Origin of the sequence: Streptomyces pluripotens (assembly GCF_000802245.2) — a bacterium.
In the GTDB taxonomy this organism is placed as follows: Bacteria; Actinomycetota; Actinomycetes; order Streptomycetales; family Streptomycetaceae; genus Streptomyces; species Streptomyces pluripotens.
In genome coordinates this window covers 461,373-575,831 of record NZ_CP021080.1, presented here as the reverse complement: position 1 = coordinate 575,831, position 114,459 = coordinate 461,373, and the positions used below count along the sequence as shown (strand labels likewise).

At 70.3% G+C, this 114,459-nt stretch carries 102 protein-coding genes and 5 pseudogenes (2 of these 107 running past the window's edge); 47 read left to right on the top strand and 60 right to left on the bottom strand.

Translation table 11 applies throughout. The annotated features are described in order from the left end of the window. The 7 genes and pseudogenes from LK06_RS02470 to LK06_RS02440 all read left to right on the top strand — a co-directional run. A protein-coding gene (locus tag LK06_RS02470; protein WP_039653761.1) for a DUF1702 family protein crosses the window boundary here: on the top strand, window positions 1-5 show its 3' portion. It extends 970 nt beyond the left edge of the window; only the last 5 of its 975 coding nucleotides appear in the window; the start codon falls outside the window, past its left edge; it ends in the stop codon at window positions 3-5. Window positions 6-8: 3 nt separating this feature from the next. Then, window positions 9-1,382 (top strand): cytochrome P450, encoded by a 1,374-nt coding sequence (locus LK06_RS02465; protein ID WP_039653763.1) that lies wholly within the window; start codon window positions 9-11, stop codon window positions 1,380-1,382. Window positions 1,383-1,819: 437 nt separating this feature from the next. Then, a complete protein-coding gene (locus LK06_RS02460) occupies window positions 1,820-2,791 on the top strand; it encodes a hypothetical protein (protein WP_199806313.1) in 972 nt (323 codons plus the stop codon). A gap of 121 nt (window positions 2,792-2,912) precedes the next feature. Further along, window positions 2,913-3,482: pseudogene (locus tag LK06_RS02455) on the top strand (transposase); the annotation flags it as partial. Continuing rightward, entirely contained in the window at window positions 3,479-3,997 is a 519-nt protein-coding gene (locus tag LK06_RS02450; RefSeq protein ID WP_039653764.1) for a GNAT family N-acetyltransferase, read from the top strand. The pseudogene LK06_RS02455 and the gene LK06_RS02450, both read left to right, overlap by 4 nt. Window positions 3,998-4,097: 100 nt before the next feature. Continuing rightward, a pseudogene (locus LK06_RS02445) lies at window positions 4,098-4,355 on the top strand (alanine--tRNA ligase-related protein); the annotation flags it as partial. A gap of 356 nt (window positions 4,356-4,711) precedes the next feature. Continuing rightward, the gene (locus tag LK06_RS02440; RefSeq protein ID WP_374208092.1) at window positions 4,712-5,500 is read left to right on the top strand and encodes a DUF6008 family protein; all 789 of its coding nucleotides are present in this window, start codon (window positions 4,712-4,714) and stop codon (window positions 5,498-5,500) included. A 94-nt stretch (window positions 5,501-5,594) separates the two neighbouring features. Here the strand turns inward: LK06_RS02440 and LK06_RS32960 are convergent, their stop codons facing one another. The 3 genes and pseudogenes from LK06_RS32960 to LK06_RS35165 all read right to left on the bottom strand — a co-directional run. Beyond that, entirely contained in the window at window positions 5,595-5,753 is a 159-nt protein-coding gene (locus LK06_RS32960) for a hypothetical protein (protein WP_159025265.1), read from the bottom strand. 205 nt (window positions 5,754-5,958) lie between these two features. Then, window positions 5,959-6,225, bottom strand: a complete 267-nt coding sequence (locus LK06_RS34170; RefSeq protein ID WP_052319088.1) for a hypothetical protein — start codon at window positions 6,223-6,225, stop codon at window positions 5,959-5,961. Between the two features lie 17 nt (window positions 6,226-6,242). Then, a pseudogene (locus tag LK06_RS35165) lies at window positions 6,243-6,443 on the bottom strand (hypothetical protein); the annotation flags it as partial. Between the two features lie 192 nt (window positions 6,444-6,635). On the opposite strand from LK06_RS35165, the gene LK06_RS02430 reads away from it, so the two are divergent. Continuing rightward, complete coding sequence (locus tag LK06_RS02430) at window positions 6,636-7,289, top strand: IS3 family transposase (RefSeq protein ID WP_089516721.1); 654 nt, start codon at window positions 6,636-6,638, stop codon at window positions 7,287-7,289. 199 nt (window positions 7,290-7,488) lie between these two features. Here the strand turns inward: LK06_RS02430 and LK06_RS02425 are convergent, their stop codons facing one another. Then, a complete protein-coding gene (locus LK06_RS02425; protein WP_052319089.1) occupies window positions 7,489-8,169 on the bottom strand; it encodes a MerR family transcriptional regulator in 681 nt (226 codons plus the stop codon). A 200-nt stretch (window positions 8,170-8,369) separates the two neighbouring features. Between LK06_RS02425 and LK06_RS02420 the strand changes: the two genes are divergently transcribed. Continuing rightward, a complete protein-coding gene (locus LK06_RS02420; RefSeq protein ID WP_039653769.1) occupies window positions 8,370-8,705 on the top strand; it encodes a transposase domain-containing protein in 336 nt (111 codons plus the stop codon). 345 nt (window positions 8,706-9,050) lie between these two features. On the opposite strand, the gene LK06_RS02415 is transcribed toward LK06_RS02420, so the two are convergent. From LK06_RS02415 to LK06_RS02405, 3 genes are all read right to left on the bottom strand, one after another. Beyond that, on the bottom strand, window positions 9,051-9,845 hold the full coding sequence (locus tag LK06_RS02415) for an SGNH/GDSL hydrolase family protein (RefSeq protein ID WP_043435636.1): 795 nt from the start codon (window positions 9,843-9,845) through the stop codon (window positions 9,051-9,053). Between the two features lie 62 nt (window positions 9,846-9,907). Next, a complete protein-coding gene (locus LK06_RS02410) occupies window positions 9,908-10,921 on the bottom strand; it encodes a hemolysin family protein (protein ID WP_039653772.1) in 1,014 nt (337 codons plus the stop codon). Next, window positions 10,918-12,261: a hemolysin family protein gene (locus LK06_RS02405; protein WP_039653774.1), complete on the bottom strand. Its 1,344-nt coding sequence runs from the start codon at window positions 12,259-12,261 to the stop codon at window positions 10,918-10,920. The genes LK06_RS02410 and LK06_RS02405 overlap by 4 nt, the downstream gene beginning before the upstream one ends. Before the next feature lie 277 nt (window positions 12,262-12,538). Between LK06_RS02405 and LK06_RS02400 the strand changes: the two genes are divergently transcribed. Beyond that, the gene (locus tag LK06_RS02400) at window positions 12,539-12,793 is read left to right on the top strand and encodes a hypothetical protein (RefSeq protein ID WP_043435637.1); all 255 of its coding nucleotides are present in this window, start codon (window positions 12,539-12,541) and stop codon (window positions 12,791-12,793) included. Between the two features lie 16 nt (window positions 12,794-12,809). After that, on the top strand, window positions 12,810-13,184 hold the full coding sequence (locus tag LK06_RS02395; protein WP_039653964.1) for a hypothetical protein: 375 nt from the start codon (window positions 12,810-12,812) through the stop codon (window positions 13,182-13,184). A gap of 55 nt (window positions 13,185-13,239) precedes the next feature. Here LK06_RS02395 and LK06_RS02390 read toward each other — a convergent pair whose 3' ends face one another. Then, window positions 13,240-13,932 carry a class I SAM-dependent methyltransferase gene (locus LK06_RS02390; RefSeq protein WP_039653778.1) on the bottom strand — a complete coding sequence of 231 codons (693 nt, stop codon included), beginning with the start codon at window positions 13,930-13,932 and terminating at the stop codon, window positions 13,240-13,242. Window positions 13,933-14,168: 236 nt separating this feature from the next. On the opposite strand from LK06_RS02390, the gene LK06_RS02385 reads away from it, so the two are divergent. Beyond that, window positions 14,169-15,419, top strand: a complete 1,251-nt coding sequence (locus LK06_RS02385; RefSeq protein ID WP_167747955.1) for an IS701 family transposase — start codon at window positions 14,169-14,171, stop codon at window positions 15,417-15,419. 111 nt (window positions 15,420-15,530) lie between these two features. Here LK06_RS02385 and bioD read toward each other — a convergent pair whose 3' ends face one another. The 3 genes from bioD to bioB are packed head-to-tail and all read right to left on the bottom strand — an operon-like array spanning window position 15,531 to window position 18,688. After that, on the bottom strand, window positions 15,531-16,247 hold the full coding sequence (gene bioD / locus LK06_RS02380; protein WP_039653780.1) for a dethiobiotin synthase: 717 nt from the start codon (window positions 16,245-16,247) through the stop codon (window positions 15,531-15,533). Window position 16,248: 1 nt separating this feature from the next. Then, window positions 16,249-17,538, bottom strand: a complete 1,290-nt coding sequence (locus LK06_RS02375) for an adenosylmethionine--8-amino-7-oxononanoate transaminase (protein WP_039653782.1) — start codon at window positions 17,536-17,538, stop codon at window positions 16,249-16,251. Then, window positions 17,531-18,688 (bottom strand): biotin synthase BioB, encoded by a 1,158-nt coding sequence (bioB, locus tag LK06_RS02370; protein WP_039653784.1) that lies wholly within the window; start codon window positions 18,686-18,688, stop codon window positions 17,531-17,533. The genes LK06_RS02375 and bioB overlap by 8 nt, the downstream gene beginning before the upstream one ends. Window positions 18,689-18,835: 147 nt before the next feature. Between bioB and LK06_RS02365 the strand changes: the two genes are divergently transcribed. Then, a complete protein-coding gene (locus LK06_RS02365; protein ID WP_039653785.1) occupies window positions 18,836-19,963 on the top strand; it encodes an 8-amino-7-oxononanoate synthase in 1,128 nt (375 codons plus the stop codon). A 96-nt stretch (window positions 19,964-20,059) separates the two neighbouring features. On the opposite strand, the gene LK06_RS02360 is transcribed toward LK06_RS02365, so the two are convergent. Then, complete coding sequence (locus LK06_RS02360; protein WP_039653787.1) at window positions 20,060-20,284, bottom strand: DUF397 domain-containing protein; 225 nt, start codon at window positions 20,282-20,284, stop codon at window positions 20,060-20,062. 10 nt (window positions 20,285-20,294) lie between these two features. Further along, complete coding sequence (locus tag LK06_RS02355; RefSeq protein ID WP_039653789.1) at window positions 20,295-21,155, bottom strand: helix-turn-helix domain-containing protein; 861 nt, start codon at window positions 21,153-21,155, stop codon at window positions 20,295-20,297. Window positions 21,156-21,368: 213 nt separating this feature from the next. On the opposite strand from LK06_RS02355, the gene LK06_RS02350 reads away from it, so the two are divergent. Then, a complete protein-coding gene (locus tag LK06_RS02350; RefSeq protein WP_039653791.1) occupies window positions 21,369-21,827 on the top strand; it encodes an ATP-binding protein in 459 nt (152 codons plus the stop codon). Between the two features lie 639 nt (window positions 21,828-22,466). Here the strand turns inward: LK06_RS02350 and LK06_RS02340 are convergent. From LK06_RS02340 to LK06_RS02330, 3 genes are all read right to left on the bottom strand, one after another. Then, window positions 22,467-22,940: a C40 family peptidase gene (locus tag LK06_RS02340; RefSeq protein ID WP_039653792.1), complete on the bottom strand. Its 474-nt coding sequence runs from the start codon at window positions 22,938-22,940 to the stop codon at window positions 22,467-22,469. A gap of 574 nt (window positions 22,941-23,514) precedes the next feature. After that, the gene (locus LK06_RS02335) at window positions 23,515-23,823 is read right to left on the bottom strand and encodes a hypothetical protein (RefSeq protein ID WP_039653794.1); all 309 of its coding nucleotides are present in this window, start codon (window positions 23,821-23,823) and stop codon (window positions 23,515-23,517) included. A gap of 7 nt (window positions 23,824-23,830) precedes the next feature. After that, on the bottom strand, window positions 23,831-24,466 hold the full coding sequence (locus LK06_RS02330) for an ATP-dependent Clp protease proteolytic subunit (RefSeq protein WP_043405349.1): 636 nt from the start codon (window positions 24,464-24,466) through the stop codon (window positions 23,831-23,833). 202 nt (window positions 24,467-24,668) lie between these two features. Here LK06_RS02330 and LK06_RS02325 point away from each other — a divergent pair, with 202 nt between their 5' ends. From LK06_RS02325 to LK06_RS02285, 9 genes are all read left to right on the top strand, one after another. Continuing rightward, window positions 24,669-24,890, top strand: a complete 222-nt coding sequence (locus tag LK06_RS02325; RefSeq protein WP_039653797.1) for a DUF7489 domain-containing protein — start codon at window positions 24,669-24,671, stop codon at window positions 24,888-24,890. A gap of 73 nt (window positions 24,891-24,963) precedes the next feature. Further along, complete coding sequence (locus LK06_RS02320) at window positions 24,964-25,251, top strand: type II toxin-antitoxin system Phd/YefM family antitoxin (protein ID WP_039653799.1); 288 nt, start codon at window positions 24,964-24,966, stop codon at window positions 25,249-25,251. Window positions 25,252-25,477: 226 nt separating this feature from the next. Further along, window positions 25,478-25,780 carry an urease subunit gamma gene (locus tag LK06_RS02315; RefSeq protein WP_039653801.1) on the top strand — a complete coding sequence of 101 codons (303 nt, stop codon included), beginning with the start codon at window positions 25,478-25,480 and terminating at the stop codon, window positions 25,778-25,780. Window positions 25,781-25,790: 10 nt separating this feature from the next. Further along, a complete protein-coding gene (locus LK06_RS02310) occupies window positions 25,791-26,102 on the top strand; it encodes an urease subunit beta (RefSeq protein WP_043433484.1) in 312 nt (103 codons plus the stop codon). Then, a complete protein-coding gene (locus tag LK06_RS02305; protein ID WP_039653805.1) occupies window positions 26,095-27,816 on the top strand; it encodes an urease subunit alpha in 1,722 nt (573 codons plus the stop codon). Before LK06_RS02310 ends, LK06_RS02305 begins: the two co-directional genes overlap by 8 nt. Then, a complete protein-coding gene (locus LK06_RS02300; RefSeq protein ID WP_039653807.1) occupies window positions 27,816-28,490 on the top strand; it encodes an urease accessory protein UreF in 675 nt (224 codons plus the stop codon). Before LK06_RS02305 ends, LK06_RS02300 begins: the two co-directional genes overlap by 1 nt. An 82-nt stretch (window positions 28,491-28,572) precedes the next feature. Continuing rightward, on the top strand, window positions 28,573-29,250 hold the full coding sequence (gene ureG / locus LK06_RS02295; RefSeq protein WP_039653809.1) for an urease accessory protein UreG: 678 nt from the start codon (window positions 28,573-28,575) through the stop codon (window positions 29,248-29,250). After that, window positions 29,238-30,008 (top strand): urease accessory protein UreD, encoded by a 771-nt coding sequence (locus tag LK06_RS02290; RefSeq protein WP_174673796.1) that lies wholly within the window; start codon window positions 29,238-29,240, stop codon window positions 30,006-30,008. Before ureG ends, LK06_RS02290 begins: the two co-directional genes overlap by 13 nt. Window positions 30,009-30,144: 136 nt before the next feature. Further along, complete coding sequence (locus LK06_RS02285; RefSeq protein ID WP_052318914.1) at window positions 30,145-31,740, top strand: alpha/beta hydrolase; 1,596 nt, start codon at window positions 30,145-30,147, stop codon at window positions 31,738-31,740. A 72-nt stretch (window positions 31,741-31,812) separates the two neighbouring features. Here the strand turns inward: LK06_RS02285 and LK06_RS02280 are convergent, their stop codons facing one another. From LK06_RS02280 to LK06_RS02240, 9 genes are all read right to left on the bottom strand, one after another. After that, window positions 31,813-32,532, bottom strand: coding sequence for a lysophospholipid acyltransferase family protein (locus tag LK06_RS02280; protein WP_039653811.1), 720 nt, complete (start codon window positions 32,530-32,532; stop codon window positions 31,813-31,815). A gap of 340 nt (window positions 32,533-32,872) precedes the next feature. Continuing rightward, window positions 32,873-34,090: an ornithine--oxo-acid transaminase gene (rocD, locus tag LK06_RS02275; protein ID WP_039653812.1), complete on the bottom strand. Its 1,218-nt coding sequence runs from the start codon at window positions 34,088-34,090 to the stop codon at window positions 32,873-32,875. Then, on the bottom strand, window positions 34,090-34,899 hold the full coding sequence (gene ddaH, locus LK06_RS02270) for a dimethylargininase (protein WP_039653814.1): 810 nt from the start codon (window positions 34,897-34,899) through the stop codon (window positions 34,090-34,092). Before ddaH ends, rocD begins: the two co-directional genes overlap by 1 nt. A gap of 153 nt (window positions 34,900-35,052) precedes the next feature. Next, window positions 35,053-35,538 (bottom strand): Lrp/AsnC family transcriptional regulator, encoded by a 486-nt coding sequence (locus LK06_RS02265; protein WP_039653816.1) that lies wholly within the window; start codon window positions 35,536-35,538, stop codon window positions 35,053-35,055. Window positions 35,539-35,575: 37 nt separating this feature from the next. Then, on the bottom strand, window positions 35,576-35,755 hold the full coding sequence (locus LK06_RS02260; RefSeq protein WP_039653817.1) for a hypothetical protein: 180 nt from the start codon (window positions 35,753-35,755) through the stop codon (window positions 35,576-35,578). Between the two features lie 249 nt (window positions 35,756-36,004). Beyond that, window positions 36,005-36,955, bottom strand: coding sequence for a cytochrome c oxidase assembly protein (locus LK06_RS02255; protein ID WP_039653819.1), 951 nt, complete (start codon window positions 36,953-36,955; stop codon window positions 36,005-36,007). Window positions 36,956-37,091: 136 nt separating this feature from the next. Continuing rightward, window positions 37,092-38,117 carry a 6-phosphofructokinase gene (locus LK06_RS02250; RefSeq protein WP_039653820.1) on the bottom strand — a complete coding sequence of 342 codons (1,026 nt, stop codon included), beginning with the start codon at window positions 38,115-38,117 and terminating at the stop codon, window positions 37,092-37,094. 201 nt (window positions 38,118-38,318) lie between these two features. After that, complete coding sequence (locus LK06_RS02245; protein WP_039653821.1) at window positions 38,319-39,047, bottom strand: type 1 glutamine amidotransferase; 729 nt, start codon at window positions 39,045-39,047, stop codon at window positions 38,319-38,321. A gap of 20 nt (window positions 39,048-39,067) precedes the next feature. Further along, window positions 39,068-40,306, bottom strand: a complete 1,239-nt coding sequence (locus LK06_RS02240) for a MurT ligase domain-containing protein (protein WP_039653823.1) — start codon at window positions 40,304-40,306, stop codon at window positions 39,068-39,070. A 151-nt stretch (window positions 40,307-40,457) separates the two neighbouring features. Between LK06_RS02240 and def the strand changes: the two genes are divergently transcribed. Next, a complete protein-coding gene (gene def, locus LK06_RS02235; protein WP_039653825.1) occupies window positions 40,458-40,997 on the top strand; it encodes a peptide deformylase in 540 nt (179 codons plus the stop codon). Between the two features lie 22 nt (window positions 40,998-41,019). Here the strand turns inward: def and LK06_RS02230 are convergent, their stop codons facing one another. Further along, on the bottom strand, window positions 41,020-41,664 hold the full coding sequence (locus LK06_RS02230) for a TetR/AcrR family transcriptional regulator (RefSeq protein WP_039653826.1): 645 nt from the start codon (window positions 41,662-41,664) through the stop codon (window positions 41,020-41,022). A 170-nt stretch (window positions 41,665-41,834) separates the two neighbouring features. Between LK06_RS02230 and LK06_RS02225 the strand changes: the two genes are divergently transcribed. From LK06_RS02225 to LK06_RS02220, 3 genes are all read left to right on the top strand, one after another. Continuing rightward, window positions 41,835-43,061, top strand: a complete 1,227-nt coding sequence (locus tag LK06_RS02225) for an acyl-CoA dehydrogenase family protein (protein ID WP_043433172.1) — start codon at window positions 41,835-41,837, stop codon at window positions 43,059-43,061. Continuing rightward, a complete protein-coding gene (locus tag LK06_RS35160; protein ID WP_420710831.1) occupies window positions 43,058-43,285 on the top strand; it encodes a zinc ribbon domain-containing protein in 228 nt (75 codons plus the stop codon). The genes LK06_RS02225 and LK06_RS35160 overlap by 4 nt, the downstream gene beginning before the upstream one ends. 363 nt (window positions 43,286-43,648) lie before the next feature. Continuing rightward, window positions 43,649-44,551, top strand: a complete 903-nt coding sequence (locus LK06_RS02220) for a glycoside hydrolase domain-containing protein (protein ID WP_039653830.1) — start codon at window positions 43,649-43,651, stop codon at window positions 44,549-44,551. A gap of 210 nt (window positions 44,552-44,761) precedes the next feature. On the opposite strand, the gene LK06_RS02215 is transcribed toward LK06_RS02220, so the two are convergent. The 7 genes from LK06_RS02215 to LK06_RS02185 form a co-directional block, all read right to left on the bottom strand. Further along, window positions 44,762-45,283: a cupin domain-containing protein gene (locus tag LK06_RS02215; protein WP_039653831.1), complete on the bottom strand. Its 522-nt coding sequence runs from the start codon at window positions 45,281-45,283 to the stop codon at window positions 44,762-44,764. Between the two features lie 7 nt (window positions 45,284-45,290). Then, complete coding sequence (locus LK06_RS02210; RefSeq protein WP_039653832.1) at window positions 45,291-46,505, bottom strand: cytochrome P450; 1,215 nt, start codon at window positions 46,503-46,505, stop codon at window positions 45,291-45,293. Between the two features lie 7 nt (window positions 46,506-46,512). After that, window positions 46,513-47,577 carry a type III polyketide synthase gene (locus LK06_RS02205; protein ID WP_039653833.1) on the bottom strand — a complete coding sequence of 355 codons (1,065 nt, stop codon included), beginning with the start codon at window positions 47,575-47,577 and terminating at the stop codon, window positions 46,513-46,515. Window positions 47,578-48,135: 558 nt separating this feature from the next. Beyond that, window positions 48,136-48,369 (bottom strand): DUF6213 family protein, encoded by a 234-nt coding sequence (locus LK06_RS02200; protein ID WP_039653834.1) that lies wholly within the window; start codon window positions 48,367-48,369, stop codon window positions 48,136-48,138. Window positions 48,370-48,395: 26 nt separating this feature from the next. Further along, on the bottom strand, window positions 48,396-49,781 hold the full coding sequence (locus LK06_RS02195) for an NADP-dependent succinic semialdehyde dehydrogenase (protein ID WP_043405227.1): 1,386 nt from the start codon (window positions 49,779-49,781) through the stop codon (window positions 48,396-48,398). Window positions 49,782-49,857: 76 nt separating this feature from the next. Continuing rightward, window positions 49,858-50,331, bottom strand: a complete 474-nt coding sequence (locus LK06_RS02190; protein WP_039653837.1) for an NUDIX hydrolase — start codon at window positions 50,329-50,331, stop codon at window positions 49,858-49,860. After that, window positions 50,328-51,866 carry an ATP-dependent DNA ligase gene (locus tag LK06_RS02185; RefSeq protein ID WP_039653838.1) on the bottom strand — a complete coding sequence of 513 codons (1,539 nt, stop codon included), beginning with the start codon at window positions 51,864-51,866 and terminating at the stop codon, window positions 50,328-50,330. Before LK06_RS02185 ends, LK06_RS02190 begins: the two co-directional genes overlap by 4 nt. 236 nt (window positions 51,867-52,102) lie before the next feature. Here LK06_RS02185 and LK06_RS02180 point away from each other — a divergent pair, with 236 nt between their 5' ends. From LK06_RS02180 to LK06_RS02165, 4 genes are all read left to right on the top strand, one after another. After that, entirely contained in the window at window positions 52,103-53,074 is a 972-nt protein-coding gene (locus tag LK06_RS02180; RefSeq protein WP_039653839.1) for an NADPH:quinone oxidoreductase family protein, read from the top strand. Continuing rightward, complete coding sequence (locus tag LK06_RS02175) at window positions 53,071-54,288, top strand: acyl-CoA dehydrogenase family protein (RefSeq protein ID WP_039653840.1); 1,218 nt, start codon at window positions 53,071-53,073, stop codon at window positions 54,286-54,288. Before LK06_RS02180 ends, LK06_RS02175 begins: the two co-directional genes overlap by 4 nt. Beyond that, window positions 54,285-55,361: an acyl-CoA dehydrogenase family protein gene (locus LK06_RS02170; RefSeq protein ID WP_039653842.1), complete on the top strand. Its 1,077-nt coding sequence runs from the start codon at window positions 54,285-54,287 to the stop codon at window positions 55,359-55,361. The genes LK06_RS02175 and LK06_RS02170 overlap by 4 nt, the downstream gene beginning before the upstream one ends. Window positions 55,362-55,655: 294 nt before the next feature. After that, window positions 55,656-55,850 carry a hypothetical protein gene (locus LK06_RS02165; protein ID WP_039653844.1) on the top strand — a complete coding sequence of 65 codons (195 nt, stop codon included), beginning with the start codon at window positions 55,656-55,658 and terminating at the stop codon, window positions 55,848-55,850. 12 nt (window positions 55,851-55,862) lie between these two features. Here LK06_RS02165 and LK06_RS02160 read toward each other — a convergent pair whose 3' ends face one another. From LK06_RS02160 to LK06_RS02150, 3 genes are all read right to left on the bottom strand, one after another. Beyond that, entirely contained in the window at window positions 55,863-57,116 is a 1,254-nt protein-coding gene (locus tag LK06_RS02160) for a phosphodiester glycosidase family protein (protein ID WP_078858791.1), read from the bottom strand. Between the two features lie 74 nt (window positions 57,117-57,190). After that, a complete protein-coding gene (locus LK06_RS02155) occupies window positions 57,191-57,550 on the bottom strand; it encodes a DUF779 domain-containing protein (protein ID WP_039653845.1) in 360 nt (119 codons plus the stop codon). A 674-nt stretch (window positions 57,551-58,224) separates the two neighbouring features. Next, window positions 58,225-58,869 (bottom strand): DedA family protein, encoded by a 645-nt coding sequence (locus tag LK06_RS02150; RefSeq protein ID WP_039653847.1) that lies wholly within the window; start codon window positions 58,867-58,869, stop codon window positions 58,225-58,227. Between the two features lie 171 nt (window positions 58,870-59,040). Between LK06_RS02150 and LK06_RS02145 the strand changes: the two genes are divergently transcribed. Further along, the gene (locus tag LK06_RS02145) at window positions 59,041-59,859 is read left to right on the top strand and encodes a potassium channel family protein (RefSeq protein ID WP_063837885.1); all 819 of its coding nucleotides are present in this window, start codon (window positions 59,041-59,043) and stop codon (window positions 59,857-59,859) included. Between the two features lie 91 nt (window positions 59,860-59,950). On the opposite strand, the gene LK06_RS02140 is transcribed toward LK06_RS02145, so the two are convergent. The 7 genes from LK06_RS02140 to absR1 all read right to left on the bottom strand — a co-directional run bounded on the left by LK06_RS02140 (window position 59,951) and on the right by absR1 (window position 67,107). After that, entirely contained in the window at window positions 59,951-60,643 is a 693-nt protein-coding gene (locus LK06_RS02140; RefSeq protein ID WP_039653848.1) for a GntR family transcriptional regulator, read from the bottom strand. A 101-nt stretch (window positions 60,644-60,744) separates the two neighbouring features. Then, entirely contained in the window at window positions 60,745-61,746 is a 1,002-nt protein-coding gene (locus tag LK06_RS02135) for a proline racemase family protein (RefSeq protein WP_039653849.1), read from the bottom strand. 15 nt (window positions 61,747-61,761) lie between these two features. Further along, window positions 61,762-62,658, bottom strand: coding sequence for a dihydrodipicolinate synthase family protein (locus LK06_RS02130; protein ID WP_039653850.1), 897 nt, complete (start codon window positions 62,656-62,658; stop codon window positions 61,762-61,764). Window positions 62,659-62,739: 81 nt separating this feature from the next. After that, entirely contained in the window at window positions 62,740-64,143 is a 1,404-nt protein-coding gene (locus LK06_RS02125; protein ID WP_043405232.1) for an FAD/NAD(P)-dependent oxidoreductase, read from the bottom strand. Continuing rightward, entirely contained in the window at window positions 64,136-64,438 is a 303-nt protein-coding gene (locus tag LK06_RS02120) for a (2Fe-2S)-binding protein (protein ID WP_039653852.1), read from the bottom strand. Before LK06_RS02120 ends, LK06_RS02125 begins: the two co-directional genes overlap by 8 nt. Next, window positions 64,435-65,595 (bottom strand): NAD(P)/FAD-dependent oxidoreductase, encoded by a 1,161-nt coding sequence (locus LK06_RS02115; RefSeq protein ID WP_039653854.1) that lies wholly within the window; start codon window positions 65,593-65,595, stop codon window positions 64,435-64,437. The genes LK06_RS02120 and LK06_RS02115 overlap by 4 nt, the downstream gene beginning before the upstream one ends. A gap of 426 nt (window positions 65,596-66,021) precedes the next feature. After that, entirely contained in the window at window positions 66,022-67,107 is a 1,086-nt protein-coding gene (gene absR1 / locus LK06_RS02105) for a beta-glucuronidase AbsR1 (RefSeq protein WP_039653856.1), read from the bottom strand. Between the two features lie 94 nt (window positions 67,108-67,201). Here absR1 and LK06_RS02100 point away from each other — a divergent pair, with 94 nt between their 5' ends. Beyond that, window positions 67,202-69,043, top strand: a complete 1,842-nt coding sequence (locus LK06_RS02100) for a LuxR family transcriptional regulator AbsR2 (RefSeq protein WP_043433169.1) — start codon at window positions 67,202-67,204, stop codon at window positions 69,041-69,043. 151 nt (window positions 69,044-69,194) lie between these two features. Here LK06_RS02100 and LK06_RS02095 read toward each other — a convergent pair whose 3' ends face one another. After that, a complete protein-coding gene (locus tag LK06_RS02095) occupies window positions 69,195-71,810 on the bottom strand; it encodes a CHAT domain-containing protein (protein WP_043405241.1) in 2,616 nt (871 codons plus the stop codon). 90 nt (window positions 71,811-71,900) lie between these two features. Between LK06_RS02095 and LK06_RS02090 the strand changes: the two genes are divergently transcribed. The 3 genes from LK06_RS02090 (at window position 71,901) to LK06_RS02080 (ending at window position 74,595) form a co-directional block, all read left to right on the top strand. Further along, on the top strand, window positions 71,901-73,352 hold the full coding sequence (locus LK06_RS02090) for a S8/S53 family peptidase (protein WP_039653860.1): 1,452 nt from the start codon (window positions 71,901-71,903) through the stop codon (window positions 73,350-73,352). Then, a complete protein-coding gene (locus LK06_RS02085; RefSeq protein ID WP_174673795.1) occupies window positions 73,349-73,987 on the top strand; it encodes an RNA polymerase sigma factor in 639 nt (212 codons plus the stop codon). Before LK06_RS02090 ends, LK06_RS02085 begins: the two co-directional genes overlap by 4 nt. A gap of 176 nt (window positions 73,988-74,163) precedes the next feature. Further along, window positions 74,164-74,595, top strand: coding sequence for a hypothetical protein (locus LK06_RS02080; protein WP_052270001.1), 432 nt, complete (start codon window positions 74,164-74,166; stop codon window positions 74,593-74,595). 5 nt (window positions 74,596-74,600) lie between these two features. Here LK06_RS02080 and LK06_RS02075 read toward each other — a convergent pair whose 3' ends face one another. From LK06_RS02075 to LK06_RS02055, 5 genes are all read right to left on the bottom strand, one after another. Beyond that, window positions 74,601-75,821 carry a cytochrome P450 gene (locus tag LK06_RS02075; RefSeq protein WP_039653863.1) on the bottom strand — a complete coding sequence of 407 codons (1,221 nt, stop codon included), beginning with the start codon at window positions 75,819-75,821 and terminating at the stop codon, window positions 74,601-74,603. Between the two features lie 287 nt (window positions 75,822-76,108). Continuing rightward, entirely contained in the window at window positions 76,109-78,328 is a 2,220-nt protein-coding gene (locus tag LK06_RS02070; RefSeq protein ID WP_039653864.1) for an NADP-dependent isocitrate dehydrogenase, read from the bottom strand. Between the two features lie 370 nt (window positions 78,329-78,698). After that, complete coding sequence (locus tag LK06_RS02065) at window positions 78,699-79,790, bottom strand: mechanosensitive ion channel family protein (RefSeq protein WP_039653866.1); 1,092 nt, start codon at window positions 79,788-79,790, stop codon at window positions 78,699-78,701. 637 nt (window positions 79,791-80,427) lie between these two features. Beyond that, entirely contained in the window at window positions 80,428-81,192 is a 765-nt protein-coding gene (locus LK06_RS02060) for a crotonase/enoyl-CoA hydratase family protein (RefSeq protein ID WP_039653867.1), read from the bottom strand. A gap of 137 nt (window positions 81,193-81,329) precedes the next feature. Further along, window positions 81,330-82,322, bottom strand: a complete 993-nt coding sequence (locus LK06_RS02055) for a lysylphosphatidylglycerol synthase transmembrane domain-containing protein (protein ID WP_234367333.1) — start codon at window positions 82,320-82,322, stop codon at window positions 81,330-81,332. Between the two features lie 177 nt (window positions 82,323-82,499). Here LK06_RS02055 and LK06_RS02050 point away from each other — a divergent pair, with 177 nt between their 5' ends. From LK06_RS02050 to LK06_RS32955, 3 genes are all read left to right on the top strand, one after another. Next, the gene (locus LK06_RS02050) at window positions 82,500-84,395 is read left to right on the top strand and encodes an ABC transporter ATP-binding protein (RefSeq protein WP_043405357.1); all 1,896 of its coding nucleotides are present in this window, start codon (window positions 82,500-82,502) and stop codon (window positions 84,393-84,395) included. Window positions 84,396-84,583: 188 nt separating this feature from the next. Continuing rightward, window positions 84,584-85,540, top strand: a complete 957-nt coding sequence (locus tag LK06_RS02045; RefSeq protein ID WP_039653868.1) for a hypothetical protein — start codon at window positions 84,584-84,586, stop codon at window positions 85,538-85,540. A gap of 61 nt (window positions 85,541-85,601) precedes the next feature. Continuing rightward, window positions 85,602-85,901, top strand: coding sequence for a hypothetical protein (locus tag LK06_RS32955; protein ID WP_039653869.1), 300 nt, complete (start codon window positions 85,602-85,604; stop codon window positions 85,899-85,901). Here the strand turns inward: LK06_RS32955 and LK06_RS34155 are convergent. Next, window positions 85,808-86,193, bottom strand: a pseudogene (locus LK06_RS34155) (transposase); the annotation flags it as partial. The gene LK06_RS32955 and the pseudogene LK06_RS34155 sit on opposite strands and share 94 nt — an antisense overlap. Further along, entirely contained in the window at window positions 86,177-88,135 is a 1,959-nt protein-coding gene (locus LK06_RS02030) for a GtrA family protein (protein WP_234367332.1), read from the bottom strand. The gene LK06_RS02030 and the pseudogene LK06_RS34155, both read right to left, overlap by 17 nt. Before the next feature lie 87 nt (window positions 88,136-88,222). On the opposite strand from LK06_RS02030, the gene LK06_RS02025 reads away from it, so the two are divergent. Then, entirely contained in the window at window positions 88,223-89,212 is a 990-nt protein-coding gene (locus tag LK06_RS02025; protein WP_078858982.1) for a glycosyltransferase family 2 protein, read from the top strand. 237 nt (window positions 89,213-89,449) lie between these two features. Further along, window positions 89,450-89,836 (top strand): annotated as a pseudogene (locus tag LK06_RS02020) (transposase); the annotation flags it as partial. A 79-nt stretch (window positions 89,837-89,915) separates the two neighbouring features. On the opposite strand, the gene LK06_RS02015 reads toward LK06_RS02020, so the two are convergent. Next, complete coding sequence (locus LK06_RS02015; protein ID WP_052269990.1) at window positions 89,916-91,058, bottom strand: serine hydrolase domain-containing protein; 1,143 nt, start codon at window positions 91,056-91,058, stop codon at window positions 89,916-89,918. 263 nt (window positions 91,059-91,321) lie between these two features. Next, entirely contained in the window at window positions 91,322-91,549 is a 228-nt protein-coding gene (locus LK06_RS02010; protein ID WP_039653871.1) for a hypothetical protein, read from the bottom strand. A gap of 145 nt (window positions 91,550-91,694) precedes the next feature. Here LK06_RS02010 and LK06_RS02005 point away from each other — a divergent pair, with 145 nt between their 5' ends. Next, on the top strand, window positions 91,695-94,046 hold the full coding sequence (locus tag LK06_RS02005) for a helix-turn-helix domain-containing protein (RefSeq protein WP_043434524.1): 2,352 nt from the start codon (window positions 91,695-91,697) through the stop codon (window positions 94,044-94,046). 91 nt (window positions 94,047-94,137) lie between these two features. Here the strand turns inward: LK06_RS02005 and LK06_RS02000 are convergent, their stop codons facing one another. The 3 genes from LK06_RS02000 to LK06_RS01990 all read right to left on the bottom strand — a co-directional run bounded on the left by LK06_RS02000 (window position 94,138) and on the right by LK06_RS01990 (window position 99,448). Then, on the bottom strand, window positions 94,138-96,366 hold the full coding sequence (locus LK06_RS02000) for an FUSC family protein (protein WP_234367331.1): 2,229 nt from the start codon (window positions 96,364-96,366) through the stop codon (window positions 94,138-94,140). A gap of 341 nt (window positions 96,367-96,707) precedes the next feature. Continuing rightward, entirely contained in the window at window positions 96,708-97,973 is a 1,266-nt protein-coding gene (locus LK06_RS01995) for an MFS transporter (RefSeq protein ID WP_052318989.1), read from the bottom strand. Window positions 97,974-98,080: 107 nt separating this feature from the next. After that, window positions 98,081-99,448 (bottom strand): alkyl sulfatase dimerization domain-containing protein, encoded by a 1,368-nt coding sequence (locus LK06_RS01990; RefSeq protein WP_043405252.1) that lies wholly within the window; start codon window positions 99,446-99,448, stop codon window positions 98,081-98,083. Window positions 99,449-99,647: 199 nt separating this feature from the next. On the opposite strand from LK06_RS01990, the gene LK06_RS01985 reads away from it, so the two are divergent. Then, complete coding sequence (locus LK06_RS01985) at window positions 99,648-100,952, top strand: PucR family transcriptional regulator (RefSeq protein WP_052318988.1); 1,305 nt, start codon at window positions 99,648-99,650, stop codon at window positions 100,950-100,952. Window positions 100,953-101,048: 96 nt separating this feature from the next. Here the strand turns inward: LK06_RS01985 and LK06_RS01980 are convergent, their stop codons facing one another. From LK06_RS01980 to LK06_RS01970, 3 genes are all read right to left on the bottom strand, one after another. Then, window positions 101,049-102,674, bottom strand: coding sequence for a hypothetical protein (locus tag LK06_RS01980; RefSeq protein WP_063837887.1), 1,626 nt, complete (start codon window positions 102,672-102,674; stop codon window positions 101,049-101,051). 1,089 nt (window positions 102,675-103,763) lie between these two features. Continuing rightward, complete coding sequence (locus LK06_RS01975; protein ID WP_039653876.1) at window positions 103,764-105,245, bottom strand: outer membrane protein assembly factor BamB family protein; 1,482 nt, start codon at window positions 105,243-105,245, stop codon at window positions 103,764-103,766. A gap of 67 nt (window positions 105,246-105,312) precedes the next feature. Next, window positions 105,313-106,338: a glycoside hydrolase family 26 protein gene (locus tag LK06_RS01970; protein WP_052269993.1), complete on the bottom strand. Its 1,026-nt coding sequence runs from the start codon at window positions 106,336-106,338 to the stop codon at window positions 105,313-105,315. Between the two features lie 940 nt (window positions 106,339-107,278). Here LK06_RS01970 and LK06_RS01960 point away from each other — a divergent pair. Together LK06_RS01960 and LK06_RS01955 are read left to right on the top strand one after the other, a co-directional pair. Then, window positions 107,279-109,447, top strand: coding sequence for a bifunctional polysaccharide deacetylase/glycosyltransferase family 2 protein (locus LK06_RS01960; protein ID WP_052269995.1), 2,169 nt, complete (start codon window positions 107,279-107,281; stop codon window positions 109,445-109,447). Then, window positions 109,444-110,820: an acyltransferase family protein gene (locus LK06_RS01955; RefSeq protein ID WP_234367330.1), complete on the top strand. Its 1,377-nt coding sequence runs from the start codon at window positions 109,444-109,446 to the stop codon at window positions 110,818-110,820. Before LK06_RS01960 ends, LK06_RS01955 begins: the two co-directional genes overlap by 4 nt. Window positions 110,821-111,050: 230 nt before the next feature. Here the strand turns inward: LK06_RS01955 and LK06_RS34150 are convergent, their stop codons facing one another. Further along, the gene (locus tag LK06_RS34150) at window positions 111,051-111,836 is read right to left on the bottom strand and encodes a pentapeptide repeat-containing protein (protein ID WP_043405367.1); all 786 of its coding nucleotides are present in this window, start codon (window positions 111,834-111,836) and stop codon (window positions 111,051-111,053) included. A 794-nt stretch (window positions 111,837-112,630) separates the two neighbouring features. Between LK06_RS34150 and LK06_RS01945 the strand changes: the two genes are divergently transcribed. Beyond that, entirely contained in the window at window positions 112,631-114,274 is a 1,644-nt protein-coding gene (locus LK06_RS01945) for an SDR family oxidoreductase (protein WP_078858976.1), read from the top strand. A gap of 5 nt (window positions 114,275-114,279) precedes the next feature. Then, window positions 114,280-114,459 carry the beginning of a cryptochrome/photolyase family protein gene (locus tag LK06_RS01940; protein ID WP_043405255.1) on the top strand. It continues 1,197 nt past the right edge of the window, so the window shows 180 of its 1,377 coding nt (coding positions 1-180); its start codon is at window positions 114,280-114,282; its stop codon lies off the right edge, out of view.

Genomic DNA, 114,459 nt, shown 5'->3' with positions numbered 1-114,459 from the left:
GCTGAGCAGTGACCGTCACCCAGGCCCGAGCGACCGGGACACGGCGGCGGGTCCCGCCCGGACCCTCCCGATTCGCCACCTTCAAGCTGCTCAACATGCTGCTGCGCGACCGGCTCGCGCTGATGCGCACGGCCGCGGACGGCTACGGCGATGCCGTGCGTGTCGCGATCGGCCCCAAGACGCTCTATTTCTTCAACCATCCCGACTACGCCAAGTATGTGCTCACCGACAACCCGGGGAACTACCACAAGGGCATCGGCCTGCACCAGGCCCGCCGGGCGCTCGGCGACGGACTGCTGACCAGCGAGGGCGAGCTGTGGCGGGAACAGCGCAGGGTGATCCAGCCCGCCTTCCAGGCCAAGCGGATTGCGGCGCAGGCCTCGGCCGTGGCCCAGGAGGCGGCGCGGATGGTCGGCCGGCTGCGCTCCAGAGCCGGGGCCGGGCCGGTGGACATCACCGCGGAGATGACCGAGCTGACCTTGGGAGTGCTCGGGCGTACCCTGCTCGACGAGGACCTCAGCGGTCACGCCTCGATCGGCCACGACTTCGAGGCCGTTCAGGACCAGGCGATGTTCGAGGTCGTCACCCTCGGGGCGGTCCCGCAGTTCCTGCCGCTGCCCCAGCAACTGCGTTTCCGGGCCGCCCGAGCCCGGCTGCAGAAGGTGACCGAACAGCTGGCGGCGCACCGCGCGTTGCGCTCCGGCGGAGACACGGACGACGTGCTCTCCCGACTGCTCGAATCCGTGCACGCCGAGCAGGACCCGCGGGTTGCGCGGCGCAGGTTGCGCGACGAGCTGGTCACCTTGCTGCTGGCCGGACACGAGACCACGGCCAGCACCCTCAGCTGGGCCTTCCATCTCATAGATCAGAACCCCGAGGTGGTCGAGCGGCTGCGCGACGAGGCCCGGAGCGTGCTCGGCGACCGGCTGCCGGAGTTCGGAGACCTGCAACGGCTGACGTACACGACGATGGTGGTCGAGGAGACCATGCGGCTCTATCCGCCGGTGTGGATGCTCTCCCGGATCGCTCAGGGTCCTGATGTCATCGCTGGATACGACATCCCGGCCGGTGCCGACGTGGTGGTGTGTCCCTACACGTTGCACCGGCATCCCGCGTTTTGGGAAAGGCCCGAACGCTTCGAGCCGGACCGCTTCGACCGGCAGCGGCGCGCACAGCGTCCCCGCTACGCATACATTCCGTTCGGCGCCGGACCGCGCTTCTGCGTGGGAAACCACCTCGGAATGATGGAGGCGGTCTTCGTGATCGCGATGGTCATGCGCGAACTGCGCCTGGTGCTGCCGAAGGGCGCGTCCGTGGTGCCCGAGCCGATGCTCTCGCTCCGGGTGCGCGGCGGCCTGCGGATGTCCGTGCAGCGCGGCTGAAGCCTCAGCGGGCCGTGCCTGCCCGTCGCGGCCCGGTGGTCGCGGATGGAGTACGTCGCGTCGCCGAAGTCGTACCGGACGGGGCTTCGGCGGCTCGGTACCGCAGCCCCGGCCAGGACAGACCAGACCGGCCAGGGCGGTGGCCGGGGCCGGGGCCGGCCACTCCAAGGACCCTGTCCCCGAACCGGGCGTGGTGCGCGGGCAGCAGTCCGACCGCAGTCGCGCCAACCACACCGGGCGAGGTCGCGCAGCGCGCCCACACTCACTCACGAACGGCAGGACGTCCACAGTGGGCCCGCCCACCAGCACTTCATCGCAACATCGTTGAGCGTGCGCAAGGTTCCGCAAGGCACGCTCAGAGTAGCTGCGCCGGGAGCCGTCCCCTCACAATCGGCGGTCGTGACATCCAGTACGCCAAGCCGCAGGAGGTCGTTTCCGTGAACGAAATACCCACAGTTCTGGCACCTGCCCTCAGCTCGCGCAAGACCTCCCTCTTCGTCCCCGACAGCTTCCCGCGCAGGCGAGGACTCATCGTACTGCTCAGTCTGATCGGCGGTCTCTTTCTCGCCTACGCCTGGTCCGCCAAGCTTGTGGACGACGAGATCGGATTCAACACCGCCGATACGATCCTCGGGCACAACGCAGCGGCCACGCCTATTGGCGGTATGGCCGCCGGTGTGGTCTTCGCGTTCGTCACCGGCCTGGCCGGGTCCTTCACGGCGTGCAACATCGCGGTCTTTGGAGCGGTGGGGCCGCTGGTGGGGCAGAGCCAGTCACGACGGGCCCGGTTCCTGCACACCGTCAAGCCGCTGGGCTGGATGGCCGTCGGCATGATTCCGGTAGATGTCGTCTACGGAATGATCGTCGGTATGGTCGGCACGCACATGCCGCAGTTCTCGAACGTCGTGAATCCCGCCGGAGGTATCACTCCTAGGATCATCCAGGCGATGATCACCTTTGGTTGCATCGGCACCATGATGATCGTCCTTGGATTGGCCGCCATGGGCCTGATCAAAGATCCGCTAGCCGCCATCTCCCGTCGATTCCCACATTCGCCGCTGATCCTGATGGGTGCACTGGCCGGAGCCTTTCTGATAGGACGGCCCTATCCTCTGTTCCGCAATCTTTTCCGGCACGCCGCGACCACCCACAACCCGCTGTACGGGGCGATGGCCTTCTCCGTGCAGTCCATCGGCAACATACTCGTCATGTCATTGCTGTTCATCGCGCTTTCTTACGGAGCAGGCGAACGCATACAACGCTGGCTGACGAGTAAGCCGGGAAGGGGTGCCACGTTGACCGCCTCGGCGTTCCTGGTCACCGGCGTCTTCACCCTCGTCTACTGGACCGTGCGGATTCTCGGCAGGTTCGACTACCTCTGGTTCCCGACGGCACCGTGGAACAACTGACAGCGCAGACCTTTTCCTTCCGGCGACCGCTATGCCCAGAAGCCGAAAGTGGGCCCAGTCGCTCGACATCCGGGCCACACTCGACGAGGCATCCAACCCGGCCGGTCTCCGCGCCGGCGAGCAGCAGGGGTTGCTCGTTGGTGGCCTTGCGGTCGGTGACGGCGCCCTGGGCTTGTGGAAGGCCCTGGCCGAGGTGTTCCCCGACACCCACGAGCAGAGGTGCTGGGTTCACAACACGGCCAATGTCCTAGACTCCATGCCGAAGTCCGCGCAGCCGGGCGCGAAGAAGGCCATCCAGGACATCTGCAACGCCGAGGATCGCGACCATGCTGAGGCGGCGATCACAACGTTCGCCCAGCTCTACGGCGCGAAGTTCCCCAAGGCGGTCAAGAAGATTACCGACGACCAGGACCAGCTGCCGGCGTTCTACAACTTTCCCGCCGGGCACTGGATCCACCTGCGGAGCACGAACCCCATCGAGTCGACCTTCTCCACCGTCCGGCTGCGGACCGAGGTCACACGAGGTGCCGGCTCCCGCACCGCCGCCCTGGCAATGGTCTTCAAGCTGGTCGAGTCCGCCCAGCAGCGGTGGCGGGCGGTGAACGCGCCCCACCTCGTCGCCCTCGTCCGCTCCGGAGCCCGCTTCGAACGCGGCCAGCTCGTCGAACGACCCAAGGCGGTCGCGGCGTGAGCACCCTCGCGGCCCAGGCCATCAGCACCCAGCGACTGGACCTGCTGCCACTGCACGTCGAACACGCCGAGGAAATGGCCGCCGTGCTGTCCGACCCGGCCCTGCACTCCTTCATCGGCGGCACTCCCGACACCCCGCAAGCCCTGCGCTCGCGCTACCAGCGCATGACCGCGGGCTCTCCCGACCCGGCCATCTCCTGGCTGAACTGGGTAATCCAGCTCCGTGACGAGTCCTGCCTGACGGGCACCATCCAGACGACGGTCAGCCCCTCCGCCCACGGGCCCATCGCTGAGATCGCCTGGGTGGTGGGGACCCCGTGGCAGGGAAGAGGCATCGCCACCGAAGCAGCCCGAGGACTTGTCGACTGGCTCAGCCAACTGCCCGTACACACCGTCATCGCCCACATCCACCCCGAGCACCGGGCATCCGCCGCCGTCGCCACCGCCGCCGGGCTCACACCCACCGACGAATGGCACGAAGACGAGATCCGATGGCACCGGAGCATCAGGAAATAACTTCAACGATCCATAGGCATTGCCTATTACTCCTGGCGGGACCCGCGCGAGGCCAGGAAAAATTCGTGTGCCTCAAAGGACGGGGCGCGCCATTGTCGCCCCCCATCCGCTGGGCCAGCGACTGGTCAATGTGCAGCGCTGTCTGCGCACCACGGATCTGGAGGAGGTCGGCGATGCCACCCATCTAACTGTCTTCGAGATGCTCGGCACCTGGTCGCTGGGCGCCTACGAGGGCTCACTGAGTCTCGACTGGGGGTACAGGCTGCTCACCGATGGACTGGGGGTCGATCCGGGCTTGCTGCATGCCACCGTCTATGGCGGCGATGACCAGATCGGGCCAGACACTGCTTCCCTGCAGGGTATCAACAAGGCTACTGGGCCGGTGGGTTGAGACGTCGAACACCTCCCCCAACGGCATGGGAGCCTTGTGCGTTGCGGCCCTCACCTCAACCTGCCCGGCGTCACCCGAACAGTGGCCACGCTGAAAACGCTCACTGAAGTCCGCGCAGACCCCGCGACCCCGGTAGGCGGGGCCGACTTCCTCAGCTACGTCAGTAAGTGGGTTCCCGCCTTGGCGGGGTCGCGATGTCCGCAAGGCTGAAGTGGCCACCGCAGAAGGGGTCTCCTAGCGTGACGTTGAGCGCCGCAGAGGCCGCTGTGCGCAGTCGGACCCTGGGAGGAGCACCCATGGATCAGGCACACGGAGGGCATGGAATGGGAGGCATGGGAGATATGGGGAACGTCGTGTCGTCCTGGGACACCTTGGGCGCAGTCTTCTTGATCGCCTGGGCCGCCGCAATGTGGCTGGCCGTCATCGTGCTCGCCCTGGCCAACCGCGGGCCCGCGCGACCCTGGCTGTTCAAGACCGCGGTCGCCGTCATCGGGCTCGGCGTGATCGGCCAGATCGGTCACTTCCAGGAGCACGTGGCCCAGACCGGCTACTGGGTGGCACACCCGTACTCACCGGCATGGATGACTCCGTGGGGAAACGGCCTGGCACGGGGCATGGGGCAGGTGGACCCGAGCAAGCCGACCCTGGGCATGGAGATCCTGCACCTCACGGGCAACTTCATCTTCCTCGCCGGACTCGTCGGCGTCATGCAGATCACCCGGCGGGCCGTAGGAGGGCTCAAGTCGCGCAAGTGGGCCAAGATGGGCGTGTGGATGCAGGGGATGCACGGTCTGGAACATCTCGTCCTGACGTTGTCCGTCGCACTGGGCGCCAGCCGCGCCATCGGGCTTTCCACCTGGTTTGGCCTGATCGAGCCGGGGCCAGCGCTGGTGACGTACCGGGTGTGGTGGCACTTCATCGCCAACCTGGTCGGCTCCGTGATCTTTGCCGTGTCTCTGTACCACCTGTGGAAGGAGAGGCACGCGGTCAAGGCCGGGTACCAGGCTTCCGGGGTGGAGGAGTCCGTGTTCGTGCCGTCTTCGGTGTCCACATCGCTTCCCGCATCCGAGGAGGAGGCGGCGCCCGGGCACGATCTGGTCGGTCGTGCCTGAGGGTTGGCGGTGCCGGTGTGAACTCGTCTGCCGGTGAACAGGGTTGCGTTGGTTCACGGCACCGCCGGCACAGGCCCTGTGGGGCAAGACGGCCTCATATACCGTCGTGCCCCGTGCAGCGGCTGCTCGTGGCGAACCTCCAGAACACCCCCTCGAACTGCTGCCGCAGCCGCTCGGGATACGGGCCGTACTCGCTGATTGGCAGGTACGGCTCGATGAACTCCCCTTCCCCGTCGAACAGTTGCATTCGCATCGCGCCAGATGGTCTATCGAACCGGACAGTGCCACGAAGGTATCTGCCGCAGATTGATCACGACTCGATGGGCCTGTTGAACCTGTGCGGTCGGCCCAGAGCGCGATGACGGCATTGCTGCCGTTCCGTTTCTCTGGGCCGCTGACCCGAACCGGATGTGCGTGTTGGCCACGCATCCGGCTCTCCACGTGACTTGCCCAGCTGGTCAGCCGTTGTCGGCTGCCGGTTCGGCGGTCCACGGAGTCGGGATCCGAGCTCCGCGGTAGCGATAGCGTTCGATCATGACGCTGGATGCGCCGAGGAACACGATGCCGCCATCGGTGAACCTCCATCCCTGGTCACAGAATCCCTTCAACTGGCTACTGGAGATGCTGTGTTTGCGGCGGAGCCAGATCGCGACACGGTGCCACGCGTGGTGGTCGACCGCGTTGAAGTCCGCTTCGCCGAGTGGTGGCGGAAGTAGGTCGCCCATCCGCTCAGTGTCCGGTTCAGGCCCTCCAGGAGGGTGGCCAGACTCTGATTCTGGGTGTGTCTGTAGGTTCGTTCCGAGACTCGGGCCTTGACGGCCTTCTTCGAGGCCGGGTGTAGACGACGAGCTTGTTCGTGCTGCGTTTCCGCTGACGGCGGATGCGATGGCCGAGAAAGTCGAAACCGTCGTCGATGTGGACCACGCGGGTCTTCTCCGCACAAAGCCGCAGCCCGAGCGGGGCCAGTACCTCGGCGACCTGCTCGCGCAGGGCCTCGGCCCGGTGGGCCGGACCGCTGACGTGGACGACGTAGGGTCGACCCGAGGCGCGGTACTGGTCTTTCGACCAGCCCGTTTCCTCGGGCCGCCCTCCGAACCCGGCGTGCCCATTACTGACCCGGCAGGCGAAGCGGGCGGTGTTCGCGCCCGACCTGATCGGCCGGGACTTCACCGCGCCCCGGCCCGGGATGCGGTTCGTCGGCGACATGACTGAACTCAGCACGCTGGAAGGGAAGGTGTATCTGGCGACCTGTATCGATCTCGCGACGCGGGAGGTGGTCGGCTGGGCGATGGCCGACCACCACCGCGCCGAGCTGCCGGTCGCCGCCTTGCGGATGGCGGCCGGGCGTGGCGGCCTGGAGCAGGGTTGCGTCATGCGTACGGATCGCGGCAGCGAGTGCACGAGTGACGAATTCAGCAGCAAAATACGCAAGTTGCGCATGAGGCAATCGATGGGGCGTGTCGGCTCTTGTTATGATAATGCTGCCGCGGAAAGCTGGTTCGTCATCCTGAAAGCGGAGATCGGGACGACGATGTGGGAGACCCGCGAGGCCGCCCGGGCCGACGTTTTCCGTTACGTCGAGGTCGAGTACAACCGTAGTCGGCTCCGTCGGCACCCCGACTACGGGTACATCACCCCGCTCGAAACGCGATCCTTGCTCCAGGAAGCCCCCGGAAGGGTCAGACGACCCAGGCCGGAATCCCTGGACTTGAGAGCAGGGAGTACGTCAACGAGCCACCCTCACCGAGGGACTGGCCGCGTAGATCGTCTCCACGCTTCGAGGGATTGACAAAACGAGTCTCCATGCGAACCCGGGCGGTTCAAGCGGCAATAACCGCCGTACCCGGCCGAAACCGGAGATCCCGGTGGCACCCAGGCCTTCGCCTGCCTGCTGTCCCAGGTCGACTACGAGGCAGCCGCGTGGTCGTGCCTTCAGTTCGCCACCGGGACGAGATCACCGGCGCGTTCACCCCGCACGTGCTAAGGAATCAGCCGCAATGCCCAGTTCCGGATCGGTTCTCGGACGCGGGACAGCACCTGCCGCTTCGCTGGCTTTCGCGCAGGCGGTGAACCTGGGCCAGGCGCCGCAGGGAGGCCAGGAGAAGGTCCCCCATAACGTTGCCGACGATCAAAGCTTCCGTCGCTTCTCTGGTACTGCCGTCAAGGTGCGAGGCCTTCACGTCAGCTGCCGCGGCGATCTCCGCCGACCGTGCGTACTCGTCGAGCTGGTCAGCCAGGCCCGTCTGCCCTAGCCGTAGTAGGGTCTCCAGGGCCTCAGCGGCCGTATAGACGGCCGGACTGTCGGGTGAGATCGCCCATCCCCAGTCCTCGGCGAGGGCGAGGATTTCGGACACGGCAGCATCGGAGGTGGCCTCCGTGCGCTGCAGGCCGGCTCGTGTGCTCAGCGGTTCTTGGGCGGCGCGCTCCACGTCCTTGGGGCGGACGTCCGGCTCTTCCATCACCGTCAGAACGTTGCGGACCGTCGCAAGGGACAGGCCGCCAACCTCGAGCAGGGCGCGTATGAGCCGGAGCCGGTGCACATGCCGAGCGTCATAGTCCATCTGTGTCGCGGTGACCCGGTCACCGGGCTCAAGCAGGCCCTCGCGCAGGTAGTACTTGATCGTTGCAGTGGACACGCCGCTTGTTTCACTGAGCTGCGCGAGTCGCATTGATCCCCCTCATTGTGTTCCCGCGCCCATTTTGCCTGCTGTACCGCACGCCTCGTCTCTCCGGCAGGAAGGGCACTTCTGCACCCGGGGTACCGCAAGTCCGCACATGTGAAGTGGCCGCCGGGTCCGACGATCCCTAGCCTCAATACCAGTGACTTAAGTTCCGTCGCTGGCAGGGTGCTTGGCCGGGAGGTGTTGGGATGCCACGGCCGGGTCAGGTCAAGCCGGAGACAGACGAGCGGCTGTCGGATCGCATTGCGATCGGGTTGCTGACGCGGTCATTCCCGCCGGAACTGGTGGACCGGGTGGTGGCCGAGTGTGGGCGATCCAGACAGCGCAATCGGTTGCTGCCTCCGCGCGTGGCGGTCTACTTCGTGCTGGCCATGTGCCTGTTCTCCGGCCAGGGCTATGAAGAGGTCGCCCGGCTGCTGACCCACCGGCTGGACTGGGCAAAACGCTGGTCCGGGCCGTGGCGGGTGCCGACCACGGCGGCGATCTCGCGGGCCCGTGCGAAGCTCGGGCCGGAAACATACTGAGCGGTCGTGCGCGATTGTGAGAAATCGCCGCTTGTCGATCTCGGGAAACATGGTCTGAACAGGTAGTTTCCACGGCGACGTAGAACAGTGGATGGATTCTACTGGTGATTCGTGCAGGCCAGCGCCATGGGGTTGTTCGGCGGAAGCTACAAGGCCGTTGGTGCTTCGGAAGGCGGGGAGAGCGAAGGGCCCGGGGAGCATCGGGCCCGGGATGGCCGATGGAGGGAGCGGTGAGGGGTGGGGCTGGTGAGGGGGCGGACGTTCGGAGGCGTGGGTGGGTTGCCCGGTCCGTGGGGCGTCCGTGTCACGCAGGCACCCGTCGCCTGGCCCGCCCCCTGGCCGTGATCATGCCGGGCCCTCGTAGGGCAGCAGTTCGGGCCGCTTCGGCAGGCGGCCGTCACCCGAGGACCGACCGGTCAGGCGTCGGCCGATCCAGGGCAACAGGTGCTGCTGGGTGAACCGCACGTCCGCGACTCGCCTGGCCGTCCAGCCGGGCGGCTTCGTCGCAGGCGGTGGGACGTGCCACCCGGTGTCCTCCGGCTCGTACCCGAGCGTCTGCCACACTGCCTCGGCGACCCGGCGATGCCCTTCCGTCGTCAGATGCAGCCGATCCACGTCCCACAGTCGCGGGTCCGCCAAGGAGGGCGCCCCGTACAGGTCGACTACCAGGGCGCCGTGCTTTGCGGCCAGCTGCTCCACGCAGGCGAACAGCTCCTCCATGCGTGGCCGGAACCGCTCCAGCACAGGGCCCTGGCGGCCGGGGCTGCGCATCAGCACCAGTTGCCCGCAGGACGGCGCCAGCCGCTCCACGGCCTCGGTCAGTAGCCCGCGCACCCGGCCCATGTCGCACTTCGGGCGCAGGGCGTCGTTCAGCCCGCCCACCAGGGTGATGACATCGGCGTCCATGCCCGCCGCCACCCCCACCTGCTCCTCGACGATCTGACTGATCAACTTTCCGCGTACGGCGAGATTGGCGTACCGGAAACCGGGCGTGCGGGCGGCCATCCGCATGGCGAGCAGGTCGGCCCAGCCCCGGTAGGAACCGTCGGGCAGCAGGTCCGACATGCCCTCGGTGAAGGAGTCGCCGACCGCGACCAGACTGGTGTGCGCGGGAGGAGTGGTAGCGGTATTCGTCTGCATGGCGACAGCGATGGTATCCCTGCTCCATACCCGCCGGTCGGTCGACCCCGGTGGGCCGGTGCTCAGGCGGGCTGCCCGAACAGCTCCCGCAGCACGTCCTCCATGGTCACCAGGCCGGCCAACCGCCCGTCGTCGCCGAGCACGGCGGCGAGGTGGGTACGGCTGCCCCGCATCGCGGTGAGCACGTCGTCCAGCGGGGTCCTCTCCCGCACCCGTGGGATGGGGCGCATGTCACGCAGTTGGAACGGCACATCCCGCGGCGAGGTGTCCAGCGCGTCCTTGACGTGGAGATAGCCCACGATCCGCCGGCCGGTGTCGACCACCGGGAACCGGGAGAAGCCGGACTCGGCGGACAGCCCTTCCAGTTGTTCCGGGGTGACGCCCACGCTCGCGTACACCACCCCCTCCAACGGGACCACCACGTCCCGCACCGGTCGGCTGCCCAGTTCCAACGCGTCGTGCAGCCGCTCCTGCGCCCGGTCGTCGATCAGGCCCGCCTCGCCGGCGTCCTTGACGATCTCGGCGAGTTCGGTGTCCGTGAATGTCGCCGCCACCTCGCCCCTGGTCTCCACCCGCAGCAGCTTCAGCAGTCCGTTCGCGAAGGCGTTGACCGCGAAGATCACCGGACGCAGTGCCCGGGACAAGGCGACCAGCGGTGGACCGAGGATCAGTGCGCTGCGCACCGGTTCCGCGAGGGCGATGTTCTTGGGCACCATCTCGCCCAGCAGCATGTGCAGGTAGGTCGCCACGGTCAGTGCGATCACGAAGGACACGGCGTGGCCCGCGCCCTCGGGGATGCCGACGGCGTGGAACACCGGCTCCAGCAGGTGCGCGATCGCCGGCTCGGCGACCACGCCGAGGACCAGTGTGCACAGCGTGATGCCGAGCTGGGCGGCGGCCAGTAGCGCCGACACGTGCTCCAGGCCCCACAGCACGCTCCGTGCGCGCCGGTCGCCCTCCTGGGCCACGGGCTCCACCTGCGACCGGCGTACGGAGATCAGCGCGAACTCGGCGCCCACGAAGAAGGCGTTGACGACCAGGGTCGCCAGGCCGATCAGCAGCTGTACGGCGGTCATCGTGCGCCCCTCGGCGTCTCGTCGGTCTGCTCGTCGTCCAGCGGCGCGTGCAACAGCACCCTGGCCGCCCGGTGGCCCGAGGCGTCCACCACGTCCAGCCGCCAGCCAGCGACGTCAACCCTGTCGCCGGTGTGCGGTATCCGGCCCAGCTCGGTGGCGACCAGGCCGGCCAGGGTCTCGTAGGGCCCCTCGGGTACCCGCAGGCCCACGCGCGCGAGCTGGTCGGTGCGGGCGGCGCCGTCCGCGGAGTACAGGGCTCGGCCGGCGTCGTCCGCGCCGGCCGGGGCGAGGTCCGGTGTCTCGTGCGGGTCGTGCTCGTCCCGTACCTCGCCGACGACCTCTTCCACGATGTCCTCCAGTGTCGCCACGCCCGCCGTGCCGCCGTACTCGTCGATGACGACGGCCATGGTGCGCTTGCCGGAGAGCCGGTCCAGCAGCCGGTCCACGGTCAGGGACTCGGGAACCAGGAGCGGCTCGCGCATCACCTGGGCGACGGAACGGCGGGGCCGCTCCCAGGCGGGCAGTGCCAGTACGTCCTTGATGTGGGCGATGCCGACGACCGAGTCCAGGCTGCCCCGGTAGACCGGGAACCGGGACAGTCCGGTGGCCCGGGTCGCGTTGGCGACGTCCTCGCAGGTGGCCAGGGTGTCGAGGGCGACGACCTGGACCCGTGGGGTCATCACGTTCTCCGCGCTCAGGTCGGCCAGGTTCAGCGTCCGCACGAACAACTCGGCGGTGTCCGGCTCCAGCGCGCCCTTCTTCGCGGAGTGCCGGGCGAGGGCGGCCAGCTCCTGCGGACCGCGTGCGGAGGCCAGCTCCTCCGCCGGCTCGACACCGAGCCGGCGGACCAACCGGTTGGCCGTGTTGTTCAAGTGCGTGATGAAAGGGCCAAAGACCGCGCTGAACCAGCGCTGGGGGTTGCCGACCCGCTTGGCCACGGCCAGCGGCGAGGAGATCGCCCAGTTCTTCGGCACCAGTTCGCCGACGACCATCAGGAACACCGTGGACAGGGCCGTGCCCAGTACCAGCGCGACCGAACTCGCTGTGGTCTGCGACAGGCCCATCGCCCTGAACGGTCCGGCGAGCAGCTTGGCGATCGAGGGCTCGGCCAGCATGCCGACCACCAGATTGGTGACGGTGATGCCGAGCTGGGCACCGGAAAGCTGGAAGGTTAGGTTCCGCACGGCCTTGAGGGCGCCAGGGGCACCGCGTTCACCGCGTGCGGCGGCCCGCTCCAGCTCGCCGCGTTCCACCGTGGTCAGCGAGAACTCGGCCGCCACGAACGCGCCGCAGGCGAGCGACAGCAGGATCGCCACCATAAGGAGCAGCACTTCGGTCATCGGGTCACCCCTGTCCCATGATCGGACAGGGCAAGGGAGATCGCGCGGTGTCGCGGACTGGGAGGCTCGCCCATGGGCGGACGCTCACAACCTTTCACGGAGGGCCACATGTTTCTTCAATAGTAAAGGATGAGCAAAGAGTGGTGGTGGTGGTCGCCCCGGCTGTGGACAGCGTCCTCCGCTCCGCCCGAGCCGGGATGCCCCGCCGGGGTCGAGGGCGGCAGGTGGCAGGCCGGGGGCCCTTGCCGTGCTAGCACCCCGGCGCTAGCGTCGAAGTATGGCGAAGACCCAGCTGAACGTGCGCGTGGACGAGGGGACCGCCCGCGCGGCCCGCGAACGGGCGCTGGCCCGCGGTATGAGCGTCAACCGCTACATCGAAGAGCTGGTCAGGCAGGACACCGGGGAGGCCGGCCGTACATTCGTCGAGGCGGCCGCCGACTTCATGAAGCAGTACGGGTCCGTATTCGCCGCGGAGACCGCCGAGGAACGCCACAGGAGTAGCGCCACCGGTACCGGTGACGGCCGCCGTTGAGACTGCGACCGGTCCCTTGAACGAGCTCAGCATCGATCTCGCCTGGCTGCTCATGCTGGCCGAACAGAAGACGCCCGGTGACCCGCAGGTCACCGACTGGGGGGCACTCGTCGCCGCCGTCGCCCGGCACCGGGCGGAGATATTCGGCGTGGCCGTCTATGACAGCCCGCACGCCCGCGCCGCGTCCCTGCTCCAGCTGCTCATCCACGTCCCGGCGCTGGAGCGCTCCAACGCGCTGTTCGCCTCCGCGGTCGCCTACGCCTATCTGATCGCGAGCGGCGCGAAGGTCGTCACCACCCCGGAGCAGGTCCGGGACCTCGCCCGACTGGTCAAGAACGGCGAGGCGAGCGTCGACGACATCGCGCGGGAACTGCGCCGCTGGAGCATCTGAGGGAACCGGGGCACTCCGTCGCGCCGGACGAACCGTTCACCGCAGGAACAGTCGGTCAGGGTGCGTCCGACCGGTCCTGCCGCCAGGCGACCCCCAGCGCGCAGAACGAGGTCGGCAGTGCCGGACCGTTCTCCGGCAACTGCACCCGCCGGTGCGGGCCGAGCCGGAACCCGGCTTCGCGCAGCGCCGCAACTGGCTCGCGGGACACATGGCAGCCACCGAACAGCGCCGGCCACACGGTGCGGTCCAGAGCCTGCTGGGTCAGCACCATCGCCGCTCCGCCGCCCCGGCCGTGCTCGAAGAAGCGCACCTCGCCGCCAGGCCGGAGGACCCGTCGCACCTCACCCAGCGTCCGCGCCACGTCCTGCACGCTGCACAGCACCAGCGACAGCACGGCCGCGTCGAAGGCCTCGCTCTTGACCGGCAGCGCCTCTGCCGCGCCCGGTACCACGTCCACCGGCACCTGGCTGCGCAGCCCGGCCTGAACCGCCAGTCGTCTGAGCAGTGGTTCCGGTTCGATGGCGACCACCTCCGCAACCGCCCCCGGGTAGTGCGCGAAGTTCAGCCCGTTGCCCGCACCGATCTCGATCACCCGCCCGGACAGCCCGGCGAGCAGCCGCTCACGTATCCGGGCCATGCCCAGTCGGGTCTCGGCACTGACGCTCAGCCGGGCGTAGTAGCGGGCGAACAGCGGATGGTGGACGGGACCCCGCACCACCTCGCCGGAGCCGGTGGACAGCAGCCGCATGGCAACCTCCCGGAGCAGGACGGCCTAGGGAGAGTGTCCCCCGCAGGACACCGTCGCACCCCCGCCGAACGGTTTGGGTCAGCTCCGGTGAGCGGACGAGCTAGTGCCGCGGCAGGCGACGTTTGCCCGGGGCGAACGTCGCCTGCCGCGGCCTAGTAGTGCTTGGTCAGGTCGTCTTTGGTGGTGCGTGCCCTTCGGGTTGTGTGTCGCGTTGAGGGTGTGTGACTCCGGACGAAATGGCTGCGGTGCGTGATGAGTTGGAGGCGTTTGCTGCGGAGGTGTTCGAGCCGTTCGCGCGCAAGGACCAGCGCCGGTGGGGGCAGGTCTACCTGCGGGGACTGCTGACCGACGGCAAGCGCAAGTCGGTCGAGCCGATGGCCGCTCGCCTCGGGGAGGACGGGAACCGGCAGGCTCTGGCCCACTTCATCACCGCCAGCCCGTGGGATCCGGCCCACATCCGGGCCAGCCTGGCCTGGAGGATGGAGACGGCGATCCGCCCGACCGCGCTGGTCTTCGACGACACCGGCTTCTTGAAGGACGGCACTGCCTCGGCGTGTGTGTCGCGGCAGTACACCGGCACCGCGGGCAAGGTCACCAACTGCCAGGTGGGCGTCTCGCTGCACCTGGCCTCCGATCATGCCTCGGCAGCGGTCAACTGGCGGTTGTTCCTGCCCCGGACCTGGGACCCCGCCTCGCCGGAAGCTGACCCGGGCAAGATCGCCCGTCGTGTCACTTGCGGCATCCCGGAGGATGCCGGGCACGTGGAAAAGTGGCAGCTCGCCCTGGACATGGCCGATGAGACTCGTTCCTGGGGGATCGATGTGCCGCTGGCCATCGCAGATGCCGGATACGGCGACGCCGCGGCCTTCCGTCTCGGCCTGAACGCACGGGGCATGCGCTACGTGGTGGGCATCTCCACCACCCTGTCGGCCCAGCCCGCCGACGCGGTTCCGGTGGCCGAGCCGTACTCCGGGACCGGACGGCCACCGGTGCCGAAGTACCCCGAGCCTCCGCGTTCGGTGAAGGAGCTGGTCATCGCGGCGGGCCGGAAGGCCGCACGGCCGGTCCAATGGCGGGAAGGCTCCCGGCCCGGCACCGGCCGCTCCGGCTTCAAGCGGATGTACTCCCGGTTCGTGGCCTTGCGGATCCGGCCCGCCGGGCGTCAGATCCGCCAGGCCACCGAGGGCCCGGAACTGCCCGAGTGCTGGCTGCTGGCCGAGTGGCCCGCGCGCGAGAGCGAGCCGGTCCAGTTCTGGCTGTCCGACCTGCCCGCCGACACCCCGCTGACCACCCTGGTCCGCCTGGCCAAGCTCCGCTGGCGCATCGAGCACGACTACCGCGAGATGAAGCAGGCTCTGGGGCTGGCCCACTTCGAGGGCCGGACCTGGGGCGGCTGGCACCACCACGTCACCCTCGTCTCTGCCGCCCACGCCTTCTGCACCCTGCAACGACTGGCCAGAGCCCCAAAAGACGCGGCGCCGGCCTGAGCCTCTACCAAGTCGTCCGCGAGCTGCAGACACTCCTCGCCACCTGGACCGGCGCCTGCCCCACCTGCCACCGCGACATACCCACGGCCGCACCGACCTGACCAAGCACTACTAGGGCCCTTCCCGCTTCTGGAAGGCCTCCCCGTCCCAGGTCCCGTTCAGTCGGGGCGCGAGCCACCCCGGCGCCTGGCTGCGGAATCCGGTCGGTGCGAGGGAGCCGGCTCCGGCAGGCACCGCGCCGAGCAGCGGGGCGGCGGCGACTTCCGGCAGGTCGGACACATTGCAGCGGTCGGCGAGGCCGGGGTGTTGGGGCCAGCTGCCGATCACCACTCCGGCCGGCTCCAGACCGTGGCGCCGCAGTTCGCGAGCGGTCAACTCGGTGGCGTTCAGTGTGCCCAGACCGGCCGGGGCCACGATCAGCACGGGTGCGTCCAGCATCCGGGCCGCGTCGGCCAGGGTGCCGCCGGCCGCGTCGAACCGGACGAGCAGCCCGCCTGCTCCCTCGACCAACACCAGGTCGTGCACGGTGGCCAGCTCGGCCGCTCGGTCGGCCACCTCCTGCGGGTGCACGGGCGCCATCCCGGCCCGCCGGGCCGCCGTCCCCGGGGCCAACGGCTCCGGGTAGCGGGCCAGTTCGGCGGCCGTGACCGCCCCGGCGAGCCGCGCGACCTCGTCGGCGTCCCCGCGTTCGTCCGGTTGCACGCCCGTCTGGGCGGCCTTCAGCACGGCCACCGAGTGTCCGGCCGACAGCGCCGCGGCGGCGACGGCCGCAGTGGTGACGGTCTTGCCGACCTCCGTGCCCGTCCCCGTGATCACCAGTACGGGCATCTCATCCCTCCCGTGCCGCGGCGCACACTGCGCGCGCGATGCGAGCCACGTCCGCATCCGCGGTGACGTACGGGGGCATCGTGTAGACCAGGTCGCGGAAGGGGCGCAGCCACACGCCCTCCCGTACGGCGGCCGCGGTGGCCGCGGCCACGTCGACCTCGTGGTCGACCTGGACCACCCCGATGGCGCCCAGGACCCGGACGTCCCGTACCCCGGGCACCGCACGCGCGGGTGCCAGTCCCGCGCTCAGACCCGCCTCGATCCGCTCGACCTCCGACCGCCAGTCCTGGCCCAGCAGCAACTCGACGGAGGCGCAGGCCACGGCCGCCGCGAGCGGATTGCCCATGAACGTCGGGCCGTGCGCGAGCACCGGCACCTCGCCCCGCGAGATGCCGTCGGCGACCCGCGCGGTGCACAGCGTGGCCGCCATGGTCAGATAGCCACCCGTCAGTGCCTTGCCCACGCACATCACATCCGGGGTGACGCCCGCGTGGTCCGCGGCGAACAGCGCTCCAGTCCGGCCGAAACCGGTGGCGATCTCGTCGAACACCAGCAGCACGTCGTGCGCGTCGCACGCCTCGCGCAGCACCCGCAAATAGTCGGGGGAGTGGAAACGCATACCGCCCGCGCCCTGCACCACCGGCTCCACGACCACCGCGGCCAGCTCGTCGGCGTGCCGCCCGATCAGCTCCCGCAGGTGCTCCGCGTACGACTCCTCGTACGGTGCGGGCGGCGCGTCCGCGAAGACCTGGCGCGGCAGCACGCCGGACCACAGCTCGTGCATCCCGCCCTCGGGGTCACACACCGACATCGGATGCCAGGTGTCGCCGTGGTAACCGCCCCGCCAGGTGAGCAGCCGCTGCTTGTCGGGCCGGCGGAGCGAGCGCCAGTACTGCAGGCACATCTTCACCGCGACCTCGACCGACACCGAGCCGGAGTCGGCGAGGAACACGTGTTCCAAGCCGGCCGGTGACATGTCGACCAAGAGCTTCGCGAGCCGTACGGCGGGCTCGTGGGTGAGCCCGCCGAACATGACGTGGCTCATCCGGCCCAGTTGCCCGTGTGCCGCCTCGTTGAGGACCGGGTGGTTGTAGCCGTGAATGGCCGACCACCACGACGACATGCCGTCCACCAGCTCGCCCGAGCCGTCCGCGAGCCGCAGCCTGACCCCGCTCGCCGACTCCACGACGAGCGGTTCGACGCGTCCGGGCATCGGGCCGTACGGATGCCACACGTGCTGCCGGTCCAGCTCCAGCAGTTCGGGGACGCTCCGGTGGGGCAGGTCAGGCATTGGGCGCGAGGTCCGTTCCGGCGCCCCGGCGGCGCACCGCGACGAGATCGGCGCGCGGCTCCTGCGCGGCCGGCGGTGTCTCCGTGCCGCAGACACCGCCGCCCTCGTGACATCCCGAGCTCTCACGGGAGCCGCAGCCGCCGGCCGCCCGGTGCTCGGGGAGCGTCACCTCGTCGGCGCCCTCCACCTCGAAGCCGGCGTCCGCGATCATCTCCAGGTCGGCCTTGCCCGCCTGGCCCTCGCTGGTCAGGTAGTCACCGAGGAAGATCGAGTTGGCCAGGTGCAGGGCCAGCGGCTGCATGCTGCGCAGATGGACCTCCCGGCCGCCCGCGATGCGGACCTCCACGTCCGGGCAGACGAAGCGGACCATCGCGAGGATGCGCAGGCAGCGCTGCGGGGTGAGGTGCCACTCCTTGGCCAGGGGGGTGCCCTCGAACGGGATCAGGAAGTTCACCGGCACCGAGTCCGGATCCAGCTCACGCAGTGAGAAGACGACGTCGACCAGCTCCTCGTCGGTCTCGCCCATCCCCGCGATCAGGCCCGAGCAGGCGGACAGACCGGCTGCGTGCGCCTTGTGCACCGTGTTCACCCGGTCGGCGTACGTGTGGGTGGTGGTGATGTCCCCGTACGTGGACTCTGAGGTGTTCAGATTGTGGTTGTAGGCGTCCGCGCCCGCCTCGCGCAGCCGCTCGGCCTGCCCGTCGGAGAGCAGACCGAGACAGGCACACACCTCCACACCCTCGTTCTGCTCCTTGATCGCCTTGATGGTGTCCGAGACCCGGTCCACGTCCCGGTCCGTCGGACCGCGCCCGCTGGCCACCAGACAGACACGCTTGGCGCCTCCCTCCAGGCCGGCGGCGGCTGCCGCGGAGGCCTGGTCCGGCTTGAGCCAGGTGTACTTCAGGATGTCGGCCTTGGAACCGAGCCGCTGGGAGCAGTAGGAGCAGTCCTCCGGGCACAGGCCCGACTTGAGGTTGACCAGGTAGTTGAGTTTCACCCGGCGCCCGAACCAGTGCCGGCGCACCTTTCCGGCCGCGGCCACCACATCGAGCAGGTCGTCGTCGGAGGTGGCCAGCACGGCGAGTGCTTCCTCGCGGGTCGGCAGCTCGCGCCGAAGCCCCTTGTCCACCAGCATGTTCAGCAGGTCCATGAGGTCCGATCCTGGCCTACCGGACCGCCCCGGGCCAAGGAGAGTTTGCACAACCCAGACAGTTCACCGTGTGTGTATTGCCACATCCTGGGCGGGCGGCCCTGCCGCTAGGGTCTGTTCGCTACCTACAAAAGCACCGGAGGGGTCATGGCGTTCGGGTGGATCGACGAGCAGGCCGAGGCGCGTCGTCGCGCCGGACTCGTACGCACCCTGCGCCCGCGTCCCGCCGACTCGCCGCTGCTCGATCTGGCGAGCAATGACTACCTGGGCCTGGCACATCACCCAGAGGTGACCGAGGGAGCGGCCCGGGCCGCCCGGACCTGGGGCGGCGGCGCCACCGGTTCGCGGCTGGTCACCGGCACCACCGAGCTGCACGCCGAGTTGGAGCACGAGCTGGCCGCCTTCTGTGGCTTCGAGGCGGCCCTGGTCTTCTCCTCCGGATACGCCGCCAACCTGGCCGCAGTCACCGCGCTCGGCCCGCACGGCGCGCTGATCGTCTCGGACGCGGGCAACCACGCCTCGCTCATCGACGGCTGCCGGCTCGCCCGGGGCGGCACGCAGGTCGTCGGGCACGCCGATGTGGAGGCCGTACGCAAGGCCCTCGGCACGCACGAGGGCCCGGCCATCGTCGTCTCGGACACGGTCTTCTCGGTCGACGGGGATCGGGCGCCAGTGGCCGCGCTGGCCGAGGCGTGCCGGGAGCACGGTGCGGGGCTGGTCGTGGACGACGCGCACGGGCTCGGCGTGCTGGGCGCCGGCGGCCGGGGCGTGCCGTACGAAGCCGGGCTCGCGGGCGCCGAGGACGTGGTGGTCACGGCCACTTTGTCGAAGTCGCTGGGCAGCCAGGGAGGGGTGGTGCTCGGCCCGGCCCGGGTGATCGGTCACCTGGTCAATGCGGCCCGGACGTTCATCTTCGACACGGGTCTGGCACCGGCGGCGGCGGGTGCGGCCCTGACCGCGTTGCGGCTGCTTGTCCGCGAGCCGGAGCGGGCGGCACGCGCCCGGCAGGTGGCGGCCGGGTTGCACGCACGGTTGACCGCCGCGGGCCTGGAAGCGGTACGTCCGGACGCCGCGGTGGTCTCGGTGCGGGCCCCGTCCCCGGAACAGGCGGTGCGCTGGGCGGCCGACTGCCGTTCGGCGGGTCTGGCCGTGGGCTGCTTCCGTCCTCCTTCCGTGCCCGACGGCATCTCACGGCTGAGGCTGACTGCCCGTGCGGACCTGACCGGGGCCGAGGTCGAACGCGCTGTACGTGTGATCGGCGAAACGCGACCATGAGTCGGCGTGACACGGCCGTGCCTCGCTCGAATGTGACCGAATCTGATCGGTGGGCTGGGGCTGGTCAGTAGGGGGTCGGGTGTGGTTCGGCGGGTTTCACCGGAGCGTGGCCACGAACCCCGCCCAGCTCCGGGCAGCGAAGAGCAGCGCCGGTCCGGCCGGGTTCTTCGAGTCGCGCACGGCGAGCAGTCCGGCCCAGGGGCCGGAGCGGGGCCGGGCCGTTTCCACACAGTTGTTGGCTCCCGTGCTGTGGCTGCTGCGCAGCCAGTGCACGTCGTAGAGGTCGGTACTGGCAGGGACGTTCCGAGGCAGTGCTGGCATGGGTGCCTCCTTACGCGCCATCACCTATCCCGGCGATGTAGTCCAACGAGTCTTCGGGAGAGAGGGCGTGGAACCGAAGGGTGTCGAAGGCCTCTGAGTAGGACACGAGGTCTTCTTTCCGTTCCAGGTAGAGGCTACTCGTCAACTGGTCGAGAACGACAACATCCAGATCAGAAGTGCTCGGAAATGAGAAGATGACGAAAGGTCCGGTGAGGCCGACATGTGCTCCGGCAGTGAACGGCAGTACCTGGAGACGCACTTGGGGTAACCGGGCCGCCTCCACCAACTGCTCCAGTTGCCGTGCCATCACCTCCGGACCACCGACCTCGCGCCGCAGCACCGCCTCGTCCAGTACGGCGCTCAGCTCCAGCGGCCGGTCCGAGCACAGGACGTCCTGTCTGGCCAGCCGTACCTCGACCAGCGCGTCCAGGCTTTCCTCGGCCAGGTCCCGTACGGCGGCCCGGGTCACCGCGCGCGCGTACTCGGGTGTCTGCAGCAGACCCGGTACCACCGTGGTCTCCAGGGTGCGCATCGTGCTCGCCTGGGACTCCAGGCTGATGAAATCCCGGTAGGCGGGCGGCAGCACTCCGCGATACGCGTGCCACCAGCGGTGCCGACCGCCAGGGTCTTTGGGCCCCGCCAACATCAGCAGCAACTCGCGAAGGTGTTCGTCCCGCACCCCGTAGGCGTCGAGCAGCAACCTCACGTCGTCCGGTTTCGCCCCGCTGGCACCGGTCTCGATGCGGCTCACCTTCGACTGGTGCCAGCCGACCAGCCGCGCTGCCTCGCCGCTGGTGAACCCGGCGTCGGTGCGCAGCGTGCGCAGTTCAGCACCCAGTTTGCGGCGGCGCACTGCCGGACCGTTCTGCATGGGCTCCTCCTTACTCCTCGGGGGCCGCCCACATACGGTCTCGCGTCGCAGAGTTCACCGCTTCGAGCGACAGATATATGCATATCTTGGTGGATCGCCTCCCGTCACCCGCCCGGTGATGGCAGTCTGACGAGGAAGCACCGGGCCGGGACCGTACTCGAACCATCCGCTCCATACCGGACCGCGGTCCCGGGGGAAAGGGACGACGTCGCCATGGCAGACCATCTGGAAGCATCCGTCACTCTGCCGAGCGATCCCGCCTCGGTTTCCGCCGCCCGCTCCTACGTCGTGGGCATCCTTGCCGAGTGGGGACTGCCGCCGGGCTCCGCAATGGCCGACACCGTGCGGCTCATCGTCTCCGAACTCGCCACCAACGCGGTGCAGCACACCTTCGGGCAGTCACCCACCTTCACGGTCGACATCGCACTGGACCGTGACGAACACCTGCGCATCGGGGTCACGGACAGCCATCCCCGCTTCCCCAGGAGACTGCCCGCCGCCGTGCAGCAGGACAACGGGCGCGGCATGGTCATCATCCGCTGCCTCACCGCGGAGTGCGGCGGCAGACTCCGGGTCCACCCCACCCGTGAGGGCGGCAAGACGGTCTCCATCGAGATTCCCTGGGCGGTCCCGGCCGAACCGGTCACCACGGTGGGGCAGCAGGAGACCTGACCGTGGGCGAGGCAGCCTGGTGGCAGGGACGGACAACTCATCGCTTCCACCGGAATCGCGACCGAACTGGTGGCCATACCGGGTGCCGATTTCACGGTGGTGGTACGTACTGCGCTGGACTCCCGCCACGCCGCCACGCCGGCGCGGTGTGCGGGCTCGGCATCGCGAGCGGTCTCCTCGTGCACACCGCCCGTGCGGTGGCCGGGGTAGCGACGGTGCTGGTCGCCGTTCCGACGTTGTTCGGGGGCTGCGGCAGCTGGGTGGCGCCCACGTGCTGCACCTTGGGGTGTGCACCCTGTGGGCCCCGCGGCGACCCGCAGGGGGCCGTCGGGGTCACGGCCGAGGACGGGCATCCGCTTCGCCAGGGTTGCGTCACCAACGTGCTCAATCCGAAGGCCTCGCTGACCTTCCTCAGCCTGTTCCCGCAGGGAGCCCCGTGTCGCCCAGGACGTTGCTGCTCGCACCGAGCACGTGCGCGCTGGCCTTGGCGTGGTTCCGGGGGGTCGTGCTCCTGGCGGACCGGCTCGTCGGGTGGCTGCGCCGGCCCCGGGCCGTTGGGGACTCCAGCCGGCACCGGGGTGGCGCTGACGGTGCGGGGAGCGGCCCTGCTGCTGGAGCTGCTCCCGCCCTGACGGAAAGTCAGCTCACTCGGCCGTACCAGACGCTCCTGGTCCAGATCTTCTGGAGCTTCACCACGTCGCCGGTCTTGGGCGCGTGCCAGATACGGCCGTGTCCGGCGTAGATGCCGACGTGGTAGACGCTGGAACCCGAGTGGAAGAACACCAGGTCGCCAGCCTTCCGGCTGCGGGCGGAGACGTGGTGCGTCTTGTTGTACTGCTGGGCCGCGGTGCGGGGCAGCCGCTTGCCCGCCTTCTTGAACGAGTAGAGCGTCAGCCCCGAGCAGTCGAACCTGTGCGGCCCGGTGGCGCCCCATTTGTAGGGGGAGCCCTTCTTGGAGGCCGCGACCCGCAGCGCCTTGGTGGCCATGCTGGCGGCCGAGGCGTCGGCGGCGAGACCGGGGACCACGATCGAGCCGCCCACGGCGGCGAGAGTGAGGGCCGAAGCCGTGCCGGCCCGGGCCATCAGTGACGGGACACGATTGAGCGCAGTCATGCGCAACCCTTCGTCAGCCGCCTGTGAAGGATGACCTGTCGGATTCGGGCTGGCGAAGTTGCCCGGCCGCGTTGCCGCGGCTTCACCCCAAGGGCCAGCCGGAGCTTCTGCCCGTCTGCGATGAGCAGACGGACGTCCGTTCCGGCGACCCGCCTTGCCTGGGTCCTCCACTCCTGCCGATCCACTCCTGTCGACCGGTCGTCCGGACGGCGGCAGGACTCGGCGTCCGCCCGGACCGCCCCGCCGCTGTGGCGGGGGCTTGTCGTCGGACACGGATCCTCACTCACCAGTGTCTGAAAATCCCAATGGAAACGGGGATTTGTGGTGTTACTCACCACTCACCCGTTCGGGTGGACACAGCTTTGTTCGACATTCCATCAAGTTCCCGACGTAGCCCCGGACCTGGGGCGCAGCACGACACGGCAACGCTCGGATGTACTGCGCGCGCAAGTCGGAAGGCCCGGAAAAACATCCGGACATACACCGGTCGGCGGTACGTCGTTCGGGCCGTTTCGACTCCGACCCGAACGACGTGTCGACACCCGGGGCTCGTCGGGCCGGACGCGTGTCCGGATCAGCCGACGCAGTCGGGCGGGAGCGTGACGCGCGCAGTCCGGCGTTCACCGTCCAGCACCCGCAACGCCCGTGCCAGCGTGTCCCCGTGCAGCTCCGACTCGCCTCGCTGGTGCATCAACGCGAGCGTGTCGTACACCTCTGCGGACTTGCGCACCAGGGCCTGAGCAGCACGCAGTGCGCGGTACGTGTCCCCGTCGCGGGCCGGGTTGATCCGGCCCAGCAGGTCGACGGCGGCCAGGTAACGGTCAATCAACTCGCCTTCCGCCCGCGTGAGAGCAGGCAGCGGCGGTAGTTCCGGTGGCAGCATCCGGGGCTCACTTCTCCCGCGGTGCATCGGGCAACTGCCGGCGGCCGGGCACGATGCCGTCCACCAGGCCGTAGGCGAGTGCTCTGGGGGCATCCAGGGCCAAGTCCCGCTGCACGTCCCGGCCGACCTGTTCCGGTGTGCGCCCCGTGTGCTCGACGAGCATGTTCTCGAGCAGGGTGCGGGTCCGGTCCAACTCCCAGGCCTGGATGGCGAGGTCGCTGGGCGACCCGTGCACCGGCTCCGGCAGCGCGGGCTGTTCCAGCACCATGCGCGCGCTGGGTAGCGTGAACCGCTTGCCCGGGGTGCCTGCCGCGAGCAGTACAGCGGCGACGGAGGCTGCCTGCCCGAGACAGTAGGTGGCCACGTCGCACCCGACGTACCGCATGGTGTCGTAGACCGTTGCCATCGCGCTGAAGGTACCCCCCGGAGAATTGATGTAGAGGGTGATGTCCCGGTCTGGGCTCGCGTGTTCCAGGTACACGAACTGTGCCGCCACATCATTGGCTGCCGTGTCGTCGAGTGGCGTCCCGAGGAAGACGACCCGTTCTTGAAAGAGCTTTCCGTAAGGATCCAGCGCGCGTGTGCCGGCCTGGGTGCGCTCGGTGAACTCAGGCAGTGCGCGGCGGGCGGACGGTCGGGACACAGGCATACCCCTCCTCATGGCACGACCCCTCGCGGGCCGACTTCTGTACAGAATGTACAGGACGTACGTAACGGGGTGTCAGAGGCGTCGTCGCTCGGCGCAGTGTGTGGGCGCTGCTCCGACGTCCCTCCGTGTGTCGCCTCGCTGCCGCGCTACGTCGCGGGATGGCCCGCGCGGGGCTGTCGGCGACTACTGCGACGGCGTGTTCGCATCCCGCAACGTCCATGAGGAGGGCGCCTGGGGCGTCGTCGTCGGCAAGGGGTGCGGGGCGGCCGACGGCTCCCACCGGTACCACTGCGTCGAGGTTCGCCTGGTGGACGGCGCCACCGTGAAGGCCCGCATCGGGAAGGCCCCATGGGGGTCCCTCGCTGTGGGTGACCGTCTCATCGAGGCGGTCGGCGCAACCGCCGCGGTCCGGCTGTGACCACCTGTGACCTGCGGTCGGCGGGCGCTGAGTGGACCGCACCGGCACCCTGCCCGCCACCTAAGCTAGAGGTATGGCCTACGAGATTCCGGTGACGCAAGCCAGGGCTGAGCTCGCCGACCTGATCAACCGGGTGGTGTATGGCGGTGAGCGTGTCGTCGTGACGCGGCACGGCAAGCCGCTGGTCGCGTTGGTTTCGGCCGCCGAACTGGAGCGGCTCGAAGCGCTGGATCGGCTCGATGAGTCGGCTGGGGGTCAGGTCGTCAGTACGGTGTCCGGGATGAGTGAGGCCGCTTCCCCTGTCCCTGAACGGCAGAGTTTCGGAATCGCGGCGGAACACCGGGGGCCTGGTGTGTCGTGAGCTGGGCGGGTATGGGGGAGTCCAGTATGCGGTCATGGGCGGATCAAAGTCTGGTTAACGTCGTTGAAACTCCGGCGAACTAGCCTGCCGATCCACGCCGCCCGGGGTATTTCTGCCCGGATTGATGACGATCCGGGGATTTGTCTGCGTGTTACATCTATCCCCGTCGTGGTGGCTGCGGCAACCGGACCCCGCACGGTCCGGGGTGAGGACTGTGAGGTGGGACGTGCAACTGACCCCGCATGAACAAGAGAGGCTGCTGATCCATGTGGCGGCCGATGTGGCCGAGAAGCGCCGGGCCCGCGGGCTCAGGCTCAACCACCCCGAAGCGGTCGCCCTCATCACGTCGCACGTCCTTGAGGGCGCGCGTGACGGCCGCACTGTCGCCGAGCTGATGTCCACCGGTCGCAAGCTCCTCACCAGGGACGACGTCATGGAGGGGGTTCCGGAGATGATTCATGACGTCCAGGTGGAGGCCACGTTCCCGGACGGCACCAAGCTCGTCACCGTCCACGAACCGATCATCTGAGAGGGCCGCGATGATTCCCGGAGAGATCCTGTTCGCGGACGACCCCATCATCTGCAACGAGGGCCGTGAGGTCACCCGGTTGGCCGTCCTCAACGCCGCGGACCGGCCGGTCCAGGTCGGCTCCCACTACCACTTCGCCGAGGCCAATCCCGGCCTGCAGTTCGACCGTGCCGCCGCGCGCGGCAAGCGGCTGAACGTCGCCGCCGGCACCGCCGTGCGCTTCGAGCCCGGCATCCCCGCCGATGTCGAACTCGTGCCCCTCGCCGGCTCCCGGACCGTGCCGGGCCTGCGCGGGGAGACCGGAGGTGCGCTCGATGCCTGAGATCTCCCGTGCCGCCTACGCCGACCTCTTCGGCCCGACCACCGGTGACCGCATCCGGCTCGCTGACACCGGCCTGCTGGTCGAGGTCGAGGAGGACCGCTCCGGCGGTCCTGGCCATTCCGGGGACGAAGTGGTCTTCGGTGGCGGCAAGGTCATTCGTGAGTCCATGGGTCAGTCCCGGGCCACCCGGGCGGAGGGAACCCCGGACACCGTGATCACCGGTGCCGTCGTCGTCGACCACTGGGGTGTCGTCAAGGCCGACGTCGGCATCCGTGACGGCCGGATCACCGCCGTCGGCAAAGCCGGTAACCCCGACACCATGGACGGCGTCCACCCTGGCCTGGTCATCGGCCCCGAGACCGAGATCATCGCGGGGAACGGGCGTATTCTCACGGCCGGCGCCATCGACGCACACGTCCACTTCATCTGTCCCCAGATCGCTGATGAGGCACTGGCCTCCGGTATCACCACCCTGATCGGCGGCGGCACCGGCCCTGCCGAAGGGTCCAAGGCGACCACCGTGACGCCCGGCCCCTGGCATCTGGCCCGGATGCTGGAAGCGATGGAGGCCTACCCGGTCAACGTCGGCTTCCTCGGCAAGGGCAATACCGTCTCGCAGGAGGCGATGCTCTCCCAGATCCGGGGCGGCGCAGTCGGGCTGAAGCTGCACGAGGACTGGGGCTCCACACCGGCCGCTATCGACGCCTCGCTCACCGTGGCCGACCGTACGGGCGTCCAGGTCGCCATTCACACGGACACACTGAACGAAGCCGGTTTCGTCGGGGACACCCTCGCCGCGATCGCGGGGCGCGGCATCCACGCGTACCACACCGAGGGCGCGGGCGGGGGACACGCGCCGGACATCATGACCGTGGTGTCCCAGCCGAACGTGCTGCCCAGCTCCACCAACCCGACCCGGCCCTTCACCGTTAACACCGCCGAGGAACACCTCGACATGCTGATGGTGTGCCACCACCTCAACCCGGCGGTCCCAGAGGACCTGGCGTTCGCCGAGTCGCGCATCCGGCCGTCCACCATCGGCGCGGAGGACATCCTCCACGACCTCGGGGCGATCTCGATCATCTCCTCCGACTCCCAGGCCATGGGCCGCGTCGGTGAAGTCGTGCTGCGCACCTGGCAGACCGCGCACGTGATGAAGCGGCGCCGCGGAGCCCTTCCCGGCGACGGCCGAGCCGACAACCTCCGGGTGCGGCGCTACCTCGCCAAGTACACGATCAACCCGGCCCTGGCCCAGGGCCTCGCCGCAGAGATCGGCTCGGTGGAGGCCGGGAAACTGGCCGACCTGGTGCTGTGGGAGCCCGCGTTCTTCGGGGTCAAGCCACTCCTCGTGCTCAAGGGCGGTCAGATCGCGTACGCGCAGATGGGCGACGCCAACGCCTCCATCCCCACCCCGCAGCCGATCCTGCCCCGCCCGATGTACGGGGCGATCGGCCGGGCCCCGACCACCAACTCCGTCAACTTCACGGCCCCGCTCGCGATCGAGGACGGGCTACCAGAGCGGCTGCGGCTCGGCAAGCGGTTCGTGGCGATCGAGTCCACGCGTCACGTCACCAAGGCCGACATGCGCGAGAACGACGCCCGTCCGGACGTCCGGATCGACCCCGACAGCTTCGCCGTGCACATCGACGGAGAGCTGGTCGAGGCCGTCCCGGCGGCCGACCTGCCCATGGCCCAGCGTTACTTCCTCTTCTGATGTCCAGGGCAGCACTGCTCGTTCTGGCCGACGGCCGGTTCCCTGCCGGAGGGCACGCGCACTCCGGCGGGGCGGAGGCCGCGGTCAAGGCGGGCCGGATCAGCTGTGCCGCGGACCTGGAGGAGTTCTGCCGGGGCCGGGCGCACACCGCCGGGCTGGTTGCAGGGGCGCTGGCGGCGGCGGCGGTACTCGGTACCGATCCGGGCGAGCTCGACGCAGCGGCTGACGCCCGTACGCCGTCCCCGGCCCTGCGGGCCGCGGCACGCCGACTCGGGCGACAGTTGTCACGGGCCGCCCGGGCTACTTGGCCGTCGGCCGAACTCGACGCCGTGGCACGACAGTTCCCCCGGGGTGCCCATCAGCCGGTGGTGCTCGGGCTCGCTGCCCGGGCGGCGGGTCTCGGCCCCGAGGACGCGGCGTACTGCGCCGCGTACGAGAGTGTCAGCGGGCCGGCGAGTGCCACGGTCCGTCTGCTGAGCCTGCACCCGTTCGACGCGACCGGAGTGCTGGCCCGGCTGGCACCGGACCTGGACCGCGTCGTGGAGGCGGCGGTGGAGGCGGCACGCAGGGTGCCCGCAGAGGGCACCGACGCGTTGCCGGCTGCGTCCGGCCCTCTCCTGGAGATCGGCGCTCAGTGGCACGCGGCCTGGCCTGTGCGGTTGTTCGCGTCGTAGCACTTCCCACCCCAACACCCGGCGCGGATCGGCGGCGAGCAGCCGCCACCCGCAACAGCCCCTTTCGACACCGGAGCCGTACATGCACCTCGACCACGACCACCCCGGCCCCGGCGCTGCCAGTGCCGACGCTCATCGTCCCGACGGTTCGCGCCGTGCCCTGCGCATCGGACTGGGCGGGCCCGTCGGCTCCGGGAAGACCGCCACTGTCGCCGCGCTCTGCCGGGCCCTGTGCGAGGAGTTGTCCCTCGCGGTCGTCACCAACGACATCTACACCCGTGAGGACGCCGAGTTCCTGCTGCGGGAGGCCGTCCTGCCGCCCGAGCGGATCACCGCCGTCGAGACGGGGGCCTGTCCGCACACCGCGATCCGGGACGACATCTCCGCCAACCTCGAAGCCGTCGAGGACCTGGAGGACGCGGTCGGTCCGCTGGACCTGGTCCTCGTCGAGTCCGGTGGGGACAACCTCACCGCCACCTTCTCCAGGGGGCTGGTGGACTCACAGATCTTCGTGATCGACGTGGCCGGCGGCGACGACATCCCGCGCAAGGGCGGACCCGGCGTCACCACGGCCGACCTGCTCGTTGTCAACAAGACCGACCTCGCCCCGTACGTCGGCTCCGACCTCGCCCGGATGGCTGCCGACGCCAAGGAGCAACGGATCGAACTCCCCGTAGTCTTCCAGTCGTTGCGCAGTGAATCCGGAGTTGCCGAGGTGGCGGCCTGGGTCCGGGGGCAGCTCGCGGCGTGGACGGCGTGACGGCGACCGGAGTCCGGGCACGCGCGCGGATCGTGGCCCGTGCCGACGGCCGCGGCGGTACGGCACTGCACGTGCTGGACGGAGAGGGACCGCTCGCGCTGCGTCGCACCAGGGGTAGCGGCGCCGAGGCGAAGGTCATGGTCGTCGGTGCGATGAGCGGCCCGCTCGGGGGCGACCACTTCTCGCTGGCGGCGCGGGTGGAGTCCGGCGCCCGCCTGCACGTCGGGTCGGCAGCCGCCACCCTCGCCCTGCCGGGTCAGGCCAAGGGGGCCGCCCGCTACGAGGTACGGCTCGACGTGGCCGACGGCGCCGAATTGAGCTGGTTGCCCGAGCAACTGATCTCGGCCGGTGGCAGTGATCTGCACGTCACCACCCGGGCCGAACTGGGCGCCGGTGCCCGGCTGGTGCTGCGCGAGGAACAGGTACTCGGACGCGTCGGAGAGGAACCCGGTCGGCTCACCAGCCGGTTGACCGTGCGGGTCGCCGGCCGGACCGTGCTGGACCAGGAATTGGCCTGCGGGCCCGGTGCACCAGGGGGCTGGGACGGCCCCGCCGTGCTCGCCGGGCACCGAGCCGTCGGGCAACTCGTCATTGTGGAGCCCGACTTCGCCGAGCACCCGGTGGTCGCCCGCATGCTGGGGGAGTGTGCCGCGCTGGTGCCGCTTGCCGGACCGGCCGTTCTGGTCAGCGCCGTGGCTTCCGACGCGCTGAGGCTGCGTCGGCTGCTGGACGAGGCACGGGTACTGCTCGGTTGGTGACCGCTACTCCGCTCGGCAGGACGTGATCATCCGGACATCGGCTTGGTAAAACGGCCGGTGCCCCTCTGTTCTCAGCAGCCGCACAGCCGAGAGGATCCCCGCTGACCACTTGTAACGAGGTACGGGGAGAGTCCTCTTGAAGGAGTACAGTCCGAAGAGCCGCCTGCTGGCGCTCGGTTCGGCCGGCGCACTCGTCACCGCCACCCTGATCGCGGGCACCGTGTCGGCGCCCGCGGCCAACGCTGCCGGCCGGTACCGCCACGACCGGGAGGCCTGGGGCGTCCGGATAGCCGCCGCCCGGGCCGCCCGGGTAGGTATCCACTGGCGGGACTGCCCTGCCGACTGGCGGCTGGAGAAGCCCATCCAGTGCGGCTGGGTCAAGGTGCCGTTGAACTACGCCCACCCCTACGGCAAGCAGATCAAGCTCGCCGTGGACCGCATCGGCAATACCGGCACCAGGAAGGAGCGCCAGGGCGCTCTCGTCTACAACCCCGGCGGCCCCGGCGGCTCCGGCCTGCGGTTCCCCCGCCGGGTCACCGCCAAGAACGCCGTCTGGGCGAAGGTCGCCCAGGCCTACGACTTCGTCGGGTTCGACCCGCGCGGCGTCGGCCACTCGGCCCCCATCTCCTGTGTCGACCCCCAAGAGTTCGTCAAGGCGCCGAAGCCGGATCCGGTTCCGGACCGCGAGGCCGACAAGACGGCACAGCGCAAGCTGGCCCGCGCGTACGCGGAGGGCTGCGCCGAGCGCAGTGGCGCGATGCTGCCGCACATGACCACACCGAACACGGCCCGCGACCTGGACGTCATCCGTGCCGCGCTGGGCGAGCGGAAGCTCAATTACCTCGGCGTCTCCTACGGCACCTACCTCGGTGCCGTCTACGGCACCCTCTTCCCGGGGCACGTGCGCCGCATGGTCGTCGACAGCGTGGTGAACCCCGCCCGCAGCAACATCTGGTACCGGGCCAACCTGAACCAGGACGTCGCGTTCGAGCGCCGCTGGAAGGACTGGGAGGGCTGGGTCGCCTCCCACGACACCGCCTTCCACCTCGGCACCACCCGCGCCGCCGTCCAGGCCGAGTGGCTCCGGTTGCGTGCGACCGCCAAGGAGCACCCCATCGGCGGGGTCGTCGGCCCGGCTGAGTTGATCGCCTTCTTCCAGAGCGCTCCTTACTACGACGGGGCGTGGGCGCCCATCGCGAGGGTCTTCAGCAAGTACGTCGCCGGGGACACCCAGGCGCTGGTCGATGCGGCCGCCCCCGATCCGTCGGACACCGCGGGCAACATCGCCGCGGAGAACAGCAACGCCGTCTACACGGCTGTAGAGTGCACCGACGCCAAGTGGCCGACGAGTTGGAAGAAGTGGGACCGGGACAACACCCGGCTCAACCGGAAGTACCCGTTCATGACGTGGGACAACGCTTGGATGAACCTGCCCTGCGCCACCTGGCCGGCCAAGCAGCAGACCCCGGTCGACGTCCGTACGCACAGGGGCCTGCCGCGGGTGCTGATCGTTCAGTCCACCCGGGACGCAGCCACCCCATACGCAGGCGCGGTCGAACTACACCAGCGCTTTAGGGGTTCCCGCCTGATCACCGAGAAGAACGCGGGTTCTCACGGTGTGACCAGCCTGGTCAACCCCTGCATCAACCAGCGGGTCGACGCCTACCTCCTCGACGGCAGGCTGGACGGCGCGGACGTGACCTGTAGTCCGCACGCCACGCCCAAGCCGTAACCCTGGCACGGCGGTGAGGGGCGGCCGGATTCCCGGCCGTCCCCTTCTCGCTCCTTTCGCCGAGGACGGAGATCAGCCGAGCGGAGCCCGGGGAAACCTGCGCTCCTTCTTCCCGGCCGTCTCCTCCGCCTTGACGACCGCCGCATACCGGTCGACGTACTCCTGCTGCGACAGCGAGAGGATCGCGTACATGATTTCGTCGGTGACGGCCCGCAGCACGGCCCTCTCGTTCTCCATGCCGGCGTAACGGGAGAAGTCGAGCGGTTCACCGAAACGGATGGCGATCGGGCGCAGGTGCGGAACGACCTTGCCGGGCGGCTGCGCCTCGAAGGTGCCGATCATCGCGCAGGGCACGACCGGCACCGCCGCTTTGAGCGCCATGACGGCGACCCCCACCTTGCCCTTGTACAGCCGGCCGTCGTGCGAGCGGGTTCCTTCCGGATAGATGCCCAGGAGCTCGCCCCCGCGCAGCACCCCGAGCCCCTCCCGGATCGCTGCCTGCCCCGCTTCTTTGCCCGAGCGGTCCACCGGGATCTGTCCGGCACTGCGGAAGAAGAAAGCAGTGAGCCGGCCCTTGATGCCCGGGCCGGTGAAGTACTCCGCCTTGGCGAGAAACGTGATGCGCCGTTTGAGGATCGCCGGCATCAGGAAGTGGTCGGAGAAGGACAGGTGGTTTCCGGCGACGATGGCGGGTCCCGAAACCGGCACGTTCTCCAGTCCCTCGATCCGGGGCCGGAACAGCAGTCTGAGCAGGGGGCCCAGCAGCACATACTTGAGCAGATAGTAGAACAATCGTCCCTCACTCCGTCAGGTCGGCCTCGGACTGGTGTTTCCCTGAGCAGGGACGTGGGCCGGGCTTTCGGCGCACGCCCATCCGTCATCATCGGCAACGGTGTCCCACCGGGCCAGTGTCCATCCGTCCCGGCTTTCCGGATGCGCGGCGGTTCCTGCCGCCCGCGCAGAGCCGGGAGCCCACCCCGCATGGTGGCCTGGTCCCGCCTCCTGGCGCCGCCGGCGTGACCCCGCGCGGGAGTGACCCGCTTGGGACGGCGAGCTGGTCTCGGCGGACGGAGCCGGTCATACGGGTGGGGGGCCGGTGCCCACGGCACCGGCCCCCCACCCGTATCGTCTCTCAGGCCAAGACCTTCTCCAATGCCCCCAGTGCGGAACGCAGTTCCTCGGCCGTGATGGTCAGCGGGGGCGCCAGGCGGATCGTGGAGCCGTGCGTGTCCTTGACCAGGACGCCCTCCCGCATGAGGCGTTCGCTGACCTCGCGGCCGGTGCCGATCGCCGGATCGACGTCGACGCCCGCCCACAACCCACGCGAGCGGAACCCGAGCACGCCCCGGCCGACCAGCTCGGTCAGTCCGTCCCGCAGGATCACACCCAGCTCGGTGGCACGGCGCTGGAACTCGCCGGTCTCCAGCAATTCGACCACGGCCGTGCCGACCGCCGCCGCGAGCGGGTTGCCGCCGAACGTCGAACCGTGTTCGCCGGGGTGCAGCACGCCCAGCACCTCACGTCGGGCGACCACCGCCGACACCGGCACGATGCCGCCGCCCAGCGCCTTGCCGAGCAGGAGTACGTCCGGGACGACGTCCTCGTGCTCGACGGCGAGGGTGCGGCCCGTGCGACCGAGGCCGGACTGGATCTCGTCCGCGATGAACAGGCAGCCCTTGCGACGGGTCAGCTCACGCACCCCCGCGAGGTAGCCGGAGTCCGGGATGATCACTCCTGCCTCGCCCTGGATGGGCTCGATCAGCACGGCCGCCGTCGTCTCGTCGACCGCCGCCTCCAGCGCGTCGAGGTCGTTGTAGGGCACGATCCGGAATCCGGGCGTGAAGGGGCCGAAGCCCTCTCGCGCCGTCTCGTCGGTGGAGAAGCTGACGATGGTCGTCGTACGGCCGTGGAAGTTCTCGGCCGCGACCACGATCGTCGCCTGCCCGGCCGGGACGCCCTTCACGTCGTACGCCCACTTGCGGGCCACCTTGATGCCGCTCTCCACCGCCTCGGCGCCGGTGTTCATCGGTAGCACCATGTCCAGGCCGGTGAGTTCCGCGAGTCGCTCGGCGAACTCGGCGAGCCGGTCGTTGTGGAAGGCGCGCGAGGTGAGCGTCAGCAGATCCAGCTGGCGGTGCGCCGCCTCGATGAGCGCGGGATGCCGGTGTCCGAAGTTCAGCGCCGAGTACCCGGCGAGCATGTCGAGGTAGCGGCGGCCCTCGACGTCCTCCACCCAGGTGCCCTCGGCCCGGGCGACCACCACGGGCAGCGGGTGGTAATTGTGCGCGAGCACCGGCCCTTCGGCGCGGATCAGGTCGTCGGACGTGCGCGTGCGCGCGGGTGCGGTCATCAGCGGATCTCCTGGGTGCAGCACTTGATGCCGCCGCCGGCCTTGTGGAACTCGGAGAGGTCGACGGCGACGGGGGTGTAGCCGTGGTCGGCGAGGCGTTCGGCGAGGGCCTCGGCACGGGGTGCGATGAAGACGTGCCGGCCATCGGACACGGAGTTCAGGCCGAACGCCATCGCGTCCTCCCGGGTGGCCAGCACGGCGTTCGGGTACAGGCGCCGCAGCACCTCTCGGCTGCCCGCCGAGAAGGCCTCCGGGTAGTAGCAGACGTTGTCGTCGTCCAGCACGAACAGCGCCGTGTCCAGGTGGTAGAAGTACGGGTCCACCAGGGTCAGGGCGATCACCGGGTGGCCCAGGAACTCCTGTGCCTCCCGGTGTGCTTCACGGGTGGTGCGGAACCCGGTGCCGGCGAGCACGTACCGGCCCGTCCACACCAGGTCGCCCTCGCCCTCGGTCACCGACTCGGGGCGGTAGACGTCGTAGCCCGCCGCTTTGAACCAGGTGTCGTAGTGCACTGACTCGGGGCGTCGCTCGGCTGCGTGGAACAGCGACCCGAACACCCGGCCGCTCACCACGAACGCCGCGTTCGCGGCGAACACCATGTCCGGCAGCCCCGGCACCGGGTCGACGGACTCCACGGTGTGACCATGGTCACGGTAGGCGCGGATCAGGTCTTGCCACTGCTCCTGGGCGAGATCCACGTCGACGGGCTTGTCGGGTTGCATCCAGGGGTTGATCGCGTACTGCACGGCGAAGTGTCTGGGTTCGCAGACGAGAAACCGCCGAGCGCGCGGCACACGGCTTTCGGACACAGAGGGCTTCCTCCGTTTTCCTGTGTGTCACTGGGGGGTGACACAAAGGTAGGGAGGGAGGGGGGTGGACGACAAGCAAAAAAGGCTGCGTGCATGTGCAGCATTGCTGCGTCTTAACCGGCGAATGCGCAGCAATGCTGCACGCATCTGGGGTCATTCCGGTGCTGCCTGGGTGGCACCCGCCTCCGGGCTTTCCGGGAGGAGATGGGACAACACCATCACGCTGATCGTCTTCCGGATGAACGGTTCGACGCGAATCCGTTCCAGCACCTCTTCGAAGTGCTCCACGTCCCGTGCGCGCACGTGCAGCAGCGCGTCGGCGCCGCCGGTCACCGTCATGGCCGCCGTGATCTCCGGATGGTTGCGGACCACCTCCGCCAGCCGCCGGGGCGGAGCGGCACCCTCGCAGTACACCTCCACGTACGCCTCCGTGCGCCAGCCGAGCGCGGCGGGTTCCACCGTCGCCGTGAACCCGGTGATGACGCCGGTCTCCCGGAGTCGGTCCACACGCCGTTTGACCGCCGTGGCGGACAGTCCGACCGTCGCGCCGATCTCGGCGAAGCTGGTCCTGGCGTTCGCCATCAACGCGGTGATGATCTTGCGGTCGAGGTCGTCGAACGAGGGTGCCCTGCTGTTCATGCCGGCACTGTAGTGAGCCCGGCGGGTGAAGAGCGCCTCACGACCGGGTGACGACCATGGCGAGGCTCAGCAGCCCCAGCACCACCCATCCGAACCACAGCCAGCCGTTGCTGCCGAGGGCGACGGTGTAGGCGGTCACGACTATGAGCCCGCCGACCGTCAGCGCCCCCATCGCCTTGGTGGAGCCGTTCGTGGAGCCGTTCGTGGAACCGGGCATCGGGCACCCTCCTCGTGGTCCGTCCCCATCATGGTGCCCCGTATCCCGCCCGGGCGGGATACGTCTGCCTGGAGGTGTTCCGAAAGTCCTGTGTGGTGCCCGCGGCGTCGGCTGCGTGCTCTCGGCGTGCCGGACGAACGTCCTCGTACGGACGGACGTACTTGGGGTTTCGGCCGGTGTGGCGAGCGCGCCTGTGTGCCGGGCGCCGCGGACGCCCGGGGGACTTCCCGAATCACCCCCTAGCCCTTGCTAGCCCTCGCGTGCGCTCAGTGAGGCGAGGTAGGCGTTGTACGCGGCCAGCTCCTTGTCACCGTCCCGGTCGGCGGCCCGGTCCTTGCGCTTGGCCTGGCGCTGCTCGGAGCCGTACCACTGGAACAGCAGCGCGATCAGCACCAGCACGGAAGGCACCTCGCTGAACGCCCAGGCGATGCCGCCGGCCGCGTTCTGGTCGGCCAGTACATCGATGCCGAGCGAGGCGGGCGAGTGTGTGAACGTGTCCACCATCGGCGTCGTCGCCATCATCAGGGCGATCCCGAAGAACGCGTGGAACGGCATGCCCGCGAACAGCTCCAGCATGCGCAGCAGGTGGCCCTGCCGGTGCGGGCCCGGGTCGACCCCGATGATCGGCCAGAAGAACACCATGCCCACTGCGAGGAAGTGCACCATCATCGCGATGTGTCCGGCCATCGACCCCATCAGGAAGTCGAACAGCGGGGTGAAGTAGAGACCGTACAGGCTCGCGATGAACATCGGGATCGTGAACAAGGGGTGTGTGATGACCCGGACGTAGCGGCTGTGCAGCAGCATCAGCAGCAGCTCCCGGGGACCCTTGCGGCCCCGGGGGGCGACCGGCAGCGCGCGCAGCGCCAGGGTGACCGGGGCGCCCAGCAGGATCAGGATGGGCGAGAGCATGCTGATGATCATGTGCTGCACCATGTGCACGCTAAACATGACCATGCCGTAGTCGTTCAGCTTGGTGCACATCGTCAGCAGTACGGTCAGCACGCCCACGACATAGAGCACCGTCCGGTGCAGCGGCCAGGTGTCACCGCGTCTGCGCAGCCGCAGCACGCCCCACCCGTACAGAACCAAGCCGAGGAGGGACGCGACGAGGAAGAACGGTTCCGTGGACCACTGGAGCCCTCGCCCCAGCGTGAACGGCGGCAGATCCATCATCATGCCGTGCCCGCTGTGATCCATCCGGCGGCTCCTGGTTCGTGGGGGTTGGGCGGTTTCTGTCCACAGCTGTCTGTGTCCGCACCAAGACTAGAACCGCCCCCGGTCACAGCCGTGACCGGGGGCGGTTTGTTCTCGGGTCAACCACCGCACGGCTGAACTACAGCACGCACTCCGCCTCGTCGTACCGGGCGTGCGGCACCGTCTTCAGCGTCTCCACGGCGTCCGCGAGTGGCACCATCATGATGTCCGTCCCCTGGAGAGCGGTCATCTTCCCGAACTCACCCCGGTGGACGGCCTCCACCGCATGCCAGCCGAAACGGGTCGCCAGCACTCGGTCGTACGCGGTCGGCGTGCCGCCCCGCTGTACGTGCCCGAGGATCACCGGCCGCGCCTCCTTGCCGAGCCGCTGCTCCAGCTCGATCGACAGCTGCCGTGCGATCCCCGCGAAGCGCTCGTGGCCGTAGATGTCCTTGCCGCCTTCGTCGAACTCCATGGATCCCGGCTGCGGCTTGGCCCCCTCAGCGGCGACCACGATGGCGAATCGCTTGCCCGCCGCGAACCGCTCGCCGACCTTCTTGGTCAATTCGTCCATGTCGAAGGGGCGTTCGGGCACGACTACGGCGTGGGCGCCGGCCGCCATACCGGAGTGCAGCGCGATCCAACCGGTGTGCCGGCCCATGACCTCCACGGTCAGCACCCGCTGGTGGGACTCGGCTGTCGTCTTCAGCCGGTCGAGGGCCTCGGTCGCCACGGTCACCGCGGTGTCGAAGCCGAAGGTGACGTCCGTGACGGCGATGTCGTTGTCGATGGTCTTGGGCACGCCCACGATCGGCAGTCCGTTGTCGGACAACAGCCGGGCTGCCTTCAGCGTGCCCTCGCCGCCGATCGGGATGATCGCGTCCAGGCCGAGTTCCGCGACATGGCCTCTGGCCCGTTCGACCCCGTCCCGCAGGTGCTCCGGGCGGACCCGGGAGGAGCCGAGGATGGTGCCACCGCGTGCCAGGATGCCCCCCACGGCGTCGAGGTCGAGCTTGAGGTAGTCGCACTCCAGGAGGCCCTTCCAACCGTCCCGGAAGCCGATGACCTCGTCGCCGTGGTCGGCGACGGCGCGGTGCACGACGGACCGGATGACGGCGTTCAGGCCGGGGCAGTCGCCGCCGGACGTGAGGACACCAATGCGCATAGCCCGATATACCTTCTCAACGTGGGCCGGGAAACCGGACCACGTTGTCCGGCGGATTCCCGGCCACCCTACCGGCGTGAGGGGGGGACGCCGTAGCAGGCGTCCGCCTGCTGGACGCGCCCGCACATGTGAGCGGAAGCGCCGTCAGGCGGGCCCGCCAGGAGACTGCCGGAGCCTACTGGCGGGGTGCCGGGAAACCGCTTAAGCAGGCTGCTGAGCAGCGGCGATGCGCTCGTTGCGAAGCGCTTCGTACCAGCGGTCGTCGGTCGGCGGCAGCGCGTTGACGTCGAGCGCCAGTTTCAGCAGCAGATCGGCGATCAGCGGGTTGCGGGCGAGGACCGGTCCGTGCATGTAGGTGCCGAAGACGGTCCCGTTGTACGCGCCCTCCGTGCCGTCCCCGGTACCGTTGCCCTTGCCGATCTGCACCCGGGCGAGCGGGCGCGCGGTGGGCCCGAGGTGGGTGACGCCCTGGTGGTTCTCGAAGCCGGTCAGCGGGGGCAGGCCCAGCTGTGGGTCGATGTCGGCGAGGACGTCGCCGACGCACCGCTCCCCCTCGCCGCGCACCGACACCACGTCCAGCAGGCCGAGGCCGGGCTCGCGCTGGCCGAGGTCGTTGATGAACTCGTGGCCGAGGATCTGGTAGCCGGCGCAGACGGAGAAGACGATCGCGCCGTTCTCCACCGCCCGGTGCAGATGACCGTCGCGGCGCAGCCGCTCGGCCGCGAGTCGCTGCGGCCGGTCCTCACCGCCGCCGATGAGGTAGATGTCGCCCGAGGTCGGGATCGGCTGGTCGCTGCGCACGTCGAGCCGGGCCACGTCCAGTCCCCGCTGCCGGGCCCGGCGCTCCACGACGAGCGCGTTGCCCTGGTCGCCGTAGGTGCTCAGCAGGTCCGGGTAGATCCACACCAGCCGCAGTTGGTTGTCGCTCATGAGGTGATCGCCCTTCCTGATCAGTTACCGACGAGGCGGCGCAGGTCCTGGAACGCGGTGTAGTTCGCGATGACCTCGATACGGCCCGGCGGGCACATCTGCACCGCCTGGTTGAGATCGTCGCAGACCTGGAACTGCTGGTTCGCGACCTCCAGACGGACCGCGAGGTCCAGCTTCCGGTCGCCGATGACGAAGATCGGGTGGCCGGTCAGTCGCGTGTAGTCCACGTCCCACAGCCAGGAGGTGTCGGTGCCGTCGGCGCCGCGGGCGTTGACGGACAGGATCACCGGGGCGGGCGGCGGGTCGATCAGGGAGAACGTTTCCAGCCAGCCGGCCGGGTTCTTGGCCAGCAGTAGTCGCAGGTCTCGTTCCTGGAACTGGACGACGTCGTACCGTCCGGCCACGGCCTGCACCTGGTACATGCGTTCCAGCGCGACCTGCGGCGGCACCCCGAAGACGGCGGCGACGGCCGCGGAGCTGGCCGCGTTCGCCTTGTTGGCGCGGCCCGGTAGCTGCAGTTGGATCGGCCAGGCGGAACCGTGCGGATCCAGGACGTGGTCCCCGGAGAGCGCCCAGGTGGCCGTCGGCCGGCGGAACCCGCACTCGCCGCAGAACCAGTCCTCGCCTGGACGCTGCATGACGCCACCGCAGGAGGGGCAGGACCAGGCGTCGTCCTTCCACATCTGCCCGGCCGCGACCCAGATCACGTTCGGGGAGGAGGAAGCGGCCCACACCACCAGCGGGTCGTCGCAGTTGGCGACGATGACCGCCTTGGAACCGGCCAGGCCCTCACGCCAGTTCTCCGCGAGCATCCGGGTCTCTGCGGCGCGGTCCAGCTGATCGCGGGAGAGGTTCAGCAGGGCGATGCACTTGGGGTCGGTGTCCCGGGCCACCCCCGCGAGGTACTTCTCGTCGACCTCGATGACACCGAACTTGGCGTCCGAGCCGCCCGCGAGCGCCGAGGTGATGCCGGCCGGCATGTTGGCGCCGAGCGCGTTCGACACGACCTGGCCCGCGGCTCGCAGTGCCTCCGCGATGAGCCGGGTGGTCGTGGTCTTGCCGTTGGTCGCGGACACCAGGATCACGTCCAGGTGCTGGGCCAGCCGTCCCAGTAGGTCGGGGTCGAGTTTCAGCGCGACCCGGCCACCGATCACCGACCCGCTGCCGCGTCCAGCGGCGCGGGATGCCGCAGCGACCGCCTTGCCCGCGGTCACGGCCAGCTTGGCCCGCGGCGTGAGCGGGTCCGAGTTGCCTGCCATCAGTTCTCGATCCTCCTTGCGTACGCGCCGCGCCTGGGGCCATCCGGCAACGTGGTGGGAACCCCAGCCTATCGAGATCCATTCGCACACCCGAATCCCGGCCCACAGCTGTGCGGCGGGCGTGAGCTGAACGAACCGTACCCTTGCCGCCATGAGACACGGCACGATCCCCGGCGCCCGCGGGCGAGTCCGGCCTCTTTCCCTGCTTGGTGACCCGGCGCTGGGCGAGCAATGCCGGGAGGTGTCCGACTTCGGACCCGAGCTGGTGACCCTGGTGGAGGATCTGTTCGCCACCATGTACGCGGCGCAGGGCGTCGGCCTGGCCGCGAATCAGATCGGTGTCCCTTTGCGGGTGTTCGTGTACGACTGCCCGGACGACGAGGACGTGCGTCATCTGGGCCACGTGGTCAACCCGCGTCTGGTCGAGGCGGACGGCGTGGTGATCCGGGGTCCGGAGGGCTGTCTGTCCCTGCCGGGGCTGGAGGCGGGCACGCGGCGGTACGACCATGCGGTGGTCGAGGGTTTCACGGTGGCCGGGGAGCCGGTCACCGTGCACGGCACCGGATTCTTCGCCAGGTGCCTGCAGCACGAGTGCGATCACCTGGCGGGCCGCGTCTACGCGGATCACCTCACGGGATGGCGCAAGCGCAGACTGGACAGGAGCATCAGGCGGGCGTCATGGCACCGTTGACCGGTCGGTGGGGCAGGGGCGGTCAGAAGCCCGGGCCTCCCGCCCGGTCTCCCGCGGCCGCAAGGCGCCCCCACAACAGGTCGGCGAGTGAGCCCACCAACTCGGCGCGAGTGCAGGGGCGTTCTCCGAGCCACCAGTCCCCGGCCGCGTGCATCATCCCGACGATCCCATGTCCCCACACCCGGGCCAACTGCTGACTTCCCGGGCCGAGATCCACCCGTTCCTCGATGACCTGGGCCAGTTCCTCGCCCATCCTCCGCAGCAGGGGAGCGCTGTGCTTGCCGACGTCGAAGCCGTGGTCACCGCCGGTGCTTCCCTCCGCCGGATGCATGAGGAAGCGGTACACCTGAGGACGCGCTTCGATCGCCGCGAGGTAGGTGTCGAGGGTGGACTCCACGCGTTCGCGCCGGCCGGCCGGCGCGTCCAGGGCTGCCCGCAGCGACGCCAGCAATGCGTCCGTGTGCCGTTTGGCGAGGGCCGCATACAGCCCTCCCTTGTCGCCGAAGTGCCGGTAGAGAATCGGCTTGGTGATTCCCGCCTCGGCCGCGATCGCGTTCATCGACGCCTGCGGCCCGTCGCGCAGCACCACCCGGTCGGCGGCTTCCAGCAACTCGCGCCGTCGGCGGTCGGCGGTCCGCTGCTGGTCGGTCCGCTGTGTGGTGTCCATGTGCTCTCCCCACCCATGCTGATTCGGTGACGCCTGCGCAAACTAACACTGACCGCGCCCCTGACATCGAACGGGATGCCGAGGTGTCATCGACGGTTGACTTTTCTTACCGGTCGGTAACAGACTCTTGTTACCGCTAGTAACATCGTATTGCCGCCGCTGGAGGGGACATGGCCGAGTTCACCATGGAGCTGAACGACGAACAGAAGGAAGTCCGGGACTGGCTCCACGGCTTCGCCGCCGACGTGATCCGCCCCGCGGCAGCCGAGTGGGACGAGCGCGAGGAGACTCCCTGGCCGGTCATCCAGGAGGCCGCGAAGATCGGCATCTACTCCCTCGACTTCTACGCACAGCAGTACTTCGACCCCACCGGTCTGGGAATCCCGATGGCCATGGAAGAACTGTTCTGGGGCGACGCGGGCATCGCCCTCTCCCTCGTGGGCACCGGTCTCGCCGCGGTGGGCGTCCTCGCCAACGGGACCGAGGAACAGATCGGCACCTGGGTCCCGCAGATGTACGGCGACCCGAACGACGTCAAGGTCGCCGCCTTCTGCTCCAGCGAGCCCGACGCCGGCTCCGACGTCGCCTCCATGCGCACCCGGGCCGTGTACGACGAGGCCAGGGACGAATGGGTGATCAACGGTACCAAGACCTGGGCGACCAACGGCGGCATCGCGAGCGTCCACGTCGTCGTCGCCGTCGTCGACCCGGAACTGGGATCCAAGGGCCACGCGTCCTTCATCGTCCCGCCGGGCACCCCGGGTCTGGCCCAGGGGCAGAAGTTCAAGAAGCACGGCATCCGTGCCTCGCACACCGCCGAGGTCATCCTCGACCACGTCCGCGTCCCCGGCTCCTGCCTGCTCGGCGGCAAGGAGAAGCTGGACGAGCGGCTCGCCCGGGCCAGGGAGAAGGTCAAGGCTGGGGGTGAGAGGGTGAGGAACGCGGCGATGGCGACATTCGAGGCCTCGCGGCCCGCCGTGGGCGCCATGGCGGTCGGCACCGCGCGGGCCGCGTATGAGGTCGCCCTCGACTACGCCGGGACCCGCGAGCAGTTCGGGCGGCCGATCATCGACAACCAGGGAGTCGCCTTCCAACTGGCGGACATGCGGACACAGATCGACGCGGCCCGCCTGCTCGTGTGGCGGGCCTCCTGGATGGCGGTGAACGGCAAGCCGTTCACCGCGGCCGAGGGTTCGATGTCCAAGCTCTTCGCCAGTGAGACCGCGAAGAAGGTGACCGCGGGGGCCATCCAGATCCTCGGCGGCAACGGCTACACGCGTGAGTACCCGGTCGAGCGGATGCACCGGGATGCGGCGATCTACACGATCTTCGAGGGAACGAGCGAGATCCAGCGGCTCGTCATCGCGCGCACCCTGTCGGGTATGCCCATCCGCTGACACGTCCCGGCAGCACGACGCCTACAGGCCACTTCCGCGGATCCGCCCCTCCCGAGCCTGGGGCGGATCCGTTCTTCCCGTCCCCTCAGGTCTGCCCGGCCCGCGGATTCGGGGACGGCCCCAAGCCCCTGCACGTCCGGGAGCGGACGTGCGGCGAGTGCGGCACCGTGCACGACCTTGACCACAACGCAAGCCACAACGTCCCGGTCGAAGCCGGGCCTTGAGGCCGAAGGACACGTCAAAGCCACGTCAGAGCCGGATCCGTATCGGCAAGATGGACCACGACGTCACACAGGCCCCGAACGATCACCGCAGGCCGACCGCGACCGAGGACGGCGCCCTCGGTGCCGCAGCCGGTGGTCCCGGCTCCCCTGCGGGTACTGCGTCCTGGGGCGCGTGCGGCGGCCTGAGCGGCGCGCACGGCGCGAACAGCGCGCACGGCGATGGCGTGCTGTGTTTCCGATCCACTCGTTGGAGGGACAGAGCGGTAAGACCGCCCCTGCCGCGCCACCAGCCGACTACGCTTTCGGCCGATACCTCTGACCAGGCCAGATGGCGGAACGCTGCTGGAGTATTGGGGGGCATCCATGATCAGCATCCCCGGAGTCGACTACGCCTGGACTCACCCAGGCGGGGAGGCCTTGCAGAAGGCGGGCAAACACTTCGCCTGCCGTTACCTGTCCACCGACGCCTCCAAGAACCTGACGCGTGCCGAGGCCGACGACCTGGCCGCGCACGAGGTGTCGAGTGTCGTGGTGTGGGAGACCACCGCGGAGCGTGCCCTGTCCGGGAAGAGCGCCGGGGCGGCGGACGCCAAGGCCGCGGCGGCGCAGGCCACGGCCTGCGGCATGCCCTCCAGCCGCCCGATCTACTTCGCCGTGGACTTCGATGCCACGCCTGATGACCAGACGGCCATCAACGCCTACCTCGACGGCGCCGCATCCGTCATCGGTGTCTCACGGGTCGGCCTCTACGGTGGCTACTACCCCGTCAAGCGCGCCCTCGACGCGGGAAAGGCCACCTGGGCGTGGCAGACGTCCGCGTGGTCCGGCGGCCAGTGGGATTCCCGCGCGGTGATCCGGCAGGGCGCTGAGACCACCATCAACGGTGTTTCCTGCGACCTGGACACGGCACTCACCACGGACTACGGGCAGTGGATGCCCGGAAAGACGCCCCAGGAGACGAATGTGGCAGTGACGAAGAACGATGTCGGAACGTTCGCGCACACGGACGGCGTGTTCAAATCGCCCGACTACGACAAGGACCCCAAGGGCAACGAGTTCTGGACGCTGGAGTCGTACCAGCGGTACGGGTACCTCCAGGACCGGGAGACGAACCGGCTGGTGAAGGACTTGGCCGCGAAGCCGTCAGTTGACCTGACGGACGCGCAGATCGACTCGATCGCCGCCAAGGTGGCCGCAGCTCCGGGTCTGGCCGACGCCATCGCGGAGAAGGTCGCCGAGAAGATCGCCGAACGGCTCGCCCAGTGAACGTCAGGTTTCCACGGCCCTGCCAAGCCGTGCGGCACCAGCCCGCGTCCGCTCGGCAACCACCCCCAGTTGCGCCCTCGCCGCCAGGCCCGTCGCCCCGTCCCGAGCCGGACGCGACCGGGTAGTGCCGCACCGGTCGCGTGCCCGCTGGGCACGGCGGGCGCTGTCGCGCCCCTCGTGCCCCTGCGGCAGGGGGACGGCCCGTGCGAGCTAGCGGTGTCTGAGGGGCGTCAGCTGCTGGATGTCGTACTTGGCGCGCAGCGCCTCGATCGCCCCCTGGTCTGGTGGGCCCCCGCTGCTCAAGATCTCCAGCAGTTCCTCGAAGTAGCGCTCGTGGTCCGGCGGGGGAGAGGCCTGGAAGAACATCTTCGCCGGCGTGTCCGTCGGGTTCGCAAAGGCGTGCGGGCAGCCCGGAGGGACGACGATCACCGTGCCCGGGGTCGCGCGGACCGCCCGGCTGCCCGAAGGCGACTCCCACTTTCTCCAGTTGTCGGGGGTGCGGATGCGGGGTTCGAAGGCGAGCACGTCCAGCTCTCCTTCGAGGACGTAGAACAACTCCTCGCTCCGCGTGTGCACGTGCGCGCCCACGTCGAAGCCCGGCGGGACCTCCACCTCGAAGGTGGAGGCCATCCGCGAGTGCGTGCCGGTGACCTTGAACGTCACCCGCTGGGCCGGCGTTTCGACGACGCGCCCGTGCCCCGGTGGCACCAACAGTCCTTCGGCCTGTGTCATCGGCTGCTCACCAGGTGACCGGCAGGGCTTCTGGACCCCGGATCAACGCGCCCTTCTTGAAGGGAACCTGATCCGGGGGTACGGCCAGTCTCAGGGCGGGAATGCGGTCCAGCAGGGCCTCCACCAGGAGCTCCGACTCCAGCCTCGCCAGCATGTTGCCGGGGCAGAAGTGCGGGCCGAAACCGAAGGACACGTGTGGGTTCGGGCTGCGGGAGAAGTCGACCGCATCCGGGTCGGGGAAGACGTCCGGATCGCGGTTGGCGGCCAGGTAGGAGACGTACACCGGATCGCCGGCGCGGATGCGGAACCCCCTGATATCCACGTCCTCCAGCGCGATCCGGGACAGGCCGACCGCGTTGCGGTGCGGGATGTAGCGCAGGAGTTCGTCGATCGCCCGGGGGCGGATCTCCGGCTCCGCGCGCAGTCGTTCCGCCAGGTCGGGGCGGGTCAGCAGCAGGTAGAACAACTGCCCGCTGTTGTTGGTGACGGCCTCGCCGCCGATCTGGAGGAGTCCGGCGAGGCCGACGGCCTCCTCCAGGGTGATCTCGCCCCGGCCCACCGCGGCGCCCAGGAGTGAGGTGACGTCCTCGGCGGTGCTGTTCTCCCGCAGCCCGATCAGGTCGGAGAAGTAGGCGGCCATCTCCCGCTTGGCCTTCTCGCTGACCTCCTTGCCGTTCGAGGAGGAGAGGATGAGCTGGGTCCAGTTGTGCATGCTGTGGCGATCACCGGCCGGGACGCCCATCAGTTCGCAGATCACTGCGACCGGGAAGGGACTGAGTACCGCCGACGTGAGATCGGCGGGCGGGCCGTCCTGGAGAAGTTCGTCGACCAACTCGTCCAGCATGTCGCGTGCCCGGTCCCGGACCCGCTCCACGCCCCGCGCGGTGAACGCAGCGGCCACCGCGCGGCGCAGCCGGGTGTGGTCGGGCGGGTCGAGGAAACCGACCGCGCCCCGGTCCGGGATGAAGTGCGGGGCCAACCGGGTGACCGGCCTGTCCATGACCGCTTCACGGCTGAAGCGCGGGTCATTGGTCACCATGCGCACGTCGTCGTACCGGGTGACCAGCCAAGCCCAGCCCTCGCCGTTGGGCAGCTTGATGCGGGTGACCGGTCCCTCGTGCATCAACTCGGTCAGTACCGGGTCGAAGTCCGTCCCGGTCAGATCGAGTGCCGGCCAGTGCCGGATCGGGGGCAGGGTCTGGGTGAGCGTCTCTTCGGTCATGCGGTACTCATGCCGTTTCTTGTTCCGAGCGGCGCCAGCGACCCAGCGCCATTTCCGCGGTGATGCCGGGACCGAACCCGGCGAGGAGCCCACGCGCCTGGTGCTCGGCACCGCCCTCGTCGAACAGTCGGCGCAGCGCGTCCAGCACGACGCCGGAGGCGATGTTGCCGTATTCGGTGAGCGTCGCCCGGCTGAACCGGAACGCGTGCGGGTCGACCTGGAGGAACTTGCTCAGATCGTCGAGTATTCGGGGTCCTCCCGCGTGGACGATGTAGAAGTCCAGGTCGGCGGCGTCCCAGCCGTGCAGGCCCGCGAGGTCCTGCAGGGCTGGGGCGAGCGGCTCCATGGTGGCCGGCACCCGCTTGTCGAGCAGAAAGTGGAAGCCGGTCGCCTGGACGTCGTACATGATCCACTCCTCGGTCTTGGGGATCAGGTACGAGCCGTTGCGTTCGAGCTCGATGCCGCTGCCGCCCCGCCCGCGGACCACGGCGGCAGCGATGCCGTCGCCGAACAGGCCGTTGGAGAGCAGCGAGCCGACGCCGAGGTCGGTCGGCTGGTAACACAGGGAGCAGAACTCGCAGGCCACGATCAGCGCGTTGGCTTCGGGATAGGCCGTGCAGAAGTCGTGGGACCGGTTGATCGCCGCGCCGCCGGCTGCGCAGCCCAGCTGGGCTATGGGAAGCTGTCGGGTGGTGCTGTCGAAGTCCATCTCGTTGATCAGCCACGCCGTGAGCGAGGGCATCATGAAGCCCGTGCACGAGACGTAAACGATCACGTCGATGTCGGTGGTGAGCAGCTCCGCGTCGTCGAGGGCCTGCTGGATCACTGCGGGGACCCGGGCCTTGGCCTCCGCCTCGTAGAGCTTGTTGCGCTGCTCGAAACCCGGGTGCTTGAGGGTCTCTTCGATGGGCTGGACGATGTGCCGGGTGCGGACGCCTGTGTTCTCGATCAGCCGCAGGGCTAGCGGCAGTTGGGGGTGGTCCGGGTGACGGGAGCGTGCCAGCTCCAGTGTCTCCTCCATCGTGATCACGTGCTCCGGAACCGACACCGAGGGTCTGCACAAAGTCGCCATGAACCGTGCCTGCTTTCAGCCTTCCGGAAGGCCTTCGCCCGCCGGTCAGAAGGTCGTTCACCTCAGGAGGTGGTCCACCCACGATCACCCGCCGGGGCGACGATCTCGCGTCGGACTACTCCAGACTGGGGACACCGTGTCAGGATCGATCGAGAAGTCGCACGTCCGCACGGGGGGCGCAGGATGACCGCGAGGGCCACTGACCTGCTGGGGACGACTGCGAGGGCGTTCTCCGTGGGCCTTCGGGTAACCCCTTCGTGTCATTCGTCGAGCGCGGTGCGGCGGACCCGGCCGGCCTGGCCCGGCTCGCTCTGGTGCAGCAGTGGGTGATTCCCGCCGACCGCCGTTCCTTCCTGCACCTGGCGCACCGGGCGTCCATCCCGAGGCCGTGGCCCTCTCCGCAGGCGAAGGAAAGGCGAAGGAAAGGCGAAGGAAGCGGTGCAGGCGGGCCTGGACACGGGCGACCTACACCCCGCCCTGGCGCACGCCTACGGAACCCTCTTCCAGACGTGCGAGGGCATGTTCCGGGAAACGCTCGGGCAGTGGAGTGGAGGGGAGTTACGGCGTCCCGCTGCTGTGAGCGATGCACGCCACGTCGATCCGGTCCGCGAGCTTGGCGAGTTCGATGGTCAGCGCGGCCACCGTGTCCTCGTCCAGCCCCTGCTCCCCGGCCTCGACCAGATGCAGCCACCGCCCGCCGACGGTCCGCAGCAGCTTACTCACGTCGGCCGCGGCCACCTGCAAGGTACCGCGGTCGTCGACGATCAGAGGCAGGGTCACTTCGCGGTTCACAAAAGGGGATGGTAGTCGTGCAGCCCTCATGCACCCTGCCAAACCGTGGTGATGTTGCAGAACTCGCGGATTCCGTGCCCGGACAGCTCACGCCCGTACCCCGAGCGCTTCACCCCGCCGAACGGGAACGCCGGATGGGAGGCCGTCATCCCGTTGACGTACACGGCTCCGGCCTCCAGGTCCTCGGCGAACCGTTCCACCTCGTCGGTGTCCCGGGTCCACACGTTCGAGCTCAGCCCGAACGGCGTATCGTTGGCGATCAGCAGCGCCTCGTCCAGGTCACCGGCCCGGTACAGGGTGGCCACCGGCCCGAACGCCTCCTCGCGGTGGACGCGCATCTGCCGGGTCACACCCGTGAGCACGGTCGGCGGGTAGTACCAGCCGGGTCCGTCCGGCCGTGCACCGCCGCACAGCACTTCGGCCCCGGAGCGTTTCGCGTCGTCGACCAGTTCCTCCAGGTCGGTGCGTCCCTGCTCGCTGGCGAGCGGCCCGACCTCGGTGTCCTCCTGGAGTGGATCGCCGACCTTGAGGGCCTCCATGCCCTCGACGAATCTCTCGGCGAACGCGTCGTGGACGTCGGTGTGCACGATGAAACGCTTGGCGGCGATGCAGGACTGCCCGGTGTTCTGCACCCGCGCGGTCACCGCGACCTCGGCGGCGCGGTCCAGGTCTGCGGACGGCATCACGATGTAGGGATCGCTGCCGCCCAGCTCCAGGACCGTCTTCTTGATCATCTCTCCGGCGGTGGTGGCGACTGCCCGGCCCGCGGGCTCGCTGCCCGTCAGGGTGGCCGCCATGACCCGTTCGTCGCGCAGGATGCCGTCCACCGCCGCGGAGCCGACCAGGAGCGTCTGGAAGCAGCCTTCCGCAAAGCCCGCCCGGTGGAACAGGTCTTCCAGGTAGAGGGCCGTCTGGGGAACGCTGGAAGCATGCTTGAGCAGACCCACGTTGCCTGCCATCAACGCCGGAGCGGCGAACCGGACCACCTGCCAGAGAGGGAAGTTCCACGGCATCACGGCGAGCACGGGCCCGAGCGGGCGATAGCGGACCCGCACCCGGGACGCGCCAGAGTCCCGCACATCCGTCTCGGCGGGCTCCTCGTCGGCCAGCAGCCTCTCGGCGCGCTCGGCGTACCAGCGCATCGCCTTGGCGCACTTTGCGGCCTCCGCCCGCGACTGCTTGATCGGCTTTCCCATCTCGACGGTCATGACCCGGCCGATCTCCTGCCGGTCTTCGTCCAGCAGGTCGGCGGCCTTGCTGAGCCATCGGGCACGGTCGGCGAACACCGTCGTCCGGTAGGTGCGGAACGTGGCCTGGGCAAGCCGGAGACGGCGTTCCACCTCCTCCTCACCCATCGGCTCGTACGTCTTGAGCGTCTCGCCGTTCGCCGGGTTCACCGTCGCGATGGGCATGGCTGACCTCCCTGGGAGCGGGTCTGCTTCGACCTTCGCGCGCGGCGGGGTACGCCGCAACGCGAAGGCGCCCTGGTCAGCCCGAATGCCCCGGCAGCCGGTCAAGGAACGCGGACTGCGCCGTGATGATCAGGGCACGTGCCCGGTCCAGCCCCAGCCACGCCACCCGGTCCAGCTCCGGGAACTCCCGGACCCGGCCGGACCTTGGGGGCCACTCCATGGTGAAGGTGCCGGGACGGAACGCGGTCAGATCGAGGTCCGCCTCGACCGCCCATGCCGTGACGATCTTGCCACCTGCCTGTGCGACCTCGCCCAGCGGTACGGCCGCACCGGCGGGAGGGGGCAGCCCCAGCTCTTCCCGGAACTCCCGTCGGGCGGCCTCCCAAGCGGGTTCGTCGGGTTCGTACTCGCCCTTGGGCACGGTCCACGCCCCCGCGTCCTTCTTGGCGAAGAACGGACCACCCATATGGCCGAGCAATACGTCCAAGCCCTCATCGGTGCGCCGGAACAGCAGCAGACCCGCACTCCGCTTGGCCGCACGCGCCGTCACGGTTCGACCTCCGGGTGAGCCGCCAACAGGGACTCCACCGTATCGGCCTCGTCGGGGCGCTTGTCCTCGCGGTAGCGGAGCACACGGGCGAAGCGCAGGGTGATACCCGCCGGATAGCGGGAGGAGCGTTGCAGCCCGTCGTAGGCGACCTCCACGACGAGTTCGGGGCGGACCCGGACCACCTGGCCGTCGTCTTCGACTGCTAGGTGCCGCAGCCGCTCGGTCTGCCAGGTGAGCATGGAGTCGGTCATGCCCTTGAAGGTCTTGCCGAGCATCGCGAAGGTACCATCCAGGTTGCGGGCACCCAGGTGGAGGTTGGAAAGCCTGCCGGTGCGGCGGCCGTGGCCCCACTCGGCGGCCAGTACCACCGCGTCGAGCGTGTGGACCGGCTTGACCTTCAGCCAGGAGGCACCCCGACGGCCCGCGCTGTAGGGCGCGTCCAGTGCCTTCACCATCACTCCCTCGTGGCCGCGGGCCAGCGCGTCGGCGAGGAACCGTTCTGCCTCCGGGATCTCTTCCGGCCCCGAGACCACCGTGCGCCGGACCCGCATGGGGCCGGGTACCAGCCGGGCCAGCCGGGCGTGTCGTTCGGCCAGGGGGAGGTCCAGGAGATTGTCGCCGTCGATGGCGAGGGTGTCGAAGAACACCGGGGAGACCGGGACCTCGGCGGCGGCCTTCGCCACGTCCGTGCGGGAGCCGACCCGGCCCGCCGTTTCCTGGAAGGACCGTGGCCGGTTTTCTGCGTCCAGGGAGATCACCTCGCCGTCCAGGATGAAGCGCTCCTCCCGCAACTCCAGTGCGGCGACTCTCACTTCGGGTAGCCGGGCACTGATGTCGTCCAGTGTCCGGGTGTGCACGCGCACCGTGTCGCCGTCCCGGTGGACCTGGACCCGGATACCGTCCAACTTCTCCTCCACCGCGCACGGGCCGAGCTTCGCCACCGCCTCGGCGACCGAGGAGGCGCTGTGCGCCAGCATCGGCAGTACTGGGCGGCCCACGGTGAGTCGGAAGCGGTCCAGCGCCCCGGGTCCCTCGTTCAGCAGGGCCTCGGCGACCACCTGCAGCGAACCGGCGAGCATCACCGCGCGCCGGACGCCGGCCGGGTCCGCGCCGGTCGCCTGAGCCAGTGCCTCCATGGCCGCCGCGGCCAGCGCACCCTGCCGTACCTCGCCGGTGAGCAGGCCGAACAGAAAGTGCTGCTCAGCTGCGGTGGCCGCGCCCATTAGCTCACTGGTGATCCGGGTCTGCTCCGCCCGGGAGCCCGGCCCGGTCACCTGGCTCAGCTCGGTGAGCCGGGCGTCGACCTCGCGGACGGTGAGAGCGGGTTCTGCGGCGGGAGGCACGCGGCGGTTGAGCACCTTCCAGCCGATACCGAGCCGTCCCTGCGGTAGCCGTCCGGCCAGATAGGGGATGACGAGCGGCACGTCGGCCGGTTCCGCCTCCCGGAACAGTTCGGCGAGCAGCGCGGTCTTGCGGGACCGTGCCGAGGCGGCGGCGATCTCCCGGGACACCTGGGCGATCCGGGTCAGCAGCATGTCATCAGGGTGCACTGGGGTCGCCGGGTACACACCCGGAAGGCGCGTCGAGTCCGGCGGAGCCGGCCACGATGGGCACGGCGCTCCTTCGGCGGTTCGGGCCGCCGGAGGAGCACGTGCCGGTCCGGGTGCACCCGGACCGGACGTGACACGTCCGACGGTTCCCTGATCGGCAAGCGACCGCTTAGTATGCGGATCGGATCCGGTCAGACGAAGCAGTCCCGTGGAGGCCCCCCATGCAGGCATGGCAAGTACACGAGAACGGCGAGCCGAACGAGGTGATGCGCCTGGCGGAGGTGGCACGCCCCACCCCCGGCGAAGGCCAGGTGCTGCTGCGCGTCCGGGCCGCCAACGTCAACTTCCCGGACGCGCTGCTGTGCCGGGGGCAGTACCAAGTACGTCCACCGCTGCCGTTCACGCCGGGTGTGGAGATCTGCGGCGAAACCGAGGACGGCCGCAGGGTGATCGCCAACCCAGTACTGCCGCACGGAGGCTTCGCCGAGTACGCCCTGGCCGACGCGCGCGCCCTATTGCCCGCGCCCGAGCCGCTGGACGACGCGGAGGCGGCAGCCCTGCACATCGGCTACCAGACGGGCTGGTTCGGCCTGCACCGCCGCGCTCACCTCAAGGCCGGGGAGACACTGCTCGTGCACGCCGCCGCCGGTGGCGTGGGCAGTGCTGCCGTACAGCTCGGTAAGGCGGCCGGGGCCACCGTGATCGGTGTGGTCGGTGGTGCGGACAAGGCGGCTGTCGCCCACGAACTGGGCTGTGACGTAGTGGTCGACCGCCGCAGCGAGGACGTCGTCGCCGCAGTGAAGGAGGCCACCGGCGGTCGGGGCGCCGACGTGATCTACGACCCCGTCGGCGGCCAGGCCTACGCACAGTCGGCGAAGTCGGTCGCCTTCGAGGGACGGATCGTCGTCGTGGGATTCGCCAGCGGCACCATCCCCAGCCCGGGGCTCAACCACGCCCTGGTGAAGAACTATTCGATCCTGGGTCTCCACTGGGGCCTGTACCACGCCAAGAACCCCAAGCTGATCCAGCACTGCCACGAACAACTCGCCGAGTTGGCCGCTCAGGGTGTGATCAAGCCGCTGGTGAGCGAGCGCGTGTCGCTGGAGGAGGCCGCGGATGCCGTGCAGCGGGTCGCTGACGGGGCGACCACCGGCCGGGTCGCCGTCATGCCGCGGAACGGAGCCGTCGCATGACCAACGCTGAGGAACTGATCTGCCGTACAAGGGAGTTGCTCAAGGAGCATCCCCCAGCCGGCACCGCCCGCTTGGACTTCCTCCGGGCCCGGTTCGACGCCGGCCTCGCCTGGGTGCACTACCCGGAGGGGCTCGGCGGATTGGATGCCCCGCGTTCCCTGCAGGCGGTCGTGGATGCCGAACTGGAGGCCGCCGGCGCGCCGGACAACGACCCCCGGCGCATCGGCATCGGCCTCGGCATGGCCGCGCCGACCATCCTGCGCTACGGCACCCGGGAACAGCGGCAACGCTATCTGCGCCCCCTGTGGACGGGTGAGGAAGTTTGGTGCCAGCTCTTCAGCGAACCCGGCGCCGGCTCCGACCTGGCCGCGCTCGGCACCCGGGCCGTGCGGGAGGACGGGAGTTCCTCCGGTACGGGCGGAGCCGGGGGCGGAGGGGACTGGGTGGTCAACGGCCAGAAGGTGTGGACCTCCAGCGCCCATCTCGCCCGCTGGGCGATCCTGATCACCCGTACCGACCCGGACGTGCCCAAGCACCAGGGCATCACCTACTTCATCTGCGACATGACCGACCCGGGCGTCGAGGTCCGGCCGCTGCGCCAGATCACCGGCGAAGCCGAATTCAACGAGGTGTTCCTCACCGGCGTCCGCATTCCCGACTCGCGCCGTCTCGGTGCGATCGGCGACGGTTGGAGGGTGGCCCAGACCACCTTGATGAACGAGCGCGTCTCCATCGGCGGCATGCGGCTGCCCCGTGAGGGCGGCATGATCGGCCCGGTGGCGAGGACCTGGCGCGAACGCCCCGGACTACGCACTCACGATCTGCACCAGCGGCTGCTGAAGTTGTGGGTGGAGGCCGAGGTGTCCCGGTTCACCGCCGAGCGCCTGCGTCAGCAGTTGGCCGCCGGCCAGCCCGGCTACGAGGGCTCCGGTATGAAGCTCGCCTTCGCCCGCCTCAACCAGGAGATCAGCGGGCTGGAGGTCGAACTCCGCGGCGAAGAGGGCCTGTTGTACGACGACTGGACCATGCGTCGTCCCGAGCTGGTCGACTTCACCGGCCGTGACGCCGGGTACCGCTATCTGCGCTCCAAGGGCAACAGCATCGAGGGCGGGACCAGCGAGGTCCTGCTGAACATCGTCGCCGAGCGCGTCCTGGGCCTGCCGCCCGAGCCGCGCACCGACAAGGACGTCGCCTGGAAGGACCTCGCCCGATGACGGATCTTCTCTATTCCGAGGAGGAGGAGGCGCTGCGCGCCGCGGTCCGCGACCTGCTCACGGACCACTGCGCCCCCGCCGACGTGATCGTCCGCACCGAGTCGGACGCCCCGCACGACGTGCGGTTGTGGAAGACGCTCGCGGACGGCATGGGTCTGGCCGGTCTGCTGGTGCCCGAGGAACTGGGTGGACAAGGCGCCACCCATCGGGAAGCCGCCGTGGTCCTGGAGGAACTGGGTCGCGCGGTGGCGCCCGTGCCCTACCTGACGAGCGCCGTCGTGGCCACCGAGGCCCTGCTGGAGTGCGGAGCCGGCGATCTGCTCGCCGAACTGGCATCGGGGACGACGATCGGTGTGCTTGCCGTGGGACTGCACACCGCACCGGGAGCAGGCTTTCCGGTCGTACGGCTCGAAGGCGGCGCGCTGCACGGGGAACTGACCGCCATCGCCGACGCGACGGTCGCCGATGTGCTGCTCGTACCCGCGGACGACGGAGGCCTGTACGCGGTGCCGGCCTCCGCCACGACCATCACCGCGCAGGTGTCCCTGGACCTCACCCGTCCGGTGGCACACGTCGCCCTCGAAGGCGTGCGCGGCGCCCATAGGCTGGGGGACGCCGAACCCGCCGTGCGCCGGGCCCTACACGCTGCCGCCGGTCTGCTCGCGTCCGAACAACTGGGCGTGGCCGACTGGGCGTTGACCGAGACGGTGCGGTATCTGAAGGAACGCAAGCAGTTCAACCGGCCGGTCGGCGGCTTCCAGGCGCTCAAGCACCGGCTCGCCCAGCTGTGGCTGGAGGTGGTCAGCCTCCGGGCCGCCGCCCGAGCCGCCGCAGACGCACTGGCCACGGGTGAGGACACGGACATCACGGTGGTGGTCGCCCAGGCCTACGCAGCCCCCGTCGCCGTGCGCGTCACCGAGGAGGCCCTGCAACTCCACGGCGGCATCGGCATGACCTGGGAGCATCCGGTGCACCTGTACCTGAAGCGGGCCAAGGCCGACTCGATCGCCTACGGCACCGCAGGCACCCACCGCGAGGCGCTGGCCGGACTGACCGGCCTCCAGGCACCCTGACGCCAGGCCGCGTATGCCCACCCCGGGGTGGGCATACGCGCGGCGGATGCTCCAACGAAGTGGACCAGAACGGCATGAAACCGCTCGACGTCGGCATCGACCACCTGAACGCCGATGATCTCGCCGTCCTGGAGGCCGTCCTCGACGCTCACCCCTCCGCCTGACACCCTCCGCCCAACACCCTCGATCTGACACCACTCGATCGGCGGACGCGTCAGCTGCCCGGTAGAACCCTCCGCTGCGCCACACTTGCGGCCGAACGCCGCTCATGGCACGTGGCGGAGGAGGTTCCCGATGGCCATTTCCATCTCTGTGGTACTGCTGCTCCTGATCCTGGCCGTGGTCTTCATGCGCAACGGCGCGCTGAAGTTCTCCCACGCCCTGGTCTGCGCACTGCTCGGTTTCTACCTGGCGGGCACGAGTATGGCGCCCACCATCCACAGCGGGCTCACCGCGACCGCTGACCTGGTGAGCAGCCTGCGGCCCTGAGGTGAGGACGGGTCAAGCGGCCGAGAAGACGCCGATACCGTTCGGTACCAGGCGCTCGGCGCCGCCGCTCGGGTGGTTGCGGACCGTCACGGTGGTCGCGTCGGCGTCGCGGGTGACCAGGTCCGTTGAGCCGCCGCCATCGAGGTTGAACGCCGCGGACGCTCCCAGCGCCCGCATGGTCTCCGCCTCCTCCGCGACGGTCATGCCGCTCCGGTAGGCCGCGGCACCGTCCAGTGCCAGGATCAGCAACTGCTGTCCGCCGGGCCTGAAGCCGATCGCGGTGCGTACGGCCGAGGCGGTGTCGTCGAGGCCGGAGAGTGGCCTGCCGTCACGCAGCACGGGGAAGCCACCGATCGCGAACGCGTACGGCACTTCCGAGGTGGTCGCCACCAGGGAGTGCGTGACGGTCACCGTGTCACCGACCGAAAGTGCGCGCAGTTGCCGCGCGCCCTCCTCGCGACCCACCAGCACGGTGGTGTCCGCGGGGATCGCGCCGCTGCCCGGGGCGCCGGAGACGGAGACCACCCGACCGTCGCGCACCTCCACCTCGTAGGTGTCGGTACTGCACGGGGCCGCCCGCCGGGTATCGGTGCCGCAGACGGCGCGTTCCCGGGAGACGCTGCCCCACAGCGAGGTGAAGGCACCGACGGAGTCCTGCGGGAGCGCGTACTGGTTCAGGCCCTCCAGCGGGATGCGGCCCTCCGGCGTACCGACCGAGCCGGCGAGGGAGAGACGGTCCAGGCGCGCTCGCCGGTCGGTGCCCACGCCGAACACCTCCTGGGTGTTCGTTCCCGGTGGCAGAGCGGGTCCGAAGCGCTGTCCCCTGGGCACCGCAGCCTTGAGCGCCTGCCCGTCCGCGACGGCCGGCCCCACGCTCACGCCGGTGGCAGGCACGCCCGGGTGCTGGACCTCGGTGATGTTGAAGAAGTCACCGTTGACCCCCGCGACCGCTCCGGCCGAACCGGCCAGCCGGGAGAGGGGGGCCCGAGCCGCAACGGCTCCCGGATACAGCAGGTCGACGCGCACCTGCGGATCGCCCAGGTCGACCGTGAGCAGGTGGGCGTGCGCGGTACCCGCGGCCGCGTCGACGTCGAACTGCCGGTAGGTGACACCCGGTGCGATCCGCGTGCCCGCCGGTACGGCACTGGCCGGTACGGCACCGGCCGGGGCTGCCCCGGCCAGGGCTGCCCCGGCCAGTACGCCGAGTGCTGTGACAACCGTGAGAACCGTTCTGCCCGCTGCCGAACGTCTGCGACGTCTGGTCACCGTGCCCCCTGATGTCTCGTCAACCGTCGTGTGTTCAGGGGCAGTGCAGCAGACAGCGGCGGCGGGCGGGCGGACTAGGCTTCGACTACGCGAGAACGAGTGAGAAAACGCACCCCCTCGGGTGCCTCCAACGAGAAGCCGCTGCCCCGGCCCGGTACTACGTCCACGATCAGACGGGTGTGGCGCCACGCCTGGTACTGACTCCGGGACATCCAGAAGGTCACGGGCTCCCCGACCCCCTCGACGGCCAGCTCCGCCAGAAGCACGTCCGACCCGCCGGTGCGGAACTCGCCGTCCGGGTAGCACATGGGTGCGCTGCCGTCGCAGCAGCCACCGGACTGGTGGAACATCAGCGGACCGTGCTCGGTGCGCAGCCGGCGCACCAGTTCGGCGGCCCGTGGGGTGAGCTGGACGCGGGGGACTTCCTCTTGCATGTCACCCTCCTGGAGAGCTGGGCATCTGACCCGGCCAGTCTCATGGTCGGTCACAAACCCGTCCAGAAGGCCTCGTTGCTCGGGCGGGGGGCCAGCGGCGGCCGAATCGCCCTCCGGTCCGGGAGCGGGCACCGCGAAGTACCGTGGGAGCGCGTGAGCCCGCCCAGGTCGCGTGCGATGACACCGCGGCGATGACCCCGGACGCGGCGCCGCTGGACGCGTTCCGCTGCGGCGGCTGGTGGGATGTCGGAGCAGGGATCGTCCTCGGCTCCTGCTGGCCCGGTGCTCCGCACCCGCCGCTCCAGGCACGGCCGGTGCTCGCCGCCGTGGTCCCGCCGGCTCTGCCCTGTCTCCGCACGGCCCTGAACAGGCCCACACCGCCCCGCAGACACGTTGGGCCGTGATCGTGAACGCCGCCCGGACACGGGCAGGGCATCAACAGGACGACCGGCTCGGCGTCGGCCACCGCCTACGTCACCGTTCTGACGCAGGACTCGTTCGAGGCTGCCCGACACCGAGGTGTCCAGCGGCCCGTCGTGCGCACCGCGCTCGCGGAGCGGCATACGTACCGGGAGGCCGGTACGCAGTGGGTGTGATCCTCACGCGCGGCGCTGTGCCGCCGGCCGGCAGGGCGGGGTGCGGTACTCCCCCGTCCATCAGTGTGATCAGCGTGTTCAGCGGGAGCGGGAGGACCGTCGTCGGCCGCGGTAGGCGCGCAGAGCCTCGACCAGGACCGGCAGCAGTGACAGGACGACGATCACGGCGACGAGTGGAAGCAGGTACTGCTCCAGCTGCGGAACAGAGGTACCGAGGGCGTATCCGGCGAGCACCAGTGTCTGCGTCCAGAGGAGACCGCCCACGGTCTGCCAGACGGTGAAGGTCCGTGTGGGCACTTTGAGCACACCGGCCACCGGGTGCAGTACCGTCCGCAGCAGCGGGACGAACCGGCCGATCACCAGTGCTTTGCCGTAGCCGTAACGGGCCAGTAGTTCCTCCGCCCGCACGGCCGTGCTCTGCACCCTCCGACTCGACGTGCGTGACAGCAGCGCGCGCCCGCCGTGCCGCCCGATGAGGTAGCCCACCTGCCCACCGGCCACTGCCCCGACGGCCGCGCACAGCAGCACCTGCCACAGGGACAGCTTCGGTGGCTGGTCGGCGCTTCCCGCGCACAGCACCCCGGCCGGGAGCAGCAAGGTGTCACCGGGCAGGAAGAAACCGACGACCAGCAGGCCCGACTCCGCGAAGATCACCACGAGGACACCCAGCGCACCAAAGGCGGCCAGCACCGAAGCGCTGTCCATCGGGTTGACGGCGATCACCGGACGAGCCTCCTGGCCTTCTCGCAGGATTACCCGCTCCCCAGCATCGCGTGTCGGCCGGGAATTCGCCCGCTTCCGTGCCCGCGCCGGGCAGCCCGGTCACCGTCCGCCGAGGACCGACTGGGCCCGGGCGGACCTGGGCCCCGGCCCCGGATGCCACAATGGCGTCCCATGTCTGCGACACCTGCCCTGAAGGACCAACGGCTGCGGCGGTGGGAACGGCGAACCGGCGGCTGGCTCATCGCCCTGGCTCTGGTGTACCTCGTCGCCTACGCGGCGCCCATCCTCGCCCCCGGTCTGCCGCCTGTTTGGCGTCACACCGCCGCCACCGTGACCCTGTCGATCTGGGGCCTGCTGGCCGCTGAATTCGTGCTGCGTTTCTCGCTGGCCGGCGACCGGTGGGCCTTCCTCAAGGTGCGACTGTTCGATCTGGCCACCCTCGTCCTGCCACCGCTGCGCCCGCTGCGCCTGGTCACGATCGTGTTCATGGTGGTGCGCCGCAACGCCTCCACACTCGGCCGGGTCCGGTTGCGTCTGGGTACCTATGTGGCGGCCTGCACGGCTTTGCTGCTGTTCCTGTCGAGCCTGACGATCCTGGACGTCGAGCGACGCAACCCGGACGCCACCATCACGACCTTCGGTGACGCCGTGTGGTGGTCCATCACCACCGTCACGACGGTCGGATACGGTGATCTCTATCCTACGACCACTGAAGGCCGACTGATCGCCATCGCGCTCATGGTCGGCGGGATCGCCCTGGCCGGTCTGGTCACCGCGACGCTTGCCTCCTGGTTCATGGATCGCTTCTCCGAACTGCGGGACAGCGAAGCCAGGACGAACAGTGAGATCACCGCGCTCACCGAGGAGGTCCGCCGGCTGCGGGAGGAACTGCACATGCGGGGCGCCGTGTCCGCTCCAGGCCCGAAGGAGTCGACCGCGCAGACCGGCCGTGACGCCGCGGGGGCCGGGGCCGTCTCCCCCAGCGGCTGACCCGGTCCAAAGGGCCGAGCAGGGTGAGTCGCCACCCGGCGGCACTCTTCATCGTGAACCGTGCTGCGCGGCCATGGTGGAGCTGCCGGAATCAGTCTGCGGAGGCCCAGAGGCTGCGGACGTGCCCCAGGTGCCGGGTCATGATCCCGTGTACGGCCTTCTCGTCGCGTTCCAGCAGAGCGTCGAGGAGCTCCAGGTGTTCCTCGGCGGAGGACAGCAGCCGGCCCGCCTCCACCAGTGCGGTCAGGCCGTAGAGACGGGAGCGTCCCCGCAGCTCGGCCACCACCTCCACCAGGTGCGTGTTGCCCGCGAGGGCCAGGAGACCGAGGTGGAAGCGGGTGTCGGCCTCGACGTAGGCGATCAGGTCGCCCGCCTGGGCAGCGGTGACGATCTCCCGAGCCGCCGGGCGCAGCGCCTCCAGTGAGACGTGATCGGCGGTGCGGGCCAGCTCCACCACCGTGGGGATCTCGATCAGTGCGCGGATCTGGGTGTACTCGTCCAGTTGCCTGTCGGAGACGGCGGTGACGCGGAAGCCCTTGTTGGGCACCGTGTCGACCAGCCCCTCCTTGGCCAGGTCCAGCATCGCCTCCCGCACCGGCGTGGCGGAGACGCCGAAGCGGGTGGCGAGTGAGGGTGCCGAGTAGACCTGGCCCGGCCGCAGCTCGCCCGCGATCAGTGCGGCGCGCAGCGCGTCGGCCACCCGCTCGCGGTAGCTGCTCCGCCGGCCGCCCAGCCGGGGGAGCGCGGGTGCGGCAGACGGGGAGCTGCTGCGCTCGGCGGTCATCGGGGTTCTCCTCGGCTGGGCCCGCGCGGAGAGGCGCGGTGTGTGAGCTGCGGTGCAATGTCACGTGCCGGTGGGGCGCGTGACATCAATGTAGAGGACGGCTAGAGGACGAATCCTTCCGGGAACGGATCGGTGGGGTCCAGTAGGTACTGGGCCGTGCCGGTGATCCAGGCGCGGCCGGTGAAGCTGGGCAGTACCGCCGGGCGGCCGGCGACCTCGGTCTCGCCCAGCAGCCGTCCGGTGAACTGCGTTCCGATGAAGGACTCGTTCACGAACTCGGTGTGCAGCGGGAGTTCGCCGCGCGCATGCAGTTGTGCCATGCGCGCACTCGTACCCGTGCCGCACGGAGAGCGGTCGAACCACCCCGGGTGGATGACCATCGCGTGACGCGAGCGCCGGCCTGTGGCACCGGGTGCGTAGAGGTGGACGTGGTGGCAGCCGCGGATGTGCGGGTCCTCGGGGTGCACCGGCTCCGCTTGCGCGTTGATCGCGTCCATCAGCGACAGACCGGCCGTGAGGATGTCGTCCTTGCGGGAGCGGTCGAAGGGGAGGTCGAAGGCGTCGAGGGGGAGGATCGCGTAGAAATTGCCGCCGTAGGCGAGGTCGTAGCTGACCGTGCGGCCGTCCAGGAGGGTGATCGCGCGGTTCAGGGCCACGGCGAACGACGGCACGTTCCTCAACGTCACGCTCGCTGCGGCGCCGTTCTCCACCGCCACCTCGGCGACCACCACGCCCGCCGGCGTGTCCAGCCGGATGGTGGTCACCGGCTCCATGACCTCCACCATGCCGGTCTCCACCAGCACGGTGGCCACACCGATCGTGCCGTGCCCGCACATCGGCAGGCAGCCGGAGACCTCGATGTAGATGACTCCCCAGTCGCAGTCGGGCCGGCTGGGTGCCTGCAGGACCGCGCCGCTCATCGCGGAGTGGCCGCGCGGTTCGTTCACCAGCAACCGTCTGATGTGGTCCAGGTGTTCGCGGAAGTACAACCGCCGCTCGTTCATCGTCGCACCGGGCACGGTGCCGATCCCGCCGGTGATCACGCGGGTCGGCATGCCCTCGGTGTGCGAATCCACGGCGTGTAGGACGAGTGTGCTGCGCACGTTCCGGCCTCCTGGTCAGACGAGCCCCGCGGCGACGGTCTTCTCGGTGGCCGCGCGAACCGTGGCCCGCTGCCCGGGCGGCAGCGGGAAGCGTGGCGGGCGCACCGGGCCGCCGTAGCGGCCGACGACGTCCATGGACAGCTTGATGGCCTGCACGAACTCCACCTTTGAGTCCCAACGCAGCAGCGGGTGCAGCTGGCGGTACAGGGGGAGCGCGGTGGCGAGGTCCCCGGCCACCGCGGCACGGTACAACCGTACCGAGGCCCTGGGAAGCGCGTTGGGATAGCCGGCCACCCAGCCCTTGGCGCCCGCCATGGCCAGCTCCAGCAGGACATCGTCGGCGCCGATCAACAGGTCGAGTTCCGGGGCAAGTTCGGCGATGCGGTAGGCGCGGCGGACATCGCCGGAGAACTCCTTGACCGCGTGGATGTGTCCCTCGGCGTGCAGCCGGGCGAGGAGTTCGGGCACCAGGTCAACCTTGGTGTCGACCGGGTTGTTGTACGCCACCACAGGCAGGCCCGCTCTGGCCACCTCCGCGTAGTGGGCCAGGATCGAACGCTCCTCGGCGCGGTAGGCGTTGGGCGGCAGCAGCATCACCGAGGTGCAGCCGACCTCGCCCGCCTGTTCGGCCCAGCGGCGTGCTTCGGCGGAGCCGTACGCGGCGACGCCCGGCATCACCCGGGCGCCGCCGATCGCGGCCACGGCCGTTTCCACCACCCGGGCGCGCTCCTCGGGGGTGAGTACCTGGTACTCGCCGAGCGAGCCGTTCGGTACGACACCGTCGCAGCCGTTCTCCACCAGCCAGGCACAGTGCTCGGCGTAGCGGTCGTAGTCGACGGAGAGATCGTCGCTCAGGGGAAGTGCGGTGGCCACGAGGACCCCGTGCCAGGGCCGGTGCTGCGGGTGTGTCATGGGTGATCCCTCATTCAATAGGGTGTGACATTTTACTGGTAGGGAGTGGGAAGCGCCCGTGGAGAACCGGACGACCGCGGGTCAGTCCAGTCGCTGCCCTGGCGGCGTGGCGAGTACCCCGAGTGGTACCGGGCGCGCGAACGGCCGGCGTCCCGGGGTGAACGCGCAGCCACTCAGTCCCGCCACCGCAGGCGCACACATCCGGCCCTGGCACCAGCCCATCCCGGCCCGGGTGAGGAGCTTCAGGGTGCGCAGGTCGCTGCCACCGAGCGAGCCGGCGGCGGTACGGACGTCCCCGGCGGTGACTTCTTCGCAGCGACACACCACCGTGTCGTCCGCAACCCTGTCCGTCCAGCCTGGCGGCGGAGCGTACACCGAGTCCAGTGCCGCGGAGAACGTCCGTAGCCGTTTCCTGGCCCGGGCGGCGGCTGCCCACTGGCACGGGTCCGGGGCGTTGCCGTGCAGCCGGGCGGCGATGGAGCGTCCGGCGATGTGCCCCTCCGCGAGTGCGAGGGCCGCGCCGCCGATGCCGGTGGCCTCTCCGGCGGCCCAGACCCCCGGCACGTCGGTGCGCTGTTCGCTGTCGACCCGTACGTCCGTTCCGGACAGGGTGCAGCCGAGGGTGTCGGCGAGGTCGGTGTGCGGCAACATGCCGTGGCCGACCGCGAGGGTGTCACAGGCGATCCGGTGCGCGCCGCCCGGCCGGACGCGACCGCGCCGGTCGAGTGAGGCCACGGTGACCGCTGTCAGCCGGCCGGTACCGTGCGCTTCCACCACCGTGTGCCGCGGCAGCACGCGCACGCCGTGCCGCAGCAGCCGGGCCGCGTACCCGGCGCCCTCGGCCAGCTTGCCCGGCTGCGCGGCCAGAACCGGTGCCCGGCGCAGCAACGCCCGGGGACTGGCGGACTCGACCAGTGCGGCCACCTGGGCGCCCGCCGAGGCAAGCCCGGCGGCAACGGGCAGCAGCAATGGTCCGGTTCCGGCGACCACGATTTTCCGGCCGGGGAGTACCAGGCTGCCCTTGAGCATGGCCTGCGCGCCGCCGGCCGTGACGACGCCGGGAAGCGTCCAGCCGGGGAAGGGCAGTACACGCTCGTAGCCGCCGGTGGCCAGCAGGACGGCGTCGGAGCGGACCGTGACGCCCTCCTCCTGCGTGGCACCGGCCAGGGCGTACACCGTGATCTCCGTCGAGCCGGGGTCCCTCTCGGCGCACCATACGTGATGGTCAGTCAGGTGGGTGATCCGTCCCGTGGCGCGGTGCCGGTCCAGGCCGTCCCGCAGCCGCTTCCAGACGCGCCACTCATGGTGCGGTGTCTGTTTCCGGTCCGCGCCAAGGGCCGGGTCGGGCTGCCGGAAGAACTGTCCGCCGGGTCGGCCCGCGGCGTCGACGAGGGTCACCCGGACGCCCCGTTCGGCTGCTGCCAAGGCCCCGGCGAGGCCCGCCGGTCCTGCGCCGACGACGGTGAGGTGCGGCTGCTCAGCCATGTTCCCGGCCCGTCCCCTCCTGTGTGCGGATCACGTCTCCGGGACGCACCGGCACTAGGCAAGCCCGTTGGTTCGGGCGGTCGTTGACCGTCACCAGGCAGTCGAAGCAGACTCCGATCCCGCAGAAGACCCCGCGGGGGCGGCCCGTGCCCCGGGTGCTGCGCCAGGCGGTCACCCCCGCTGTCCACAGGGCCGCTGCGACCGTCTGGCCGGATCGCGCTCCGAGGGGCCGGCCGTCGAAGGTGATGGTGAAGGCCTTGCCGGGCCGGGCCCGGGCCGGCTCCAGTGGATTCACGGGATGTCGCCTCCGTCGGTGTCGAACCGTTCCGGCCGGAACGGTGTGAGATCCAGCTCGGTCGCCTTTCCCGCGAGTGTCTGTGCGATCAGCTGCCCGGTTCCGGGGGCGAGGCCGATGCCGGCGCCCTCGTGTCCGCAGGCGTGGAACAGGCCGGGCACCCGGGGGTCGGGGCCGATCGCCGGGAGGTGGTCGGGCAGGTACGGTCGGAAGCCCGCGTACGTCCGCAGGGCGTGCACCCGCTCCAGGAACGGGAACAGTCCGATCGCGCCGGCCGCGAGCGCCCGTACCGCGGGCAGTGAAAGTGAGTGGTCGAACCCGACCCGTTCGCGGGTGGCCCCGATCAGTACCGGGCCGGCTGCCGTGCCTTCCACGACCGGTGAGGTGCGCAGGGCGGCCGAGTCGCTCGCCACATCGGACACGTAGTCCGCGGCGTACACCTTGTGCCGGACCATCGGGGGCAGTGGTTCGGTCACCAGGATGAAGCCACGCCGGGGGAGCACCGGCAGCCGGACTCCGGCCAGCGCGGCGAGGTCACCGCCCCAGGTACCGGCGGCGTTCACCACCGCCGGCGCGTGGATGTCGCCGCGGTCGGTACGGACACCACGCACCGCACCGTCCGCCGTACGCAGGACTCCGGTCACGGTCCAGCCGGTGTGTACGGGGGCGCCGGAGGCGCGGAGGAGGTGGGCGGCGGCCAGGGCGGGCATGACCTGGGCGTCCTGGGGGTAGTGCATGCCGCCCGTGAGGCCGGCGGCCAAGTGGGGCTCCAGCTCACGAAGTTCGTCGCCCGAAACCGGGTCGGCAGTGACTCCGGCGGCCCGCTGTCCTACGGCGAAGTCCCCCAGCGCGGAAAGGGAGGAGGGGTCCGAGGCGACCACGAGGCCGCCCTTGGCCTCGTACTCGACCGCCGCGCCCAACTGACGCGCCAGGTCGGCCCACAGTCGGGTCGACAGCAGGGCCAGTTCCAGCTCGGGGCCCGGTTCCTTGTCGGAGACCAGCAGGTTGCCTTCGCCCGCACCGGTGGTACCGCCGGCCACCGGCCCTCGGTCCACCACCTTCACGTCGAGGCCGGTCCGCGTGGCGTACAGCGCGCAGGCCGCGCCCGCCATTCCGGCTCCGACGACCACGACATCGCAGGTCAGTCGCTTCGCCACGTCAGTACTATGTCACATGTCGCTCTTTCTGGGGAGACCCCGCAGATATGGCTGCGACGGCCGGTCGGGCAGGCAGCAGGGGGAAAGACGACAGAAGTGGCAGACGGACGGAGGGAGAGGCAGAAGGGGTGGGGTGGTACGCGTTCAGGGTGTCGGGCGGCGGCGCGGATGGCGACCGGGCCTTTGAGGGAGCAGCCGGACGGGGCGAAGGTGCCCAAGCTTTCGGCGGCGACAAACTGGTTGGCCAGGTCGTCCAGCGACAGCGACGTGGTGGAGCGGGGGCGTCGCCGCTGCCGGGGGAGTCGACGGCAGCTCACCGCCGAAGCCCCACCGGTACCACGCCGACGCGGTCGCGGGCGTCACCTCCCCCGTGGGTGACGCCCGCGACCACTCCCCCGGCGCCGGTCCGTCGCCGAGCCCGTGCCGTCACCAGCACATGACGGCCGTCTGACCTGTACCCCACGTGGAGTACAGGCGAACCCGGACCAGATAGCGGCGGCCCCTGACCAGCCGGACCCCGACGGCGGCGTTGCCCGGGCCGCCGCCGTCGTCGTGCCCGGCGAGGAAACGCGGTTCCCCGTCGCGTTCCTCGAAGACCACGAGCACGCTGTCGGCATCGCCGAAGGTACCCACGGTGTAGTCACGGGTCTCCGGCGGTTCGACGGCGAGGTCGGCCTGCTCACCCGGCGCGAGAGCGAGCGGCACCGACCGGAACGGCACCAGCGGGGCCGGTACGCCAGGATCGATGGGCGGGTACCAGCGCAGCACGAACTCCTTGTCCGCCGGTGACGGAGTGGCGGATGGACTCAGCCCCGTGCGGTACCGTTCCGGCTCCAGCACCAGCCCTGGCCCGAACGGCAGTGCCATGACCGACTGCGGGTCCCACACCGGGCCGCGCGCCTCGCAGGCATCCAGTGTGTGCAGGACGTTGGTGTACGTCGTCTGCCGGCTCCAGAAGTTCGGAGGGCCCGCCAGCTCGGCGTAGACGGCCTCGTCGTCCCAGTGGAGCCCGGCGAACGGGCTCTGGTGCTCGTGCACCATGCCGAGCGCGTGCCCGATCTGGTGGAGGACGGTGCCGCGCTCCCCTGGCGGGGTGACGTCGCAACCGAGGTTCATGGTGCGTTCGCCCCAGCCGAGCGACAACGCCTGACGGCCCACGGCCGACCAGGAACCGGCGCCGGCCTGGAAGCCGATCCGCAGTTCCGCCTCGTGCCGGTCGCCGACCTCGGTGAAGATGATGCCGAGGCCCAGGTCCTGCCACTGGCTGAAGCCGTCGCGCACCACGTCCCGCTGTCCCGCGTCGCCGGCCCACGGTACCCGGCGCAGCTCTCCGGTGCCGGGTACCGGGATCGACGAGGCGTCGGAGCCGGTGTCGAGGAAGCAGTAGTGCAGGACCGTCCCGTTGACCCACATGCGCCTACCGGCGAGCAGCGCGCCCAGCCGCTCGGCGGTCAACCCCGGTCCGAAGGACGGGGCCGGCTGCCGGGGCAACGAGCACAGGTGGCGGGCCATACGGCAAGCCTGCCCGCCCGTCGCGCCGGACGCCTGAGTCAGGGGCTACTCAAGTCAACCTGTATCAAACCTGAGTACGCGCACTCCGGTTGATGTGAAGACTTTCGAACAGGACGCGAAGACGCTCCACCCACGCTGGCCGTTCACCGGTCGGGAGGACGAACTGGACGTAGTGCGAACGGCGTTGGCAACCGGACGACGTGGCGTGGTGCTGACCGGGCCGGCCGGCCACGGCAAGACCCGGCTGATCGCGGAGGCCGTCCGGGGAACCGCGCACACCCGGGTGACCGGCTCGCCCGAGGCGCGGTCCCTGCCCTTGGCGGCGTTCGCGCATCTGCTGCCCGACTCCGTCTCACCGCACCGCGCGGTCCGGATCTTGTCTGGCGTACGGATTCTCGTCGTGGACGACGCCCATCTGCTGGACGAGGTGTCCGCCGCGCTGGTCCACCAGCTCGCCGTCCACGGACGGATCCGCCTGGTCGTGGCCGTCGCGGACGCAGTGCCTGTGCCGCCCGCGGTGTCCAGGCTGTGGACCGGCGAGATGCTGCCCCGGCTGGCCCTCCCTCCGCTGCCCAGGCAGGGCACCATGCAGTTGCTGGCCGCGGCCAGGCTGGAACCGCTCACGGCCGGCCGTCTGCACCACGTGTGCCGGGGCGACTTGCGATTGCTGCACGAGCTGGTGACCGAGCTCGGTGCCTCCGGACGGTTGATCACCGTCCCGGAGACGGGTGAGCGGGCCTGGCGGGGCCCGCTTCCGGTGACCCCAGCCGTGCGCGAGCGGCTCGCTCCGGCTCTGGAGCGCCCCGCGTCTGCTGAGCGTGCGACCCTGGAACGCCTGGCGTTCGCGGAACCGCTGCCGCTTGCGTTGGACGGCCCGGACCCGGAGGGCCGCGGCCCGGCGCGAGCCGACCTGGACGTCCTCGAACGCCTGGAGGCGGACGGGCTGATCCACGTCGACGACCTGGGCGCCGTGACCCTGGCCGACCCGCTGCACGGTCCGGCCCTGCGTGCCACGACCGGTCGGCTGCGGGCGCGGCGACTGGGTCGCACGGTCCATGGCCGTGACGCCGCGCTGGCCGCCGAACAGCGCACGCTGGTCCAGCGGATCGAGCGGCTGGACGTCCGGTCCACGCCCACCCCGGTGGGGGACTGGCTGATCGCAGAAGGAGCGCCGCTGCCAACCGGGTACGCCGCCGTCCGCGCGCGGTTCGCGCGCCTGCGCGGCGAGTTGCGGGAAGGGGCGGCATGGGCGCGGGAGGGGCTGCGGCATGCTCCGGGAGACACCGGCTGTCACACCGAACTCAGCCTATCTGAGGGGCAGCTGCTCGGCCCGGCCCAGGCTGACGGCTGGGCCGCAGGGGTGTGCGGCGCCCCCGCTGGCGGGCCGATCGTCCGCACGGCAGGTGCGGGGGACGAGGGCTGTGCGCCCGGGGACGTGCACGCGCTCTACGACGCCGTACGCCTCGGCGTGCCCCAGCGGGTGGCCGGCCGGCTCCCGGACGGCAGCGTGTTCGCGCGGCACGCGGAGGCACTGGTCCGCGGCGACGGTCCCGCCCTGGACCGGTCGGCCGAGGCCCTCCTGGAGCACGGTTTCCTGCTGTTCGCGGCCGAGGCCCACGCCCAGGCAGTACGGGCCCACCGTGATCCTCGTGCCGCCCGGCTCTCCCGTACGCGCGCGCTCGCCCTCGCCCGCCGCTGCCAGGGCGCGCACACCCCTGCGCTTGCCGGACTGGTCCTTGGCGAACTCACTGCCCGGCAACGGCAGATCGTGACCCTCGCGGCGACCGGACTGAGCAACCGGGAGATCGCAGAGCGGCTGACCCTTTCGGTGCGTACGGTCGGCAACCATCTCCACGGCGCTTACACCCGGCTCGGCACGGGTGACCGGGCGGCGCTGCCCTGGCTGGTGGAGCTGCCGGAGCACGAGCCGGCGTGAGCGTCGCACCGGCCGGGCAGCGGCACCACCGAGGGCCGTCCGCCGGGCGCCCTCGCCGTGGCCGCGGTGAGCCCAGGCAGCGGCGCAGTGCGCGGACAGCGCGCTCAGGGCTCCCGTCCCAGGTGCCGCCGGCCGTGCCGGCACCGTGGGCTCACGCCGCTCCGAAGGCCGCGAACGCCCACCCCGTCGCCTGGTGCACCGCGTCGCCGGGCAGCGCCGCACGGGCGTCACGCAGCGCCTCGGCCAGGGACAGACCCGCACCGAGGCCCTTGTGTAGAGCGAGCATCAAGGGCACCACAGCCTCATCGTTGACTGGGGCACTGCTCGCTACCACTCCGGCCGTGCCCAGCGGCAGCAACGCGGCGACGAGGCCGAGGAGTTCATCGGCACCGACTGAGGCGAGCCGGGCGGTGTCGCAGCTGGAGAGGATGATCCGGTACGGGCTGCGGGCGAGTCGTTCGAGGTCGTGCACGATCAGCGGGCCGTCGGCCATGCGCAGCGCGGAGAACAGCGGGCTGTCCGCGCGGAAGGTGCCGTGGGCCGCGAGGTGCGCCAGGCCCGCGCCGTCGAGCTCCGTCAGCACCCGGGGGACCTGCGCCTGCGCGCCCTCCAGGACCGTTGCCGTGCCGTATCGGTCCGCCAGTTCAGACACCTCCGCGCCGCCCGTCGCGAGACCCGGGCCGCGCACCAGTACGGGTCGGCCGTCCGGCGGTGGCTCGGTCTCCCGGGCGCGCAGCCAGCTGCCCGCAGACGGGGACACGCTCAGCACCCGGTCCCGCAACGCCGGCAGCAGTGCCCACGGCACCCGGTGCAGTGCCCCCGGTGGCACGATCACCACCGGCCCGGGACCCAGATGCGGTACGGCTCCGCCCAGCAGCAGCTCCTGCAGCCGCCGGCCCGCCGCCTCCACCAGTGGCAGCCTGGCCTCGGCCCCCGGGTGGGCGAGCCGGCGGAGCCCGGCCTGAACGTGCTCGGCCTCGGCCAGCGCCTCGGTCAGCGTTCCGCCGCCGAACCGACGTACCTTCCCCCTTCCACACAGCAGGACGTGCACCCGTCCGTCCACGACGGCGAGTTCGACCAGCAGCGCGTCGCCGAGCCGGTCCAGCAGCCTGGCCGCGTCCAGGCGGTCACCCGCGCCGGGCGAAGTCCCGTGCCTGTGATGGGTACGGGAGCGGATCTCCCGTTCCAGCCGCCGTCGTTCGCGATCCAGCGCGGGCACCGGGCGACCCTGCGTCCGGGCCTCTTCCGCGCGGGCGGCGATTTCCCGGTAGGCGGTCAGCGCGCGGAGCAGGACCGGATCGGCGGGCGGCCTGGTCGGTGGTGCGGAGAGCACGGTCGCCCGCCACCGCTCGCTCCACACCAGCAGCCGTCGCGGACCGCCCCCGGCGAGGCTCACCTCCTGTGCGAGCGCGGCCAGTTCGGTGCCTTGCGCGGTCACACGGGCCCGTAACTCAGAGGCGCCGAGCGTCATCCGGTGGTCATCCAGCACATCCAGGCCGCGTCGGCAGGCCTCCAGCACGCCGCGCCGGGAACCGGCCGCCTGGGCGCGGAGTGCCTGCGCCGCCCAACCCGTCATCCGGGCCGGCGGCGGTCCGCCGTGCCGGCTGCGCGCGGCCACCGCCAAGTGCCGTTCCGCATCCGCAGTCCAGCCCAGTGCCAACGCGATCCGGCCGGCGAGCAGCGAGGCTTCCGGCGCCGCGGGTGAGCCGAACGCGGTCAGGCGCTCCGCGGTCGCCGCCGCGTCCGCGACCAGCCGTCCCGACCGGCGCCCGGTTGCCACCCGTGCCTCGATCAGCACCAGTTGGGCGTGCATCTGCCACCATTTCCGCCGCTGTGCCGCAAACAGTCGTACAGCGACGGCGGCCCGGGCGATCGCGGTGTGTGCGTCCCCCGCTGAGCGGGCAGCACGCGCGGCGGCCAACAACAACTCCGCCTTGCGGGTGGACTGCCCGCCGAGGCGGTCCAGCAGTGCGATCGCCGCGTCTGCCTCGGCCAGAGCCTCTGGCGCCAGGCCCGCTGCCATGAGTACCTCGCAGCGCCGGATCGAGAGCATGTAGGTCGGAGTGCCGAGCTTGGCGTACCGTTCTCCGGCCTCGTCCAGCAACCGCAGGGCGGCCGGGATGTCTCCGGATCGGAACGCGGCGAGTCCCCGACTCTCCACCACGTCCGCTTTGTCGTGCTCCTGGCCGGTCGTGTCCCACAGCTGCTCCGCCGCCGTGAAGTCGGCGACCGCCCGGTCCACCGCGCCGACCGCCAGATGCACGGTGGCCCGCAGCGTCAGTGCCCGCGCGGTCCAGATGTCGTCGGCGACCTGCCGCAGCACCGGCAGTGCCCGCCGTACGTCCTCCAGTGCCTCCCGGTGATGTCCCAGCACCCACCACACGTAGGCCCGCCGGTACAGCACCCGGGCACGGGTGTGCCCGGTACCCCGGGTGACCCCCCGCTCGAACGATGCGAGCCCCTGTCGTGTGCGCCCCGCGTGCACCAGTGCGACCCCCATGGTCGCGAGCACATCGGCTTCCCGGTCGGCGGACTCGGCGCGTGCGGCTAGGTCCCGGGCCCGTCGCAGGTGCCGCAGCGCGATGCGCAGATCACCGAAGTCCCGCTGCCAGATGCCGAGCACCTGATGGGCGATGCTGGCGTGCAACGGCGACTGGTCGGCGCGTACCACCTGCTCGGCGCGCGCCCGGGCCTCGCCCGGGTCGGCGAACACCATGGGCAGCAGTTCGAGCACCGCCTTGCTTCCCGCTGCTGTCACGCCTCGCATGGTAGTGGCCTGCCGCACCTGACGGCCTGTATCAGGTGGTGGTCCCGCGGCTCTCACTGTCGAACACGGTCATGAGGGGGAGGACACGGCATGGCACCTCAGCGATTCCACGAGCAATTCGACCAGATCCAGCGTTCGATGCCGGACGTTCCACTGGCCATGGGACCGGACGGCGACGCCGGTCTCCTCTACGAGAAGGGCGTGGTCCTCGCCCGGGACGGGGAGGAGGCACGGATCGTCGAGGACACGGTGCGCGCCCACTTCACTGAGACCCGGGGGCTGTTCCCCGACCACGTGCGCCGTACCGGGCCGCAGACCAGCCGCACCGGTGTCACCCGCATCCGGGTCGGTGACCCGGGACAGGGCGACGACCCGGTGCCGCACGCCCTGCGTGCCCTGGGGGAGATGGAGGCCCGCCGGGGACACCAGCTGGCCAGCCGCAACCACGTGGTGCACATCGCGGTCAACGCCTGCCCCGGGGACGAGCCGGTGCCCGCTGTGCGCACCGGTCCGGTCAATCCGGGTGTCGCGGCCGGTGGGTACGACCCCGAGACCGCCGTCCGTGTCCTGGTGGTCGACACCGGTCTCGTGCACGACCACGGTTCCTGCCCGCTCCTCGCCCACACCACGGGCGACGCCCAGGTGGACGAGACCGACGGCGACGGCCTGCTCCACCAGTACGTCGGCCACGGCACTTTCATCGCCGGGATCGTCGCGGCCGTCGCGCCGAACTCCGACATCACCGTCCTCGGCACCCTGAACGACGCCGGTGCCATTCTGGAGTCCGAGTTCGGGGCCAGGCTCTTCGAGGCTGTGGACCGGGCCGGCTGGCCCGACATCATCAGCCTGTCCGCGGGCACTCCGACCACGGGCACCGGGACCACCGGCGGCCTGACCGGTGTGACCGGGCTGATCGGTCTGGAGGCGTTCATGCGGGAACTGCGCTCCCAACGCACCCTGCTGGTTGCGGCCGCCGGCAACAACGCGAGCAGTACGCCCTTCTGGCCCGCCGCGTACGCTGCCCTGCCCGAGTACGCGGACAGCGTGCTGTCGGTCGGCGCGCTGCGTGCGGACGGCGAAGCCGAAGCCTGCTTCAGCAACCACGGCCCCTGGGTGCGGGCTTATGCTCCGGGAGAGCGCCTCACCAGTGCCCTCACCGGTTTCGACACCCCGGTGCCGTACGTCTACCAGCACTCCACCTACGATGCCTGCCGGTTCGGCTTCTCCTATCCCTGCACCTGCCGGTTCCCCTGCCACACCGGGGTGTTGAGTGAGCAACGGGAGAGCACGGGGGCCAAGCCGGACCAGGTGATGTTCGACGGCCTCGCGCAGTGGAGCGGCACCTCCTTCGCCACCCCGGTCGCCGCGGGGCTCGTGGCCGCCCGTATGACGGCGTACCGCGAGCGCGAGCCGCGCATGGCGGGTGCCCGCCTACTGGCGGCCACCGTCGAGCGCGCCGAGGTGCGCGGGGCGCGTGTGCCGGCGCTCCGTCCGGCAACCTGGCGTCCGGTCCCGCTCGCCGTCCCGGCACTGCCCGCATGACGGCCGGAACCCTCCGCTCCACGGCGTACGATGACGTCCCGCACGGGAGGGGTGGAGCCGTGGACCGAACAGAGGTCGGCACGTTGGTCCAGTCCGCGGTTGACGGAGACGCCGGGGCCTGGAAGGCGCTGGTGGAGGGGATGAGTCCGCTGGTGTGGTCCGTGGTGCGCGCGCACCGGCTCTCCGACGCCGATGGACACGAGGTCTACCAGACCGTGTGGTTCCGCTTCGCCCAGCACCTCGGCCGGATCCGCGAGCCCGACAAGGCCGGCTCCTGGTTGGCCAGTACGACCCGCCACGAGTGCCTGAAGGTACTGAAGAGCCTGACGCGGCTGACCCTGACCGACGATCCGCACGTCCTGGACCGGGCCAGCGAGGAGCGGACGCCGGAGCAGTCCGTGATCGAAGCCGAGGAAGCGGCGGACCGGGCCGAACGCGTCCGCCGCCTGTGGCAGGAGCTGGACGGACTGGGGGAGCGCTGCCGGCAGCTGCTGCGCGTGCTGATGGCCTCTCCGCCGCCCAGCTACGGGGAGATCTCGGCAGCGCTCGGTATTGCGGTCGGTAGCATCGGGCCGCTGCGCCAGCGTTGTCTGCGTCGGTTGCGCGCCCGGATGGACGCACGGGGTGCGGCGTGAACGGACACGGCGACCATCGGCATGACGACCGGCACGACGATGACCGGTACGTCGACCGGCGTGACGGGTACGTCGACCGGCGTGACGGGTGCGACGGCCGGCGTGACGCCAACCGGCACGACGAGTTTCGGCACGCCCGGAACGGGCCGCCGCCACCGGATGGGCGGGACGAGGACCTGGCGGACACCCGGCTGGAGGAAGAACTGCGCAGGGCGGTCACCATGCTGGACCCCGTCCCGGACGGCCTACGCCAACTCGCCTTGGACGCCTATGCGTTGTACGACCTCGACGCCGAGATCGCCGAACTGACCTTCGATTCGCTGGTGGATGCCGTGCCGGTGCGGGGTGTCACGGACGCGCCACGGATGCTGACCTTCCGCGCGGGGGAGGTGACCGTCGACGTCGAGGTCACCGGCGACGGGCTGATGGGGCAGGTGCTGCCGCCGCAGACGGCGAGGATCGAGGTGCTCGGTGGCCCGCACGCCGTCCGACCGCTCACGACCGACGCCCTCGGCCGCTTCACCGGGGACACCCCGTCGGCCGGCCCGTTCGCCCTGCGGCTGCGGACCGGCGCGGAGGTCATCGTCACGGAGTGGCTACGGGCCTGACCGCCTCACCAGGTGACGGGCAGGGTCTGCGGCCCGCGAATCATCGTCTTGTGCCGCCACTGCACCTGCTCGGGTGGTACGGCGAGCCGCATCCCGGGCAGCCGCTCCAGCAGTGTGTCCACCAGCAGTTCGATCTGGAGTCGGGCCAGCACCGCCCCGGTGCAGAAGTGCGGCCCGTTGCCGAACGCCACGTGCGGGTTCGGGTCGCGGTCGGGATCGATGCGGTCCGGGTCCGGAAAGACGTCCGGATCGTAGTTGGCGGCCAGATAGGAGACGTACACCGGCTCGCCCGCGGCGATCCGGTGGCCGGCGATCTCCACGTCCTCCAGCGCGATCCGGGAGAGGCCCACACTGGTGCGGTGCGGGATGTAGCGCAACAACTCGTCCAGCACGGGCCCCCGTGCTTCGGGGCGCGTTCGCATCCGTTCCATCAGCTCTGGACGGGTCAGCATCAGAAACAGCATCTGCCCGCAGTTGTGCGTGACGGCTTCGCCGCCGATCTGCAGCGGCCCGGCGAGCCCGACGGCCTCCTGCTCGCTGACCTCCCCGCGTGCCACTGCACCGCCGAGCAGCGCATACACGTCTTCACCCGGGTTGTCGGCACGGGCCCGGACCACCGCGGTGATCCAGCCGTACAGGCCCTTCTTCGCCTTGTCCGCAGCCTCGGAGCCGCCGGAGGTGGAGATGATCTGCCGCGTCCACGCGTGCACCTGGTCCCGGTCACCGGCGGGCACTCCCATCACCTCGCTGACCACGGTGATCGGGAACGGTTCAAGCACCCGCTCGATCAGATCGGCGGGCGGCCCGTCCTGGAGGACCCCGTCCACCAGGACGTCCAGGATCGCCTGCGCGCGGGGTCGTAGCCGCTTCATGGAACTGACCGTGAAGGCGCCGGCGACCGGTTTGCGCAGTCGGTTGTGGTCGGGCTGGTCGGCCCAGGCCAACGAGCCTGGACGGGGGGCGAAGTTCGGTGCGAGACGTGTGACCTGACGGCGGGTCACCTCGGTGCGGCTGAACCGGGGGTCATTGGTGATCAGTTTCACGTCGTCGTAGCGGGTCGCCAACCAGGCCCAGCCCTCGCCGAAGGGCAGCCGGATCCGGGTCAGGGGGCCCTCGCGCATGAGTCCGGCGAGGACCGGGTCGAAGTCCGTCCCGTCCATGTCGAGCGCGGGCCAGTCCCGTACGGGCGGTGGGGCCTGGTCGGTGAGTGTGGTCTCCTCGGTCATGCCCTTCACCCTCGTACGCTCACCGACCGCTGTCCTGCCGGAGTGCTCCAGCCGGAGGGGTGTACGGCGTCGGCGAGCGTGGTCAGCGCCGAGGGCAGACGGTCGAGGCCCGGCCGGTCCGCCCGGCTCGTCCATGGAGGTCTCCCGCCGGATCCCCACCAAGCCAGCGGTGCGGGCCGACGGGGTGGTGCGGCACCGGCCCGCACCGCATGACTCCGCCCCGGCCGGGGCACCGACCGGGGCGGACGTCACACGCGGGGGGCGGGCGGCTAGGCGCCGCCGGCACATTAGCGCAAGGAGGCCAGCGTCTCGTTCCAGGTGGCCGACGGGCGCATGACCGCGTCCGCCTTGGCCTTGTCGACCTTGTAGTAACCGCCGATCTCGGCCGGGGAGCCCTGGACGGCGATCAGCTCGTCCACGATCTTCTGCTCGTTCGCCGCGAGCGTCTCGGCGAACGGCGCGAAGGCCTTGGCCAGGTCGGCGTCGTCGGTCTGCTGGGCCAGCTCCTGCGCCCAGTACAGGGACAGGTAGAAGTGGCTGCCGCGGTTGTCGATGCCGCCGACGCGACGGGTCGGTGACTTGTCCTCGTTGAGGAAGGTCGCCGTGGCGCGGTCGAGGGTGTCGGCGAGGACCTTGGCACGGGCATTGCCGGTGGTCTCGGCGAACTGCTCGAAGGCCGGCACCAGGGCGAAGAACTCGCCCAGGGAGTCCCAGCGCAGGTAGTTCTCCTTGACCAACTGCTGGACGTGCTTCGGCGCGGAGCCGCCGGCGCCCGTCTCGAACAGGCCGCCGCCCGCCATCAGCGGCACGACCGACAGCATCTTGGCGCTGGTGCCCAGTTCAAGGATGGGGAAGAGGTCGGTCAGGTAGTCGCGCAGGACGTTGCCGGTGACGGAGATGGTGTTCTCGCCGCGGCGGATGCGCTCCACCGACAGCTTGGTGGCCTCGACCGGGGCGAGGATCCTGATGTCCAGGCCCTCGGTGTCGTGGTCCAGCAGGTACTGCTTGACCTTGGCGATGAGCTGTGCGTCGTGCGCACGGTTCTCGTCCAGCCAGAACACCGCCGGGTCGCCGGTGGCACGGGCGCGGGTGACGGCCAGCTTGACCCAGTCGCGGATCGGGGCGTCCTTTGCCTGGCAGGAGCGGAAGATGTCGCCCTCGGCGACCGGCTGCTCCAGGACGACGTTGCCGGCCTGGTCGACCAGGCGGACGGTGCCTGCCGCCGGGATCTCGAAGGTCTTGTCGTGGGAGCCGTACTCCTCGGCCTTCTGCGCCATCAGCCCCACGTTCGGCACCGAGCCCATGGTGGACGGGTCGTAGGCGCCGTTGGCCCGGCAGTCCTCGATGACGGCCTGGTAGACACCGGCGTACGAGGAGTCGGGGATGACCGCGAGGGTGTCGTGCTCCTGGCCGTCCGCCCCCCACATGTGGCCCGACGTGCGGATCATCGCCGGCATGGAGGCGTCGACGATGACGTCCGAGGGGACGTGCAGGTTGGTGATGCCCTTGTCCGAGTCGACCATGGCGAGGTCCGGACCCTCGGCCAGCTCGGCCTCGAAGGAGGCCTTGATCTCGGCGCCCTCGGGCAGGCCGTCCAGGCCCTTGAGGATGACGCCCAGGCCGTCGTTCGGGGTCAGGCCCGCCGCCGTGAGGGTACCCGCGTACTTCGCGAACGTCTTCGGGAAGAAGGAGCGCACCACGTGGCCGAAGATGATCGGGTCGGAGACCTTCATCATCGTGGCCTTCAGATGCACGGAGAACAGGACGCCCTCCTCCTTGGCGCGGGCGACCTGCGCGGCGAGGAAAGTGTTCAGCTCGGCGGTGCGCAGGACCGCGGCGTCGACGACCTCGTCCTTGAGGACGGGCACGGACTCGCGCAGCACGGTGGTGGTGCCGTCCTCGCCCACCAGCTCGATCCGCAGCGTGCCGTCCTCGGCGATCACCGCGGACTTCTCGGTGGAGCGGAAGTCGTTCTCGCCCATGGTCGCCACGTTCGTCCTGGACTCGGGGGTCCAGGCACCCATGCGGTGCGGGTGGGTCTTGGCGTAGTTCTTCACCGAGGCGGGAGCACGGCGGTCGGAGTTGCCCTCACGGAGCACCGGGTTGACGGCGGAGCCCTTGATCTTGTCGTAGCGGGCGCGGATCTCACGCTCCTCGTCGGACTTCGGGTCGTCCGGGTAGTCCGGCAGCGCGTAGCCCTTGCCCTGCAGCTCTGCGATCGCGGCCTTCAGCTGCGGGATCGACGCCGAGATGTTCGGCAGCTTGACGATGTTGGCCGCGGGCGTCTTGGCCAGGTTGCCCAGCTCGGTCAGCGCGTCGGCGATGCGCTGGTCCTCGTTCAGGTACTCCGGGAAGACGGCGATGATGCGCCCGGCCAGCGAGATGTCGCGGGTCTTCACGGGTACACCGGCTTGCGAGGCGTACGCCTGGATCACCGGCAGGAACGAATGCGTCGCCAGGGCCGGGGCCTCGTCTGTGTAGGTGTAGATGATGGTCGAGTCAGTCACCGGGTGCTCCGCTCCACGTCTGCAACATTGCTCGACATCAAGATATCTCGTGATCGGGTCCGGCTCGACAGGGGTCCGGCCCGGAAACACGGTGTCGGGCCGGAGCGCCGGTCGCCCGGTTCACTGCCAGGGCGTCGCGGCGAGGGCGGCGCCCGGGCAATGAACCGGGGCGACGGTTCGGGGACGACGATCCGGGGCCAGATCGTCGCCCGCCCGGTCGCTCCCGGACTGCCCCACCACGGCCTGGCGGACGTGCCCGGCATCCCCTAGAAGTTCCGCGCGGCGTACCGTCAGCCGTCTGCGGCACCCTCGTGGCCGGTCGATTCGAGCAGTTTCCCCGCAGGGCGTCCGCGGGATCCTCGCGGCCTGCTCAGTCGGTCAGGGACGGCACCGGCGCCGTGCCGTCCCCGCTGCGCTGCTGGGGGATGACCACCGCGCCCTGCTGCAGGGTCACCGTGCGCGTGGGGTATGGGATGCCGATGCCCTCGTCGTGGTAACGGCGGTGCAATCGCTTGATGAACTCGTGCTTGATCCGGTACTGGTCACTGACCTCACCGACACCCAGGATGACCGTGAAGTCGATGCTGGACTCGCCGAAGGTGTGGAAGCGTATCGCCGGCTCGTGGTCCGGCACGGCGCCGGCGACCTCGGTCATCACTTCGGCGATCACGTCCATGGTCACCCGCTCCACGTGCTCCAGGTCGCTGTCGTATCCGACGCCCACCTGGACCAGGACGGTCAGCTCCTGCTCGGGACGCGTGTAGTTGGTCATGTTCGTCTGCGCCAGCTGCCCGTTGGGGATGACCACCAGGTTGTTGGACAGCTGCCGCACCGTCGTCTGGCGCCAGTTGATGTCGACGACATAACCCTCCTCGCCGCTGCTGAGCCGGATGTAGTCACCGGGCTGCACGGTCTTCGAGGCGAGGATGTGGACGCCGGCGAAGAGGTTGGCGAGCGTGTCCTGCAGGGCCAGGGCCACCGCCAGGCCACCGACACCCAAAGCGGTGAGCAAGGGCGCTATGGAGATGCCGAGCGTCTGGAGCACGACCAGGAAGCCGAGCGCCAGGACCAGGACACGGGTGATGTTGACGAAGATCGTCGCCGAGCCCGCCACGCCCGAGCGGGACTGGGTGATCGCGCGGACCAGATCGGAGACCACTCGGGCCGCGGACACGGTCGCCACGACGATCAGCCACACCAGAAGGGTCTGGTAGACATTGGACCGGACGGTCTTGGCCAGCGGCAGCGCCGTCGCCGTCCCCGCCAGGCCGCCCGCGATCGCGGCCCAGGGGACCACCGAGCGCAGCGCGTCCACGATGATGTCGTCGCCGCTCCAACTGGTCCGCTTGGCGTGCTTCGCCAGCCAGCGCAGCAGCCCGCGCGACAGGAAGGCGAGCAGCAGTCCGGCCGCCAGGGCGATTCCGGCGAGCACGAGGTGGTGCAGGGTGGGCGTGGAGGTCACCGGTCACCTCCGGGCGGGACCGTTGCCGGCCGGATACGAAGTTGCGTCACGATGTCACCTGCTCGATGTCCGGAATGTGCGACCGCGCGGGCCAGCCGTCCGCCGGTGACCCGCGCGCTCGCACATCCTGCCGCATCCGGCACACCGCTTCGTACCCGGACTGGCCGCGTGCGGGCCGCTCACTGGCAGCGCGCGGGCCGCTCGGACGATGCCCACGGCGAGTTCCGCCTGATCGCAGTCGCTGCCGTGCGCCGCGGTGGCGGGTGTGCGGTACGAGGTGAAGGGTGTGCCGTACGAATGGCGGGCGCGCTGTGCCACCAGACGCTGGCGAGGGCCAGGACGACGGCCCGTGCCACCGACGCGTAGGGCACCGTGTCGGCCGTGATCGGTGGGGACCGCGGCAGGCAGGACGGTACGGTCACGCGGGCCACCCAGAGCGCCGCGATCTGGCTGATGGGGCGGGCTCCCGCGACCCAGTCCACGGCGGCGCCCCCATGCAACGCCTGCGGTCCCGGCCGAATCCGGACTGAATCCGGACTGAATCCGGACTGAATCCGGAGGGCCCGCGGTCCAGCGCGACCGCCGCGTGAGCGGGCGGGACTGCCGAGGGAACCGTTCCGGGCCCGCCGCCGGGGGCTCACTGGTCCGTGAACGAGCCGTGCCGCCCGGCTCCCGCCGCGAAGCGTGCGGCACCCTTGGCGCTCTCCGTCAACACGTCCAGCCCGTACCGCAGTTCCCTGCCCATCGCTTCCTGCTCCGCCATCCCCTCCTGATCCAGGAGCGACGCGCGGTCACTGCGCAGGCACGCCTGCGGGAAGCGGGCGAGGTCCGCTGCCAGTGCCTCGGCCTCGGCCCGGGCGGTTCCGGTGGGCACCACACGGTTGGCGAGCCCCATCCCGTACGCCTCGCGGGCCGCTACCGGGCGACCGGTGAGGACCATGTCCATGGCCCGGCTGGTGCCGATCAGCCGGGGCAGCCGTACCGTGCCCCCGTCGATCAGGGGCACGCCCCAGCGGCGGCAGAACACCCCGAACACCGCGTCCTCCTCCGCGACCCGAAGATCGCACCACAGGGCGAGTTCGAGACCACCCGCGACCGCGTACCCGGCCACCGCCGCGATCACCGGCTTGGACAGACGCATCCGGGTCGGCCCCATCGGGCCGTCTCCGTCCTCCGCCACCCGGTTGCCGCGCTCTGTGTCGATGGCCTTCAGGTCCGCGCCCGCGCAGAAGGTGCCGCCCTCACCCCACAGGACCGCCACCCGTGCACGGTCGTCCTCCTCGAACGCCCGGAAGGCGGCGGTGAGTTCGGCGGCCGTCGGAGCGTCCACCGCGTTGCGTGCCGCAGGCCGGGAGAGGACGATCGTGGTGACGTGCCCCTGTCGCTCGATCCGGACCGGCATGGGGACCTCCTCCTGTTGTTGCGTCGGCACCGTCCAGGGTCGTGCTCGTACACCGGGCGGCGAGTGACTTGCCGGTAGCCTCTCAGGGATTCGCACGCGGGTCAGCCGGGAGGCCGGCGCCGGCTGCGGCCGGACGCTCAGATGACCTTCATCCGCACCAATGCCCCCAGGGCCAGCGCCCCCGGCAACAGCGGTACCCACACGGTGATGAGGCGGTAGGCCAGTACCACCGCCGTGGCCAGCGCAGCCGGGCCGCCCACCGCGACCAGCGCCACGATCAGCGCGGCCTCGACGGAGCCCAGCCCGCCCGGCGTGGGCACCAGCGCCACCGCGGCCGTCGCCGCGAGATAGGCCAGAGCCATGTGCGCGGGCGGCACCGGGAGGCGCAGCGCCTGGCCGACCGCGGCGAGGCCGGCCGCCTGGAGCGCCGGGAAGGCCAGCGAGCCACCCCACAGGGCCAGGGCGCGAGCTGGCCGGCTGTGCACCGACCGGGCCTCGCCCAGGGCGTCGCGCACGAACGCGGACACACGGCTGCGCAGCCGCCGTACCAGCGCCAGGACGGCCCCCGCAGCGACCAGGAGCCCGGCCGCGCCCAGCAGCAGCGGGAGTACTGCGCCGTCCGGCAGCAGGGGGCCAAGGCGCAGCGCACCGGGGAAGGCGACCAGCAGTGCCGTCAGCAGGCCGAGTCGGCCCACGCACTCGGCCATCAGGTACAGGGCGAGCGCGGCCGAGGAGCGGGCCAGCGGCACCCCGCACACGGTCATGAAACGCAGGTTGACGGCGCTCGCGCCCAGCCCGGTCGGCAACAGGTGGTTGGCCGCCCCCGCCGCGAACTGAGCCGCGAGCAGCCGTGCCTTGGGCAGCGGCTGTACTACCGCGCCCTGCCGGGTGAACGCGGCGGCCACCCAGGTCAGACAGGTCGCACCGGACGCGGCCAGCAGCCACGGCACGGAGGCCGTCCGCAACTGGCCGAAGCCCTCGGCGAGCACCGAGCGGTGCCGCACGGCGGCCACGGTGACGAGCAGGAGCGGCACCAGGCACAGCAACCGGCGGACGGGGACACGCCACAGGCGTGTTCCCCGGGGCAGTGGCGAGAGCGGACGACGCGGGGGCAGCGGGACGTCAGTCACATTCCCAGAGGTTTTCCCTGCCGTTCCAACGGCGGGTGGACGAACCGGGGACGGCGCCTTACAGACTGGGGTCATCGCGACCTTCGGGTGGGCGGGGCGGAGGGGCGCCGGTTGAGGAGAATGAGTGCGGACATTGACCTCAACGAAGCTTGAGGTTCTAGGTTCTGTCCCATGAGCATGGAAACCACTGCATGGACGCAGTTGCACACCGTGATGACCGCGCAGCAGGAGCGCCGTCCCTTCGCCCGCGCCACACTGCGCCGCATCGCCGCCTTCGCCCGCCCGCACCGCGCGGGCATCATCCGTTTCGTGCTGCTCGGGGTGGTGACCGCGTTGCTCGCGGTGGCGACCCCCGTGCTGGCCGGCCGCGTCGTCGACGCGATCGTGTCGGGGCACGACTCGGGCACGGTCATCCGGCTCTCCCTGCTCATCGCGCTCGTCGCCGTTGCCGAGGCGGGTCTCGGCATCCTCAGCCGGCGCCTGTCGGCGACGCTCGGGGAGGGGCTCATCCTCGACCTCAGAACGGCTGTGTTCGATCATGTGCAGCGCATGCCCGTCGCGTTCTTCACACGTACCCGTACGGGAGCACTGGTCAGTCGTCTCAACAACGATGTGATCGGCGCCCAGCGGGCGTTCGCCAATACCCTCTCCGGTGTGGTCAGCAACGTGGTCACCCTGTTGCTCACCCTCGCCGTGATGCTCACCCTGTCCTGGCAGATCACCCTCCTCGCGCTGGTGTTGCTGCCGGTGTTCGTGCTACCGGCACGCCGCATGGGCAGCAGGATGGCGCGCATGCAGCGGGAGGCCGCGGCGCTGAACGCGGCCATGGGCACCCGGATGACCGAGCGTTTCTCCGCCCCCGGCGCCACCCTGGTGAAGCTGTTCGGCCGCCCGGAGGAGGAGTCGGCCCAGTTCGCGGCACGTGCCGCCCGGGTCCGGGACATCGGGGTGCGCACGGCGACCGCCCAGTCGGTCTTCATCACCTCGCTGACCCTGGTCTCCGCTCTGGCCCTGGCGCTCGTCTACGGCCTCGGCGGCTGGTTCGCGCTGCACGGCACTCTGCAGCCCGGCGCCGTCGTCTCCCTCGCCCTGCTGCTGACCCGTCTGTACGCCCCGCTGACCGCGCTCGCCGGGGCGCGGGTCGAGGTGATGAGCGCCGTCGTCAGCTTTGAGCGGGTCTTCGAGGTGCTGGACCTGAAGCCGCTCATCGAGGAGGGCCCGGAGGCCCGAGAGGTTCCCGAGGGCCCGGTCGCCGTCGAGTTCGAGGACGTACGCTTCTCCTACCCCTCCGCCGACCAGGTCTCCCTCGCCTCCCTGGAAGAGGTTGCCGCCCTCGACACCCGAGGCGGTTCGGAGGTTCTGCACGGCATCTCGTTCCGCGCCGAACCCGGCGAGACCATCGCGCTCGTCGGCTCGTCCGGCGCCGGGAAGTCCACCATCGCGCAGCTCCTGCCGCGGCTGTACGACGTCGACTCGGGCGCCGTCCGGATCGGCGGGGCCGACGTCCGGGACCTGACCGCCGCGTCCCTGCGGGCCACCCTCGGCATGGTCACCCAGGACGGTCACCTCTTTCACGACACCGTGCGGGCCAACCTGCTCCTGGCCCGGCCGGACGCCACCGACAACGAGCTGTGGGACGCGCTCGGCCGCGCCCGCCTCGCCGACGTCGTACGCGCGCTGCCCGACGGCCTGGGCACCGTCGTCGGTGAGCGTGGCTACCGGCTCTCCGGAGGCGAACGCCAGCGCATGACCATCGCCCGACTGCTGCTGGCCCGGCAGCGCGTGGTCATCCTGGACGAGGCCACCGCCCACCTGGACAACACCTCCGAGGCAGCCGTCCAGGAGGCCCTGGGCGAAGCCCTGGACGGTCGCACGGCCGTGGTGATCGCCCACCGCCTCTCCACCGTCCGCACCGCTGACCAGATCCTGGTCGTGGAGTCCGGCCGGATCGCGGAACGGGGTACGCATGAGGAGCTGCTGGCGGCGGCCGGGCGGTACGCGGAGCTGTACCGGACGCAGTTCGCGCAGCGCGACGCAGGGGCGGCGGAGGCGACCGGGGTGCCGTCTCTCTGAGCACCCGCGGAGCCTTCTCCGGTGGCGGCGGCACCGATGCGGGGGATCGGGGCGGGCCCTGTCCCGGACCGGCGGGGCCCGGGACGGACATCTCGCCATACGAGCAGGTAACCACGAGTGAGACGTGTAACCAGTAACGATCTTGACTCATGTCTTGTGTGATTCCCCGGCCCCTCTAACCTCCGTCCATGGCATTTCTTTCAAGCCGCCGCAAAAAGGTGCGACTTGCCCCGGAGCTCGACGATCAGGATCTGAGCAAACTCCTGAAGGCTCTGCTGGCGACCACCAGGACCGGCACCATTGCGACGACCGACCTGTGCGCGGCCCAGATCTCCCGGCTCCTGGACCAGAGCCCGGGGGACTGGGACCGCCGCAGTCACCGGATCTGCGTCCTGGCGGACTACCTCTCTGCGACGTCCGTGACGCGGTCCTGGGCCACTCGCGAGCCCCGTAACGCGAACGCGCTCATCCTGCACGCCTGGACGCAGGTGGAACGCGGCCGTTCCGGGGGCGGCCTGGAAGACCCCGACGCCACCGTCGAGACATGTCTGCGGGCCGCCGAACTCGTTCCGGAGGACCCCACTCCATGGGTGGCCCTGCTGAACGTGGCACGCCTGGAACGCTGGGCCCAGCCTCAGGCGTTCGGGGTGTGGAACGAGGTCCTCGCGCGCGACCGCTGGAACCGTGAGGCCTACCTGAGCATGCTGGGCTACCTCACGCCGGAGGAAGGGGGGTCGCGCATCCAGGTCATGGAGTTCGTGGACGCGCTGAGCGCGCGCATGCCCGCCAACGCGCCCTGCGCCGGGACCGAGCTCACGGCACAGGTCCTCCAGTACCACGCGCTGCTGGACCGGGGTGGATTCGAAGCGTTGGTCGCACGGAACCACTGGTCGCAGGCGATGGCCGTCAAGGCTCTCGACCGGGCGGCCGGCACCTGGGTGCAGCCGGGATTCCTCCGCCACGCCAGGGCACTCGCCGACCTCAACATCCTCGCCTACGCGCTGATGGCCGCGGACCGCAGGCGCGAGGCGCACCCGGTCTTCGAGGCCCTGGGCGGCTCCGTCACCCCCTGGCCCTGGCACGTCGTCGGCGATCCCGTGGCCGAGTTCGACCAGGCGCAGCGCAGAGCGGCCGCGGGCCGGTGAACGCCGGGCGGTGCGGCCCCGACGACGACGGCGCAGCAGCAGCGCGAACACCGTCACCGGCATGAGCAGCGGCAGCAGCGGCTTCCACGCGGCTGTGCCCGGTCCGCTGTGCGACCGCTGCGCCACGGATGCCTGGAGCGGGGTGGGCGAGCCCAGCCAGATCTCACCGGACTCGTCGTCGGTCGGCGTGGTCAGCGATGCTGCAACGGCCTTTGCCATGAGGGTGTCGTCGCCGATCTGGTGCATCGGCACGCTGGCGAGATCGACGCTGGTCCATGAGGTGGCACCAGGCTTTAGGACCGCGACGAAGGAGTACGGCCAGCCTGGGATGAACGGCGACGCGGACTGCGCCCGCCCATAGACATGGCGGAGCAGCTGGCCCGCCGAGCACGGCGCGTCCGACCGTAACCAGGGCGATACATCGACCAACCAGCACCAGCCGGTCACCTTCGAAGCCCGGCAGGGGCAGCCCGGCCGGTAAGGACCGCAACCTGTCCACGTCGATCCGCCCGTGGCCGAGGGTCCCGTACAAACGCTCCCTGCCCACGACGGTGTTCGAGCACCAGCGTCAAATCCACCGGTGAGACCCCCGGCCCGTCGACGCACAGCAGCGCGTCCGCCGGCTCGAACAGTTCGTCACGCCGGGCGGTCAGACGCTGCCGACGAGTGGCGCCGCATCACGCACCCCGTCGTGACGAGCAGGGCCGCGAGGGCCCCGCCGAGCGCGGGCCAGTACACGTAGCGGTAGTTGGACTCAGGGACGGTGGGCAGGTACGCGAGGATGTACAGCGCGCCGCTTGCCCCGAGCAGCCGGATCTCCCTCGCATAGGGTCCCGGCCACCGACGGCGCAGCGTGAGCACCAGGGAGACGACTAGCCAGAACCAGCCCTGGAACAGCAGTGGAACGTCGCGTACGAAGGCGGTGACGTAGCTGCCCAGCGTGGACTTGAGCTGGTGGTCGACTGGCGCACTCGCCACCGCAGGGATGCTGCGCGCGGAGGCGGTGGAGCCGCTCTCGAAGAACTGGTTGCCCTGGAAGAGCAGTCTGGCGAAGACGCGGAGCCGGTACCGGGTGTACCTCACCGGGTGGTGCGGGATCTGCTGCGTCCACATCTGGACGAGCACGGAGGCGTGGCGGCCCAGTTCCGTAGGGCCGAGTGAGCGGTCGCGCGGGTAGCAGTGGAAGTAGGCGTCGCTCACGATGTCGTGCTGCTGGCACGTGGTGGCGGCCGAGACCAGGCGGTTGCGGAAGTCCAGGCTTGCACCAGCCTGCTGGGCGGCCGTGCGCACCTGGTCCGGCGGCAGGACGTGGACGAGATCGTCCAGCGGGATCTGCGCGTATTGGTGGGTTGCCACCGGGTCGGTGGCAACCGAGACGCCGGCGCTCCCGGCGACGGTGACCGCGACGAGGAGCCCCGCAGCGCCGAACCACCGGCGTCGGCCGCGTGCCGTCGGCCAGATCCCGAGCACCAGCAGCACGAAGACCGGAATGACGGCCGGTACGGCGTTCTTGCGGACGAGGACGGCGTAGGCGAGGAACAACACGCCCAGGGTCAGCAGCGCCCACCGGGTGCTCACGAGCCGGTCCTTAGGCAGCTCACGGGCGACGAGCGCCACCGCGCAGGCCGCGAGCAACACGTACGCTAGATGGACGTCGCTCCAGACCACACCGGTGAGGTTCACGATGTTGGGCGCGAGCCCGACCGCCAGGACGGCCAGCGAGAGGCCGCGGCTGCCAGTCCTGCGCCAGACCAGCACCGCGAGCACCCACAGTGCCGCCCACAGGACCGCCACCTGCAGTGCGGCCATGGCAGACATGGCTCCGGTGGTGTGGATCAGCGCACGCCACAGCAGGACCAGCACCGGCGGATGCCAGTCAGTCACCGGCCGCTGCCGCAGCGCCTGCAGCAACTGGTCGGTGCTGTCAGGGCTCAGATACCCGGGATGGAAGACGGCGGCCACGGCGTACCCGCAGACCACGGCGACAGCGGCCAGGCCCCACGGCCAATGCGCCTCTTGGCGGACGGTCTTGAGGCGCTCGGAACCTGGGCGGCGGGCGGTACCCGGCGCCACTGTGGCCGTCGCTGCCGGATTCAAGACCGGGCCGGATCCCGCGACCCGGGCCGGTCCCTGCTCGGCGAAGACGAGCGTGCGGTAGACGGTGAAGCGCAGCACCGTCGCCGTCGCCCAGCCCATGAGCCTGGCCGCGTTGTCGCTCCACGTCGAGTCGAGGCCCAGGAGCCCGTGTCCGACGTAGACCGGCGCGGCGGTGACGAGCAGGCCGGCCAGGTTGATGCCCAGGAACCAGGAGACCTCGCGCCAGGCGACAGCGTCCTTGCGGTCGCGATAGGTCCAATACCGGTTGCCCAGCCAACTCACCGCCACTGCCACCATGGTGGCCAGGGCCGACGCGGCGACCGGTGCCGAGTGCAGTACCCCCTTGCTGGAGAACGACGCGCCGGAGATCAAGACGTTGAACGCGGTGAACTCCACCACGAACGCCACCGCTCCGATCACGCCGAAAGCCGCAGCCTCCCGCCAGATGTTTCGCACCCAACTGGCCGCCTGCGGGCGCCACGTCGTTCGCTGCAGCACAATATGCACCTAAGGTATGCGATATGGACAAAACCGACAAGAAAAATAGTCGGCGATGATGAGGTGTATGGGGAAGGGAGGCTTTCGATGACTCCAACGGTCGCATGTGTCGTGCCGTGTCACAACGAGGAGGTGGCCATCGGCAAGGTCGTTTGTGACCTGAGAGAAGCCCTGCCGGAGGCGGTCGTCTATGTCTACGACAACGCTTCCACGGACGGCACCGTCGCTGAAGCGCTCGGGGCGGGCGCGATCGTGCGCCACGAACCGCGCAAGGGCAAGGGCAACGTCATTCGCCGAGCCTTCGCCGACGTCGAGGCCGACGCTCTCCTGATCATCGACGGTGACGACACTTACGACACCTCGCACGCTCGTGAGATGGTCGACCTGCTCTTCGAAGGCCCCTACGACCAGGTGGTGGGCGCCCGCCGCCAGACCGTGGACGGCGCCTACCGAACCGGTCACGCTGTGGGCAACAAGATGCTCACCGGCACCGTGCGTTCGCTGTTCGGCAACGACGTCAGCGACATGCTCAGCGGCTACCGCGTCTTCTCCCGCCGTTACATCAAGTCCTTCCCCGCGCTGTCGCACGAGTTCGAGACCGAGACCGAGATGACGGTTCACGCGCTCAGCTTGCGCCTGCCCACAGCCGAGATCGAGGTCGGCTTCAAGGACCGCCCGGCCGACAGTACGAGCAAGTTGCGTACCTACCGGGACGGTTGGTGCATCCTGAAGCTCATCCTGGGCCTCGCCCGCCGCCAGCGCCCTTCCCTGTTCCACTCCGTCATCGCTGGACTGTTCGCTGCCATCTCGCTCGCGCTCGGTATCCCGGTGGTCGTCGAATTCGCCCGCACCGGGGTCGTGCTCCGCCTCCCCACCGCGGTACTGGCCGCCGCGATCATGATCATTGCGGTGCTCGTGCTGATGGGCGGGTACATCCTGGAGTCGTTCATGTACATGCGTCAGGAACAGGCGCGCCTGGCCCATCTCCGCTACCCGGCACCGTCGCGCGGCGTGGACTACATGACGGTCGAGCTGCTGGACGACACCACCCGGAAGATCTTGCCTGGCACCGTGTGACGGAGCGCCCCGTCCACGACCGGCCACGCCTCGGAGCGGAAGGACAAGCCCGTCACCGCCCGCGAGGTGCGGCGCGGACAGCTGGCCGGGGCCGTCCGGCGGATCTTCGACGCCTCGGGTGACACTCCCCTGCCGTCGAGGAGCGCCTGGGCGTCTTGGGGTCGTCAGTCCAGAAGCTGGCGTCGCATGGCCCTGACGGCCAGCCGCCATGCGACGGCGCACAGTATCAGCAGGAACGTGCACCACCCCGGCCGGCGCGGCGAGAAGAACGGCTTCAGGGAGCAGGACTTCGCCGAGCTGCTGGATGCCGCCCACCAACAGCTCGGCGGAAAGATCGTGCTGGTCTGGGACAACTCCACCCAGCACAAGGACGCGCTGATGCGCGAGTTACCGGCGGCCCGGGAGCGGTGGCTGACCGTCTTTCGCCTGCCGGCCTACGCGCCGGACCTGGACCCGGCTGAAGGTGTGTGGGCGAACCTGAAGAACGACCTGGGCAACCTCGCGGCCTGCACAGTCGACGCCCGCGCGGCTCTCACTCGCACCCGGCTGAAGAAGATGCAGTACCAGCCCGGCCTCCTCGACGGCTTCATCGCCGAGACCGGCCTCATCTGGACACTGCCATGACGTCACCCCGAAGCGAAAACCTCAGTTGTGCGGATTCCGCCGCGCTGAGCGGGGTGGTGGCGCCGGGTCGGCGGTTCCTTCAGGGCTTCTCGCACAGTGCCGTGTCCAGCAGGCTGTACATCTGCTGGACCGGCGGGTTGGTCGCGAGGTAGGCGTTGGTCACCACGGACGCGTGCCGGCCGTCCGTGGTGACCAGGGTCTCGGTGTAGTAGCCGGGGATCGCACCGTCGTGGCCCCAGGCCACACCGCCGCAGGGCAGGTTGTGCCGCAGTAGCCCGAGTCCGTAGGCGAGGGGTGATCCGGGGGCGCCGACGGTGTCGGTGTTCTCCATCTCGGCCAGCGTGGCCGGGGTGACCACCTTCCCTGCGGTGAGCGCCTGGTAGAAGGTGGTCAGATCCTGTTGTGACGAGATCATGGCCCCGGCGCTGCTGAAGAGTGACGGGTCGTAGCCGATCACGTCGTGCCAGAAGTAGAAGCTGCCGATCCGGATGCCGTTGTAGCCGTGCACGGCCGGAGCGGGTAAGGAGCGGTCGCCCGGTGCCGGGAAGCTGGTCCGGGTCAGGTCCAGCGGCTTGATGATCCGGTCCGTGACGGCTTGGTGCACCGGAAGCCCGGTGGTCTTCTCGATGAGCAGGCCGAGGATCAGGTAGTTGGTGTTGGAGTAGAGGAAGGCGGTGCCGGGCTTGGAGGCCGGTGCGTGCTTGAGGCCCTGCTGCACCAGCGCGCCCAGTGAGTAGGAGCCGTCGGGGTTGGCGGCGGGCGCGTCGGTGAGCGGTTCGTAGGCCGCGATGCCACTGGTGTGCTGCAGGAGTTGGCGCACCGTGATGGCGTTGCCGTCGTAGCCGTTGCCGTCGACGACGCCCGGCAGGTACCGCTCGATCGGTGCGTCGAGCAAGACCCTGCCCTCGTCGACCAGTTGGAGCACCACCGCTGCGGTGAACGTCTTGGTCTGGCTGCCGATGCGGTAGTGGTCGCTCGGTGCGATGGGCGTGTGGGTGTTGATGACGCCCGTACCGGTGGAGAGGTTCCAGGACCCCGCACTGTCACCGGCGTAGACGCCCGCACCCGGGCCCGCCGCTGCTTGGAACGTCCGCAACGCCGCCAGCGTGTCGGTGTGGTCGCCGGCCGAGGCCGCCTGGGCCGGCGAAGCGAGGGTGAGCAGTGCCGCCGTGACGGCACCGACGGTGGTCGGCAGGTGCGACCTGCTGGACTTCCATGACACGGGATGCCTCCAGGGAAACGAGATGTCGTTGGGACAGGTGGCGTAAAGGGGCTGCGGAAGCGGTTGCACGCAAGGTACGGGCGGACGAGCGACGGCATCAGGCCTTGCGGAGCCGGCCGATGACGCCGTCGAGGTCATGGAGGAAGATCGGGATGCGCAGCCGCGCCTGGGGACGCCCGCGTTCATCCACGTCTCCCCGTCGGTGGGGCAAGGTGGTCCCGGTGCACGGGACGAGAGACGCGTCAGTGGTGGCACGAAGGTGCTCAGTGGTGGCACGAGGCCGCGAGGATCAGCAGGACGATCACGATGACGAGGGACTCAAGGCAGCCGATGCCGCCTTGCGGGTCCTTCCGGTTCATCTCCACGTGGCCACCCGGATCAATTCCGGGGTGATGCCTGGCGTAGTGCTCGATCTGCTCCTGCTCCCCGACGGACTGGCTGAGCCAGGCCGTCATGAAACCGCACTCGCCGCACCAGAAGCGGTAGGCCATGCCGGCTCCCTTCCCTCGGTCCCGATCCGCCGTCGATGCTGTCGATTCCGCTGCTCACAGGACAGGCCAACACACCGGCCACATATGGCCCGTTGCCCCGGTAGGCTCCTGCGAGGTCGTGATCGTGAACGCAGGGAGTGCTGCAGTGACGGATCAGCTCGGCCCGCTGTTACGCCGGATACGAACGCAGTCGAAGCTGACACAGGAGCAGCTCGCCGAGCTTTCCGGAGTGAGCGTGCGCACCATCCGCAGGCTTGAGACCGGGGGAGCGACCGATCACCGGCTCGGGACGGTCAACCTGTTGGCGGATGCCCTCCAGGTCGGGGCTCTGGACCGTGAGAGGCTGGCGGCCCTGCTCGGCGGAACCGGGCCCGTCCCCGACGTACCGGCGTCCCCCGACCCCGCACCGCGGCCGGTCCCGGGCCCGCTCGCCGACTGCGCGGGTGAGCTGGCCCGGGAGGTGCGGCGCCGTTGGCGGCGCGAGGAGGGGCAGCGCCGGGTGCACGATCCCTTCCCGCTCCCGGTGCGCTGGCGGGAGGCGCCCGCGGAGCTGACCGACCATTCGGAGAACATCCAGCGCGTCGCGCCGGGCGCCACGGCGCACCGGGTCGACCTGAGCGGTGACCTGAGCAGTGCGGCGGAGGTCTACCGGCGGATCAGATCCGGGCGGCTGGTGATCTTGGGCCGGGGCGGCTCGGGGAAGTCCATTCTGGCGATCAGGTTCGTCCTGGACGTCCTGGAGGAGTGGTCCGTGCCCGACCCGATCCCGGTGCTCTTCAGTGTTGGCTCCTGGGACCCGACGGCCACGGCGTTGCGGGACTGGCTGGTCGAGCGCCTGCTGCGGGACCATCCGCATCTGGCCCGCCGCGTTCCCAGCGGGACTACGCTGGCTGCCGCGCTCGTCGACGCCGACCTCATCCTGCCGGTGTTGGACGGCTTCGACGAGATCGCGGAAGGGCTGCGGTCCCCGGCGCTCGAAGCGCTCAACATCACCTCATGGCCGCTCGTCCTGACCAGCCGGCGCGGCGAGTTCGCGGAGGCGGTACGGTCCGCCGGCGCCCCGCTGGTCTGGGCCGCGGGCATCGAGCTCACCGACCTCACCCCCGATGACCTCACGGCCTACCTTCCCCGAACAGCCCGGCCGGCCTCCCGGGGCGACCGGGAGGCCGGCACGAAGTGGGAACGGGTGCTGCAGCAGTTGGATGCCGAAAGGACTCCGGCGCACACGAACCTGGTCAGAGCGCTGAGCACCCCGTTGATGGTGATCCTCGCGCGCACGATGTACAGCGATGCGCCGGACAGGGATCCGACGGAACTGCTGGACGGCACCCGGTTCCCCACCGAGCACGCACTGGAGGAGCACCTGCTCGCGGGCTTCGTGCCGGCGCTCTACCGCGGCCTTCCCCGCGAGCAGTCGGCAGGCGGCCGGACCGGCGACCGGCGGACATGGGACGCGGCACGCGCCCAGCGCTGGCTGAGCTACCTCGCCCACCATCTCGCCCTGCTCGGCCAGGACCGGCAGGACCTCGCCTGGTGGCACACCGCCGCCTCACTGCGGCGGTCGACGCGTACCGCGCTGATCATGCTCGCCTCGGCGCTGTGCGTGGCCTCCGCCGACTGCCTGACGGACCTGCTGCTCACCCCGTTGGGGCCAGGGGAGTCCATGGTGCAGGGACTGCTGGTGGGGCTGGTCGCCGGGCTGGCCTTCGGGTCCGTCTACGGCATCATGGTCGCGTTCGGTGGAGGGGTGTTCGAGCCGGCTCAGGTGCGGCTGAAGCTCGTCGGGGTGCACCCCGGCATCGGGCGCCGCCCGCTGCGCACGTTCACCACGCGATTCGCCGGCATGTTGGGCGGGTTCGTCATGGGCACCGGTTGTGCGTGCGCAGTCACTCTGGAACGCGTCCTCTACCACGGCGGCTCGCTGGCGGACGGTTCGGTGATCGAGGCGACACTCGTCAACATGCTCGCCTTCGGGACGATCTTCGGCTCGGCCGCCGGCTTGGTCTTCGGGCTCACGACGCTGCTCGAAGCGCCGCTCGACGTCACCTGCGCAGCCAACCCGGCGAGCCTGCTCGCCTCGAACCGTGCCACCGTGACGCGGCAGATGGCTGTGGTGGGACCGATGCTCACCCTGGCGATCGCCGCAGGGGGAAGACTGTTCGTCAGCCTCTTCGAGGGCGTCCTCGGACCGCTGAACTGGAGCCTGGCGGACGGGCTCGTCATCGGCGCCGTCGGTGGGATCGGGGGTTCCTTCTCCTACATGCTTTGCTTCACCGCCTGGGGGCACTGGGCGGTGCTGACCCGCGTCTGGCTGCCGCTGACCGGGAAACTCCCCTGGAACACCGTTGCCTTCCTCGACGATGCCTACCGGCGGGGCGTACTGCGGCAGACCGGTGCCGTCTACCAGTTCCGGCACATCCGGTTGCAGCACCACTTGGCACGCGCCTACCGCGAGCAGCAGTCGCGCTACGACCCCGCCCGGTTCGCCGCCGGGTGAACGCCCCCCGGATCGATGCCGACGGCATCGTGCGGCTGCCCCAGTCGCTGGTCCTCACGGGCGCCGGAGCCCGGCAGCGGGCTGCCGGTCGTCATCGCCGGGCTGTGCGGGATGGTTCGTCTGGGGCCTCGTCCGTGGCGTCGGCCACGGTGTCGGAGATGTGGCGGAGATCGACCGCGAGCGCCCGAAGCCAGGCCTCGGCGTCGTAGTAGACCGGTGGGGCCGACGCGCCGGGCGGGCGGTCGGCCGACGCCCCACCGAGCGCCGGCTGCGGAGCTTGCGGCACGGTCTGCCGGGCGCCTTCGAGGAGGGTGCTGGTCAGTTGGTAACGCTCGGCCAGTGCATCGCCGTCACCGGACAGCCCCGCCCGCCAGCCGGGCGGGAACGAGTGGACCTCGGCCGGGTCCTGGGCCTGCAGCAGGCGCCGCGACCCGCGTATGGCGTGGTGGCCGGCTATCAGCGCCGCGTGCCAATCCACCGGGGTCGTGCCGGGCCGTCGGGGCTCGCTCTGGTACTGGGCGAAGGACGACTCCGCCAGGGTCAGGGCGTGCCGCAGTGAGGGCAGGCCGCTGGGTTCCGGTGCCCGAACCCGCGTCAGGACGGCCGTGGTCGAGGCGATGGTCTCGGCAATGGCGCGCAGGAGGGCCGCGACGTCGCGGCGCAGTTCTCGCTGGGCGCCGTGCGGCCAAGCGAGGACTCCGAACGCCAGTCCGATCATGCTGCCGGTGAAGACGTCCAGGAACCGGAGCTCGGCCAGATGCCACGTGGCGGGCGCGAGCTGGGCGAAGACGATGGACACGACCAGGGTGAAGAGCGCCTGTCCCCATCCCACGCCGTGCGTCGGCCCGATCCAGAAGGCGGCCAGCATGATGACCGGCAGGGCCACGGCATAGGCCGCGGTGTTCCCCCTGACGAGCAGCAGCACCACGGCGGCGACCAGTGCGCCCAGCAGAGTACCGGTGAGGGCCTTGGCCACGGTGGAACCGGTCTGCGCGGCGGTGGTGCGGACCAGGGTGAGAACGGCCAGCATGGTCCAGAACCCGTGCGGGAGGGAGCCCAGTCCGGCCACGGTGCGAGCAGCGGCCAGCGCCAGGCTGATCCGCACGGCGTTCTGGAAGTACACCGAATGCGGGCTGAGGTGGTCCAGCATCCGGTTCCCCCACAGCCAGGCGTCACTGTGCCGCGCGTACCAGAAACCGGCGTCCTGCGTCCGGTCGGCCGTGGGGCGTCCTCCCAGTGCGAGATCGGCTGCGGTGGCCAGGGTCACGCCGGCGAAGGCCGTTTCCAGAAGTATCGCCTGACGGCGCATGACGGCGTCGGTGCTCTCGGACTCTGTCCCGTTCGCCGGCACCGTACGGTGCAGTCGGTACGCGGCCAGGGCCTCTCCGAGGTGGTCTGCCCCGGCCGCCGGACGGCCCGTGCGCAGTGCTGCGGCGGTCTTGCGGGCCGTCGTGGCGACCTCGCGCAGCAGGGCGAGGGAATGGGGGTGCGGGCCTTGCGGACCCGGCCCCGGTACCTCCCGCAGGCGGGCCAGCAGCACACGGCTGGCCATGCCGGCGTGAGCGAGCGCTTGCTCGCGCAGTCCGGGCCCGGCGGGACGCTCCGCTTCCGATACCCGCAAGGGGCGCAGCGCATCGCCCGCCTCCCGGGCCGCCGCAGCCGTGGCGGTCGCCAGGGTCCACGGCGGATGGGTGAGTTCGGTCGCACAGCGCGCCGAGGTCATCGCCGCGTCCGCCGACAGGTCCCGGTAGGACGTGGTGGGCGGGTCGGGTAGGAGCAGACTCTCACAGAGCACGAGCAGCAGGACGCCGAGCGTCATCCCGCCCAGCCTCTCGGGCAGCGTCTGCGGCTCGAACGGTGGGAAGCACGGCAGGATGTACATCAGTTGCAGGCCCGGAGCCGCCCCGGCCAGCCGCGGACCGGCCACCGCCGAGTACGACAGCAGAAAACCGATCACCAGCATCCCCGCCACCGCGGTCCAGGTACGCACCGCGAGCAGGGTCCCGGCCGTGACCAGCAGCCAGCCAACGGGGAGTACCCGGATGATGACGGCGGCTCGCTGCCGGCCGGTGCCGGGGATGCGGGACAGACCGGCCATCGCCACCGCCGCGAACAGGCCGTACGTGGCGGTGACGGGCTGGTGCAGGCCGTAGAGGCTGAGAGAGAAGACGGCAACGGCGGGAATCGTGATCCGGACGGCCCGTCGGCCGGCGCAGGCCGAAGCGCTCGTGCCGAACCGCAGCGCGCTGACGGTCCGGCGCAGCGGTGGGACGCTGCGCAGCACGCGGGCGGCACCGCCAGTGTCCGTCTCAGAGCCCATGGTCAGCCCTTCTGCCCGCCTGCCTCCTTTCAGGGTCGCATTCGCCCCGCACCCCCGCACTGGCTGCGGAGTCCTGACGCCCGGGGCCCGCACCGACCCGTGCCGGCGGGGCGACGGCTGAACCTGCACGGCGTCACCCCGTGACCGTCAGCCACCGCCCCGACACGTCCGGCACGATCACCCCGCCGCCCGTCACGGGTACCGCCGAGGACTGCTGACTCGGGCAGGCTACGGGCACGCGGGCCGCGCACGGCCGCGCGGACCCCGCCCGCGGGACGTGGGTCCGGCCGAGCGGTGCTTGCGCCGGTCCGTGAGAGTCGGTGACACGGCTGTCGCCGGGATCAGTGCGCGAGGACCGGTGCGGGTCCGGCCTGCTCGGGCACGCCTAGTCGCCGGGCGTCCTTCTCGGGGCGCAGGAAACAGGCCGCCAGTGCCCCGGCGCTCCCCACCAGGCCGGCAGTCAGGAGGTATGCGGTCCGGTAGCCGGTGCCCAGGTCACCTGCTGCGTCCACCACCCGGCCGGTGACCAGAGGCGCAAGAATCCCGGCGAGCGCGTAGACGAAGGCCAGCGCTCCGAGCACGACGCCGCGCCGCTCAGGCGGTGCCACGCGGGCGCAAGCGGTCTGCGAGACCGTCATGATCACGTTGGTCAGCGTCATCGGGCCCACCATCATCACGATCTTGACCCACAGGGTGTCCGACGAGACGAACACGGCGACCGCGCACGCCGCCGCGCACATCAGCAGCCCGCTCCCCGCACCGGACGGCAGCCGTCGGCGGGCCGGGTGCCCGCGTGCCTCCCGAGCCGTCGTGCGCCGCGTCAACAGCGCGTGGGACAGCAGAGAGGCAGCGTTGCCCACAGCCGCCAGCGTCACCAGGAGACCCGTCTGTGTCAGGCTCAGTCCAGCGACGTGGTCCAGGTAGTCGGGGCCCCAGGTGAGGCTGGAGGACAGCATCCAGTAGGCAGCGAAGGAGCCGAAGGCGGCCGTGAGCCAGGTCCTGGACAGCAGAATGCGGTGATACGGCAACGCCGCTGGCGGGGCGCCCTCCTCCGGCCGGTCGTCCGCCCGCTGCAGCGGGCCCTTGCGCCCGTACCCGTTCCACAGGGCAGCCCAGGCGAGGCCCGCGAAACCCACGGCTCCGAACGCCCAGCGCCAGCCCCAGCGATCGATCACCCAGCTCAGGACGGGCGCCGAGACCGCCACCCCGGCGGCAGCACCGATCAGCAGAACAGCGGTCGGCAGGGTGCGCTCGCGATGCCCGAACCAGCCGTACACGTGGTGGGTGGCCACCGGCAGCGCCGGGCCCTCCGCGGCCCCCAGCAGCACCCGGGTGGCGACCAGCACACCGAACCCCGACGTCTGCAACAGCATGGGCAGTTGGGCGGCGGACCAGGCCAGCGCCAACGTCAGCAGTAGTACGCCGGTGCTGATCCGGCGGGTCAGGGAGGAGACCGCCAGCGCGGAGAGACTGAACAGAGCGAAGAAGGCAGACTGGGCCATGCCGAACTGCCCGTGGGTGAGGTGGAGATCGCTGATGATCTTGGGGGCGCCGAGTCCCATCACCGCCTTGTCGGCGAAGTTGACCAGCATGAACGCGAGCAGCATCCACGTGGTGCCCCACGCTCCGGGCACCCGTGCCGTCCGGCTCCGAGCGCCCCGCCCGCGACGGCCCGCGTTCGGTGCCCCGCCCTCGGCAGCCGCCTCGCCGTCGGTCAGCACTCGTCGTCGACCACACCGACGCCGATCATTCCAGCGGCGTGCCGACGGCCTTCTTCCGTTCGGGTCAACTCCGTTTTGACGTCCGTGCCTTCGGCTACGGCGGCTGACTCGGCTGCCGCCCAGGCGAACACCCCGCGCGCCATGGTCGAGGTCTCGCTCGTCGCACGCCTGCCGTAGACCTCGGCCCGTGCGCGCGCGACGGCTCGGTCCTCGGGAGCCGCCAGTGCGGCGGTCTCGACCAGGTGTGCCGCCAACCGCAGCTCACCGGAGGCCAGGAGCTTCGCGGCGCGGTCGGCGAGCGCGGCGGGTCCTCCGGCAGCTGCCGCGAACTCGGCGGCCACGGCAGCTTCGGGGGCCGGCTTGAGGTGGGCCGGGTTCTGGTCGTACCAGCCGCCCCACAGCCGCCACAGGTTGCGCACCACGAACTCCGGTTCGTCGTAGGCCGGGTGGAGGTACGGCCTGGCCAGCAGCTCCTCGGGGACGCACACCCGGTGGATCACCTCGTCGAGGCGCAGGCCGGCGTTCATCAGTTCGCGGGTCTGGGCGCAGAGCGTCTCCAGCAGTTCGGCGGTATCGCCCAGGGCCTGCCGGACCCGGTGGCTGCCGATGATCGGCAGCCCGTGGCCCGGCAGCAGGATCTCGGCGTCCAGTTCCCGCATGGCGCGCAGCACGCGTGCCCAGTCGTCGGGATAGCGCTGCACCTTCTGCGGGTTGCCGGCGTTCGGGGTGTTCCAGATGAACAGGTCGCCGGTGCACAGTGTCCTGAGCTCGGGAATCCACACGTAGGTGTGGTCGTCGGTCTCGCCCCGCGCATGAATGAGCTCGAAGGTCAGTGCACCGTGCCGGACGGTCAAGCGGTCGCTGTAGGTGGTGTCCGGATACCGGTACTCGGTGGGCCACTCCAACCATGGCACGCCGAACTGCCGTCGGTTGATCCACGCGTTGTAGCCGGGTGTCGCCTGGTACCGGGCGAAGCGTGCGACCACTGCCTGGTGGGCGATCACCTCCGGCCGGTCCGATCCCTGCGCGTCCGCCTCCGCGTCGAACGGTGCGACGCCGAAGACGTGGTCGATGTGCCCATGTGTGTAGATCACCGTACGTACCCGCGCCGGCGAGAACTCCCGGACCGCTCTGGGGAGCGTCTCGACCGTCCGGAAGTCACCCGAGTCGACGAGCAGCACGCCGTCCCCGGTGTCGAAGACGGCCACGTTCGCGAACGCGGGGAAGAAGCCGGTGCGCTCCCCGATCCGTACCAGTTCGGGCCCGGTGAAGTCGCCGCGCAGATGGGCCAGCAGGCTGTCCGCACCGTGCCAGACGCGGTCGGTGTACCGCAGATAGGCGTTGGTCTTGTCTCCGGTCATGGCGTGTGGCTCCCTGAGTCGCTCGTTGCCGCCGCGGACTTCGCGAGGGGGCCGCGGTCCTCGGCACGTCTCGTCCCGCAGCTGATCCTGCGACGCTCGCGGAGCCTTGGACAGCACCTCGTGTCACCGTGAACCCGGCGGGATACTGTGATCCGTCACATGCCATCCCGAGGCCGGTGCCACGCGCTGGAGGACCGCGATGACGGATGACCCACCGCACGACGCACCGACGGACCCGTATGCGTCCGGGCCACGCGGCATCAGCGACGCGGCCCGTGCTCTCGCGGCGCGCTGCGAGCCGTTGGTCAACGAAACGGCCCGGCGGATGTCGCACGACTCCTTCGCCCGCATCCCGGGCTACCCCGATCTCCCCGTCGACGTGAAGGACCTGGAGATCGCCGCCACCGCGCGGCACGGCCTGCGCCAGTTCGTCCAGCGCGTCCAGACGCCGTACGACGCCTCCCGGGACCCGCACGAGGCCGAAGGGGATCCGTATGGGACCGACGACGCCTATGCGTTGTTCCGTGAGCGCGCGGCCCAGCGTGCCGAGGAGGGCATGCCGCTGCCCGTACTGCTGCGCAGTCACGTGCTCGGGGCGTATGTGCTCTGGGAGATGCTGCACGAGGTTGCCGGCCCGGGGGAGGAGGCCGCTCTCGCCGAGTTGTCCGGACTGCTGTTGCGCGTCCAGGAAGGGGTGGTGGGTGCGGTGACGGAGGCCTACCTCCAGCAACAGGCGTTCCTGGACGAGGAACGGCGTGAGGAGCTCCGGTCGGTCGTCCGCGGACTCCTCGACGGCTCGTTGCCGCCGAATGCGGCCTCCGTGCGTGGCCTGGGGCTCGACGGCGGCGGGCTGGTGCTCTGCTTACGCGGCCCGCAGTCGGCGCCCACGGCCGGCACCGTGGGTTCCACCGTGGCCGAGCGCCGCCGCGAAGGCCGGCTGCAGACCACGCTGGACCGCGGCTTCGGCACCAGGGTGCTCACGCTGTTCGAGGACGGCGGCGGATACGCCGTGGTGCCCGGGCGAGGGGCCGGCGGCCCGCCGGAGGTGCCCGCCGGACTGGCCGACCGGTTGCGCCGCGCCTGGGCCGGCGAAGTCCGTGCCGCGATCGTGTCCGTGGCCGCTGCCGGAGACGTTCCGGACGCGGCCCGGACCGCGGCCGAGATCGTTCGCGTGGCCGCGGCCAGCGGGCTGCCGCCAGGACTGCACCGGATCGAGGACGTCCTGTTCGAGTTCCACCTGGCCCACGACAGCGAGGCCGGCCCGCTGATCGCCGCCGTTCTCGACCCGCTCGCCCGTCGGCCGGAGCTGGTGGAGACACTGCGGACCTACCTGGACTGCAACCTGGACCGGCGCAGTACCGCCCACCTGTTGGGCCTGCACCCCAACACGGTGGACAACCGGATCGCCCGGGTCACCCAACTGACCGGCCTGGATCTGGCCGTGCCCCGCTCTGCCGCGGTGGCGCTCTGCGCGCTCCTGCTGCGCGAATGGACGACCCGTTAGCCGTTGTGCGCTGCCGCCCCGGCGCGGTCCGCGGCGGCCCCGGGCGCGGTGTGCGCACCGGGGCCGCCCGCCGAGGCGGCCCCGGGCGGGTGGCCGTCAGTCGCTGTAGGGGTGAGTGCTCATGGACGGATCCGCCGTCTGCCCCGGTGAGACCGAGGGGTCCGCAGCCGTGTCGGCAGAGGCGGCCGGACTCCCTGTCGTGGTGGGGGCCGAGGCGGCCGAACCGGTATCAGCGGTGGCCGACGGGGTGTTCGGCGATGCCGAAGCGGACGTGCCGGTCGTGGCAGGTCGGGAGCCCAACGGCGTCAGTACCGCATCGGTGACGAGGCCCTGGGGATTCGTGGTGAGCGTGACGGGGTTGGACGCGCCGAGGAGTTGGTCGCAGCCCAGGTTCGTGAAGGTCTGGTTGGCCCGTGCCGCGAGGAACGCGAACAGGTTCGGGGCCGTGCCCGGGTCCGGTGACGGTGCCTTCTCGAAGAGTGCCTTGTCCTTGAAGACGCGCTGGAGCCCGGCCGGGTCGCGGAAGAGGGTCGTGCAGAAGGCCGTACCGTCTCCGTCGTGGCCGGCGCGGACCGCTGGCATGCCGACTCCGGCGCGGTAGGCATTGGTCTTCGCGACGCTGGAGCGGCCGTCGACACGGGTCATCGGGTCGTTCTGCGGGATCAACGCGATCGGGCTCTTCTGGCGGAGCGCAGCGGACAGTTCGTCCAGTGCCAGGGCGGACGTGGCGTGGCCGTCGCTGGACTGGTTGGGCGCGGTGAACGGTGTGCAGCCCAGGGCCGGGTCCATGAACTGGGTCAGCAGCAGGTTGTCGCTGCCGTTGGCCAGATCCTTGGGGGTGGCGGTGGTCGCGGACCTCTTCCTGCCGTCGTGCCGGTGGTGGCGGTCGCCGCGGTTGGCCAGCCGTGCGGCCCTTCTCATCGCTCTCCTGCCCGCGGCGTTGTTCTGGGCGATCCGGCCGCGGGCGTTGGCCAGGTAGTGGGTCACCACATTGTCGCTTCCGTCCTGGTCCACGACCGAGAAGTCCCGGGTGGTCGGGCAGGGCAATCCGTCCTTCGCCGTCCCGAGTTTCGGGATCTTGAGATGCCCCTTGGCCACCTGGACCTTGGCAGCCCGGAAGAAGGCCGGCGCATTGCAGTAGGCGAACTGACCGAAGACGGAACCTGGTACGCCGTTGACGCATTTGCCCTGGCGCAGGCTCCTGTGGCCGCTCGCACGCAACGTCAGATTGGCGCTGTTGAAGCCGAACCATATCCCGACGGTTGAGCCCCTCGGTACTGAAGGTCGGACGGGACGCGCGGCTGGTCTCTTACGTTTGTCGGTCACCAGCGGGTTATAAATGGTCAGCTTGCCTTTTCTGGTCAGGATGGCGGCTTCCACGAAAGCGGATTGTTCAGGATTGGCCTCGTGGCACGGCCCCTTCGTCGGGTCGGTTGCCACGAGTTTGTACGGAGTGGCCAGACCGCGGGCCGTGAGGGGGTGCCGGGGAACCACCAGTGTGCAGTTCGGATCGGGCTTGCCGCCCGGAGCCGGCTGGGCGGAGGCCGCGTAACTCCCGTGGTGGTGGTGATGGCGATTGCTGGCCGCGAACACCGATCCGGCGACGACAGCGAGGATGACCGGTCCGCCGACCAGGGCGAACGACAGTTTTGACCGCTTCCAGCGGCGGGCGTGCTCTGGCTGCCATGTGCGGGGTGATCGAGCCGATTTGTTCCGGGGCACTGACTTGCTCCTTACTGTGCTTCCCTCCGGTGGGGTGACCCACGACTGCGCCGGGCATGCGGCGGTCACCGGGGTGCCGACCCTGGTCAATGGGGCGGAGGGGCATCCCCGTCGCCCGGCATGGAGGCTCCACGCCCGTATGTGCCGGGGCTGATGTCCTGCGACGGTAACAGCGCACCCTGCGGCCACACAGCAATTTGCTAAATAGACGGATTGTCAATGGTGTGGGGCTGCTTATTCACTGTCGGACACGATGGGCATTTCGGGCGTGGAGATCTTCTGCTCATTTCGGAAACCGTCCGCAGCGCACGAGTTGAGTGTCCCCACCGAATTTGCGGCGGGACGCCCGAAAACGTCGTCTGGGTACACCGCTCGTTCCGTCGTGCCGAACACCTGTATCGGATGATGCCCGGCGCCGTCCGCCGGGAGTCGGGTCCGGTCCGGGCCCTTAGCCGCTCACCGGTCCCGACGCCCCCCGGGTCGCGGCTGTTTGCCCCCTGTGGCGGGGCCATGGGCACGGCACTGCAGAAACCTGCCTCGCCGACGGGGAACGTCCGGGAGGAGGTGTCCGATATCCGTCGGGAAGTGCTGGAACCGACTCTGACGACTTGTCGGTCCGAGCGGAACTACGGGGACAGAACGCATCTTCCGGTGCCACAGCAGGCGAACTTCGCCCCGGCGTGCGAACGGTCCCTGATGCGCCACCAGTTGTGCACTGAGGCGCGGCAGTCAGGCTGACAGGTTCAGGAACTCTCGTTCGGAATGCGTGTAGGTGTGCAGCGGCTCCCCGCGCGTTCGGTCCCTCGGTAGCAGTCCACAGCCCTGGCCAGCTCCCTGCCGAAGGGGTCCCGGTCGGGGAGCGGGGCTGGCCGGCGACGATCGGCTGGGCTGCACCGGGACGACTGCTGCCGCCTGGTGGCACCGGGTCCCGGCAGGCGTCGGTCGCACCGTGGACACCACCGGCTCAGGCGCCGCCGGTCCAGGGCGCGTTGCTCCGGTTGGCACGGGCCCACTGGCCACTGGGCCCGTGTTCACCCGGTCACCCGGTCACCCGGTCACCCGGTCACCCGGTCACCCGGTCACCGGGGTTCACCGGTAGTAGCGCACTCCGCCGGCCTTGCCCTGGGCGTCGAGCTCCAGCACACCTCCGTCCCGAGTCACATACACCGTGCCCGTGGTGAAGCCGCTGTGGCCGCTGCCGACGGGCAGGCGCGCGATCGGGGTGGCGTGGCCGGTGTGCGGGTCGAGCCGGAGGAGTTGCGGCGTGCCGGAGGTGGTGACGACGTACACCCGGTCGGTCCCGTCCGCGTCCGTGGCGAGTGCTGCGGAGGGACAGCTCCACAGCTTGGCGCCGGTGGTGACGTCGTAACCGTCGACCTCGCTGCCGGTGGAACTCTGTGCCGGCGTGACGAGGACGTTGCCGACAAGCCGTGCGGAGTGGTCCGCGGCGGAGTCGTTGCCTGGTGCCACCTCGGTGTTGCCCACGGCGAGCTTGTGGCTGTGACCGGAGGACGCGAAGACCCGCACGCTGTCCTCCACCGGGGTGTGCACGGCCGCAATCAGCGGCGAGCCCGACAAGACGTGGGTCACCTCGGTGTGCGTGCGCTGCGCCTCGCTCCAGAGCACCTTCCCGGTCGTGCCGTCGTACGCGGTGAAGGTGAACTTCTTCTTCTGGTCGACACAGTAGTCGTCAACCAGCACGGTTCCCTCGCCGCCCCAGTCGTAGGCGTTGCAGTAGGAGCCACGGGCCTTGAAGCCCCAGACGCGGCGACCGGTGCGGACGTCCAGCCCGCCCAGGAAGTTCTCGCTGACGACGGTGGCTACGTTCCCCTGGACGTACGTCTGGGCGGCCACTGCGGTGGGATGTTTGGTGCCGATCAGGGGCACGCTCCACTTGATCTTCCCGGTGGCCGTGTCGATACCGGCCAGCGAGGTGCAGGAGTTGCCGTCCTGGCCGAAGCCGACCGTGCCGATGCCCTGCGCGGCGGGCGCAGGCGACATCGCGCAGGGCACGCTGCCCTTGGCCGGCGGGGTGGTCTGCCACATCCGCCGGCCGTCGGACAAACGGTAGGCGCTGACGCCGCCGCGGGTGGAGGCCCGGATGAGCAGTGTGTCGGTGCGCCAGCTTCCGACCAACTCGTCGTCCGAGGCGGGCGCGGGCACCTTCCACGCCTGCGTCAGTTGCCTGGACGCGACGGGAACGGCGTCTTCCTGCACCAGTACCAGGGCCGCACCGCCCGCGGTCGCGAGGACGGCGAGGGCGAGGACGATCCGCATCCCGCGTTTGTTCCACCAGCGCTTCGGCCGCAGCTGTGCCGTGTCGGGTCCGGGCGGCGGCGCGGTGCCCGCCGTGGGGACGGGGGCCGGTGCGCCAAGGGGTGCGGGCGTCGTTCCGGAATCGAGGGTGGACCAGGAAGCGGGAGCGACCTGTTCGATGGGCACGGTGGTAGCAGCGGGTGTCTCGGGCCGTGATTCACGGCCCGGCTGTGCACCGACCGGCGTGCGGGGGCGGAAGGCCCAGCCGGCGTCCTGCCGAGAGGTGTCCTCCTCTGGCGACGGTCGTTTCGTCATCCGGTACTTCCACTCCGCTCGGTGTCCGTTGTGCTGTGCGTGCTGCCGGCAGGCGTTCGTGCGCGGCCTACTTGCCGGTGAACGGGTGGCCGAAGCCGGCCCGCGCCGACTCCACCCGGAAGGCGGCCTGGGCGCCCACCGAGGTGTCGATGCGCCAGTCCATCAGCTGTACGCCACCCGGCCAGGTCTTGCGCTGGTCGTACCAGACCAGCCCGATGACGCCCGCCTTGGCGGCGCCCTTGAACAGGTCGCGGATCTGTGCCTGCTTACGGATGCCCTGCGCCACCCCGGTCTCGGTGATCAGCACCGGTTTGCCGCAGAAGTCTGCGATCGACCGCAGAGTGGGGGTGAAGAGGCTGGAGAAGGCGACGCCGTCGATCGGTCCGTAGTAGCCGATGACGCCGACCCAGTCGACGTAGTCGTTCCCGGGGAAGTAAGGGTGCAGCTTGGCCGGGCTGCCCGTGTCGATGACGTGGGGGCTCCACACCCAGATCACGTTGGTGATGCCGAGGTTGTGGAAGGCGTCGTGGAGGTGCCGCCAGGCCGCGACGAAGTCGGCTGGCGTGGCGTGGCCGGGTCCCCAGGAGTTCCACGAGCCGTTCATCTCACCGGCGAAGGAGAGGGCCAGCGGGCCGTGGTAGGTGGCGATCTGGGCGGCGAGCCGGTGGATGTAGGCGTCCTGGGAACCCTCGGCTATGTCCGCCAGGGAGGTGGTGGTCGGCACCAGTTCGAGCATCGGGAGTTGGCCGCGCTTCCAGAGTGAGGCGTTGCCCTCCGGGTCGAAGTCGTCCCCCCAAGTCGTGTAGTACTCACGTATGTCGGGTGCGCGCCCCGCCTGCCGCGTGAAGGTCTTCACGATGCCGTACTGCCAGGGCGTCTTGTTGTCGACGACTCCCAGCATCCTGCCGGACGGGTGGAGCATCGAGGAGACGTCGAAACGCGCGGCCGAGGCGGCGGGCGCGCTTCCGGTGGCGCTGGGGGTGCCGGCTTCTCCGGCCGCCCCCTTCGCGCTGCACGCATAAGCCGCGAAAAGGGTGACGACCGCGACTATCACGGCGGTCACCAGGTAGCCGGGGCGGAGAGTTCTGGCCATGCGCGGAGCATCCGATCGGCAGGTGGACGAGGTCAGGGACCGGGATTGTACGAGGCCTCCACGCCATTTCCATATTATCGTCTCGATATTGTCACGGATGGTGGACGGAGTCTGGCAAATCGCACATTCGGTCCGGCTCGCACAGTTCGTTCCAGTAGTTTCATCGCGCCCTGGAGTCTGCGGCGACGCGAACCACTGAAAGCCGAGGTCCTCGGTGAACGTCCCCATCATCGAACCTGAACCATCCCCTGTCTTTGTTGACCAGACGGGCCGGCGTGGCCGCCGCCTGCGAGGCGCCGGCTGGGTGCTCGGCGTCGTATGCATCGGTTGTTTTTTGGCCATGGTCGCCAACCTGCTGGGAACCCAGTCGCGGGCGCCGGTGTTCGCCGTTCCGGGCACCGCTGACACGACGCCGCCCAGCCAGTACGTGAACGCCCCACCGCCTTCACCTCCCGGCACGGCCAAGCACGTTGTCCAAGCGCCGTCCACCGCGAGCCCCTCCGTCGGCGCGGCTCCGACCGAAGCCGGCACCGGGCCGACCACCGGCACCGGGTTGGGTACCGGATCCGGATCGACTCTCGGTACGGAGCCCAGTGTTGGGACCGGGTCGACTGCCGGTACGGGGTCGGCTGCCGGGACGGGCACCGGCACTGGCACTGGCACCGGGACCGGTGCCAGTGCCGGTAGCGGGTCTGTTTCCGGTACCGGTTCCACCGCCGGCGCCGGCGCCGGGAGCGGCACCGGCTCCGGCACCAGCGCTGGTACGGGCACTACGTCGGGTGCCGGTTCCACCGCCGGTACCGGTACCGGTACGGCTGCCGGTGTCGACACCGTTCCGACTACCGGTACCGCCGCCGCTCCCGATTCCGGCACCGCAGGCACCGGAACCACCGCCTCCACCACCCTCCCCTGACCCGTGCAGACAACGCCCAGGAAGGTCATGTCCCGCCATCAACGTTCCCGGCGCGCCACCCCGCGGTCGCGCCGACTCGCCGTGCCCCCCTTGCGCTTCTTCCTGCCACTGACCGTGCTGGTGACCCTGCTGGCGCTGCTGGTGCTGCGTGGCATGGCGAACAACGAGGTCTTCCACGACGAGCGCATCGCGGTCTCGGTGGACAAGGGCACCGTGCCGCCCAGCGTGCTCCAGGGCGGACCGATCGTGGACGCGCGCGGAGCCCGGAACGACAAGCCGGTCAGCTACACGATCCCCGACAAGACCGTGGTCCTGAGTTTTGACGACGGCCCGTCGGCCAAGTGGACGCCCAAGATCCTCAAGGTCCTGGCGGACGAGCACGTACACGCCGACTTCTTCGTCACCGGCTCGATGGCCACCCGCAATCCGTCGACGATCCGGCGGATCGTGGCGGGCGGACACGAGATCGGTCTGCACACCTTCACCCACCCCGACCTCGCGCTGCAGAGCAGCACCAGGCTCAGCTGGGAGCTCGGGGAGACCCAGCTCGCTCTCGCGGGTGTCGCCGGAATCCACACCAGCCTGTTCCGCCCGCCGTACTCCTCGACCGCCGACGCGCTCGACGACTGGTCCTGGCCGGTCACCAAGGAGGTCGGCTCGGACGGCTACCTGGTGGCCTTCATCAACAAGGACACCGACGACTGGAAGCGCCCCGGCGTCAACGCCATCGTCAAGGCGGCCATGCCCGAACTGCCCGGGCAGGGCGAAATGGTGCTGATGCACGACGCCGGTGGCAACCGGTCGCAGACGCTGGCCGCCCTCCCGCTCATCATCGAAAAGCTCAAGGCCGAGGGTTACACCTTCAAGACCATCGGCGAGGCACTGGGCACCGGCAGTGCCAACACCCGGGTCACCGGATACGACCTGTGGGCCGGCAAGGCGTTCCTGTGGTGCACCACGTTCTCCGTGCGGCTGATGCCCTGGTTGGTCGCCCTGCTCGCCTTCGTGGGCACGGCGGTGTTCCTGCGCTTCGCGCTCATGCTGGTGCTCTCGGTCGTGCACGTGCGCCGCACCCGCAAGCGCGGCTTCTCCTGGGGGGAGCCGGTGACCGAACCGGTCACCGTGATCGTGCCCGCCTACAACGAACAGGAGTGCATCGCCAACACCCTGCTCTCACTGGCCAGAAGCGATCATCCGATCGAGGTGATCGTGGTCGACGACGGTTCGACCGACGACACCGCCTCCATCGTGGAGGAGCTGGACCTGCCGATGGTCCGGCTCATCTGCCAGCCCAACAGCGGCAAGCCCGCCGCCCTCAACACCGGTGTGGCCGCGGCCTCGTACGACCTCATCGTGATGATGGACGGCGACACCGTCTTCGAGCCCTCGACCGTCCGCGAACTGGTGCAGCCCTTCGCCGATCCGCGGATCGGCGCGGTGGCGGGCAACGCCAAGGTCGGCAACCGCGACACGCTGATCGGCGCCTGGCAGCACATCGAGTACGTCATGGGCTTCAACCTCGACCGCCGCATGTACGACGTGCTCAGCTGCATGCCGACCATTCCCGGTGCCGTCGGCGGCTTCCGCCGCACGGCGCTGGATCAGGTGGGCGGCATGAGTGACGAGACGCTCGCCGAGGACACCGACGTGACCATGGCTCTGCACCGGGACGGCTGGAAGATCGTCTACGCCGAGAAGGCCCGGGCCTGGACCGAGGCGCCGGGCAACCTGCGCCAGCTGTGGTCCCAGCGCTACCGCTGGAGCTACGGCACCATGCAGGCCATGTGGAAGCACCGGCACGCGGTGCTGGAACGCGGTGCCGCCGGTCACTTCGGCCGGGTCGGGCTGCCCTTCGTCGCCGTGTTCATGGTGCTCACCCCGCTGCTCGCGCCCGCCATCGACATCGCCATGATCTACGGAGTGGTCTTCGTCGACCCCTACAAGACCCTGGGCGCGTGGTTCGGGGTGATGGGCGCTCAGGCCGTCCTTGCCTGGTGGTCCTTCCACCTGGACGGGGAGAAGCCCTGGCACCTGATCACCCTGCCCCTGCAGCAGGTGGTGTACCGGGTGCTGATGTACATGGTCCTGCTGCAGTCCTGGATAACCGCCCTGACCGGAGGTCGGCTGCGCTGGCAGAAGCTGCGGCGCACCGGCGAAGTCGGGCTCGACGTCACCATGGGGGAGATGCCGTCATGACGACCGCGGAATCGGGCAGAGTCGGACTGGAGGGCGACGGCGACACCACCATGGTCCTGCGAGCCATGAACAGCCTCGCGGTACCGGCGGACAGTCCCTCGCGACCAGGTGAGCCGGCACCCGGGTACGTGCCCGAGCGGGCGTCCGTACCCGTACCGGCGTCCGGCCGCACGTCCGAGCCGGTGCCCGGCCTCGCGCCCGAGTCGGCGTCCGCCCCCGGGCCCGAGGCACCGGCGCGGAAGGCCGGACGCGACCGCTACCTGGACCTGTTGCGAGCGTTGGCCCTGGTCCGGGTGGTGATCTACCACAACTTCTCCTGGACCTGGCTGCCGCTGATCTTCCCCTCCATGGGGGTGATGTTCGCGCTGGCCGGATCGCTGATGGCCCGGTCCCTGAGCCGCCCCGCACTGAGCGTGCTCCGGTCGCGGCTGCGCCGCCTGCTTCCCCCCATGTGGATGTTCGGCGCGGTCGTGCTCCCCGCGATGATCCTGGATGGCTGGGGTCCGAACTCCGAGGGCCACCCGACCTGGTGGTGGATCCACCTCGCCTTCTGGGTGTTGCCGATCAGCACCCCGCCGTTCGCCTCCCACCTGGGCGGCTTCGGTGGTCACCTGCCGGACACCTGGGCGCAGCAGATCGTGGTGCCGCTGTGGTACCTGCGTGCCTACCTCTGGTTCATGCTGCTGTCCCCGCTCATGCTCAAGGCCGTGCGCCGACTGCCCTGGGTCACCCTGCTGCTGCCGCTGGCGCTGTCGGCCTTCCTCAACTCCGGCCTGGTGGACCAGTCCGGCCGGGTGATGGAGACGGTCACCGACTTCACCACCTTTGCCTCCTGCTGGCTCCTCGGCATGGCCCACCACGAGGGGCTGTTCCGCCGCATCCCCCAGTACGTCATCCCCTCCATCGCACCGCTGGTACTCGCCTTCGGCTACTGGTGGCTGCAACAGGCTCCGGTGGACCAGCCCCGCATCGGCCCCGACCTGGAGGCGGTGCCGCTGGCCCAGGCGATCTGGTCCTTCGGCAGCGTGCTGCTCCTGCTCCACCTGAGTCCCTCGTGGGAGAAGTGGCCCCGGCAACTGGAGCGGTTCGACGGAGTGGTGACCCTGCTCAACTCCCGTGCGGTCAGCCTCTACCTGTGGCACTGTCTCGCGCTGGTGCTGACCGAACCGCTGATCGCACCGTTGTGGAACAACGACTTCTTCTACACGCACCTGCACTGGTTGCTGACCAGCCAGTGGTTCCCGCTGCTGATCGCCATTCCGCTGATCCTGCTGGCGTTGGTGCTGTTCGGCTGGGTCGAGGACGTGGCGGCCAAGCGCAGTCCGCGGCTGTTCCCCTATCCGCGCCGGCCCAGGGGCCAGCGGCGGAAGTAGCCGGGCACGGGGGTGGTCCGCGACCGTACCGCCCCCGGCGTGCACCTCCGGCACGCACCTCTCCGCTTCACCCGGCCGGCCTGTGTCGGGCCGCCGACGCGGCCCGACACAGGCCGGCCGGGTGAGTGGGACTCGGCGGAGCCGAACTCCTCCGTCCCGTAGCCCGCCGAGAGCAGCGTGGCGGCCGTCCCGGAGCAGGGAACACGGGCTGCGGGGATCGCACCGCGGACCTACCAGTGAGCGGGTCGACTGAGCGCGGGAGGAAGCCGGGTGGCCGCGTCGCCCTTTGCCGCGTTCAGCTGCGCTTGGGTGAGGAACAGGGCGCCGGTGAGGTCGGCCCCGCGCAGGTCGGCGCCGCGCAGGTCAGCCCCGATCAGATCGGCGTCGCGCAGGTCGGCCCCACTGAGGTCGGCAGCGATGAGGAGGGCGCCTCGCAGGCTCGCCCCCCGCAGCTTGGCGCCGGACAGTTTCGCGCCGATCAGATCGGCTCCGCGGTGGTTCTTCCCACGGCCCGTGACCTGGGCCCGGACGAGCTCGCTGGCCCGCAGCAGCAGGGTACTGACCTCGCCCCGCAGCGCGTTCACGTCCAGCTCGGTGATGGACCCGGCGCTGCCGCGGGTCAGGCCGTCGATGTGGGCCAGTGCCCGCCGTAACTCCTTGTGGACGGGGCGGGCCGGTGCGAGGTCGAGGGCCTCGGTGACGTACCAGAGCAACTCGTGCAGCTGCCGCATGACGGGGAAGACCTCGAACATGGAGTGTGCCGTCTCCGGCGCCCCACGCCAGCTTGTGCCGCCGAAGGTGCTCTGGGACACCTTCTGCCCGGCGCCGAAGCAGTCGAAGACGGTGCAGCCGGGGTACCCCTTGTGACGCAGCTGCGCGTGGATGCCACAGTGGAAGTCCGGCTGGAGGTTCGAACACGGCTGCCCGGCCGGCTTGCTGACGGCGAAGTCGGCGGAGCGGGCGAACGGCAGGGCCACACAGCACAGACCGAAGCAGTTGGCGCAGTCGGCCCGCAGGTCCTCGCGGTCCTCGGAAGGCTTGTGGTTCTGGGGTGTCCTGCTGTCCTGGGCCCTGCTGTCCTGGGCCCTGCGGTCCGCCCAGGCCGTGTCGGCCTGTTCGTGCTTCTCGGCTTGCCGGGCCCCGCCGTCCCGGCCGGCGCTGGCGCGCTCGCGCCCCCCGCCCGCGGACGCATCACGCGCGCGGCCCGGCGCAGAGGACGGATGGGTGCGCTCGTCCACTTGCAACGGCCGCCCTTGTCCGCCGGTGGCAGCGGACCGCGTGCGTTGACCGGTGGAAGACGGCTGCTCGCGGTGCTCGCCCGTGGAGGGCCGCTTGCGCCCCCCGGACGACGAGGGGGCTCCGTGCTGTGGCGACACCGTGCGTGCTCCTGGTGGGGGACGGACGCCGCCTACCGCGGCGCTCCGAGAACGGCCCCCATTCTCGCAGACGGCGCGTGACGCCCGAACGGCCGCCGGGACCCCGACCGTTCGGCACGCGGTACCCGAGCGGGCCGGGGCACCGAGGTCCCGGATTCCTCGGCCGACTAGGTGCTGACGTTCGCCGACGAAGACCTCGCGGCCCACCACGGCTGTCCCGAGCGGGACGGACGCGTGCCCGCACCAGGTCATCCCGCGCAGCGACCGTCTCCGCGCCGGACCGCCGCCTGCCGGGGAGCGGCGTCCTCCCACCGGGCGCGGACGTCACCCGATCGCCTCGCGCACGGAGCGCATCCGGAGACGAGGCCAGCACGGTAGAGACAGCCGGGAGCGCAATCTGGCGGACCGGACGAGCGAGGACAGGGGCGGTTCCCGTGGCGCAGGAGACGAATAGGAGAACGAGCTCGGAGGGGGCGGCACCGGACGGGACACACACCTGTCTCGTCACCGGCGCCAGCGGCTACATCGGCGGCCGGCTGGTGCCGGAGCTGCTGGACGCCGGACACCGGGTGCGCTGTCTGGTCCGTACGCCGCGCAAACTGCGCGACCACCCCTGGGCGGACCGGGTGGAGATCGTCCAGGGGGACGTCACCGACGCCGAATCCGTGGCACGGGCCATGGCGGACGCGGACGTGGCCTACTACCTGGTGCACGCCCTCGGCACCGGCCGCGACTTCGAGCGGACCGACCGGGAGGCGGCCCGGATCTTCGGCGAACAGGCCCACCAGGCCGGCGTCCGCCGCCTGGTCTACCTCGGCGGCCTGACCCCGGCCGGGGTCCCCGAACGGCAGCTGTCCCCGCATCTGCGGTCCCGGGCCGAGGTCGGCCGCATTCTGCTCGACTCCGGCGTGCCGACCGTCGTGCTGCGTGCCGCCGTCATCATCGGCTCCGGTTCCGCAAGTTTCGAGATGCTGCGCTACCTCACCGAGCGGCTCCCGGTGATGGTCACCCCGCGCTGGGTGCACACCCGGATCCAGCCCATCGCCGTACGCGACGTGCTGCGCCTGCTGGTGGGCTGCGCCCGGCTGCCCTCCGACGTCAGTCGCACCTTCGACATCGGCGGCCCGGAGGTGCTCACCTACCTGGACATGATGCAGCGGTACGCGGCTGTCGCCGGCCTGCCCCGGAGGCTGGTCGTGCCGGTGCCGGTACTCACGCCAGGCCTGTCCAGCCACTGGGTCGGCCTGGTGACCCCGGTGCCGGCCTCGATCGCCCGCCCGCTTACGGAGTCCCTGCGCCACGAGGTCGTCTGCCAGGAGAACGACATCGAGCGGTACTTGCCCAGCCCACCCGGTCACCCCCTCGGCTTCGACCGTGCCGTCGCCTTGGCGCTCCAGCGGGTCCGCGAGGCCCAGGTCGCCACCCGCTGGTCCTCCGCCTCCGTGCCGGGCGCCCCGAGCGACCCGCTGCCCACCGACCCGGACTGGGCGGGCGGCAGCCTCTACACGGACGTGCGCGAGCGCGACGCGGACGTGCCCCCCGAGGCGCTGTGGCAGGTGATCGAGGGCATCGGCGGGGAGAACGGCTGGTACTCCTTCCCTCTTGCCTGGGCGGTACGCGGCTGGCTCGACCGGCTCGTCGGTGGTGTCGGCCTGCGCCGTGGTCGACGGGACGCGCGGCGGCTGCGGGTGGGCGACTCGCTGGACTTCTGGCGGGTGGAGGAGATCGAACGCGGGCGGCTGCTGCGGCTGCGTGCCGAGATGAGACTGCCCGGCCTGGCCTGGCTGGAGATGCGCGTGGACGGCGACGGAAGCGGGCCGGTCCGGTACTGGCAGCGGGCGCTGTTCCACCCCCGCGGACTGCTCGGCCACCTGTACTGGTGGAGCGTCTCGCCCTTCCACGCGCTCGTCTTCGGCGGCATGGCCCGCAACATCGTCCGCGCCGCCGCACGTGCCCAGCATGACCGCGACCACACCGCCGGGCCGGCCACGTCCGGACGCACCGCATCCGGACCCGCGCCGCCGCCCGAAGACAGTGCAGTCCGCACCGGCCGCCGCCGACCACCGGAAAGAAGCTGACTGCCATGCACGTCTCGGTCGTCCTGTTCACCTCCGACCTGCGCCTGCACGACCACCCGCCGCTCCGCGCGGCGCTGGAGGCCGCCGACGCGGTCGTGCCCCTCTTTGTGCACGACCGCGCCGTCGAAGCCGCCGGGTTCGCCACCCCGAACCGCACAGCCTTCCTCGCCGACTGCCTGACCGAC

Excerpts from the sequence above, each read along its gene's own strand:
- LK06_RS02170 (WP_039653842.1), top strand. The coding sequence starts at position 54,285 with ATGACGGATCTTCTCTATTCCGAGGAGGAGGAGGCGCTGCGCGCCGCG.
- LK06_RS02255 (WP_039653819.1), bottom strand. The coding sequence starts at position 36,955 with ATGGATCACAGCGGGCACGGCATGATGATGGATCTGCCGCCGTTCACG.
- LK06_RS02145 (WP_063837885.1), top strand. The coding sequence starts at position 59,041 with ATGTCTGCGACACCTGCCCTGAAGGACCAACGGCTGCGGCGGTGGGAA.
- LK06_RS02215 (WP_039653831.1), bottom strand. The coding sequence starts at position 45,283 with ATGACACAGGCCGAAGGACTGTTGGTGCCACCGGGGCACGGGCGCGTC.
- LK06_RS02095 (WP_043405241.1), bottom strand. The coding sequence starts at position 71,810 with ATGCGAGGCGTGACAGCAGCGGGAAGCAAGGCGGTGCTCGAACTGCTG.
- rocD (WP_039653812.1), bottom strand. The coding sequence starts at position 34,090 with ATGACCGCACCCGCGCGCACGCGCACGTCCGACGACCTGATCCGCGCC.
- LK06_RS01955 (WP_234367330.1), top strand. The coding sequence starts at position 109,444 with ATGACGACCGCGGAATCGGGCAGAGTCGGACTGGAGGGCGACGGCGAC.
- LK06_RS02365 (WP_039653785.1), top strand. The coding sequence starts at position 18,836 with ATGGCGTTCGGGTGGATCGACGAGCAGGCCGAGGCGCGTCGTCGCGCC.
- absR1 (WP_039653856.1), bottom strand. The coding sequence starts at position 67,107 with ATGGCCCGCCACCTGTGCTCGTTGCCCCGGCAGCCGGCCCCGTCCTTC.
- LK06_RS02010 (WP_039653871.1), bottom strand. The coding sequence starts at position 91,549 with ATGGCCTACCGCTTCTGGTGCGGCGAGTGCGGTTTCATGACGGCCTGG.
- LK06_RS02045 (WP_039653868.1), top strand. The coding sequence starts at position 84,584 with ATGGCATTTCTTTCAAGCCGCCGCAAAAAGGTGCGACTTGCCCCGGAG.
- LK06_RS02250 (WP_039653820.1), bottom strand. The coding sequence starts at position 38,117 with ATGCGCATTGGTGTCCTCACGTCCGGCGGCGACTGCCCCGGCCTGAAC.
- LK06_RS02155 (WP_039653845.1), bottom strand. The coding sequence starts at position 57,550 with ATGCAAGAGGAAGTCCCCCGCGTCCAGCTCACCCCACGGGCCGCCGAA.
- LK06_RS02400 (WP_043435637.1), top strand. The coding sequence starts at position 12,539 with ATGGCGAAGACCCAGCTGAACGTGCGCGTGGACGAGGGGACCGCCCGC.
- LK06_RS02320 (WP_039653799.1), top strand. The coding sequence starts at position 24,964 with ATGGCCTACGAGATTCCGGTGACGCAAGCCAGGGCTGAGCTCGCCGAC.
- LK06_RS01960 (WP_052269995.1), top strand. The coding sequence starts at position 107,279 with ATGTCCCGCCATCAACGTTCCCGGCGCGCCACCCCGCGGTCGCGCCGA.
- LK06_RS02425 (WP_052319089.1), bottom strand. The coding sequence starts at position 8,169 with ATGCGACTCGCGCAGCTCAGTGAAACAAGCGGCGTGTCCACTGCAACG.
- LK06_RS02240 (WP_039653823.1), bottom strand. The coding sequence starts at position 40,306 with ATGGCAGGCAACTCGGACCCGCTCACGCCGCGGGCCAAGCTGGCCGTG.
- LK06_RS02180 (WP_039653839.1), top strand. The coding sequence starts at position 52,103 with ATGCAGGCATGGCAAGTACACGAGAACGGCGAGCCGAACGAGGTGATG.
- LK06_RS02390 (WP_039653778.1), bottom strand. The coding sequence starts at position 13,932 with ATGCGGCTGCTGTCCACCGGCTCCGGCGAGGTGGTGCGGGGTCCCGTC.
- LK06_RS02205 (WP_039653833.1), bottom strand. The coding sequence starts at position 47,577 with ATGGCGACTTTGTGCAGACCCTCGGTGTCGGTTCCGGAGCACGTGATC.
- LK06_RS02265 (WP_039653816.1), bottom strand. The coding sequence starts at position 35,538 with ATGAACAGCAGGGCACCCTCGTTCGACGACCTCGACCGCAAGATCATC.
- LK06_RS02360 (WP_039653787.1), bottom strand. The coding sequence starts at position 20,284 with ATGCCAGCACTGCCTCGGAACGTCCCTGCCAGTACCGACCTCTACGAC.
- bioD (WP_039653780.1), bottom strand. The coding sequence starts at position 16,247 with ATGCCCGTACTGGTGATCACGGGGACGGGCACGGAGGTCGGCAAGACC.
- LK06_RS02355 (WP_039653789.1), bottom strand. The coding sequence starts at position 21,155 with ATGCAGAACGGTCCGGCAGTGCGCCGCCGCAAACTGGGTGCTGAACTG.
- LK06_RS02305 (WP_039653805.1), top strand. The coding sequence starts at position 26,095 with ATGCCTGAGATCTCCCGTGCCGCCTACGCCGACCTCTTCGGCCCGACC.
- LK06_RS02340 (WP_039653792.1), bottom strand. The coding sequence starts at position 22,940 with ATGACTGCGCTCAATCGTGTCCCGTCACTGATGGCCCGGGCCGGCACG.
- LK06_RS02165 (WP_039653844.1), top strand. The coding sequence starts at position 55,656 with ATGGCCATTTCCATCTCTGTGGTACTGCTGCTCCTGATCCTGGCCGTG.
- LK06_RS32960 (WP_159025265.1), bottom strand. The coding sequence starts at position 5,753 with ATGCGAATGCAACTGTTCGACGGGGAAGGGGAGTTCATCGAGCCGTAC.
- def (WP_039653825.1), top strand. The coding sequence starts at position 40,458 with ATGAGACACGGCACGATCCCCGGCGCCCGCGGGCGAGTCCGGCCTCTT.
- LK06_RS34170 (WP_052319088.1), bottom strand. The coding sequence starts at position 6,225 with ATGGGCGACCTACTTCCGCCACCACTCGGCGAAGCGGACTTCAACGCG.
- LK06_RS02075 (WP_039653863.1), bottom strand. The coding sequence starts at position 75,821 with ATGACCGAGGAGACCACACTCACCGACCAGGCCCCACCGCCCGTACGG.
- LK06_RS02125 (WP_043405232.1), bottom strand. The coding sequence starts at position 64,143 with ATGGCTGAGCAGCCGCACCTCACCGTCGTCGGCGCAGGACCGGCGGGC.
- LK06_RS02210 (WP_039653832.1), bottom strand. The coding sequence starts at position 46,505 with ATGACCGAAGAGACGCTCACCCAGACCCTGCCCCCGATCCGGCACTGG.
- LK06_RS02375 (WP_039653782.1), bottom strand. The coding sequence starts at position 17,538 with ATGCCTGACCTGCCCCACCGGAGCGTCCCCGAACTGCTGGAGCTGGAC.
- LK06_RS02405 (WP_039653774.1), bottom strand. The coding sequence starts at position 12,261 with ATGACCGAAGTGCTGCTCCTTATGGTGGCGATCCTGCTGTCGCTCGCC.
- LK06_RS01985 (WP_052318988.1), top strand. The coding sequence starts at position 99,648 with ATGACGGATGACCCACCGCACGACGCACCGACGGACCCGTATGCGTCC.
- LK06_RS02245 (WP_039653821.1), bottom strand. The coding sequence starts at position 39,047 with ATGAGCGACAACCAACTGCGGCTGGTGTGGATCTACCCGGACCTGCTG.
- ureG (WP_039653809.1), top strand. The coding sequence starts at position 28,573 with ATGCACCTCGACCACGACCACCCCGGCCCCGGCGCTGCCAGTGCCGAC.
- LK06_RS02410 (WP_039653772.1), bottom strand. The coding sequence starts at position 10,921 with ATGACCGCCGTACAGCTGCTGATCGGCCTGGCGACCCTGGTCGTCAAC.
- LK06_RS02310 (WP_043433484.1), top strand. The coding sequence starts at position 25,791 with ATGATTCCCGGAGAGATCCTGTTCGCGGACGACCCCATCATCTGCAAC.
- bioB (WP_039653784.1), bottom strand. The coding sequence starts at position 18,688 with ATGGACCTGCTGAACATGCTGGTGGACAAGGGGCTTCGGCGCGAGCTG.
- LK06_RS32955 (WP_039653869.1), top strand. The coding sequence starts at position 85,602 with ATGAGCAGCGGCAGCAGCGGCTTCCACGCGGCTGTGCCCGGTCCGCTG.
- LK06_RS01990 (WP_043405252.1), bottom strand. The coding sequence starts at position 99,448 with ATGACCGGAGACAAGACCAACGCCTATCTGCGGTACACCGACCGCGTC.
- LK06_RS02050 (WP_043405357.1), top strand. The coding sequence starts at position 82,500 with ATGGAAACCACTGCATGGACGCAGTTGCACACCGTGATGACCGCGCAG.
- LK06_RS02175 (WP_039653840.1), top strand. The coding sequence starts at position 53,071 with ATGACCAACGCTGAGGAACTGATCTGCCGTACAAGGGAGTTGCTCAAG.
- LK06_RS02090 (WP_039653860.1), top strand. The coding sequence starts at position 71,901 with ATGGCACCTCAGCGATTCCACGAGCAATTCGACCAGATCCAGCGTTCG.
- LK06_RS02085 (WP_174673795.1), top strand. The coding sequence starts at position 73,349 with ATGACGGCCGGAACCCTCCGCTCCACGGCGTACGATGACGTCCCGCAC.
- LK06_RS01970 (WP_052269993.1), bottom strand. The coding sequence starts at position 106,338 with ATGGCCAGAACTCTCCGCCCCGGCTACCTGGTGACCGCCGTGATAGTC.
- LK06_RS02060 (WP_039653867.1), bottom strand. The coding sequence starts at position 81,192 with ATGCCGGTCCGGATCGAGCGACAGGGGCACGTCACCACGATCGTCCTC.
- LK06_RS02260 (WP_039653817.1), bottom strand. The coding sequence starts at position 35,755 with ATGCCCGGTTCCACGAACGGCTCCACGAACGGCTCCACCAAGGCGATG.
- LK06_RS02195 (WP_043405227.1), bottom strand. The coding sequence starts at position 49,781 with ATGCCCATCGCGACGGTGAACCCGGCGAACGGCGAGACGCTCAAGACG.
- LK06_RS02385 (WP_167747955.1), top strand. The coding sequence starts at position 14,169 with ATGGCTGCGGTGCGTGATGAGTTGGAGGCGTTTGCTGCGGAGGTGTTC.
- LK06_RS02350 (WP_039653791.1), top strand. The coding sequence starts at position 21,369 with ATGGCAGACCATCTGGAAGCATCCGTCACTCTGCCGAGCGATCCCGCC.
- LK06_RS02220 (WP_039653830.1), top strand. The coding sequence starts at position 43,649 with ATGATCAGCATCCCCGGAGTCGACTACGCCTGGACTCACCCAGGCGGG.
- LK06_RS02130 (WP_039653850.1), bottom strand. The coding sequence starts at position 62,658 with ATGACACACCCGCAGCACCGGCCCTGGCACGGGGTCCTCGTGGCCACC.
- LK06_RS01975 (WP_039653876.1), bottom strand. The coding sequence starts at position 105,245 with ATGACGAAACGACCGTCGCCAGAGGAGGACACCTCTCGGCAGGACGCC.
- LK06_RS02230 (WP_039653826.1), bottom strand. The coding sequence starts at position 41,664 with ATGGACACCACACAGCGGACCGACCAGCAGCGGACCGCCGACCGCCGA.
- LK06_RS01995 (WP_052318989.1), bottom strand. The coding sequence starts at position 97,973 with ATGCTGCTCGCGTTCATGCTGGTCAACTTCGCCGACAAGGCGGTGATG.
- LK06_RS02440 (WP_374208092.1), top strand. The coding sequence starts at position 4,712 with ATGGGAGGCATGGGAGATATGGGGAACGTCGTGTCGTCCTGGGACACC.
- LK06_RS02000 (WP_234367331.1), bottom strand. The coding sequence starts at position 96,366 with ATGGGCTCTGAGACGGACACTGGCGGTGCCGCCCGCGTGCTGCGCAGC.
- LK06_RS02140 (WP_039653848.1), bottom strand. The coding sequence starts at position 60,643 with ATGACCGCCGAGCGCAGCAGCTCCCCGTCTGCCGCACCCGCGCTCCCC.
- LK06_RS02415 (WP_043435636.1), bottom strand. The coding sequence starts at position 9,845 with ATGCAGACGAATACCGCTACCACTCCTCCCGCGCACACCAGTCTGGTC.
- LK06_RS02420 (WP_039653769.1), top strand. The coding sequence starts at position 8,370 with ATGCCACGGCCGGGTCAGGTCAAGCCGGAGACAGACGAGCGGCTGTCG.
- LK06_RS02185 (WP_039653838.1), bottom strand. The coding sequence starts at position 51,866 with ATGCTGCTGACCCGGATCGCCCAGGTGTCCCGGGAGATCGCCGCCGCC.
- LK06_RS02300 (WP_039653807.1), top strand. The coding sequence starts at position 27,816 with ATGTCCAGGGCAGCACTGCTCGTTCTGGCCGACGGCCGGTTCCCTGCC.
- LK06_RS02025 (WP_078858982.1), top strand. The coding sequence starts at position 88,223 with ATGACTCCAACGGTCGCATGTGTCGTGCCGTGTCACAACGAGGAGGTG.
- LK06_RS02335 (WP_039653794.1), bottom strand. The coding sequence starts at position 23,823 with ATGCTGCCACCGGAACTACCGCCGCTGCCTGCTCTCACGCGGGCGGAA.
- LK06_RS02225 (WP_043433172.1), top strand. The coding sequence starts at position 41,835 with ATGGCCGAGTTCACCATGGAGCTGAACGACGAACAGAAGGAAGTCCGG.